Annotated in this window: 105 protein-coding genes and 1 tRNA gene (1 of these 106 only partly in view); 45 read left to right on the top strand and 61 right to left on the bottom strand. The window is 63.4% G+C overall.

Features of this window, described 5'->3' with window-relative positions; translation table 11 throughout:
* A protein-coding gene (locus tag J5M71_RS14960) for a TonB-dependent siderophore receptor (RefSeq protein WP_207833148.1) crosses the window boundary here: on the top strand, nt 1–108 show its end. Its footprint begins 1,992 nt before the window's first position; only the last 108 of its 2,100 coding nucleotides appear in the window; its start codon lies beyond the left edge, outside the window; its stop codon occupies nt 106–108.
* A 132-nt stretch (nt 109–240) separates the two neighbouring features.
* On the opposite strand, the gene J5M71_RS29270 is transcribed toward J5M71_RS14960, so the two are convergent.
* Both J5M71_RS29270 and aguA read right to left on the bottom strand, forming a co-directional pair.
* Nucleotides 241–438: a hypothetical protein gene (locus tag J5M71_RS29270; protein WP_082888390.1), complete on the bottom strand. Its 198-nt coding sequence runs from the start codon at nt 436–438 to the stop codon at nt 241–243.
* 187 nt (nt 439–625) lie between these two features.
* Nucleotides 626–1,732 carry an agmatine deiminase gene (gene aguA / locus J5M71_RS14955; protein ID WP_207833146.1) on the bottom strand — a complete coding sequence of 369 codons (1,107 nt, stop codon included), beginning with the start codon at nt 1,730–1,732 and terminating at the stop codon, nt 626–628.
* A gap of 280 nt (nt 1,733–2,012) precedes the next feature.
* Between aguA and rfbC the strand changes: the two genes are divergently transcribed.
* From rfbC to J5M71_RS14935, 4 genes are read left to right on the top strand one after another with little or no spacing between them, the layout of a single operon-like run.
* Nucleotides 2,013–2,558, top strand: coding sequence for a dTDP-4-dehydrorhamnose 3,5-epimerase (gene rfbC, locus J5M71_RS14950; protein ID WP_063914607.1), 546 nt, complete (start codon nt 2,013–2,015; stop codon nt 2,556–2,558).
* A 42-nt stretch (nt 2,559–2,600) separates the two neighbouring features.
* Nucleotides 2,601–4,415, top strand: coding sequence for an ATP-binding protein (locus J5M71_RS14945; RefSeq protein ID WP_207833174.1), 1,815 nt, complete (start codon nt 2,601–2,603; stop codon nt 4,413–4,415).
* Nucleotides 4,412–5,821, top strand: coding sequence for a sigma-54 dependent transcriptional regulator (locus J5M71_RS14940; protein WP_207833144.1), 1,410 nt, complete (start codon nt 4,412–4,414; stop codon nt 5,819–5,821). Before J5M71_RS14945 ends, J5M71_RS14940 begins: the two co-directional genes overlap by 4 nt.
* Nucleotides 5,818–6,273 (top strand): YiiD C-terminal domain-containing protein, encoded by a 456-nt coding sequence (locus tag J5M71_RS14935; protein ID WP_207833142.1) that lies wholly within the window; start codon nt 5,818–5,820, stop codon nt 6,271–6,273. The genes J5M71_RS14940 and J5M71_RS14935 overlap by 4 nt, the downstream gene beginning before the upstream one ends.
* A gap of 165 nt (nt 6,274–6,438) precedes the next feature.
* On the opposite strand, the gene cysQ is transcribed toward J5M71_RS14935, so the two are convergent.
* Both cysQ and nudE read right to left on the bottom strand, forming a co-directional pair.
* Nucleotides 6,439–7,257, bottom strand: a complete 819-nt coding sequence (gene cysQ / locus J5M71_RS14930) for a 3'(2'),5'-bisphosphate nucleotidase CysQ (RefSeq protein WP_207833140.1) — start codon at nt 7,255–7,257, stop codon at nt 6,439–6,441.
* Complete coding sequence (nudE, locus tag J5M71_RS14925; protein WP_015268611.1) at nt 7,254–7,820, bottom strand: ADP compounds hydrolase NudE; 567 nt, start codon at nt 7,818–7,820, stop codon at nt 7,254–7,256. Before nudE ends, cysQ begins: the two co-directional genes overlap by 4 nt.
* 64 nt (nt 7,821–7,884) lie before the next feature.
* Between nudE and yrfG the strand changes: the two genes are divergently transcribed.
* Nucleotides 7,885–8,547, top strand: coding sequence for a GMP/IMP nucleotidase (gene yrfG, locus J5M71_RS14920; protein WP_063914468.1), 663 nt, complete (start codon nt 7,885–7,887; stop codon nt 8,545–8,547).
* Nucleotides 8,548–8,658: 111 nt separating this feature from the next.
* Here the strand turns inward: yrfG and lysM are convergent, their stop codons facing one another.
* A complete protein-coding gene (gene lysM / locus J5M71_RS14915) occupies nt 8,659–9,099 on the bottom strand; it encodes a peptidoglycan-binding protein LysM (protein WP_207833138.1) in 441 nt (146 codons plus the stop codon).
* 174 nt (nt 9,100–9,273) lie between these two features.
* Between lysM and fdhD the strand changes: the two genes are divergently transcribed.
* The 3 genes from fdhD to J5M71_RS14900 all read left to right on the top strand — a co-directional run bounded on the left by fdhD (nt 9,274) and on the right by J5M71_RS14900 (nt 13,255).
* Entirely contained in the window at nt 9,274–10,104 is an 831-nt protein-coding gene (fdhD, locus tag J5M71_RS14910; RefSeq protein WP_207833136.1) for a formate dehydrogenase accessory sulfurtransferase FdhD, read from the top strand.
* A 5-nt stretch (nt 10,105–10,109) separates the two neighbouring features.
* On the top strand, nt 10,110–12,455 hold the full coding sequence (locus J5M71_RS14905) for an FdhF/YdeP family oxidoreductase (RefSeq protein ID WP_207833134.1): 2,346 nt from the start codon (nt 10,110–10,112) through the stop codon (nt 12,453–12,455).
* 317 nt (nt 12,456–12,772) lie between these two features.
* Complete coding sequence (locus tag J5M71_RS14900; protein WP_063914464.1) at nt 12,773–13,255, top strand: glycine zipper domain-containing protein; 483 nt, start codon at nt 12,773–12,775, stop codon at nt 13,253–13,255.
* A 55-nt stretch (nt 13,256–13,310) separates the two neighbouring features.
* Here J5M71_RS14900 and J5M71_RS14895 read toward each other — a convergent pair whose 3' ends face one another.
* From J5M71_RS14895 to hslO, 3 genes are all read right to left on the bottom strand, one after another.
* The gene (locus tag J5M71_RS14895; RefSeq protein WP_207833132.1) at nt 13,311–13,751 is read right to left on the bottom strand and encodes a thioesterase family protein; all 441 of its coding nucleotides are present in this window, start codon (nt 13,749–13,751) and stop codon (nt 13,311–13,313) included.
* A gap of 232 nt (nt 13,752–13,983) precedes the next feature.
* A complete protein-coding gene (locus tag J5M71_RS14890; protein ID WP_063914462.1) occupies nt 13,984–15,525 on the bottom strand; it encodes a phosphoenolpyruvate carboxykinase in 1,542 nt (513 codons plus the stop codon).
* 179 nt (nt 15,526–15,704) lie between these two features.
* On the bottom strand, nt 15,705–16,604 hold the full coding sequence (gene hslO / locus J5M71_RS14885; protein WP_207833130.1) for an Hsp33 family molecular chaperone HslO: 900 nt from the start codon (nt 16,602–16,604) through the stop codon (nt 15,705–15,707).
* 121 nt (nt 16,605–16,725) lie between these two features.
* On the opposite strand from hslO, the gene J5M71_RS14880 reads away from it, so the two are divergent.
* Nucleotides 16,726–17,520, top strand: a complete 795-nt coding sequence (locus J5M71_RS14880) for a phosphatase PAP2 family protein (protein WP_207833128.1) — start codon at nt 16,726–16,728, stop codon at nt 17,518–17,520.
* Nucleotides 17,521–17,631: 111 nt separating this feature from the next.
* Here the strand turns inward: J5M71_RS14880 and J5M71_RS14875 are convergent, their stop codons facing one another.
* Complete coding sequence (locus tag J5M71_RS14875) at nt 17,632–18,033, bottom strand: S4 domain-containing protein (protein ID WP_207833126.1); 402 nt, start codon at nt 18,031–18,033, stop codon at nt 17,632–17,634.
* A gap of 142 nt (nt 18,034–18,175) precedes the next feature.
* Between J5M71_RS14875 and J5M71_RS14870 the strand changes: the two genes are divergently transcribed.
* Together J5M71_RS14870 and rimK are read left to right on the top strand one after the other, a co-directional pair.
* Nucleotides 18,176–18,625 (top strand): ATP-dependent zinc protease, encoded by a 450-nt coding sequence (locus J5M71_RS14870; protein WP_170931083.1) that lies wholly within the window; start codon nt 18,176–18,178, stop codon nt 18,623–18,625.
* Nucleotides 18,622–19,527: a 30S ribosomal protein S6--L-glutamate ligase gene (rimK, locus tag J5M71_RS14865; protein ID WP_015268602.1), complete on the top strand. Its 906-nt coding sequence runs from the start codon at nt 18,622–18,624 to the stop codon at nt 19,525–19,527. The genes J5M71_RS14870 and rimK overlap by 4 nt, the downstream gene beginning before the upstream one ends.
* Nucleotides 19,528–19,641: 114 nt before the next feature.
* On the opposite strand, the gene J5M71_RS14860 is transcribed toward rimK, so the two are convergent.
* The gene (locus J5M71_RS14860) at nt 19,642–20,955 is read right to left on the bottom strand and encodes an ATP-binding protein (protein WP_063914459.1); all 1,314 of its coding nucleotides are present in this window, start codon (nt 20,953–20,955) and stop codon (nt 19,642–19,644) included.
* A gap of 13 nt (nt 20,956–20,968) precedes the next feature.
* Nucleotides 20,969–21,709, bottom strand: a complete 741-nt coding sequence (ompR, locus tag J5M71_RS14855; RefSeq protein WP_012270052.1) for a two-component system response regulator OmpR — start codon at nt 21,707–21,709, stop codon at nt 20,969–20,971.
* A 217-nt stretch (nt 21,710–21,926) separates the two neighbouring features.
* Between ompR and J5M71_RS14850 the strand changes: the two genes are divergently transcribed.
* The 4 genes from J5M71_RS14850 (at nt 21,927) to J5M71_RS14835 (ending at nt 26,997) form a co-directional block, all read left to right on the top strand.
* A complete protein-coding gene (locus J5M71_RS14850) occupies nt 21,927–24,251 on the top strand; it encodes a Tex family protein (RefSeq protein WP_207833124.1) in 2,325 nt (774 codons plus the stop codon).
* Complete coding sequence (locus J5M71_RS14845) at nt 24,251–24,634, top strand: PaaI family thioesterase (RefSeq protein WP_003257433.1); 384 nt, start codon at nt 24,251–24,253, stop codon at nt 24,632–24,634. The genes J5M71_RS14850 and J5M71_RS14845 overlap by 1 nt, the downstream gene beginning before the upstream one ends.
* Before the next feature lie 153 nt (nt 24,635–24,787).
* Nucleotides 24,788–26,365, top strand: coding sequence for a glutamate--cysteine ligase (gene gshA / locus J5M71_RS14840; RefSeq protein ID WP_172827544.1), 1,578 nt, complete (start codon nt 24,788–24,790; stop codon nt 26,363–26,365).
* Nucleotides 26,365–26,997, top strand: a complete 633-nt coding sequence (locus tag J5M71_RS14835; protein ID WP_207833122.1) for a TetR/AcrR family transcriptional regulator — start codon at nt 26,365–26,367, stop codon at nt 26,995–26,997. Before gshA ends, J5M71_RS14835 begins: the two co-directional genes overlap by 1 nt.
* A gap of 139 nt (nt 26,998–27,136) precedes the next feature.
* On the opposite strand, the gene J5M71_RS14830 is transcribed toward J5M71_RS14835, so the two are convergent.
* The 8 genes from J5M71_RS14830 to J5M71_RS14795 form a co-directional block, all read right to left on the bottom strand.
* The gene (locus J5M71_RS14830) at nt 27,137–27,352 is read right to left on the bottom strand and encodes a molybdopterin-binding protein (protein WP_003255829.1); all 216 of its coding nucleotides are present in this window, start codon (nt 27,350–27,352) and stop codon (nt 27,137–27,139) included.
* Between the two features lie 44 nt (nt 27,353–27,396).
* Complete coding sequence (gene ssuB / locus J5M71_RS14825; protein WP_013970450.1) at nt 27,397–28,209, bottom strand: aliphatic sulfonates ABC transporter ATP-binding protein; 813 nt, start codon at nt 28,207–28,209, stop codon at nt 27,397–27,399.
* Nucleotides 28,206–29,003 (bottom strand): aliphatic sulfonate ABC transporter permease SsuC, encoded by a 798-nt coding sequence (ssuC, locus tag J5M71_RS14820; protein WP_207833120.1) that lies wholly within the window; start codon nt 29,001–29,003, stop codon nt 28,206–28,208. The genes ssuB and ssuC overlap by 4 nt, the downstream gene beginning before the upstream one ends.
* Nucleotides 29,004–29,013: 10 nt before the next feature.
* The gene (ssuD, locus tag J5M71_RS14815) at nt 29,014–30,162 is read right to left on the bottom strand and encodes an FMNH2-dependent alkanesulfonate monooxygenase (RefSeq protein WP_063914454.1); all 1,149 of its coding nucleotides are present in this window, start codon (nt 30,160–30,162) and stop codon (nt 29,014–29,016) included.
* 59 nt (nt 30,163–30,221) lie between these two features.
* Nucleotides 30,222–31,187 carry a sulfonate ABC transporter substrate-binding protein gene (locus J5M71_RS14810; RefSeq protein WP_087501910.1) on the bottom strand — a complete coding sequence of 322 codons (966 nt, stop codon included), beginning with the start codon at nt 31,185–31,187 and terminating at the stop codon, nt 30,222–30,224.
* An 84-nt stretch (nt 31,188–31,271) separates the two neighbouring features.
* A complete protein-coding gene (ssuE, locus tag J5M71_RS14805; protein WP_207833118.1) occupies nt 31,272–31,865 on the bottom strand; it encodes an NADPH-dependent FMN reductase in 594 nt (197 codons plus the stop codon).
* A gap of 290 nt (nt 31,866–32,155) precedes the next feature.
* Nucleotides 32,156–32,794, bottom strand: coding sequence for a peroxiredoxin (locus tag J5M71_RS14800; RefSeq protein WP_015268594.1), 639 nt, complete (start codon nt 32,792–32,794; stop codon nt 32,156–32,158).
* 167 nt (nt 32,795–32,961) lie between these two features.
* Nucleotides 32,962–34,302 (bottom strand): OprD family porin, encoded by a 1,341-nt coding sequence (locus J5M71_RS14795; protein ID WP_063914451.1) that lies wholly within the window; start codon nt 34,300–34,302, stop codon nt 32,962–32,964.
* Nucleotides 34,303–34,841: 539 nt separating this feature from the next.
* On the opposite strand from J5M71_RS14795, the gene tauA reads away from it, so the two are divergent.
* From tauA to tauD, 4 genes are read left to right on the top strand one after another with little or no spacing between them, the layout of a single operon-like run.
* Nucleotides 34,842–35,813 (top strand): taurine ABC transporter substrate-binding protein, encoded by a 972-nt coding sequence (tauA, locus tag J5M71_RS14790; RefSeq protein ID WP_063914450.1) that lies wholly within the window; start codon nt 34,842–34,844, stop codon nt 35,811–35,813.
* A 27-nt stretch (nt 35,814–35,840) separates the two neighbouring features.
* Nucleotides 35,841–36,629: a taurine ABC transporter ATP-binding subunit gene (gene tauB / locus J5M71_RS14785; protein ID WP_207833116.1), complete on the top strand. Its 789-nt coding sequence runs from the start codon at nt 35,841–35,843 to the stop codon at nt 36,627–36,629.
* On the top strand, nt 36,626–37,465 hold the full coding sequence (tauC, locus tag J5M71_RS14780; protein ID WP_207833114.1) for a taurine ABC transporter permease TauC: 840 nt from the start codon (nt 36,626–36,628) through the stop codon (nt 37,463–37,465). The genes tauB and tauC overlap by 4 nt, the downstream gene beginning before the upstream one ends.
* Before the next feature lie 48 nt (nt 37,466–37,513).
* Nucleotides 37,514–38,347 carry a taurine dioxygenase gene (tauD, locus tag J5M71_RS14775; protein WP_207833112.1) on the top strand — a complete coding sequence of 278 codons (834 nt, stop codon included), beginning with the start codon at nt 37,514–37,516 and terminating at the stop codon, nt 38,345–38,347.
* Between the two features lie 126 nt (nt 38,348–38,473).
* Here tauD and betT read toward each other — a convergent pair whose 3' ends face one another.
* Entirely contained in the window at nt 38,474–40,435 is a 1,962-nt protein-coding gene (gene betT, locus J5M71_RS14770; RefSeq protein ID WP_207833172.1) for a choline transporter BetT, read from the bottom strand.
* A gap of 332 nt (nt 40,436–40,767) precedes the next feature.
* A complete protein-coding gene (gene epsC / locus J5M71_RS14765; RefSeq protein WP_207833108.1) occupies nt 40,768–41,700 on the bottom strand; it encodes a serine O-acetyltransferase EpsC in 933 nt (310 codons plus the stop codon).
* A gap of 391 nt (nt 41,701–42,091) precedes the next feature.
* Here epsC and tcyJ point away from each other — a divergent pair, with 391 nt between their 5' ends.
* From tcyJ to J5M71_RS14720, 9 genes are all read left to right on the top strand, one after another.
* Nucleotides 42,092–42,886, top strand: coding sequence for a cystine ABC transporter substrate-binding protein (tcyJ, locus tag J5M71_RS14760; RefSeq protein ID WP_063914446.1), 795 nt, complete (start codon nt 42,092–42,094; stop codon nt 42,884–42,886).
* Nucleotides 42,883–43,551: a cystine ABC transporter permease gene (gene tcyL / locus J5M71_RS14755; RefSeq protein ID WP_063914445.1), complete on the top strand. Its 669-nt coding sequence runs from the start codon at nt 42,883–42,885 to the stop codon at nt 43,549–43,551. The genes tcyJ and tcyL overlap by 4 nt, the downstream gene beginning before the upstream one ends.
* 2 nt (nt 43,552–43,553) lie before the next feature.
* Nucleotides 43,554–44,312 (top strand): L-cystine ABC transporter ATP-binding protein TcyN, encoded by a 759-nt coding sequence (tcyN, locus tag J5M71_RS14750; RefSeq protein WP_063914444.1) that lies wholly within the window; start codon nt 43,554–43,556, stop codon nt 44,310–44,312.
* A gap of 326 nt (nt 44,313–44,638) precedes the next feature.
* A complete protein-coding gene (locus J5M71_RS14745; RefSeq protein ID WP_207833106.1) occupies nt 44,639–45,880 on the top strand; it encodes an SfnB family sulfur acquisition oxidoreductase in 1,242 nt (413 codons plus the stop codon).
* Between the two features lie 141 nt (nt 45,881–46,021).
* Nucleotides 46,022–47,203 carry an SfnB family sulfur acquisition oxidoreductase gene (locus J5M71_RS14740; RefSeq protein ID WP_207833104.1) on the top strand — a complete coding sequence of 394 codons (1,182 nt, stop codon included), beginning with the start codon at nt 46,022–46,024 and terminating at the stop codon, nt 47,201–47,203.
* Entirely contained in the window at nt 47,203–48,588 is a 1,386-nt protein-coding gene (locus J5M71_RS14735) for an LLM class flavin-dependent oxidoreductase (protein ID WP_207833102.1), read from the top strand. Before J5M71_RS14740 ends, J5M71_RS14735 begins: the two co-directional genes overlap by 1 nt.
* Entirely contained in the window at nt 48,581–49,381 is an 801-nt protein-coding gene (locus J5M71_RS14730; protein ID WP_063914440.1) for a MetQ/NlpA family ABC transporter substrate-binding protein, read from the top strand. Before J5M71_RS14735 ends, J5M71_RS14730 begins: the two co-directional genes overlap by 8 nt.
* A 1-nt stretch (nt 49,382) precedes the next feature.
* Nucleotides 49,383–50,492, top strand: coding sequence for a methionine ABC transporter ATP-binding protein (locus tag J5M71_RS14725; RefSeq protein WP_207833100.1), 1,110 nt, complete (start codon nt 49,383–49,385; stop codon nt 50,490–50,492).
* The gene (locus J5M71_RS14720) at nt 50,482–51,126 is read left to right on the top strand and encodes a methionine ABC transporter permease (RefSeq protein ID WP_207833097.1); all 645 of its coding nucleotides are present in this window, start codon (nt 50,482–50,484) and stop codon (nt 51,124–51,126) included. Before J5M71_RS14725 ends, J5M71_RS14720 begins: the two co-directional genes overlap by 11 nt.
* 93 nt (nt 51,127–51,219) lie before the next feature.
* On the opposite strand, the gene dibA is transcribed toward J5M71_RS14720, so the two are convergent.
* Entirely contained in the window at nt 51,220–53,115 is a 1,896-nt protein-coding gene (dibA, locus tag J5M71_RS14715; RefSeq protein ID WP_207833095.1) for a phosphodiesterase DibA, read from the bottom strand.
* A gap of 146 nt (nt 53,116–53,261) precedes the next feature.
* Here dibA and desA point away from each other — a divergent pair, with 146 nt between their 5' ends.
* Both desA and J5M71_RS14705 read left to right on the top strand, forming a co-directional pair.
* The gene (gene desA, locus J5M71_RS14710) at nt 53,262–54,446 is read left to right on the top strand and encodes a delta-9 fatty acid desaturase DesA (RefSeq protein ID WP_207833094.1); all 1,185 of its coding nucleotides are present in this window, start codon (nt 53,262–53,264) and stop codon (nt 54,444–54,446) included.
* 100 nt (nt 54,447–54,546) lie between these two features.
* Nucleotides 54,547–55,575: a sensor domain-containing diguanylate cyclase gene (locus tag J5M71_RS14705; RefSeq protein WP_207833092.1), complete on the top strand. Its 1,029-nt coding sequence runs from the start codon at nt 54,547–54,549 to the stop codon at nt 55,573–55,575.
* An 86-nt stretch (nt 55,576–55,661) separates the two neighbouring features.
* Here the strand turns inward: J5M71_RS14705 and J5M71_RS14700 are convergent, their stop codons facing one another.
* The 5 genes from J5M71_RS14700 to J5M71_RS14680 form a co-directional block, all read right to left on the bottom strand.
* A complete protein-coding gene (locus tag J5M71_RS14700) occupies nt 55,662–56,921 on the bottom strand; it encodes a response regulator (protein WP_207833090.1) in 1,260 nt (419 codons plus the stop codon).
* Nucleotides 56,922–57,057: 136 nt separating this feature from the next.
* Entirely contained in the window at nt 57,058–58,335 is a 1,278-nt protein-coding gene (gene gabT, locus J5M71_RS14695) for a 4-aminobutyrate--2-oxoglutarate transaminase (protein WP_063914434.1), read from the bottom strand.
* Between the two features lie 183 nt (nt 58,336–58,518).
* Nucleotides 58,519–59,961: an NADP-dependent succinate-semialdehyde dehydrogenase gene (gene gabD, locus J5M71_RS14690; protein WP_015268576.1), complete on the bottom strand. Its 1,443-nt coding sequence runs from the start codon at nt 59,959–59,961 to the stop codon at nt 58,519–58,521.
* 338 nt (nt 59,962–60,299) lie between these two features.
* The gene (locus J5M71_RS14685; RefSeq protein WP_207833088.1) at nt 60,300–61,976 is read right to left on the bottom strand and encodes an aryl-sulfate sulfotransferase; all 1,677 of its coding nucleotides are present in this window, start codon (nt 61,974–61,976) and stop codon (nt 60,300–60,302) included.
* A gap of 17 nt (nt 61,977–61,993) precedes the next feature.
* Nucleotides 61,994–64,330 carry a TonB-dependent receptor gene (locus J5M71_RS14680; protein ID WP_207833086.1) on the bottom strand — a complete coding sequence of 779 codons (2,337 nt, stop codon included), beginning with the start codon at nt 64,328–64,330 and terminating at the stop codon, nt 61,994–61,996.
* Nucleotides 64,331–64,522: 192 nt separating this feature from the next.
* On the opposite strand from J5M71_RS14680, the gene J5M71_RS14675 reads away from it, so the two are divergent.
* On the top strand, nt 64,523–65,437 hold the full coding sequence (locus J5M71_RS14675; protein WP_196183392.1) for a LysR family transcriptional regulator: 915 nt from the start codon (nt 64,523–64,525) through the stop codon (nt 65,435–65,437).
* 103 nt (nt 65,438–65,540) lie between these two features.
* On the opposite strand, the gene J5M71_RS14670 is transcribed toward J5M71_RS14675, so the two are convergent.
* Nucleotides 65,541–66,446: a TauD/TfdA family dioxygenase gene (locus J5M71_RS14670; protein WP_207833084.1), complete on the bottom strand. Its 906-nt coding sequence runs from the start codon at nt 66,444–66,446 to the stop codon at nt 65,541–65,543.
* A 37-nt stretch (nt 66,447–66,483) separates the two neighbouring features.
* Complete coding sequence (locus J5M71_RS14665; RefSeq protein ID WP_207833082.1) at nt 66,484–67,521, bottom strand: ABC transporter substrate-binding protein; 1,038 nt, start codon at nt 67,519–67,521, stop codon at nt 66,484–66,486.
* Nucleotides 67,522–67,818: 297 nt separating this feature from the next.
* On the opposite strand from J5M71_RS14665, the gene J5M71_RS14660 reads away from it, so the two are divergent.
* The 5 genes from J5M71_RS14660 (at nt 67,819) to J5M71_RS14640 (ending at nt 72,999) form a co-directional block, all read left to right on the top strand.
* A complete protein-coding gene (locus J5M71_RS14660; protein WP_279382368.1) occupies nt 67,819–69,420 on the top strand; it encodes an ABC transporter permease in 1,602 nt (533 codons plus the stop codon).
* Nucleotides 69,417–70,280 carry an ABC transporter ATP-binding protein gene (locus tag J5M71_RS14655; protein ID WP_207833080.1) on the top strand — a complete coding sequence of 288 codons (864 nt, stop codon included), beginning with the start codon at nt 69,417–69,419 and terminating at the stop codon, nt 70,278–70,280. The genes J5M71_RS14660 and J5M71_RS14655 overlap by 4 nt, the downstream gene beginning before the upstream one ends.
* A 96-nt stretch (nt 70,281–70,376) precedes the next feature.
* Nucleotides 70,377–70,453, top strand: a tRNA-Arg gene (locus J5M71_RS14650).
* Nucleotides 70,454–70,613: 160 nt separating this feature from the next.
* A complete protein-coding gene (locus J5M71_RS14645; protein ID WP_207833078.1) occupies nt 70,614–72,344 on the top strand; it encodes a dipeptidase in 1,731 nt (576 codons plus the stop codon).
* A 217-nt stretch (nt 72,345–72,561) separates the two neighbouring features.
* Nucleotides 72,562–72,999 carry a CBS domain-containing protein gene (locus tag J5M71_RS14640; RefSeq protein WP_063914407.1) on the top strand — a complete coding sequence of 146 codons (438 nt, stop codon included), beginning with the start codon at nt 72,562–72,564 and terminating at the stop codon, nt 72,997–72,999.
* Between the two features lie 6 nt (nt 73,000–73,005).
* On the opposite strand, the gene J5M71_RS14635 is transcribed toward J5M71_RS14640, so the two are convergent.
* From J5M71_RS14635 to J5M71_RS14625, 3 genes are all read right to left on the bottom strand, one after another.
* Nucleotides 73,006–73,644: an NADH:ubiquinone oxidoreductase subunit N gene (locus J5M71_RS14635; protein ID WP_207833076.1), complete on the bottom strand. Its 639-nt coding sequence runs from the start codon at nt 73,642–73,644 to the stop codon at nt 73,006–73,008.
* 68 nt (nt 73,645–73,712) lie between these two features.
* Complete coding sequence (locus J5M71_RS14630) at nt 73,713–73,955, bottom strand: DUF2789 domain-containing protein (protein WP_063914405.1); 243 nt, start codon at nt 73,953–73,955, stop codon at nt 73,713–73,715.
* A gap of 61 nt (nt 73,956–74,016) precedes the next feature.
* Complete coding sequence (locus tag J5M71_RS14625; protein ID WP_015268554.1) at nt 74,017–74,475, bottom strand: YbaK/EbsC family protein; 459 nt, start codon at nt 74,473–74,475, stop codon at nt 74,017–74,019.
* 98 nt (nt 74,476–74,573) lie between these two features.
* On the opposite strand from J5M71_RS14625, the gene J5M71_RS14620 reads away from it, so the two are divergent.
* Together J5M71_RS14620 and J5M71_RS14615 are read left to right on the top strand one after the other, a co-directional pair.
* Nucleotides 74,574–75,920, top strand: a complete 1,347-nt coding sequence (locus tag J5M71_RS14620) for a nodulation protein NfeD (RefSeq protein ID WP_207833074.1) — start codon at nt 74,574–74,576, stop codon at nt 75,918–75,920.
* Between the two features lie 2 nt (nt 75,921–75,922).
* Nucleotides 75,923–76,675, top strand: coding sequence for a slipin family protein (locus J5M71_RS14615; protein WP_063914403.1), 753 nt, complete (start codon nt 75,923–75,925; stop codon nt 76,673–76,675).
* Nucleotides 76,676–76,723: 48 nt separating this feature from the next.
* Here the strand turns inward: J5M71_RS14615 and J5M71_RS14610 are convergent, their stop codons facing one another.
* From J5M71_RS14610 to J5M71_RS14600, 3 genes are all read right to left on the bottom strand, one after another.
* Nucleotides 76,724–77,356, bottom strand: a complete 633-nt coding sequence (locus tag J5M71_RS14610; RefSeq protein WP_207833073.1) for a LysE family transporter — start codon at nt 77,354–77,356, stop codon at nt 76,724–76,726.
* Nucleotides 77,357–77,555: 199 nt separating this feature from the next.
* Nucleotides 77,556–78,143, bottom strand: coding sequence for a mechanosensitive ion channel family protein (locus J5M71_RS14605; protein ID WP_207833070.1), 588 nt, complete (start codon nt 78,141–78,143; stop codon nt 77,556–77,558).
* On the bottom strand, nt 78,143–80,053 hold the full coding sequence (locus tag J5M71_RS14600) for an ATP-binding cassette domain-containing protein (protein ID WP_207833068.1): 1,911 nt from the start codon (nt 80,051–80,053) through the stop codon (nt 78,143–78,145). The genes J5M71_RS14605 and J5M71_RS14600 overlap by 1 nt, the downstream gene beginning before the upstream one ends.
* A gap of 50 nt (nt 80,054–80,103) precedes the next feature.
* Between J5M71_RS14600 and J5M71_RS14595 the strand changes: the two genes are divergently transcribed.
* A complete protein-coding gene (locus J5M71_RS14595; protein WP_063914399.1) occupies nt 80,104–80,586 on the top strand; it encodes a TIGR02444 family protein in 483 nt (160 codons plus the stop codon).
* Here J5M71_RS14595 and J5M71_RS14590 read toward each other — a convergent pair.
* The gene (locus tag J5M71_RS14590; protein ID WP_207833067.1) at nt 80,562–81,629 is read right to left on the bottom strand and encodes an AlgP family protein; all 1,068 of its coding nucleotides are present in this window, start codon (nt 81,627–81,629) and stop codon (nt 80,562–80,564) included. The two genes, J5M71_RS14595 and J5M71_RS14590, sit on opposite strands and share 25 nt — an antisense overlap.
* 379 nt (nt 81,630–82,008) lie before the next feature.
* Between J5M71_RS14590 and J5M71_RS14585 the strand changes: the two genes are divergently transcribed.
* Nucleotides 82,009–82,647: an FKBP-type peptidyl-prolyl cis-trans isomerase gene (locus J5M71_RS14585; RefSeq protein WP_207833065.1), complete on the top strand. Its 639-nt coding sequence runs from the start codon at nt 82,009–82,011 to the stop codon at nt 82,645–82,647.
* A gap of 9 nt (nt 82,648–82,656) precedes the next feature.
* Here J5M71_RS14585 and rsd read toward each other — a convergent pair whose 3' ends face one another.
* The 7 genes from rsd to J5M71_RS14550 form a co-directional block, all read right to left on the bottom strand.
* Nucleotides 82,657–83,127 (bottom strand): sigma D regulator, encoded by a 471-nt coding sequence (gene rsd, locus J5M71_RS14580; RefSeq protein ID WP_207833063.1) that lies wholly within the window; start codon nt 83,125–83,127, stop codon nt 82,657–82,659.
* A 231-nt stretch (nt 83,128–83,358) separates the two neighbouring features.
* Entirely contained in the window at nt 83,359–83,865 is a 507-nt protein-coding gene (locus J5M71_RS14575) for a disulfide bond formation protein B (protein ID WP_207833061.1), read from the bottom strand.
* Between the two features lie 221 nt (nt 83,866–84,086).
* On the bottom strand, nt 84,087–85,325 hold the full coding sequence (locus J5M71_RS14570) for a heme biosynthesis protein HemY (RefSeq protein ID WP_207833059.1): 1,239 nt from the start codon (nt 85,323–85,325) through the stop codon (nt 84,087–84,089).
* Nucleotides 85,322–86,422, bottom strand: a complete 1,101-nt coding sequence (locus J5M71_RS14565) for a uroporphyrinogen-III C-methyltransferase (protein ID WP_063914393.1) — start codon at nt 86,420–86,422, stop codon at nt 85,322–85,324. Before J5M71_RS14565 ends, J5M71_RS14570 begins: the two co-directional genes overlap by 4 nt.
* Before the next feature lie 45 nt (nt 86,423–86,467).
* Entirely contained in the window at nt 86,468–87,235 is a 768-nt protein-coding gene (locus J5M71_RS14560; RefSeq protein ID WP_207833057.1) for a uroporphyrinogen-III synthase, read from the bottom strand.
* A complete protein-coding gene (hemC, locus tag J5M71_RS14555) occupies nt 87,232–88,173 on the bottom strand; it encodes a hydroxymethylbilane synthase (protein ID WP_063914391.1) in 942 nt (313 codons plus the stop codon). The genes J5M71_RS14560 and hemC overlap by 4 nt, the downstream gene beginning before the upstream one ends.
* Nucleotides 88,174–88,347: 174 nt before the next feature.
* Nucleotides 88,348–89,091: a LytTR family DNA-binding domain-containing protein gene (locus tag J5M71_RS14550; protein ID WP_063914390.1), complete on the bottom strand. Its 744-nt coding sequence runs from the start codon at nt 89,089–89,091 to the stop codon at nt 88,348–88,350.
* A gap of 296 nt (nt 89,092–89,387) precedes the next feature.
* On the opposite strand from J5M71_RS14550, the gene argH reads away from it, so the two are divergent.
* Nucleotides 89,388–90,782 carry an argininosuccinate lyase gene (gene argH / locus J5M71_RS14545; RefSeq protein WP_025337274.1) on the top strand — a complete coding sequence of 465 codons (1,395 nt, stop codon included), beginning with the start codon at nt 89,388–89,390 and terminating at the stop codon, nt 90,780–90,782.
* A gap of 124 nt (nt 90,783–90,906) precedes the next feature.
* Here argH and J5M71_RS14540 read toward each other — a convergent pair whose 3' ends face one another.
* A complete protein-coding gene (locus J5M71_RS14540; RefSeq protein WP_207833055.1) occupies nt 90,907–91,569 on the bottom strand; it encodes a glutathione S-transferase in 663 nt (220 codons plus the stop codon).
* A 148-nt stretch (nt 91,570–91,717) separates the two neighbouring features.
* Between J5M71_RS14540 and J5M71_RS14535 the strand changes: the two genes are divergently transcribed.
* Together J5M71_RS14535 and J5M71_RS14530 are read left to right on the top strand one after the other, a co-directional pair.
* Nucleotides 91,718–92,020: a hypothetical protein gene (locus J5M71_RS14535; RefSeq protein ID WP_063914387.1), complete on the top strand. Its 303-nt coding sequence runs from the start codon at nt 91,718–91,720 to the stop codon at nt 92,018–92,020.
* 70 nt (nt 92,021–92,090) lie between these two features.
* Nucleotides 92,091–92,336, top strand: a complete 246-nt coding sequence (locus J5M71_RS14530) for a TIGR02647 family protein (protein WP_015268535.1) — start codon at nt 92,091–92,093, stop codon at nt 92,334–92,336.
* 149 nt (nt 92,337–92,485) lie between these two features.
* On the opposite strand, the gene J5M71_RS14525 is transcribed toward J5M71_RS14530, so the two are convergent.
* The 7 genes from J5M71_RS14525 to J5M71_RS14495 all read right to left on the bottom strand — a co-directional run bounded on the left by J5M71_RS14525 (nt 92,486) and on the right by J5M71_RS14495 (nt 100,863).
* Nucleotides 92,486–94,429: an FTR1 family protein gene (locus tag J5M71_RS14525; RefSeq protein WP_207833053.1), complete on the bottom strand. Its 1,944-nt coding sequence runs from the start codon at nt 94,427–94,429 to the stop codon at nt 92,486–92,488.
* Between the two features lie 372 nt (nt 94,430–94,801).
* Nucleotides 94,802–96,220 carry a TolC family protein gene (locus J5M71_RS14520; RefSeq protein WP_207833051.1) on the bottom strand — a complete coding sequence of 473 codons (1,419 nt, stop codon included), beginning with the start codon at nt 96,218–96,220 and terminating at the stop codon, nt 94,802–94,804.
* Entirely contained in the window at nt 96,217–97,092 is an 876-nt protein-coding gene (locus tag J5M71_RS14515) for an HlyD family secretion protein (protein WP_207833049.1), read from the bottom strand. Before J5M71_RS14515 ends, J5M71_RS14520 begins: the two co-directional genes overlap by 4 nt.
* Nucleotides 97,089–97,301 carry a DUF1656 domain-containing protein gene (locus J5M71_RS14510; RefSeq protein WP_003255905.1) on the bottom strand — a complete coding sequence of 71 codons (213 nt, stop codon included), beginning with the start codon at nt 97,299–97,301 and terminating at the stop codon, nt 97,089–97,091. The genes J5M71_RS14515 and J5M71_RS14510 overlap by 4 nt, the downstream gene beginning before the upstream one ends.
* Nucleotides 97,298–99,385, bottom strand: a complete 2,088-nt coding sequence (locus tag J5M71_RS14505) for an FUSC family protein (protein WP_207833047.1) — start codon at nt 99,383–99,385, stop codon at nt 97,298–97,300. Before J5M71_RS14505 ends, J5M71_RS14510 begins: the two co-directional genes overlap by 4 nt.
* The gene (locus J5M71_RS14500; protein WP_207833045.1) at nt 99,382–99,834 is read right to left on the bottom strand and encodes a MarR family transcriptional regulator; all 453 of its coding nucleotides are present in this window, start codon (nt 99,832–99,834) and stop codon (nt 99,382–99,384) included. Before J5M71_RS14500 ends, J5M71_RS14505 begins: the two co-directional genes overlap by 4 nt.
* 234 nt (nt 99,835–100,068) lie before the next feature.
* Nucleotides 100,069–100,863 carry a tetratricopeptide repeat protein gene (locus J5M71_RS14495; protein WP_207833043.1) on the bottom strand — a complete coding sequence of 265 codons (795 nt, stop codon included), beginning with the start codon at nt 100,861–100,863 and terminating at the stop codon, nt 100,069–100,071.
* A gap of 207 nt (nt 100,864–101,070) precedes the next feature.
* On the opposite strand from J5M71_RS14495, the gene J5M71_RS14490 reads away from it, so the two are divergent.
* Nucleotides 101,071–101,634 carry a WYL domain-containing protein gene (locus tag J5M71_RS14490; protein ID WP_207833041.1) on the top strand — a complete coding sequence of 188 codons (564 nt, stop codon included), beginning with the start codon at nt 101,071–101,073 and terminating at the stop codon, nt 101,632–101,634.
* Nucleotides 101,635–101,777: 143 nt separating this feature from the next.
* On the opposite strand, the gene J5M71_RS14485 is transcribed toward J5M71_RS14490, so the two are convergent.
* The 10 genes from J5M71_RS14485 to J5M71_RS14440 all read right to left on the bottom strand — a co-directional run.
* Nucleotides 101,778–102,161 carry a hypothetical protein gene (locus J5M71_RS14485; protein WP_207833039.1) on the bottom strand — a complete coding sequence of 128 codons (384 nt, stop codon included), beginning with the start codon at nt 102,159–102,161 and terminating at the stop codon, nt 101,778–101,780.
* A 747-nt stretch (nt 102,162–102,908) separates the two neighbouring features.
* Entirely contained in the window at nt 102,909–103,280 is a 372-nt protein-coding gene (locus tag J5M71_RS14480; RefSeq protein WP_054573363.1) for a hypothetical protein, read from the bottom strand.
* Nucleotides 103,277–104,251 (bottom strand): hypothetical protein, encoded by a 975-nt coding sequence (locus J5M71_RS14475; RefSeq protein ID WP_207833037.1) that lies wholly within the window; start codon nt 104,249–104,251, stop codon nt 103,277–103,279. Before J5M71_RS14475 ends, J5M71_RS14480 begins: the two co-directional genes overlap by 4 nt.
* A 9-nt stretch (nt 104,252–104,260) precedes the next feature.
* Complete coding sequence (locus J5M71_RS14470) at nt 104,261–104,749, bottom strand: type VI secretion system tube protein Hcp (RefSeq protein ID WP_207833035.1); 489 nt, start codon at nt 104,747–104,749, stop codon at nt 104,261–104,263.
* Nucleotides 104,750–104,973: 224 nt separating this feature from the next.
* Entirely contained in the window at nt 104,974–105,837 is an 864-nt protein-coding gene (locus J5M71_RS14465; RefSeq protein ID WP_207833033.1) for an ABC transporter permease, read from the bottom strand.
* Nucleotides 105,838–105,851: 14 nt separating this feature from the next.
* Nucleotides 105,852–106,715, bottom strand: a complete 864-nt coding sequence (locus tag J5M71_RS14460) for an ABC transporter ATP-binding protein (protein WP_207833032.1) — start codon at nt 106,713–106,715, stop codon at nt 105,852–105,854.
* 6 nt (nt 106,716–106,721) lie between these two features.
* Entirely contained in the window at nt 106,722–107,741 is a 1,020-nt protein-coding gene (locus J5M71_RS14455) for an ABC transporter substrate-binding protein (protein ID WP_207833030.1), read from the bottom strand.
* A gap of 18 nt (nt 107,742–107,759) precedes the next feature.
* On the bottom strand, nt 107,760–108,659 hold the full coding sequence (locus tag J5M71_RS14450; protein ID WP_207833028.1) for a TauD/TfdA family dioxygenase: 900 nt from the start codon (nt 108,657–108,659) through the stop codon (nt 107,760–107,762).
* A gap of 198 nt (nt 108,660–108,857) precedes the next feature.
* Entirely contained in the window at nt 108,858–109,199 is a 342-nt protein-coding gene (locus J5M71_RS14445; protein WP_207833026.1) for a tryptophan synthase subunit beta, read from the bottom strand.
* Between the two features lie 251 nt (nt 109,200–109,450).
* Nucleotides 109,451–113,055: immunoglobulin-like domain-containing protein (locus J5M71_RS14440; RefSeq protein WP_207833024.1), on the bottom strand; the 3,605-nt coding region annotated here is incomplete at its 5' end.

The following is a 113,055-nucleotide window of genomic DNA, read 5'->3' as shown; positions in this document are numbered from 1 at the left end:
CTGAGCAACATCGCCGACAAGACCTACTACAGTTCGGCGACCAGTGCGGCGCAGATCCAGGTGGGTGACCCGCGCAGCCTGGTGGTGACTGGCAGTTACAGCTTCTGATCTTTATTGCCTGTACCGGCCCTTTCGCGGGCTCGCCCGCTCCCACAGGTACTCCACAGGGTTCGAGACATGTGGTGTCCCTGTGGGAGCGGCTTCAGCCGCGAAGGGGCCGATACAGGTTCAAGCAATCGATCAGTGCCAAACCGCCATCAGCGCCTGCATTTCTGCTTCGCTGATCAAGCCTTGGGGGTATCGTCCGGCAAGCAGACGTCGTGTGTCGGTCGTCCTGACCCTGATGCTTCCATGGTGTTTCAACCACTTCGCCACAAGCCTGAGCGATTGGTGATTCACTGCCGATGGGCGCAATGCCGACTCACTTGCTGCATTCATTTCTACACGTACTCCCTGGCCCGTGAGTGGCTAATTTACGTAAGTGTTGTTACAGATCCGAGAGCGCGGCCTGGCCGAGCTATCTAACTGAAAACAATACAAAACATATGCCAGCACAGGCCTCCGGACGGCCCCCGGAAACAAAAAAAGGCCCGTCATGTGACGGGCCCCTTCATTCAGCGTGCGCTCAACGCCTTACCGGCGCAGGCTGCTGCTGGGTCAGGCAGTGGATGTTGCCACCGCCCAACAACAGTTCACGGCCTGGAATCATCACTACCTCATGGTTGGGGAAAACCTTCGCCAGAATCGCTCTGGCCTCAGCGTCTGCCGGGTCGTCGAAGCTCGGCGCGATGATGCCGCCATTGACGATGAGGAAGTTGACGTAAGAGCCGGCCAGGCGCACCGATGGGTCACGCTCCTGGCTGCCGGCTACCTGGTCGACACCGGCACACTCTTCGGCGGTGGCAAACAGCGGGCCCGGGATCGGCATCTTGTGCACGATAAACTCACGGCCCTTGGCATCGCGGGTGTTCTTCAACACCTCCATGGCGGCGTGGCAACGTGCATAGTTGGGGTCGTTGGAATCATCGGTCCAGGCCAGTAACACTTCGCCCGGGCGCACGTAACAGCAGAAGTTGTCGACGTGGCCGTCGGTCTCGTCGTTGTACAGGCCATCCGGCAGCCAGACCACGGTATCCACCGCCAGATGGTCGCGCAGCACCGCTTCAATCTGCTCGCGGTTCAGGTGCGGGTTGCGGTTGCGGTTGAGCAGGCATTCTTCGGTGGTGATCACGGTGCCTTCGCCGTCCACGTGGATCGAGCCGCCTTCGAGTACGAAGCCTTCGGTGTGGTAGCGCTGGCAGCGCTCCATTTCCAGGACCTTGGCCGCCAGCTCCTCGTCACGGTTCCACGGTGCGTACAGGCCGCCATCGAAGCCGCCCCAGGCATTGAAGCCCCAGTCCACGCCGCGCACTTCACCCTGGTCGTTGATGACGAAGGTCGGGCCGGTGTCACGCACCCAGGCGTCGTCATTGCTGATCTCGACCACGCGGATGTTCGGCTGGTCGAGCTGACGACGGGCATTTTCGTACTGACCAGCAGAAACCGCGACGGTTACCGGCTCGAAGCGGGCAATGGCCTTGGCCAGGGTCACATGGGCAGCCTGCGCCGGCTTGCCGCCCAGGCGCCAGTTGTCCGGGCGCTCCGGCCAGACCATCCACACCTGGGTTTGCGGGGCCCACTCGGCGGGCATGTGGAAACCATCGGCACGGGGAGTGGAGTTGAGGGTTTTCATGGTTGACCTCTGTGATGGCCCTGAGCCGGACTGTGCTGGGGCGTTTGCCAATTTATAACCGATATATATCGATATTTGAAGCCCGGTAATCGGGAAATCCATCAATCACTCACGCACTTAAACCGATAACAATCGGTACAAATACAGCCTTGAGCGGGGAGCAAAACGGTATGACATCTACCTTAGCCAGACCTTGTTAACCCCGTTGTAGCGCAAGGCGGAAAAAACCGGCGAGACCGGCTAGGGTCAATACGTGGGCAAAACGGGCCAGCGAACCACCATGAACATCATCCCTACCGCAATCCCTGAAGTACTGATCATCGAGCCGAAGGTTTTCGGTGACAGCCGTGGTTTTTTCTTCGAGGCATTCAACGCCCGTGAGTTCGCCCGGCAAACCGGCGTGAATGTCGAGTTCGTCCAGGACAACCACTCGCGCTCCATCAAGGGCGTACTGCGTGGGCTGCACTACCAGGTGGAAAACACCCAAGGCAAGCTGGTGCGCGTGGTGCAGGGGGAAATCCGTGATATTGCGGTAGACGTACGCAAGAGCTCGCCAACCTTCGGCCAATGGGTCGCGGTGCAGCTGTCGGCCGACAACCATCGCCAGCTGTGGATTCCACCCGGCTTCGCCCATGGCTTTGCGGTGATGAGCGAGTCGGCCGAGTTCCTCTACAAGACCACCGACTACTACAACCCGGGCGCCGACCGCTGCATCCGCTGGGATGACCCGACCCTGGCCATCGACTGGCGGCTGCAGCAACCACCGGTGCTGTCGGACAAGGACAAACGCGGCCTGCCGTTGGCAGAGGCGGAACTGCTGCCTTAACTAGCGCATAATTGCGTCAGACTTATCTGGCGCCTTTACGTGATGATTGCAAAACCCACGCCCCCACGCCGTCCCCGCTGGCGCAGCCTGGCCCTGTTGGCCCTGTGCCTGGCCCCATTACTGTGGCCCCTGCATCACCTGGCCGAACGTTACTACCAGGAAGAACTGGCCTCGCAGAACCGCCAGACCCTCGACTTGTACGTCGCCAACCTGCTCGGTACCCTGCACCGCTACGAAACCTTGCCGCAGATACTCGGCGACCTGCCGGCGCTGCGCGGGGTACTGGCCGACCCGTTGCGCCTGGAAACGGTGACCAACGCCAACCGCCTGCTCAAGGACATCGTCCAGCAGACCGGCGCCGAGGTGATGTACCTGATGGACGTCAACGGCAACACCCTGGCCGCCTCCAACTGGGACAAACGCGACAGCTTCGTCGGCCGCAACTTCGCTTTCCGCCCCTACTTCAACGAAGCCATGGCCGGCCGCCTGGGGCGCTTCTTCGGCCAGGGCACCACGTCGGCCAAGCGCGGCTACTTCTTTGCCGCCGCCGTGCATGACCGTGAACGCATCGTTGGCGTACTGGTGGTCAAGGTCGACCTCGACCACACCGAAACCCTGTGGGGCCGCACCCCCGAGCAGCTGTTGCTGACCGACCACAATGGCGTGGTCATCCTGACCTCGCGGCCCGACTGGCGCTTCCGCGCGACCCGCGCGCTGACCGATGCCGAGCGCCAGGCCATCATCGCCATCCAGCCCTACCCGACCCAGGCCCCGCAACCGCTGGTGCTCAGCCCGGACGCCTGGATCAGCCAGACCCGCGACATCAAGGAAACCGGCTGGCAGGTCAGCATCCTCGCCCCGCGCACGCTGGTCGACCGTTCGGTGCAAACCGTGATGGCCATCGGCGCTGCCACCCTGCTGGTGCTGATGCTGCTGGCCGGCCTGGTGATGCAGCGGCGCCGTCACTATATCGACCGCATCGACTTCGAGGCCCGTGGCCGCCAGGAACTGGAAAAACGCGTGGCCGAGCGCACCGCCGACCTCGAAGGCCTCAACACCCGGCTCAAGAGCGCCGTGCTGGAGCGCGAGAACGCCCAACAGGAGGCCGTACGCGCCCAGGATGAGCTGGTGCAGGCCGGCAAGCTATCAGTGCTTGGCACCATGTCGGCCAGCATCAGCCACGAGCTCAACCAGCCGCTGGCCGCCATCCGCAGCTATGCGGAAAACGCCGAGATCCTGCTTGACCACCAGCGTATCGAAGACGCCCGCGGCAACCTCAAGCTGATCGGCGAGCTGACCGGGCGCATGGCCTCGATCATCGCCCACCTGCGCGCCTTCGCCCGCCGTGACCGCCACGCCCCGGAGAGCGTGGCCCTGCAGCCGGCCCTGGACGACGCCCTGGCGCTGCTGGCCAAGCGCCGCCGGGCAATGGCCGTCGAGCTGATCCGCGACCTGCCGGAAGCCACCTTGTGGGTACAGGCCGGCGAGACCCGCTTGCGCCAGGTGCTCGGCAACCTGCTGGCCAATGCCCTCGACGCCCTGACCGAAAAGGCCAACCCGCGCCGCCTGTGGCTAAGTGCCGAGCAGCGCGATGACTGCGTCTACCTGTACATTCGCGACAACGGCCCCGGCTTCAGCCGCCAGGCCCTGGAGCACGCCAAGGAGCCGTTCTTCACCACCAAGACCCGCACCCAGGGCCTGGGCCTGGGCCTGGCCATCTGCGAAAGCCTGATGCGCGCCCTGGGCGGTGAATTGCTGCTGGCCAACCACCCGGAAGGTGGCGCACTGCTGACCCTGCAGCTGCGTGTGGCCGCGCCTGGCGCTACTTTGCCCAATTCGGAGGACCCCTCGGCATGACCACCGAGACACTGATCGACAGCCGAGCCCAGGTCATCCTGGTCGACGACGACCCCCACCTGCGCCAGGCCCTGAGCCAGACCCTGGACCTGGCCGGGCTCAAGGTGGTCGCCCTGGCTGATGCCCAGGGCCTGGCAGACCGCATCGAGGCCGACTGGCCCGGCGTGGTGGTCAGCGACATCCGCATGCCGGGCATCGATGGCCTGCAGCTGCTGGAACAACTGCACGGTCGTGACAACGAGCTGCCGGTGTTGCTGATCACTGGCCACGGTGATGTGCCGCTGGCGGTGCAGGCGATGCGCGCCGGCGCCTATGACTTCCTGGAAAAACCCTTTGCCAGCGACGCCCTGCTCGACAGTGTGCGCCGTGCCCTGGCGCTGCGCCGCCTGGTGCTGGACAACCGCAGCTTGCGCCTGGCCCTTAGCGACCGCCAGCAACTGGCCACCCGCCTGGTGGGCCAGTCGCCGGCCATGCAGCGCCTGCGCGAGCAGATCGGCGCCCTGGCCGGCACCCGCGCCGATGTGCTGATCCTGGGTGAGACCGGTGCCGGCAAAGAAGTGGTGGCCCGCGCCCTGCACGACCTGTCCAGCCGCCGCGACGGGCCGTTCGTGGCGATCAACGCTGGCGCACTGGCCGAGTCGGTGGTCGAAAGCGAGCTGTTCGGGCATGAGCCCGGTGCGTTCACCGGCGCGCAGAAACGCCGCATCGGCAAGTTCGAGTTCGCCAACGGCGGCACGCTGTTCCTCGACGAAATCGAGAGCATGAGCCTGGATGTGCAGGTGAAACTGCTGCGCATGCTGCAGGAACGGGTGGTCGAGCGCCTGGGCGGCAACCAGCTGATCCCGTTGGACATCCGCATCATCGCAGCGACCAAGGAGGACCTGCGCCAGTCTGCCGACCAGGGGCGCTTCCGCGCCGACCTGTATTACCGCCTGAACGTGGCGCCGCTGCGTATACCACCGCTGCGCGAACGCGGCGATGACATCCTGGTGCTGTTCCAGCACTTCGCCGACGCCGCCAGCCAGCGCCACGGCCTGCCGCCGCACACCCTGCAGCCGCCCCAGCGCGCCCTGCTGCTGCGCCACGACTGGCCCGGCAACGTGCGCGAGTTGCAGAACGCCGCCGAGCGTTTCGCCCTGGGCCTGGAACTGGCCCTGGACGGCCAGGCACCAGCTGCGGCAATGCCTTCGGCACCGATGCCGAGCGGCAACCTCAGCGAACAGGTCGAGCAGTTCGAACGCTCGCTGATCGCTGCCGAACTGGCCCAGCCACACAGCTCCATGCGCAGCCTGGCCGAGGCCCTGGGTATCCCCCGCAAGACCCTGCACGACAAGCTGCGCAAGCACGGCTTGAGCTTCGACGGTGGTAGCGGCGGGCATGACGATCAAGAGGACAACCGTCAATGAACAGCGATAGCCAGTACCTGCAGTCCATCCTGCACGGCGACATCCCCCTGACCCGCGAAATGGGCCTGGAAGTGCTCGATTGGCAGCAGCACACCCTGCGCCTGCAATTGCCGCTGGCGGCCAACGTCAACCACAAGAGCACCATGTTCGGCGGTAGCCTGTACTGCGCCGCGGTGCTGGTGGGGTGGGGCTGGCTGCACCTGCGCCTGCGCGAATCGGGTGTCGATGACGGGCATATCGTCATCCAGGAAGGGCAGATCAGCTACCCGCTGCCGGTTACCGGAGCGGCGGTGGCGCGTTGTGCGGCCCCGGATGAGAAGACCTGGGAGCGATTCTTGACCCTGTACCAGCGCCGCGGGCGGGCACGGTTGACGCTGGAGACCACTGTTAGCAATGCCGGAAGCGACGAGCCTGCGGTGAAATTCAGCGGCCAGTACGTCCTGCACCGCTGAAACTGGAAGGCTGTCGTGATCCCTGTGGGAGCGGGCGCGCCCGCGAAGCAGACACCGCGGTGTATGGCACCGGCTCCGCCGGTGTTCGCGGCGGTTCGACGCCTCGACGCGCCCGCTCCCACAGGTTCCGCGTAGCTACGAAGAATTGCTGCACCTGTGGAATCGTCAGATCAGGTTCAGGAAGGCTTGACGCCAGGCAGCATTGGCCGGCAACGCCAGGAAATGCGGGTTGAGCAACGACTCCCGCGCAGGGTACCGGAACGGCAAGCCATCCAGCCCGATCACTTCGCCCCCCGCTCCTTCCACCACCCCCTGCGCCGCCGCGGTGTCCCACTGCGAGGTCGGGGCCAGGCGCGGATAGCAATCGGCGCTACCCTCGGCCAACAGGCAGAACTTCAACGAACTGCCGATATTGGCCAGTTCCAGCTCCCCCACCGCCGTCCCCAGCCCCGCCAACAGTGCTTCCTGTTCCGGGCTGGAATGCCGACGGCTGGCAACCACGGTAAAGCGCCCCCCCGTAGGCGGCGCGTTACGTACCTGGATCGGTTGGGCTGCTTCACCGGCCTCCGCACGCCAGGCCCCCAAACCGCGACCTCCAAAGTAGCAGCGCCCGTTGGTCGGCATGGACACCACGCCAAACACCACCTCGCCGTTTTCTACCAGGGCGATGTTGACCGTGAACTCCTCACTGCCGGCAATGAATTCCTTGGTGCCGTCCAGTGGATCGACCAGCCACCAGCGGCTCCAGCCCTGGCGCTCGGCCAGCGGAATGTTGCAGTCCTCTTCGGACAACACCGGGATCTGCGGTGCCAGCGCCAGCAGGCCATCGGCAATCACCTGGTGCGCCGCCAGGTCGGCGGCGGTGACCGGCGAATCGTCGGCCTTGTTGGTCACGGCCACATCGGCGCGCCAGAACGGCAGGATCGCCTCGCCCGCCAACCGGGCCAGCTTGACCACTTCGTGCATCAATTGCAGGTCGTTCATGCTTCCAGCAGCCCCCGCTGAATCAGCAGGTCACGCGCCAGGTACAACGCCGCCAGGGCACGCCCCTCGGTGAACTGCGGGTGCATGGCCAGGGCCGAGAGTTCGCGCAGGTTGACCTTGTCGACCCGCATCGGCTCCGGCTCGTCGCCTTCCAGGCGCTCCTCGTACAGGTCGCTGGCCAGCACCACCTGGATCTTCTGGCTCATGTAGCCCGGCGACAGCGACAGCTCGGTCAGGTGCTCCAGTTGGCGCGCGCCAAAACCGGCTTCTTCCTTGAGCTCCCGGTCGGCTGCCGCCAGCACGTCCTCGCCCGGCTCGATCAGGCCCTTGGGCAACGACAACTCATATTCGTCGGTGCCGCCGCAGTATTCCTCCACCAACACCGCATGCTCGGCATCGAGCATGGCCACGATCATCACCGCGCCGTAGCCATTACCCCGGCCCACCAGGCGCTCGTAGGTGCGCTCATTGCCATTGCTGAAGCGCAATTGCACGGCTTCGACGCGAAACAGGCGGCTGCTGGCGACGATTTCGCGGCTGAGGACGGTGGGTTTCTGGCGCATGGGGCGGCTCCTTGGCGTGAACGGGTTACTATACCGTGGCTTGCCGACTGATCGAGAATTTCCCATGCCTGTTCTTCCCTGGTCTGCCATCGATACCGTCCTGCTGGACATGGACGGCACCCTGCTCGACCTGCATTACGACAACCGCTTCTGGCTGGACCACTTGCCCCAGCGCTATGCCGAGCTGCACGGGGTAAGCCGGGCCATGGCGGAAATGGAGCTGCAGCCGCTGTTCGAACGCAATGCCGGCACGCTGAACTGGTATTGCCTGGACTTCTGGAGCCGCGAGCTGCGGCTGCCGATCCGCGAGCTGAAACAGGAAATCGCCGACCTGATCGCCCTGCGCCCGGATGCCGACACCTTCCTGGCAGCGATCCGCGACGCAGGCAAGCGCGTGGTGATGATCACCAATGCGCACCGGGATTCGCTGTCGCTGAAGCTGGAGCGGGTGGAGCTGGCGCCGTATTTCGAGCGGCTGATCAGCTCGCATGACTATGGCTACCCGAAGGAAAGCCCGCAGTTCTGGGATGCCTTGCAGGCAGACATTGGCTTTGAACCGGAGCGCAGCCTGTTCATCGATGACACCCTGGCGATCCTGCGCAGTGCGCGACGGTTTGGCGTGGGGCATCTGCTGGCGGTGCGCCAACCGGATAGCCAGGCAGGGCCGCGGGATACCGAAGAGTTTGCGGCGGTCGAGGATTACCGGGAATTGTTGGCAGGCCTGTGAAGGCCCTTTCGCGGGTAAACCCGCTCCCACAGGATCACCACAGGCCTGAACTGTGTGCGATCCCTGTGGGAGCGGGTTTACCCGCGAAGAGGCCGGTACAGGCTGCAGAGATCAGTCAGGAATACGCAACACCTGCCCCGGATAGATCTTGTCAGGGTGCTTGAGCATCGGTTTGTTGGCTTCGAAGATCTTCTGGTACTTGTTGGGGTCGCCATACACCTTCTTCGAAATGGCACTCAACGTATCGCCCTTCTCCACCGTCACGAACCGCGCCGCCTGGGCCACCGGCCCGGTCACGGTGATCTGGTCATCGATACTGGCCACGCCAGCGATGTTGCCCGCCGCCAGGATGATCTTCTCTTTCTCCTCCTGGCTGGCCACCTCGCCCTTGAGGATGATCTTGTCTCCCTCTACAGTGGCCGTGATATTCGGATTGCCCAGGCCGACACTTTCCACGTGTTTCTTCAGCTGCTCTTCGGCATTGGCATTGCCGGGGGTCAGCAGGTCGATCAACTTCTCGCCCGCTTCCTTGACGAAACTGAACAAGCTCATAGCGCTCTCCTTGTTGACGAAACCTCGGACACAGCAGTCTAGGCCAGCTTTTCCCCTCTTGCCCCGTGCGACCCATCGACGCGGTCTATCAAGGCATAGACCCTAGCGATTAGACGCCGTCGGCCCGCACGCCTAGGCTTGTGCTATCCGAAAGCTGCCGATAGCCCCACCCCGATGAACAGCAAACCTCCGGTCTGCGCGGCCTCATCGCCCTTGTCCATGCCCGCCGCCAGCAACAGCTACGACTACGTCCAGCTCAGCGATGCCAGACGCGACAGTACGCCCTTGGCCGAAGAAGTGGCGCTGGCAATCGCCTACAACGGCCTCAACCAGGCGGTGATGCTGGTCAGCCCAACCGACCTGGAAGACTTCGCCGTCGGCTTCAGTGTCGGCAGCGGCATTGTCGAAGGCACCACGGAAATCTACGACCTGAAGCTCTCCGGCAGCGGCTCGGCGATGTATGCCGACCTGGAGATTTCCAGCCGTGCATTCTGGAACCTGAAAAACCAGCGCCGCCAGCTGGCCGGCACCAGTGGTTGCGGCCTGTGCGGGGTGGAGGCACTGGAGCAGGCGCTGCCAGAGCTGGCCGAGCTGCCTGGCGCGCCGTTGCCACCGGCGCAATGGCTGGTCGGCCTGCGTGAGCGCATCGATGCCTTCCAGCCCCTCGGCCAGCACTGTGGCGCGGTGCACGCGGCGCTGTTCATGGACCGCCATGGCGAACTGCTGCTCGGCCGCGAAGACATCGGCCGGCACAACGCCCTCGACAAGCTGATCGGTGCCCTGCTGCGCCAAGGCATCGACAGCCAGGGCGGCCTGGCCATCGTCACCAGCCGCTGCAGCCTGGAGCTGATCCAGAAAGTGTTGCGGGCCGGTATCCAGACCCTGGTCAGCCTGTCAGCGCCCACCGGCCTTGCCCTGCAATGGGCGCGCAAGCACAACCTCAACCTTATCCATCTGCCCAAGCACAGCGCACCGCGGGTCTACAGCCCAGCGGCGGAGTCGTAACACTCGTGACCTCGTACCAACACCTCCCGGACAACACCCCTGCCTCCTCCCCTCGCTACAAGCCCTACCACGGCCCCGCCGGTGGCTGGGGCGCGCTGCGCAGCGTGGCCAAGGCCTGGGTCGGCAGCGACAACGCACTGAAGAACATTCGCGCCCTGCTCAAGACCAACCAGAACGGCGGTTTCGACTGCCCCGGCTGCGCCTGGGGCGATTCGCCGGAAAGCGGCATGGTCAAGTTCTGCGAGAACGGTGCCAAGGCGGTGAACTGGGAGGCGACCAAGCGCCGCGTCGATGCTGCCTTTTTTGCCCGCTACAGCGTCAGCTCGTTACTGCAGCAGAGCGACTACTGGCTGGAGTATCAGGGGCGCCTGACCGAGCCGATGGTCTATGACGCGCCTAGCGATCGCTACCAGCCGATCAGCTGGGATGCCGCTTTCGCCCTGATTGCCCGCGAGCTGAACAAGCTGGCCAACCCTGACCAGGCCGAGTTCTACACGTCGGGGCGTGCCAGCAACGAAGCGGCATACCTGTACCAGTTGTTCGTGCGCGCCTACGGCACCAACAACTTCCCCGACTGCTCGAACATGTGCCACGAGGCCAGTGGCGTGGCCTTGGGGCAAAGCGTCGGGATCGGCAAGGGCACGGTCACCTTCGACGACTTCGAACATGCCGACGCGATTTTCGTCTGGGGCCAGAACCCCGGCACCAACCACCCGCGCATGCTCGACCCGCTGCGCGATGCGGTCAAACGCGGGGCGCAGGTGGTGTGCATCAACCCGCTCAAGGAACGTGGCCTGGAGCGCTTCCAGCACCCGCAGAACCCGCTGGAAATGCTGACCAACAGCGACCGGCCGACCAACACCGCATTCTTCCGCCCGGCGCTGGGCGGCGACATGGCGATGCTGCGCGGCATGGCCAAGTTCGTCCTGCAATGGGAACGCGAAGCCCAGGCCAAGGGCGAACCGGCCGTCTTCGACCACGCCTTCATTGCCGAACATGGTCATGGCGTCGACGACTACCTGGCGGTGGTGGATGCCACCCCGTGGGAGCACATCCAGGCCCAGTCCGGCCTGGCACTGGCCGACATCGAACTGGCCGCGCGCATGTACTGCCGCGGCAAGCGGGTGATCATGTGCTGGGCGATGGGCATTACCCAGCACCGCCATTCGGTGCCGACCATCCAGGAAATCGTCAACCTGCAGATGCTGCGCGGCAACATCGGCGTACCAGGCGCCGGCCTGTGCCCGGTGCGCGGGCACAGCAACGTGCAGGGTGACCGCACCATGGGCATCAACGAACGCCCACCGGTGGCCCTGCTGGACGCCATCGAGCAGCGCTTCGGCTTCCCCGTGCCCCGGCACAACGGCCACAACACCGTCGAGGCGATCCACGCCATGCTCGAAGGCCGGGCCAAGGTGTTCATCGGCCTGGGCGGCAACTTCGCCCAGGCCACGCCGGACACCGAACGCACCGCCCAGGCACTGCGCAACTGCGAGCTGACCGTGCACATCAGCACCAAGCTCAACCGCAGCCACCTGGTGCACGGCAAGCAGGCACTGATCCTGCCGTGCCTGGGCCGCACCGACATCGACCTGCAGGCCGAAGGGCCCCAGGCGGTAACGGTAGAGGACTCGTTCAGCATGGTCCACGCCTCCAATGGCCAGCTGAAACCGCTGTCGACGCAGATGCGCTCGGAGCCGGCGGTGATCGCTGGTATCGCCGCCGCCACCCTGGGCAAGAAGCCCGTGGACTGGCACTGGCTGGTGGCGGACTATGACCGTATTCGCGAGCTGATCGGCGACACCATCGCCGGCTTCAGCGGCTTCAACCAGCGCCTGCGCGAGCCGGGCGGTTTCTACCTGGGCAACAGCGCCGCCAGCCGCGAATGGAAGACCAGCACCGGCCGCGCCAACTTCAAGGCCAACCTGCTGCCCGACACGCTGCTCCACGAGCGCGTACGCGCCAGCGGCCAGGTACCGGACCTGATCCTGCAGTCGATGCGCTCGCACGATCAGTACAACACCACCATCTACGGCCTGGATGACCGTTACCGCGGCGTGCGCGGCCAGCGCGAGGTGCTGTTCGCCAACGAAGCCGACATCATCCGCCTGGGCTTCCAGCCGGGGCAACAGGTCGACATCGTGTCGTTGTGGGGGGATGAGCATGTGCGCCGTGTGCACGGCTTTACCCTGCTGGCCTTCGACATCCCGGCCGGGCAGGCGGCGGCTTACTACCCTGAGGTGAACCCGCTGGTGCCGCTGGAAAGCATTGGCGATGGCAGCCATACGCCGACGTCGAAGTTCATTGCCATCAAGCTGGAGCGTGCGCGGGACCAGGGGCGTATCCTGTAGGAATCGTGTTGGCCTCTTCGCGGGCACGCCCGCTCCCACAGGAAGTCCACATGTTTCGATTCCTGTGCTTTACCTTGTGGGAGCGGGCGTGCCCGCGAAGAGGCCGGAAGCCCTACCGCAAAAAACAAAAAAGCCCTGTTCCATAGCGGTTCAGGGCTTCGTCATAAAGAGCTCAGACAGCGAAAAAACGATAAAGTTTCATAGTAAATACAGTAAGTTAGAGAATTGTGTACAAGTCGTGTTACTCGTCGGATTTCCGTTGCCAGGCGCGCCTGCAAGGCTCAAATTCGCCTCGTCATCCCTATGAGGCTCTCTTGATGAAGAAGTACTCCTCGATACTGTTGTTGTCTTTCAGCTTGCTCAGCGGCGTTGCCATGGCAGGCGGCACCACCGAGGCCGGCATTGGCGGCGCATTGGGTGGGGTACTGGGCTCTGTCGTAGGCCAGTCCATTGGTGGTAGCACAGGCGGCGCGATCGGCGCTGGCCTGGGCGGCGCAGCTGGCAGTGCAGTCGGTGCCAACAAGCACCAGCGTGGTGAGGCAGCCATCGGTGGCGCATTGGGCGCCGCAGGCGGCAACGTGGTCGGCCGCTCCATGGGCGGCACTACCGGTAGCTACATTGGCGCGGCAGCCGGCGGTGGTGCCGGTGGCGCACTGGGTAACTACATGGGTAAAGAGGCCGACAGAGACGATTACCACGATGGCCGCCGCTACCGTCGTGGCTATGACGACGACCGTCGCCACTGGGACCGTGGCCACCACTACGGCCACCGCAAGCACAAGCGCCACTGGCGCGACTAACGCCTGAGGGCCCTGCCCCGGCAACAAAAGCCCCGCCCCTGCCAGCGGGGCTTTTTTATGCCTGCTGTTCCAGCAGGATGCCAGACAGGATCACCTGCAACGCCGCTGGCAACGCCACAGGCCGGCCGCTGGTGCGTTCGATGAACACCTGCACCACCGTGCCTGCCGCACACGCCTCCGGCTCCCCTGGGCGGAACAGCGCCAGGCGGTATTCCACCGTGCTGCCCGCCAGGCGCGCTACCCCCAGCCCCACTTCCAGCACGTCCGGAAAGCCCGGTAAGGCATAGAAATCCGCCGCCGAACTGACCACGAAAGCCGCCAGCTCGCCGTCACGCAGGTCCAGTTCGGCCTGTTCGACGAGGAACGCCTGGATGGCGGTTTCGAAGAAGCCGTGCACGGTGGCACCGGCAATGTGGCCGTTCAGGTCATTGTCCTGGGGACGGGTGAGGATGGGGTGGAAGTGGGAGAAGGCAGTGCGCTGGGGGGATTCGGTCATCTGGCTGGCTCTTGTCTTCGCGATGGATGCTGACAGTGAAACAGAAAAACCGGGTTTTCGCTGCTTGTGCCGGCCTCTTCGCGGCTAAAGCCGCTCCCACAGGTACACCACCAACGTTGAATGCAGTGCAGTACCTGTGGGAGCGGCTTTAGCCGCGAAGAGGCCGGTACAGGCAGTAGAAAACGAAAAGGCCGCCCGTTGGGGCGGCCTTTTCGTTACAGGCAGGCTCAGCTTACAGCTGCGGGCCAGCGGCCTTGATGGCGTCGGAAACTTCGAACTTCTTGAAGTTTTCGATGAACAGCTTGGCCAGGCCTTTGGCGGCCTCGTCGTAGGCAGCCTTGTCAGCCCAGTTGGTGCGCGGGTTGAGCAGCTCGGTTTCAACGCCCGGAACGGCCTTCGGCACGTCCAGGTTGATGATGTCCAGGTGCTCGGTTTCGGCACCGATCAGCGCGCCGCTCTGGATCGCAGCGATCACGGCACGGGTGGTCGGGATGCTGAAGCGCTTGCCAACGCCGTAACCACCGCCGGTCCAGCCGGTGTTGACCAGGTAGACCTTCGAGTCAAAGCCTTTGATACGCTTGATCAGCAGCTCGGCGTATTCACCAGCCGGGCGCGGGAAGAACGGAGCGCCGAAGCAGGTGGAGAAGGTCGACTTGATGCCGCTGCCCGAACCCATTTCGGTGGAACCGACCAGCGCGGTGTAGCCGGACAGGAAGTGGTAGGCCGCCTGCTCGTTGTTCAGGATCGAAACCGGAGGCAGAACACCCGTCAGGTCGCAGGTCAGGAAGATGACTGCATTCGGCTCGCCGCCCAGGTTCGCTTCGGAACGCTTGGCAACGTGCTCCAGCGGGTAGGCCGCGCGGCTGTTCTGGGTCAGGCTGACATCGCTGTAGTCGGCGTGCTTGTTGGCGTCGAGAACAACGTTTTCCAGCACGGCGCCATGCTTGATGGCTTTCCAGATGACCGGCTCATTCTTCTCGGACAAGTCGATGCACTTGGCGTAGCAACCGCCTTCGATGTTGAAGACCACGCCCTCGCCCCAGCCGTGCTCGTCGTCACCGATCAGGTAACGGCTTTCGTCGGCCGACAGGGTGGTCTTGCCGGTGCCGGACAGGCCGAAGAACAGGGTCACATCGCCTGCTTCGCCGATGTTGGCGGCGCAGTGCATCGGCAGTACGTCGGCAGCCGGCAGCAGGAAGTTCTGCACCGAGAACATGGCTTTTTTCATTTCGCCTGCGTAGCGCATGCCAGCGATCAGCACCTTCTTCTGGGCGAAGTTGATGATCACGCAACCATCGGAGTTGGTGCCGTCACGCTCAGGTTCGCACACGAAGTTGGCGACGTTGAGGACCTGCCACTCGCCACGACCAGCCGGGTTGTACTGCTCCGGGTTGATGAACAGGCAACGACCGAACAGGTTCTGCCAGGCAGTCTGGGTGGTCATCTTCACCGGCAGGTAGTGCTCGGCGGCCGCCCCTACGTGGACGTAGGAAACGAAGTGATCCTGGGCGTTGTTGAACGCCTCGACGCGGTCCCACAGGGCATCGAACTTGTCGGCCGGGAACTTGCGGTTGATCGGGCCCCAGGCAATGGCGTCCTGGGTGGAAGGTTCTTCGACGATGAAACGGTCAGCCGGCGAACGGCCAGTACGGTGACCAGTCTCCACGACCAGTGCACCAGTATCGGCTAGTACGCCTTCACCGCGTTGCAGCGCTTCTTTTACCAGCTCATCGACGCTCAGGTCGGTGTACACGGTGTTGTTGGCTTGCGTCATGAGATACCCCATCCGGCCCGAGGCCGAGTGCTCCAAACGTTTTGTAGTTGTCTTGAAAAAACTACTACAGCGAAAAAAGTGGCCGGATTATGCCAGAAACGCCCAAAAAAAGTAGGCCCCTCCTGTCAGAACTGCGCTTTTGCGCAATTAGACAGGAGATTGTCCTGTGGTTAAACGTTTCAGTGACGAGTTTCTGAGGCTACGTCAGTGCCGCCACCGGCAAACAGTTGCGCCACATCGCTGGCGTCGAAGAAATAGCGCTCGTTGCAGAACTGGCAATCGATCTCCACCTGCCCGCCGCATTCTTCCACCAGCGCCTTGGCGTCGTGCTCGCCCAAACTGACCAGCGCATTGCCGGAACGTTCGCGCGAGCAGCTGCAATTGAAGCGCAGCGGCTGGATGTCGAACAGGCGCACGGCGTCTTCGTGGTACAGGCGGTGCAGCAGGGTTTCGTTGTCCAGCGCCCACTCATCAGCCTTGAGCGTGGTAGCCAATGCCACAACGTGCTGCCAGCTTTCTTCACGCTCTTCATCGTCCGGCTGGCGATCGCGCGGCAGTTGCTGCAGCAGCAGACCACGGGCCTTGCCGCCTTCGGCGTTGAGCCAGAAGCGGGTATTGAGCTGTTGCGACTGGACGAAGTAGTTGGTGAAGCACTCCGACAGGGTGGCGCCATCGAGATCCACGGTACCCTGGTAGCGTTGGCCCTTGACCGGATCGATGGTCAGGGTCAGGTGGCCGTCCGGCATCAGTTGCGACAGGGTGGCGCCGTCAGGGATCTGCTCGACGTCATAACGCGCCATGCCTCGGATGTCGCGCTCGCCCGAGCACTCCACCATCAGCAGCGGGATCGGCCCTTCCGAACGCGCCTGCAGAATCAGCAGGCCGTCGAACTTCAGCGCCCCCACCAGCAAGGCGGTGGCGGCCATCAGCTCACCGAGCAGCGCCTGTACCGGCTGCGGGTATTCATGACGCGCCAGCACCGCGGCGTAGCTGTCGTCGAGAGACACCCACTCGCCGCGCACATCGCGCTCGTCGAAGATGAAACGTTGGGTGAAATCGGTATCAGGCAGGTCGCTCATAGGTTTTGGCTATCTAAAAAATGATGACAAAATGGTTACAAGGGTTGTCGAAAACTTGCGAGAACCCCGTGACAGAGCGCTCACAAGGCGCTCCGATTCCTGTTTGCAATAGAGGTATTTTATGGACAATCGACCACTGTTCCAAGCAAGGTGGTCCTGGGGGCCATTGGCAGCCTGTACGCTGCTTCCCATCGCTCTACTGTCTTTCTGGTTATGGCCCATTGGCCAGATCCTGTGCCTGACTTTCGACGAGTGGCTGTTCCACAGCCTGAATGCGCCGCTAGCCGACAACACCACATGGCGCTACATCTGGACCATCGGCAGCCTGCGCCCGTTCGACATCGTCGTCGGCCTGATCCTTCTGGCAGTGCTTATCCGTGGCGACTGGGTGTTCAAGGCAACCCAGGTTCGCCAGGCCTTTTTCGGCTTTCTGGTCACGCTAACCCTCTTAGTGGTGATTCGCGCGCTGTTTTCCAAGTGGGTGGATGCAGCCGGCTGGCAGCACAAGAGCCCGTCGATGATGTTCGACGAGGTGGTGCACCTCAGCGACTACTACCCGAACCTGGAGGCGGCCTGGGAGCTCAAGGACCGTTCCAGCAAGAGTTTCCCGGGGGACCATGCCTCGGTGCTGTTGGTCTGGGCGCTGTTCATGAGCGTGTTCAGCCGCCGCCTGGTGCAGTACCTGGTGGTCTGGGGGCTGGCGGTACTGTTCATGTTGCCGCGCCTGGTGGCAGGTGCCCACTGGGGGCAGGATGACTATATCGGCGGGCTGCTGATGGCGGTACTGGCGTTGGGCTGGAGCTGCTACACACCGCTGGCGGCCAAGGGGAGTGCGGTGCTGATCCGCTGGACGGCGCCGTTGTTCGCGATCGCGGCCAAGTTACCGTTGGTCGGGCGCTTGGCGGTGACCCGCTAGATCCTTGGGGCTACTGCGTAGCCCATCGCGACACAAGGCCGCTCCTACAGGGGAACGCGATTTCCTGTAGGAGCGGCCTTGTGTCGCGAAAGGGCCGCAACGCGGCCCCGGCTATTCGAAGCTGCCATGCAACTGGTGAATCTGCCGCCGCTGCTTCTTGGTCGGCCGCCCATCGGTGGTCACACCCATCGCCCCGGCCTTGCGCATTTCTGCCGCCTGCTCACGCCGACGCACGCTGTCCTCGGTCTCTTCGTACAACGTCTGCGCCTCTGGCGCCCCTCGGCGCACCACCGACAGCGCCTTCACCACCACGGTACGTTCATCGAACCCGGTACGCAGCACGAACTCGTCACCCACCCGCGGTTCCTTGCCCGGCTTGCAGCGCTCGCCCCGGCAATGCACCTTGCCGCTCTCGATCGCCGCCTTGGCCAGCGCGCGGGTCTTGTAGAAACGTGCCGCCCACAGCCATTTGTCCAGGCGAACCTTGTCGTCGTCTTCGGCTTTTTGTGCCATCCCGTTACCTCGAACGCTGTGTTTCATCGAACTGTACTACCGTAACGATCGGATGCAAAAAATCCCCGCCGTGCTTACAGTTCAACACCTCATCCGCAGGGTGCGTTTCGTGAAGACATTTGACCATTTGACTGTGATCGGCCTGCGCGAGTGGGTCGCCCTGCCCGACCTTGGCGTGGCCGGGCTGCGCGCCAAGATCGACACCGGCGCCAGCACCTCCAGCCTGCATGCCACCGAGGTGGAACCGTTCGAGCGCGACGGCCAACCCTGGGTCCGCTTCACCGCACACCTGGGCTCGGTGGTGCAGTTGCGCCACCGCCGCTGCGAGGCACCGCTGGTGACCATGAAAACCATCAAGAGCTCCAACGGCCAGGCCCAGACCCGCTATGTCATCCGCACGTCACTGGCCCTGGGCGATGGTGTGTGGGAGGTGGAGTTCACCCTGGCCTGCCGCAAGAACATGCGTTACCGCCTGTTGCTGGGCTCCAAGGCCCTGATCCATGGCCAGCTGGTGGTCAACCCTGGCCTGAAGTACGTCCAAGACAAACCGGCCTTCCCGGCCACCCTTTCCCCTGTCACAGGTGCTGCATGAAGATCGCTGTGCTGTCGCGCAATCCGCGTCTGTATTCCACCCGCCGCCTGGTCGAAGCCGGTACCCAGCGGGGCCACGAAATGGTGGTGATCGATACCCTGCGGGCCTACATGAACATTGCCAGCCACAAGCCGCAGATCCACTACCGCGGCAAGCCGCTGGAAGGCTTCGACGCGGTGATCCCGCGCATTGGTGCCTCGGTGACCTTCTATGGCTGCGCGGTGCTGCGCCAGTTCGAGATGATGGGCGTGTATCCGCTCAACGAGTCGGTAGCGATTGCCCGCTCCCGCGACAAGCTGCGTTCGCTGCAACTGCTGTCGCGGCGCGGCATCGGCCTGCCGATTACCGGTTTCGCCCACTCGCCGGACGACATCCCCGACCTGATCCAGATGGTCAACGGCGCCCCGCTGGTGATCAAGGTGCTGGAAGGCACCCAGGGCATCGGCGTGGTGCTGTGCGAAACCACCAAGGCCGCCGAATCGGTGATCGAGGCGTTCATGGGGCTGAAGCAGAACATCATGGTGCAGGAATACATCAAGGAAGCGGGTGGCGCGGACATCCGCTGCTTCGTGGTCGGCGACAAAGTCATCGCGTCGATGAAGCGCCAGGCCAAGCCGGGGGAATTCCGTTCCAATTTGCACCGCGGCGGGGTGGCCAGCCTGATCAAGATCACCCCGGAAGAACGCATGACCGCCATTCGCGCGGCCAAGGTGATGGGCTTGAGCGTGGCGGGTGTGGATATCCTGCGCTCCAACCATGGGCCATTGGTGATGGAGGTGAACTCGTCGCCGGGGCTGGAAGGTATCGAAGTGACCACCGGCAAGAACGTGGCCGGCATGATCATCGAGCACCTGGAGAAGAACGGTGGGCCTAATCAGACCCGGACCAAGGGTAAGGGCTGAGATTTTGGGGCTGCTGCGCAGCCCATCGCGACACAAGGCCGCTCCTACAGGGTTACGCGATCCTCTGTAGGAGCGGCCTTGTGTCACGAAAGGGCCGCAAAGCGGCCCTGGCAATCACACGGCATTACGCGGCAGCAACAACCCCAAAGGCAACCGTACCCGCGCCTCGATCCCGCCACCAGAGCGATTGCGCAGTTCCACATTCCCGCCATGCTGCGCCGCGATCCGCTTGACGATCGCCAGCCCCAGCCCGGTGCCCTTGCCGCCGCGCGCCCGGTCGCCCCGAATGAACGGGTTGAAAATGGTCTCCAGCTCCGACTCGTCGATCCCCGTCCCGCGGTCCAGCACGCTCAGCACCACATACGGCGCACTCTCGTCGCCCGACACATAGGCGGCCACCTCGACCCCCTTGCCGGCGTGGTGCAGGGCGTTGCCGATCAGGTTGCCCAGCATGCGCTTGAGCGAAACCCGGCGCAGCGGGAACGGTGGAATCGGCTCCAGGCACAGCCGCACCCGTTCTTCCGGCTGGTTGTACGGCGCCACCACCTCGCGCACCAGGTCGGCCAGGTCCACCTCCTCCACCGGCTCGTCTCGGCCATCGCGGATAAAGGCCAGGAACTGGTCGAGGATCGCGTCCATGTCCTCGATATCACGGACCATGTCGTCACTCAGTTCACTGTCGCTGTTCAGCAACGACAGCGACAGGCGCAGGCGCGTCAGCGGTGTACGCAGGTCATGGGAAACCCCGGCCAGCATCAGCTCACGCTCACGCCCGGCCTGCTCGACATCCTCGGCCATCTGGTTGAAGGCCTTGTACACCTCGGTCATCTCGCTGGGCGTGTCGCTGATCGGCAGGCGCACGCTGCGCCCCTGGCCCAGCTGGCGGGCGGCGAACACCAGGCGCTTGAGCGGCTGGTTCAGCTGGCGCACGAAGATCCAGGCCGAGGCGGTGGACAACAGGCCGATGGCCAGGAACCAACCCAGCACGTTCCAGATTTTCTGACCACGCAGCGGGTGCGGGTACAGCGGTACCTTCAACCAGCCCGGGCCCAGGCTTGGCGCATTGACCCACAACGCCGGCGGCGCATGAATGCGCAGCCGTACCTCGGTGTCTTCGCCCAGCTCGGCCTGCATCTGCCGTTGGTAGATTTCGCTGTAGGGCCAGTGCTGCTCACCCTCGGGCACCCCCGAGCCGGTGACCCGGATAAGGCCAGCCGCTTCGGCGATCTTGTCGCGGTTTTCTTCGTCGGCCGCCCAATAGGCGCGCAGGGTCAGCGCCACACCGTGGCTGTACTGACGGTCGACCAGCACGTCCTCGTTCATCAACAGGTAGACCAGGGTCAAGGCCTTGGAGAACAGGACGACGATCAACACCAGCCACAGGGTGCGGGCGAAGAAACTTTGCGGAAACCAGAGCGGTGTCTTCATCGACTGCGCGGCATCATTTACCGGCGTTTCCGTCCGGCACGAACACGTAGCCCACGCCCCAGACAGTCTGGATATAACGCGGCTTGGACGGGTCCGGTTCGATCATGCGGCGCAGACGCGAGATCTGCACGTCGATGGAGCGTTCCAGCGCATCCCACTCGCGGCCACGGGCCAGGTTCATCAGCTTGTCGCGGGTCAGCGGCTCGCGTGCGTGCATCACCAGTGCCTTGAGCACAGCGAACTCGCCGGTGGTGAGCATGTGCACTTCGTCGCCACGCTTGAGTTCACGGGTGGCCAGCGACAGCTCGTAGTCGCCGAAGGTGACCGACTCGTCTTCGCTACCAGGCGCACCCGGCACGCTCGGTGCCTGACGGCGCAGCACGGCCTTGACCCGGGCCATCAGCTCGTCCGGGTTGAACGGCTTGCCCAGGTAGTCGTCGGCGCCCAGTTCCAGGCCCTTGATACGGCTGAGCTCGTCGCCCTTGGCGGTGAGCATGATGATCGGGATCTGGTTGTTCTGCTGGCGCAGGCGCTTGCACGCCGACAGGCCATCTTCGCCGGGCAGCATCAGGTCGAGCACCACCAGGTTGAACACTTCACGCTGCAGCAGGCGGTCCATCTGCTCGGTGTTGGGCACCGCGCGGGCACGGTAGCCCTTGCTGGTGAAGAAACGTTCCAGCAGGCTGCTCAGCCCCGGGTCGTCGTCGACGATGAGAATCTTGTCACCTTCAGCGGTGTTTGGCGTGCCGGTCATGAATAACTCCTCTGATATCGCCGCGCATTATGGCGTAGCCATTGCTGCACGTTGCGTGAGCATTGTTAGCAGATTTTTCCCCCGGCGCCAGTTCCGGCTGGCCGGGCGCCATCACCGCAAGCCGTTTGCGATGGGTATAATGCGCGGCTTTCATCCAGCGCCGCCGGGCGACAGGCCCACAGGCGACCCCCGTATTCACAAATGTCAGGTGGTTTACATGGACAGCATCAACAGCCGTATCGCCGAGGAACTGGGCGTACGCCCCCAGCAGGTCGAGGCGGCCGTGGGCCTGTTGGACGAAGGCTCGACCGTGCCCTTCATCGCCCGCTACCGCAAGGAAGTGACCGGTAGCCTGGACGACACCCAGCTGCGCCATCTGGAAGAGCGCCTGCGCTACCTGCGCGAACTCGACGAGCGCCGCGCCAGCATCCTGGCCAGCATCGAGGAGCAGGGCAAGCTGACCCCGGAACTGGCCCGCGAGATCAAGCTGGCCGACACCAAGACCCGCCTCGAAGACCTGTACCTGCCGTACAAGCAGAAGCGCCGCACCAAGGGCCAGATCGCCCTGGAAGCCGGCCTCGGCGAACTGGCCGACGGCCTGTTCAACAACCCCGACCTGGCCCCGGAAAGCGAAGCTGCACGCTTCGTCAACGCCGACAAAGGCGTGGCCGACGTCAAGGCCGCGCTGGAAGGCGCCAAGTACATCCTCATGGAGCGCTTCGCCGAAGACGCCGCCCTGCTCGACAAGCTGCGCAGCTTCCTCAAGCAGGAAGCCGTGCTCAGCGCCCGCGTGGTGCCCGGCAAGGAAGAAGAAGGCGCCAAGTTCCGCGATTATTTCGCCCATGACGAACTGCTGCGCAACGCGCCTTCTCACCGTGCCCTGGCGATCTTCCGCGGGCGCAACGAGGGCGTGCTGAGCGCCTCGCTCAAGGTCGGCGAAGAACTGCCCGGCACCCTGCACCCGTGCGAGCTGATGATCGGCAACCACGTCGGTATCGAGAACCGCAACCGCCCGGCCGACAAGTGGCTCGGCGAAGTGGTGCGCTGGACCTGGAAGGTCAAGCTGTACACTCACCTGGAAACCGACCTGTTCGGCGAGCTGCGCGACAACGCCGAAGGCGAGGCGATCAACGTGTTCGCCCACAACCTGCACGACCTGCTGCTGGCCGCCCCGGCCGGCCCGCGCGCCACCCTGGGCTTCGACCCGGGCCTGCGCACCGGCTGCAAGATCGCCGTGGTAGATGCCACCGGCAAGCTGCTGGACCACACCACGGTCTACCCGCACGCGCCGAAGAACGACTGGGACCGCACCATTTCCATCATGGCCGCGCTGTGCGCCAAGCACTCGGTGGAGCTGATCGCCATCGGCAACGGCACCGCCAGCCGCGAAAGCGACAAGCTGGTGGCAGAGCTGGTTAAAAAGTACCCAGCTCTGAAGATCACCAAGGTCATGGTCTCCGAGGCCGGCGCTTCGGTGTATTCCGCATCGGAACTGGCTGCCCGCGAATTCCCGGACCTGGACGTGTCGATCCGTGGCGCCGTGTCGATTGCCCGCCGCCTGCAGGACCCGCTGGCCGAGCTGGTGAAGATCGACCCGAAATCCATCGGTGTCGGCCAATACCAGCACGACGTGTCCCAGCTGAAACTGGCGCGCGGCCTGGACGCCGTGGTCGAGGACTGCGTGAACGCCGTGGGTGTGGATGTCAACACCGCCTCGGTGGCGCTGCTGACGCGCATCTCCGGCCTTAACGCCACCCTGGCGCAGAACATCGTCGCCCACCGCGATGCCAACGGCCCGTTCGCCACCCGTGCAGCGCTGAAAAAGGTCAGCCGCCTGGGCGAGAAAACCTTCGAACAGGCCGCCGGCTTCCTGCGCGTGATGAACGGCGACAACCCGCTGGACGCCTCCGCAGTGCACCCCGAGGCCTACCCGCTGGTGCAGCGCATTGCCGCCGACACCGACCGCGACATTCGCTCGCTGATCGGCGACAGCAGTTTCCTCAAGCGCCTGGACCCGAAGAAATTCACCGACGAAACCTTCGGCCTGCCGACCGTCACCGACATCCTGCAGGAACTGGACAAGCCTGGCCGCGACCCACGCCCCGAGTTCAAGACCGCCACCTTCCAGGACGGCGTCGAAGACCTCAAGGACCTGGAGCCGGGCATGATCCTCGAAGGCGTGGTGACCAACGTCACCAACTTCGGCGCCTTCGTCGACATCGGCGTGCACCAGGACGGCCTGGTGCACATCTCGGCGCTGTCGGAGAAGTTCGTCAAGGACCCGCGTGAAGCGGTCAAGGCCGGCGACGTGGTCAAGGTCAAGGTCATGGAAGTGGACATCCCGCGCAAGCGCGTGGGCCTGTCCATGCGCATGAGTGACACCCCGGGCGAGAAGGTCGACGGCAACCGCGGTAGTAACCGTGGCAATGGCGGCAACCGCCAACAGCAGGCGCCGCGCCAGCGCGAAACCACCACTGCGGCCCCGGCCAACAACGCCATGGCCGCCCTGTTCGCCAACGCCAAGCAGCTGAAGAAGAAGTGATGGACGTTCCACGCGAATACGTCGAAAGCGCCTTCAGCCAGCTCCTCGGCTGCCGCCTGCAACGCCTGGAAACAGGTGTTGCCGAGGTAGCCCTGGCGCTCGAGCCACACTTGCGCAACCGTGGCCAGAAGCTGCATGGCGGGGCGATCTTCAGCCTGGTGGACATCGCCATGGGCCTGGCCTGCTCGGCCAGCCATGGCTTTGACCAGCAAAGCGTCACCATCGAGTGCAAGATCAACTACATGCGCGCCGTCAGTGACGGCGAGGTGCTGTGCACCGCCCGTGTGCTGCATGCCGGGCGGCGCACCCTGGTAGTCGACGCCGACGTAGTCCAGGGCGACAAGCTGGTGGCGAAAGCGCAAGGAACCTTCGCGGTTCTCTAGCTCACCAAGCAGTATCTGCGGTATTTTCAGCAGTGCGCTGGCACTGCTGGATCCGCGTTAACCAGGCGACAACGCCAGTTCCTTTCTTCCTACCCTTGTAGACCGTTATCTCTACCCCCATATTGGGGCGACTGACGCGTGAAGGAATACATCTTGAGCGACCTCCTCAACCGCCGCCTGAGCCTGCTCGGCGCCAATCTCCCCCTGCTCAAGCAGTGCCTGCACGGTATTGAGCGCGAATGCCTGCGCGTGACCGACGAAGGTCGCCTGGCCCAGACCCCGCATCCGCAAGCCTTGGGATCGGCGCTGACCAACGAGCAGATCACCACCGATTATTCCGAGTCGCTGCTGGAGTTCATCACCCCGGCCCTGCCCGACCCGGCCAAGGTGCTGGAAAGCCTCGAAGAGACCCACCGTTTCGTCTACAGCAAGCTGGGCGACGAATACCTGTGGAGCCCGTCGATGCCCTGCACGCTGCCGGCCGAGGAGGACATCCCGATCGCCGAGTACGGCAGCTCGAACATCGGCAAGCTCAAGCACGTCTACCGCAAGGGCCTGGCCCTGCGCTACGGCCGCACCATGCAGTGCATCGCCGGTATCCATTACAACTTCTCGCTGCCCGAAGCGCTGTGGCCACTGCTGCGCGCTGCCGAAGGCGGCAGCGAGAGCGACCGCGACTACCAGTCGTCGGCCTATATCGCGCTGATCCGCAATTTCCGCCGTTACAGCTGGTTGCTGATGTACCTGTTCGGCGCCTCGCCAGCCCTGGACAAAGGCTTCCTGCGTGGCCGCCCGCACCAGCTCGAAGAGCTGGACGCCGAAACCCTGTACCTGCCCTACGCCACCAGCCTGCGCATGAGCGACCTGGGCTACCAGAGCAATGCCCAGGCTGGCCTGACGCCGTGCTACAACAACCTGGCCAGCTACACCGACAGCCTGCGCAAGGCGGTGGGTACGCCCTATCCGCCCTACGTTGAAGTCGGCACGCACGTGGACGGCGAGTGGGTACAGCTGAACACCAACATCCTGCAGATCGAAAACGAGTACTACTCGAACATCCGCCCCAAGCGCGTCACCTACACCGGCGAGCGGCCGATCCAGGCCCTGACCTCACGCGGCGTGCAGTATGTGGAAGTGCGATGCCTGGACATCAACCCGTTCCTGCCGGTAGGCATCGACCTGACCGAAGCGCGCTTCCTCGACGCGTTCCTGCTGTTCTGCGCGCTGGAAGACAGCCCGCAACTGGACAACGGCGAATGCGGCCAGTGCACCAACAACTTCCTGACCGTGGTCAAGGAAGGCCGTCGCCCGGGCCTGGAACTGCGCCGCAATGGCCAGCCGATCGGCCTTAAGGACTGGGCCAGCGAGCTGATCGAGCGCATCCGGCCACTGGCCGAGCTGCTGGACCAGGCGCAAGGCGGTGCAGAACACGGCAAGGCCCTGGATGCCCAGCAGGCCAAGGTCGACGACGCCTCGCTGACCCCATCGGCCCAGGTGCTGGCACGCATGACCGAGCATGACGAAAGCTTCGTCAAGTTCGCCCTGCGCCAGAGCCGTATTCACGCTGAAACCTTCCGCGAGCAACCACTGCCCGCCGAGCGCCAGCAGGCCTTCGAAACCCTCGCCCGCGACTCGCTGGCCGAACAGTCGCGCCTGGAGCAGCAGGAAGTCGGCGACTTCGACCTGTTCGTCGGCGCCTACCAGGCCAGCATCCTGGCGATCAGCAACTGATGACCCGCACTGCCACCCCGCGCAAACCGCGCGCCAGCAGCCAGGCCAGGATCGAGGCGATCCTGGCGGCTGCACGCGAGTTGCTGGCCGAACTGGGGGTGGCGGGCCTGTCGATCTACAGCGTGGCCGAGCGCGCGCAGATTCCACCGTCTTCGGTGTACCACTTCTTCGCCAGCGTGCCGGCGCTGCTGGAGGCGTTGACGGCCGATGTGCACCGGGCCTTCCGTGAAGCGCTGAGCGCGCCGATCGACAGCAATGCGTTCAACACCTGGCACGAACTGTCACGGCTGATCGAGCAGCGCATGCTGGATATCTACAACGAGGATGCCGCAGCGCGGCAGCTGATCCTGGCCCAGCATGGGCTGAGCGAAGTGGTGCAGGCCGATCGGCAGCACGACATGGAGCTGGGCGACTTGATGCACAAGTTGTTTGACCAGCACTTTCATCTGCCGGTGGTGCCGGTGGATGTGGATGTGTTTGCCCTGGCCATGGAATTGAGCGACCGGGTGTATGCGCGGTCGGTGCAGCTGCATGAGGCGATCACCCCGCGCATGGCCGAGGAAGGCAAGCGGGTGTTCGAGGCGTACCTGGGGTTGTATCTACCGCCGTTTCTGGCCAAGCGTTCCGGCTGAGATCATCGGGGCCGCTGTGCGGCCCTTCGCGGGCACGCCCGCTCCCACAGGGTCCGCGCAAAACCTGAAACCTGCGCAGTACCTGTGGGAGCGGGCGTGCCCGCGAAGGGCTGCAAAACAGCCCCATGGCCCACACCCATCACAGCTTGGCAATGGACACTTCAGTCGATTTCACGAAAGCAATCACTTCACTCCCCACCTGCAGCTCCAGCTCACGTACGGAGCGGGTAGTGATGACCGAAGTGACGATGCCCGAGGCAGTCTGCACGTCGATTTCCGACAGTACCGGGCCTTCGAGGATTTCCTTCACGGTGCCTTTGAACTGGTTGCGAACGTTGATGGCTTTGATGGTCATGATTTGATTCCTTCTCTATGGTTTCAGTTTGGTGAGTGAGTCATTCAGTGCGCCCAACGCAACTGCGTGGGCAAAGGGGCTACAGGATCCGGCTCGGGCGCAGCGCCCGGGGCCGACAGAACACGGTTGAGCACTTCACTTTCCAGCGCGGCCAGGCGGTGCGAACCGCGCGCCCGGGGCCGTGCCAGGTCGACAGTGAGGTCGAGCCCGACCTCACCGTCCTCGATCAGAATCACCCGGTCAGCCACGGCGACTGCCTCGCTGACATCGTGGGTAACCAGCAACACGGTGAAACCGTGCTGACGCCACAGGCGTTCGATCAGTTGCTGCATCTCGATACGGGTCAATGCATCCAGCGCCCCGAGCGGCTCGTCCAGCAGCAGCAGGCGCGGCTGGTGGATCAGCGCCCGGGCCAAGGCGACGCGCTGCTTCTGGCCACCCGAGAGTGCCGCCGGCCATTCATTGGCGCGGTCGGCCAGGCCAACCGACTCCAACGCTTCCAGCGCACGCGGGCGCCAGTCGCCAGACAGGCCCAGGCCAACGTTGTCGATCACTTTCTTCCACGGCAGCAGGCGCGCGTCCTGGAACATCAGGCGGGTCTCTTCGCGGGCCTGTTCCAGCGGTGCAGCTCCGGCCAGCAACTGGCCTGCAGTGGGCTGGTCGAGACCAGCCAGCAGGCGCAGCAAGGTGCTCTTGCCGCAGCCACTGCGGCCGACGATGGCGACAAACTGGCCGGCCGGAATGTGCAGCTCGATGCCCTTGAGCACTTCGCGCTGGCCAAAGGTCTTGCGCAGGCCGCTGGACGCCAGCGGGATGCCACGCAGCAGGCGTGGCGGCTGTTCCTTGAGCACGGTCATGCGCCCTCCTTCCTGGCCACTTGATAGGCCGGGTGCCAGCGCAGCCACACACGCTCCAGGCCGCGGGCAGCGAGGTCGGCAAGCTTGCCGAGCACGGCATACAGGACGATGGCCAGTACCACCACGTCGGTCTGCAGGAATTCACGAGCGTTCATTGCCAGGTAACCAATGCCGGCGTTGGCCGAGATGGTTTCGGCAACGATCAGGGTCAGCCACATGAAACCCAGGGCAAAACGCACGCCGACCAGGATCGAAGGCAGTGCCCCGGGCAGGATCACCTGACGGAACAGCCCGAAGCCGGACAGGCCGTAGCTGCGCGCCATTTCCACCAGCGCCGGGTCGACATTGCGGATGCCGTGGTAGGTGTTCAGGTAGATCGGGAACAGCGTGCCCAGCGCGACCAGGAAGATCTTTGCCGACTCGTCGATACCGAACCACAGGATCACCAGCGGGATCAGCGCCAGGTGTGGCACGTTACGGATCATCTGCACCGAGCTGTCGAGCAGGCGTTCACCCCAGTTCGACAGGCCGGTGATGAAGCCCAGCACCAGGCCGATGCTGCCGCCGATGACAAAGCCCAGCCCGGCACGCCAGCCACTGATGGCCAGGTGGGTCCAGATCTCGCCACTGCGCACCAGCTCCACGCCGGCGCTGACCACGGCGCTGGGCGCCGGCAGGATGCGCGTCGACAGCCAACCGGCGCTGACCGCCAGCTGCCAGGCGGCCAGCAGCAGTACCGGCAGCGCCCATGGCGCCAGGCGCTGGCCAAGGTTGTTGGAAGTTGCACGACTCATGGCCTGGCCCTCAGCTCTGCGCGACGGACTTGGGCAGGATGTCGTTGGCCACCATTTCGCCAAACGGGCTCACATACCCGCCGGTCTTGGCTTGCTCCGGGCGTTGCACATCCAGGTGCGGGAACAGCAGCTCGGCCACCCGGTACGACTCCTCCAGGTGCGGGTAACCGGAGAAGATGAAGGTATCGATGCCCAGCTCGGCGTATTCCTTGACCCGTGCCGCCACGGTCGGGCCATCGCCGACCAGTGCGGTGCCGGCACCGCCACGTACCAGGCCGACACCGGCCCACAGGTTGGGGCTGACTTCCAGCTTGTCACGGTTGCCGTTGTGCAGGGCGGCCATGCGTTGCTGGCCGACCGAGTCGAAGCGCGCGAGCGAGGCCTGGGCGCGAGCGATGGTGTCGTCGTCCAGATGCGAGATCAGCTTGTCGGCAGCGGCCCAGGCCTCTTCGTTGGTTTCCCGCACGATCACGTGCAGGCGGATGCCGAAGCGCACTTCGCGGCCCTGGGCAGCGGCTTTCTCACGCACCTGGGCGATTTTTTCGGCGACCGCGCTCGGCGGCTCGCCCCAGGTCAGGTACAGCTCGACCTGCTCGGCGGCAAGGTCCTGTGCGGCTTCGGAGGAACCGCCGAAATACAGTGGCGGGCGTGGTTGCTGGATCGGCGGGTAGAGCAGTTTGGCACCCTTCACCTGGATGTGCTTGCCGTCGTAGTCGACCACCTCGCCTTCCAGCACCTTGCGCCAGATACGGGTGAACTCCACAGAGGCTTCATAACGTTCCTGATGGTTCAGGTGCAGGCCGTCACCGGCCAACTCGTCCGGGTCGCCACCGGTCACCAGGTTGAACAGCGCACGGCCGTTGGACAGGCGATCAAGGGTTGCCGCCTGGCGTGCCGCCACGGTCGGCGAAATGATTCCGGGGCGCAGGGCGACCAGGAACTTCAGGCGCTGGGTCACCGGGATCAGCGATGCCGCGACCAGCCAGGAGTCCTCGCAGGAACGCCCGGTAGGGATCAGCACACCACCAAAGCCGAGCCGGTCGGCTGCCTGGGCGATCTGCTGCAGGTAGCCGTGGTCGACGGCGCGGGCGCCCTCGGAAGTGCCCAGGTACTTGCCGTCACCATGGGTAGGGAGGAACCAGAAAATGTTAAGGCTCATTGGAGTTGTCTCCTCAAGGGGGGCTCAGCCAGGGCGGCGCCCCGGCGTAGGCAAATCAATCAAGGCGCACTGGCGACCTTGGCCGGGGGTGTCCAGATCACGTCCTTGATGCTCAGCGGCTTGGGAATCAGCTTCAGCGCCTGGAACGTGTCGGCAATCTTCTGCTGCGCGGCCACCACGTCGGCGGTGAGCGGCGCGGCACCGTAGCCCTGGCGCTTGACCGAGGTCAGGGTGATGTCGGTGGGCAGGCCGAGCAGCGGCGCGACCTGGTCGGTTACTTCCTGCGGGTTGGCCCGGGACCATTCACCCACGGCGCGCACTTCTTCGATCAGGGTGTTGATCACCGCCGGGTGCTGGGTCGCGTAGTTGCGGGTGGCCAGGTAGAACTGATGGTTGTCGACCAGGCCCTTGCCGTCGCGCAGGGTATGAGCCTGCAGCTGTTTCTCGGCGGCAGCCTGGTACGGGTCCCAGATCACCCAGGCATCCACGCTGCCACGCTCGAAGGCCGCGCGGGCATCGGCCGGGGGCAGGTACACCGGCTGGATGTCGCTGTATTTCAGGCCTGCGTCTTCCAGGGCGCGAACCAGCAGGTAGTGAACGTTGGAGCCTTTGTTGAGGGCGACTTTCTTGCCCTTGAGGTCTTTGACCGACTGGATCGGCGAGCCCTTTGGCACCAGGATCGCCTCGCTGTGCGGCGCTGGCGGTTCGTAGGCGACGTACAGCAGGTCGGCACCGGCGGCCTGGGCGAACACCGGTGGGGTTTCGCCAGTGACACCAAAATCGATGGAGCCGACGTTCAGCCCTTCAAGCAGCTGCGGGCCGCCGGGGAACTCAGTCCATTGCACCTGCACGCCCTGCTCGGCCAGGCGCTTTTCCAGCGTGCCTTTGGCCTTGAGCAGCACCAGGGTGCCGTATTTCTGGTAACCGATACGCAGGCTCTCGGCCTGGGCTTGGGTGATGGCGCCGAAGGACACAGCCGCCGCAAACAGGGCGACCAGACCGCGACGCAAGAAGACTGTGCGCATGGCGCTCTCCTGTGCGAGTGGGTTCGGGTTGCACCTGCTTGCCTCGTTGTCGGGCGAGTAAGGTGGTGAAGCGGGTTGAGCCGGTCAGATGCTCCAGCGAGCGCTGATCAGACGTTCGTTCAATACGCCGGGGGCCACGGGGCGCGGCCGGCGGGCCAAGGCAACGTGGAAGGTTTCCAGCGCGTCGTGCAGGCGTTCTTCCAGCGCTGCTACCAGCTGCGCGGGCCTGGTGCCTTCTGCGTAGGCGACCTGGCTGTCGTCGGCGAAGATCCCTTGCAGGGTCTCCTGCGCCTTGAGTGCCGACAGCACGGGCTTCAGTGCGTAATCCACCGCCAGCATGTGGGCGATGCTGCCGCCGGTGGCGATCGGCAACACGATCTTGTGTGCCAGGGCGCGTTCGGGCAGCAGGTCGAGCAAGGTTTTCAGGGCCCCGGCGAACGAGGCCTTGTACACCGGCGTGGCGACGATAAGGCCATCGGCCTGGGCCACCAGCTGCTGGAAGTGCTGCACCTGCGGGCTGTCGAAACGGGCATGCAGCAGGTCTTCGGCGGGAAAGTCACGTACCTGGAACGTCACCACCTCGACGCCACGGTCCTGCAGCCACTGGCGCGAACGCTCCAGCAGCACGCCGGAGCGTGAACGGGTACTGGGGCTACCACCGATTGAGACGACCAGCATTGCAGCGCTTCCTTGTGTTTTGTTGGAGGTGACATTAACAGCCGCCACATATATCTAGAAATCATATTTTTTCATTTGTTTATTCCATTTTAATCAATTCCCCATGCCGGCCCTTTCGCGGGTGAACCCGCTCCCACAGGGACCGCACAAGGCCTGAGACTTGCGCTATCGCTGTGGGAGCGGGTTTACCCGCGAAGAGGGCCATGCGGGGTTTCAGCAGGCATAAAAAAGGGCCGTCGAAACGGCCCGAATATCCCTGCTTGGCTAAGAGCAATGCAACGAGGAATCCTTTAACGATTAGGCTGCGGGGTCAGCCGCAGATAGGGTTTGACCGCCCGGTAACCTTTGGGGAAGCGCTGCCTGATCTCTTCCTCGTCCTTCAGCGAGGGCACGATCACCACGTCGTCACCGTCCTGCCAGTTACCTGGCGTGGCGACCTTGTGGTTGTCGGTCAACTGCAGCGAGTCGATCACCCGCAGGATTTCGTTGAAGTTGCGCCCGGTACTGGCCGGGTAGGTGATGGTCAGGCGCACCTTCTTGTTCGGGTCGATGACAAACAGCGAGCGCACGGTCAGGGTGTCGCTGGCGTTCGGGTGGATCAGGTCGTACAGGTCGGACACCTTGCGGTCGGCGTCGGCAATGATCGGGAAGTTGACCACGGTGTTCTGGGTTTCGTTGATGTCATCGATCCAGCGGTGGTGCGAATCGACCGGGTCCACCGACAGGGCGATGGCCTTGACCCCGCGTTTGGCGAAATCGTCCTTGAGCTTGGCGGTCAGCCCCAGCTCGGTGGTGCACACCGGGGTGAAGTCGGCCGGATGGGAGAACAACACCCCCCAGCTGTTGCCCAGCCACTCGTGGAAGCGGATTTTGCCTTCGCTGGAATCCTGTTCGAAATCGGGGGCGATATCGCCGAGTTTAAGGCTCATGGGCTGCGGCTCCTGTGCTGGGTTCTGTACCGTGTGGGTTCAATGTGCCTGCATTCGATTAAAAATAAAAAGAATAAATACTGATTTATTTATAACCATTGGTCATACTAAATCGCAGGTACAAAAAAGCCTCGCACTAGGCGAGGCTCTTTTGGTAACGCTGGAACTTACATGAAGGCGTAAGTGTAGTTCACGATGAAGCGTGCCTGATCCTGGTCAGAGCTGCTCTCGCCGCTACCACGGTAGACGCCTTGACGCAGGCTGAAGCCCAAGCCTTTGAAGGTGCCTTGCTGAATGGTGTAGTCGACGCGTGCGTCACGTTCCCACTCGTTGTAGGTGCCGTTGCCCGACTTGTTGCGGATATCGTCACCACGCAGGTAGGCCAGCGATGCCTTCAGGCCTGGAACGCCCAGAGCCGCGAAGTCGTAGGAGTACTGACCGAAGGTGGTGTTCTCGCCAGCACGGGCGAACTGGTTGATCATGCTGTCGGTGAACAGGTAGAAGCTGGAACCACCAGCACCTTCCGAAGTACCGCTGTCGTTGACCAGGCTGCCCTGGTTCAGCCATACGAAGCCACCGTCGTCGCCAACCTGCTGGTGACCGAGCATCAGCGCGTGGCCACCCAGGGTATAGGTGAACATGGCGGACCAGGTTTTGTTGTCGATTTCGCCGGTGTTCTTGGCGTAGCCACCGTTGTTGTTGAAGTTGTAGGTGCTGTCGTTGCCGTTTTTGCCGTCGCTGCTGCTATCGAAGTAGCGCAGGTCGGTCTTGAACGACTGGTCGTCAGCAATCTTGAAGACGTGGGTAGCACCCAGGAAGTGCTGCTTGTAGAAGTCTTCCAGGTTCGAGTAGTAGTACTGCAGGGTCAGGTCTGGAGTGAGCTTGTAGTCCAGGCCGCCGTAGCGGAACTTGTTGCTTTCAGCGGTAGCGCCCGCTACGGACAGGCCGGTACGGTTGCTCGAGGCACGGCCCATGGCGTGGGTCAGCTGACCGGCATTGATGGTCAGGTTGTCGATTTCCTTCGAGGTGATGGTGCCACCCTCGAAGGTCTGCGGCAGCAGACGACCATCGTTGGAGACCAGGATCGGCAGGTTCGGCGCGAGCGCGCTACCGAAGTGCGCTTCGGTCTTCGAGAAGCGAGCCTTGGCGTTGGCACCGAAACGAGCCCACTGGGCTGCGGAGCCTTTGCCGTCATCCGGGAAGAAACCACCCTTGTGGTAACCCTCGCCACCATCCAGGTGAATACCCCACAGCGCTTGGGCATCAACACCAAAGCCAACGGTACCTTCAGTGAAGCCGGAGAGGTAGTCGAGCTTGAAGCCCTGGCCGGATTCACGCTGATCTGGACGTTCTGCGCCAGGTTTTGCGTGGTCTTCACGGTTGTCGTTGTTGAAGTACATGGTGCGCGAGCTGAGCGACAGTTTGCTGTCTTCAACGAAACCGGCAGCGCCTGCTTGTTGGGCGAGAACCCCCAGTGCCACGGCCAGGGCCAGGCTGGACTTGTACATATTTTGCTCCTCTACGTTCTAATTCTTGTGTATCTCTGGCGGTGGGATCTGCTGCCCCGCTCACCGTGGATTGGCGATTTAGTCCCAAAGCGTGACCGTTAAGTCAATCGTTTCTAAACGTTTCGCGACTTTGGTCTAAGACGCCACCTGCGCTACAGGATAATGACAATCCTATAAATCCAAAATGACCGTTTTATGAATTGGTAAGATTTTTACGGAATATGTTAGGAACTGTTACTGCCATTCGTTAGCAGCAGCTCGCCTCTAATAACCATTGGTTATTTGCAAACGTTTGCTCATAACCTAATTCCGTATCGTTCTATAGGGACGAAAAAGCCTAGCAGCCGTCTGTGATTTCGCCATTGCGCAAGATCACCTACGTTGCAACCTTTGTGCGGTCGATGTGGGAGCGCATAAAGGCGGCACCGTTAAAGCAATTGGCTCCTAAGCTAATGCAAAAAAGTTATTTATTTTACTTTTCTTAGATCATTTAGCCTTCTCGCCATCCATCACATCGATTGCCTGACGAGAGGTTCACCATGATCCCGCACGCTCCGCTGCGCCTGTTCGCCGCCCTGACCCTCGCCAGCGCCAGCTGGTTGGCCCAGGCTGCCGACCTGACCGTGGCTTACCAGACCACTGTCGACCCGGCCAAGGTGGCGCAGGTCGATGGCGACTACGAAAAAGCCAGCAAGGCCAGCATCGACTGGCGCAAATTCGACAACGGCGCCGACGTGATCACTGCCGTAGCCAGCGGCGATGTGCAGATCGGCTACCTGGGCTCCAGCCCGCTGGCCGCCGCCGCCACCCGCAAGCTGCCAGTCGAGACCTTCCTGATCGCCACGCAGATTGGCGCCGGTGAAGCCCTGGTTGCCCGCGACAGCATCAAGACGCCGCAAGACCTGGTTGGCAAGAAAGTCGCCGTGCCGTTCGTCTCCACCGGCCACTACAGCCTGCTGGCCGCGCTGAAAAGCTGGAACATCGACCCGGCCAAGGTGCAGATCCTCAACCTGGCGCCGCCGGCGATCATTGCCGCCTGGAAGCGCGGCGACATCGACGCCACCTATGTCTGGGACCCGGCCCTGGGCGTGGCCAAGGAAAACGGCAAGGTGCTGATCACCTCCGGCGAGCTGGCCAAGAAAGGCGCACCGACCTTCGACGCCTGGATCGTGCGCAAGGACTTCGCCGCCAAGCACCCCGACGTGGTCAAGGCCTTTGCCAAGGTCACCCTCGATGCCTACGCCGACTACCGCAAGAACCCGCAAGCCTGGCTGGCCAACCCCGACAACGTGAGCAAGCTGGCCAAACTGTCGGGCGCCAAGCCTGCCGACATCCCGGTGCTGCTGCAGGGCAACGTCTACCCGCTGGCCGCCGACCAGGCCAACGCACTGGGCGCACCGACCACCCAGGCGCTGACCGACACGGCCACCTTCCTCAAGCAGCAAGGCAAGGTCGACGCGGTGCTGCCGGACTACTCGCCGTACGTCAGCGCCCAGTACCTCCCCAACTAAGCCTGTAGAAACCGACCGGAGCCTGCCATGGCCTTGCTCGAACTGGAGCGCATCAGCGCACAGTACCCCGGTGCCGAAACCCCGGTACTGGCCGATATCAACCTGAGCCTGGGGCCGCGCCAACTGCTGGTGGCCCTGGGGCCTTCCGGCAGCGGCAAGACCTCGCTGCTCAACCTGATCGCTGGCTTCGTCGCCCCCAGCGGCGGGCGCATCACTTTGGACGGCGTACCCGTGCAGGGCCCCGGCGCCGAGCGCGGCGTGGTGTTTCAGGACGATGCGCTGCTGCCTTGGCAGAACGTGCTGGGCAACGTCGCCTTTGGCCTGGAACTGGCCGGTGTGCCACGCGCCGAGCGTGAAACCAAGGCCCGCGAAATGCTGGCCCTGGTCGACCTCGACGGGTTTGGCGAGCGGCGTATATGGCAATTGTCCGGTGGCCAGAAACAGCGTGTGGGCCTGGCCCGGGCGCTGGCAGCCGACCCACGGGTGCTGCTGATGGACGAGCCGTTTGGCGCACTCGATGCCTTCACCCGCGAGCAGATGCAGGAGTTGTTGCTGCAGGTGTGGCAGCGCACCGCCAAGCCGGTGTTCCTGATTACCCACGACATCGAAGAAGCCGTGTTCCTCGCCAGCGAGCTGGTGCTGCTGGCGCCCAACCCGGGGCGCGTGGTGGAGCGCCTGCAACTGGACTTCGGCCAACGCTATGCAGCCGGTGAATCGGCGCGGGCGATCAAATCCGACCCCGCCTTCATCGAAACCCGCGAGCATGTACTGGCGCGGGTGTTCTCTCAACGTCAAAGCCTGCAGGAGCGCGCATGAGCAGCCTGGACCTGCCGGTCACCGGCAAACGCAACACCCAACACCGGCCAGCCGCCAAGCTGCGCCGCCCCCTGCCCACTCGCTGGATCAGCACCCTGACCCTGGCCAGCCTGCTGTTGGCCTGGTGGCTGGTGACCGCGGCCGGCTGGATCGAGCCACTGTTCCTGCCCTCGCCCGCCGATATCCTGAGCAAGGCCGGGACCCTGCTGACCCAGGGCTACATGGATGCCAGCCTGTGGCAGCACCTGGGTGCCAGCCTGGGACGCATCGGCGTGGCCCTGCTGGCCGCCACCCTCACCGCCATCCCGGTGGGCATCGCCATCGGCTACAACCGCGTGGCCCGCGGCATTCTCGACCCGCTGATCGAGTTTTACCGGCCGATCCCACCGCTGGCCTACTTGCCGCTGATCGTCATCTGGTGCGGCATCGGCGAGCTGTCGAAGGTGCTGCTGATCTACCTGGCGATCTTCGCCCCCATCGCCATTGCCACTGCCACCGGCGTGCGCACGGTCGACCCGACCAAGCTGCGTGCCGCGCAGTCGCTGGGCGCGACCAAGGCCCAGCTGATCCGCCACGTGATCCTGCCCAACGCCCTGCCCGACATCCTCACCGGCATCCGCATTGGCCTGGGGGTCGGCTGGTCGACCCTGGTGGCCGCCGAGCTGATCGCCGCCACCAGCGGCCTGGGCTTCATGGTGCAGTCGGCGGCGCAGTTCCTGGTTACCGATGTGGTGGTGCTGGGCATTCTGCTGATCGCCCTGATCGCCTTCGCCCTGGAAATGAGCCTGCGTGCCCTGCAACGCAAACTGGTGCCTTGGCACGGGCAGAGCCACTGAATCCTGTTGACCTCGCCAGCAGCCTGGCGCCTGATTGAAGAGACCGACATGAGCCTGACCATCACCCCCCTCAGCCCGGCGCTCGGCGCCCAGATCAGCGGCGTGGACATCAGCCGCGATATCACCGCCGAAGAACGTGACGCCATCGAGCAGGCGCTGCTGCAGCACCAGGTGCTGTTCTTCCGCGACCAGCCGATCAACCCGCAGCAGCAGGCGCGTTTTGCCGCCCGCTTCGGCGACCTGCACATCCACCCGATCTACCCCAACGTGCCGGAAACCCCGCAGGTGCTGATCCTCGACACAGCGGTTACCGACGTGCGCGACAACGCCGTATGGCACACCGACGTGACCTTCCTGCCGACCCCGGCCCTGGGCGCGGTGCTCAGCGCCAAGCAGTTGCCGGCCTATGGTGGCGACACCCTGTGGGCCAGCGGCATCGCTGCCTTCGAAGCCTTGTCGGCGCCGCTGCGCGAGATGCTCGACGGGCTGACCGCCACCCATGACTTCACCAAGTCGTTCCCGCTGGAGCGCTTTGGCACCACGCCGGAAGACCTGGCGCGCTGGGAAGCCACCCGGCGCAACAACCCGCCACTGTCGCACCCGGTGGTGCGTACGCATCCGGTGAGCGGGCGCAAGGCGTTGTTCGTCAATGAGGGGTTTACCACGCGCATCAATGAGCTGAGCGAGCTGGAAAGCGAGGCGCTGCTGAAACTGCTGTTCGCCCATGCGACGCGGCCGGAATTCAGTATTCGCTGGCGGTGGCAGGAGAATGACGTGGCCTTCTGGGACAACCGCGTGACCCAGCATTTTGCCGTGGATGACTACCGGCCGAACCGGCGGGTGATGCATCGGGCGACCATCCTCGGGGATGCGCCCTTCTGATAGAGATGCATCAGCAGTGCCGGCCTCTTCGCGGGTAAACCCGCTCCCACAGGTACCGCACCGGTATTGAAGCCAGTGTTATACCTGTGGGAGCGGGTTTACCCGCGAAGAGGCCGGTACAGGTTACTATCTGACCAGATGCAGGAACTGCATGTGCCTTTCGTACTGGTCGAGGATGTCGTTGATGATCTGCTCCTTGCTGTAGCCCACCAGGTCATAGTTCTGGCTGCCTTCGCTCAGGTGCACCTCCGCCCGGTAGTAACGGCGGTTCTTCAACTCCTGCGTACCCAGCCCACCCAGGGCGAACGATGGTGTGAAGTAACCACGCATCTGTACCTGGTAAATGAACGGCTGTTCCTCGCCATGGCCAATCTTCAGGCTGACGTTGTCGTGGCTCGGGTCGTCCTGGGTAATCAGCACCAACCCCTTCTGCTCGAACACCTCACGCACATCGGCAATCGCCGGGCGTACCACGTCGTCCATGAAGCGGTACACCTCATCACGCGACGGGAAGTGCACCGCCTGGCTCAGGCGCTGGCGCCAGCCACCACGGCCGCGGCGTGACTGGGCGAACGGGGCCAGCGAATGCATCTGCGCGATCTGCCGTTGCGACTCCAGGTAGAACGCCTTGTGCAGCCCCCACATCATGCACAGCAAGATCAGCGAGAATGGCAACGAGGTCAGCACCACCGCCGACTTCAGCGAATCGATGCTGCCGGCGAACAACAACGCACTGGTGATCAGCGCCGTCATCGCGCCCCAGAAGATGCGCAGCCAGTTCGGCCCGTCCTCGTCGGTGTCACCACCCTTGGCCGACAAGGTCGACAGCACCACGGTGCCCGAGTCGGCCGAGGTGACGAAGAACACGAAACTGATGAACACCGTCACGGCGATCACCGTCTTGCTCCAGGGGTAGGTCTCCAGCAGCAGGTACAGGCTCATCGACGGGTTATCCAGCGCCGACTGGCCCAGCGCGGTCATGCCGTGGTTGATGACCTGGTCCAGGGCGCTGTTGCCGAAGATCGACATCCACGCCAAGGTGAAGCCCAGCGGAATCAACAGCACGCCAAAGACGAACTCGCGGATGGTGCGGCCACGGGAAATGCGGGCGATGAACAGGCCCACGAACGGCGCCCAGGCAATCCACCAGGCCCAGTAGAACACCGTCCAGCCGCCCAGCCAGTCGCGGTTCTCGCCGTAGGCATAGACGTCGAAGCTCTTGCGCGGCAAGGCCCCCAGGTAGTCGCCGAGGTTCTGGATCAGCGTGTTGAACAGGTGCTGGGTAGGCCCGGCGAACAACACGAACAGCAACAGCGCGCAGGCCAGGAACAGGTTGATGTCGCTCATCACCCGCACGCCCTTCTCCACCCCGGCGACGGCCACGGCCACCGCCGCGCCCATCATCAGGGTGATGAGCAGTACCTGCACCCACTGGCTGTGGTCGATGCCGAACAGGTAGTCGAGGCCGGCGTTCAGGTGCAGCACGCCAAAGCCCATGTCGGCACCCAGGCCGAACACCGTGGCGATGATGCCGAAACCGTCCACCGCATAACCGATCGGCCCGTTGATGCGCTTGCCGATCAGCGGGTACAACGCTGAACGCAAGGCCAGCGGCAGGTTGTGCCGGTAGGCGAAGTAGGCCAGTGCCATGCCGACGAAGGCGAACACGCCCCAGCCATGCAGGCCCCAGTGCAGGAACAGGATCTGCATCGCCTGGCGCCCGGCCTCGGCCGTGCCCGCTTCGCCCTGGGGCGGCTGCAGCATGTGGGTCAAGGGTTCGGAAACGCAGAAGAAGAACAAGGTGATGCTGATGCCGGCGGCGAACAGCATGCCGGCCCACGACAGGTAGCTGAACTCGGGCTCGTCGTGGTCGGCACCGAGCTTGATCTTGCCGTAGCCGGACAAGGCGGTGACCACCACGAAGACCAGGTACAGCGTCATCGCCAGCATGTAGTACCAGCCGACCGTGTTGGCCGCCCAGTTCTGCGCCGCCAGCAACCAGTCGCCTGCTGCTTGCGGATAGGAAATGACCACCAGGCCGAAGATGAGGATGAAACTTGCCGCGAAATAGAACACCGGGGGGTTCATGCGGATCTTGCCGTTGGCAAGTGAAGAGGTCGATGCACTCATTGGGGGTGCACCTCGTCGAATGACGTAAGGTTCGGAATGAACGGGTTCAGCAAAGGAATCCTCCTGTTGAACACCGGCAGCGGACCAGCGTTTTTCATTGAACAAGCGTTCAAGTTAAACATGGATCGGATTTCAATGCGAATTGGGGCGCTGATTGGTGCCCTCCTGTTCTGGCCCTTTCGCGGGTAAACCCGCTCCCACAGATACTGCACAAGATTCAAAATCTGTGGGGTTCCTGTGGGAGCGGGCAAGCCCGCGAAGAGGCCAGTACAGGCTAAAGAGATGCTAGATCAGTTCTTGTCCTGGCAATCCAGCTGCAGGTTGGCCTGGGTAATGTTGCTCTCGGCCGGCACACTGCGGGTCAGCCACACATTGCCGCCAATGGTCGAGCCTTTGCCGATGGTAATCCGCCCCAGCACCGTGGCCCCGGCATAGATCACCACATCGTCCTCGACGATCGGGTGGCGTGGCAGGCCCTTGTGCAGCGTGCCCGACTCATCGCTGGGGAAGCGCTTGGCGCCCAGGGTCACCGCCTGGTAGATGCGCACACGTTCGCCGATGATCGCGGTTTCGCCGATCACCACGCCGGTGCCGTGGTCGATGAAGAAGCTCGGGCCGATCTGCGCTCCGGGGTGAATGTCGATCCCCGTGGCCGAATGCGCCAGCTCCGAGCTGATCCGCGCCAGCAACGGCAGGCCGGCCTGGTACAGGTGGTGCGCCAGGCGGTGGTGGATGATCGCCAGGATGCCCGGGTAGCACAGCAGCACTTCATCGACGCTGCGCGCCGCCGGGTCGCCGTGGTAGGCGGCCAGCACGTCGGTGTCGAGCAGCACGCGCAGGCCCGGCAGGGCGGCGGCGAAGCCCTGCACCAGGCTCAGCGCATGGGCATCGACGCCGGCCAGGTCGCCCTTGCTTTGCCGCGCGGCGTAGCGCAGCTCCAGGCGGGCCTGGGCCAGCAAGGCAGTCAGCGCGGCATCCAAGGTATGGCCAACGTAGAAGTCTTCGCTTTCTTCGCGCAGGTCGACCGGGCCAAGGCGCATGGGAAACAGCGCGCCGCACAGTTGTTCCAGAATCTGCCGCATCGCCTCGCGCGAAGGCAGCTCACGCCCGCCCTGCTCGCCAATGCTGCGGCCATTGCGGGTACGCCATTGTTCACGGGCACCGCGCAGGCCGGTGACGATGCTCTGCAACTGCCAGTGCCCGGATGAAGGTTGTTCGCTCACGGTTTTCTCCTGCCTGAAGAGGCCAACTGTTTTTATCGGCAGGTCAGGCCTCTTCGCGGGTAAACCCGCTCCCACAGGTACACCACAAGGCTCAAGATCTGTGTAGTCCCTGTGGGGGCGGGTTCACCCGCGTAAGGGCCGGACCTGCTTACATGTAATCCACTCTACGGCAAATCCGTCTCTTGGAAAAAACAACGCTTTATTCCATCCTGCGCTAAGTCAGGCATAAGCCGCGATGACGGAGCAGGCAACCTCGCCTACCCTCAAAGCAGCCAGCAACTGGCAAAAACAAAAAAGGAAATAACAAAATAATTTTTTAGTATTTCCTGGCCTAAGCAGCCAACTCTATATTCGCCACCCACTACTTCCACAACAAGCGCGGGGCTCTGTCATGTCGAAATTCGCCAAACCGCTACTCAACGCCAGCCTGGCACTCCTGCTGGGTGCCGGCCTGCTCAGCCAGGCCTTCGCCGGCGAGCAATTGAAGACCATCCAGGAAAAAGGCGTGATCAACGTCGGCCTCGAAGGCACCTACCCACCGTTCAGCTTCCAGGACGAAAACGGCAAGCTGACCGGCTTCGAAGTGGAGCTTTCCGAACTGCTGGCCAAAGAGCTGGGGGTAAAGGCCAAGGTACAGCCGACCAAGTGGGACGGCATCCTCGCCGCACTGGAATCCAAGCGCCTGGACGTGGTGATCAACCAGGTGACCATTTCCGAAGAGCGCAAGAAGAAGTACGACTTCTCCGAGCCTTACACCATCTCCGGCATCCAGGCGCTGATCCTGAAGAAGAAGGCCGAGCAGCTGAACATCCACAAGGCCGCCGACCTGGCCGGCAAAAAGGTCGGCGTAGGCCTGGGCACCAACTACGAGCAATGGGTCAAGCAGGACGTGCCGCAAGCCGATGTGCGCACCTATGAAGACGACCCGAGCAAGTTCGCCGACCTGCGCAACGGCCGCATCGACGCCATCCTGATCGACCGCCTTGCTGCGCTGGAATACGCACAGAAAGCCAAGGACACCGAACTGGCCGGCGATGCCTTCTCGCGCCTGGAAAGCGGCGTAGCCCTGCGCAAGGGCGAGCCGGAACTGCTGGCAGCGATCAACAAGGCGCTGGACAAGCTCAAGGCTGACGGCACGCTGGCCAAGCTGTCCGAGAAATACTTCGGTGCCGATGTCACCAAATGATCGCTGAAAGCCTGCAACTCGTTGTCGACTCCACGCCCTTCCTGCTGAAGGGCGCGGGTTATACAGTGCTGCTCAGTGTTGGCGGCATGTTCTTCGGCCTGCTGCTGGGCTTTGCCCTGGCGCTGATGCGTTTGTCGAAGATTCTGCCGCTGAACTGGCTGGCGCGGGTCTACGTGTCGTTCTTCCGCGGCACGCCGCTGCTGGTGCAGCTGTTCGTCATCTACTTCGGCATGCCGCAGATCGGTATCGAGCTCGACCCGATCCCGGCCTCGCTGATCGGCCTGTCGCTGAACATGGCCGCCTATATCTGCGAGATCCTGCGCGCGGCGATTTCCTCGATCGACCGTGGCCAGTGGGAAGCCGCCGCCAGTATCGGCATGACCCGCGTCCAGGCCATGCGCCGGGCGATCCTGCCCCAGGCCTTGCGCACCGCCCTGCCGCCGTTGGGCAACAGCTTCATCTCGCTGGTCAAGGACACCGCCCTGGCGGCGACCATCCAGGTGCCCGAGCTGTTCCGCCAGGCCCAGCTGATTACCGCGCGCACCTTCGAAGTGTTCACCATGTACGTGGCGGTGGCGGTCATCTACTGGGTGCTGTGCAGCATCCTCGCGCACTTCCAGAACCGCATGGAAGCGCGCGTCAACCAGCATGACCAGGAGCATTGAGCATGATTGAAGTCAAAGGCCTGACCAAGCGGTTCAAGGGCCAGACCGTGCTCGACGGTATCGACCTGACCGTGCAGCCCGGCGAAGTGGTGGCCATTATCGGCCCCAGTGGCTCGGGCAAGACTACCTTCCTGCGTTGCCTCAACCTGCTGGAAACACCCGATGCCGGGCAGATCCAGATTGGCGACATCAGCATCGACGCCAACCGCCCGCTGGGTGGCCAGCAAAGTGCGATCCGCCGTTTGCGCCAACAGGCCGGGTTCGTGTTTCAGAACTTCAACCTGTTCCCTCACCGCACCGCTCTGGAAAACGTGATCGAGGGGCCAGTGATCGTCAAGAAGACGCCCCGCGAGCAGGCCATCGAACTGGGCCGGCGCCTGCTGGCCAAGGTCGGCCTGGCAGGCAAGGAAGACGCCTACCCGCGGCGCCTGTCCGGTGGCCAGCAGCAACGGGTGGCTATCGCCCGCGCCCTGGCCATGGAGCCGGAGGTGATCCTGTTCGACGAGCCGACCTCGGCGCTGGACCCCGAACTGGTGGGTGAAGTGCTGGCGACCATCCGCGGCCTGGCCGAGGAGAAGCGCACCATGATCATCGTCACCCACGAGATGAGCTTTGCCCGGGATGTGGCGAACCGGGTGATCTTCTTCGACAAGGGCGTGATCGTGGAACAGGGCGAGGCCAAGGCGCTGTTTGCAGCGCCAAAGGAAGAGCGTACCCGGCAGTTCCTGCGCAAGTTCCTGGGGACTGCTGCCTCCGAGTAAACCTGTTGCGGCCTCCTCACGGGCACGCCCGCTCCCACAGGTGGGGCACCGATTTCAAGATCTGTGCTGTACCTGTGGGAGCGGGCGTGCCCGCGAAGAGGCCGGCACATCCAGAGCAAATACCTCCTTCTATACATATTCCAAAGAGTTAGTTCATAAACTTTTTATAAAGCATTAGGGTATATATACCGGACCACCGGACCAGCACACATCTGCCGCGATCAGCTGTAGCGGCATTACTTTTTTGTGAGGTCAGGAATGGTCAGGATCACAATCACCCCAGTGCGTAACGCCAGGGCATTGAGTGCAGCCAAGGAGCGGTACTGATGTCCAGCCAAGCCAATACCCAGTTCCACAGCGATCTCGACAGCTCGCCCCTGCTGCTGCCGGCCAAGGTACTGCGCAACGACGCCGAAGCCCTGCAAGCGGCCCGCGAACTGGCTGAGGTCGCCCGCGAGCAGGCAGCCCGCCGCGACCAGCAACGCAAGCTGCCATGGGCCGAAATCGAACTGTTCACCCGCAGCGGCCTGGGCAGCATCAGCGTACCGAAGGCCCACGGTGGCCCCGATGTGTCGTTCGAGACCGTGGCCGAAGTGTTCCGCCTGATCAGCGCCGCCGACCCGGCCCTGGGGCAAATCCCGCAGAACCAGTTCGGCATGCTGCAACTGCTGCGCCTGACCGCCACCGAGGCACAGCAGGCGGTAATCTTCCGCAGCGTGCTCGACGGCTGGCGCATCGGCAATGCCGGCCCCGAGCGCGGCACCAAGGACACCCTGACTCTCAAGGCCAGGATCACCCGCGTCGGTGACAGCTATCGCATCAGCGGTGAGAAGTTCTATTCCACCGGTGCCCTGTTCGCCCACTGGGTGGCGGTCAAGGCACTGGACGACGAAGGCCGCCAGCGCCTGGCGTTCGTACGCCGGGGCAGCCCGGGGCTGCGCATCGTCGATGACTGGTCGGGGTTCGGCCAGCGCACCACTGCCAGCGGCACCGTACTGCTCGACCAGGTACCGGTGGATGCCGACCTGGTGATCGACAACTGGCGCCAGCGCGACACTCCCAACATCCAGGGCGCGGCCTCGCAGCTGATCCAGGCGGCGATCGATGCCGGCATTGCCGAAGCGGCGATCGAAGATGCCATCAGTTTCGTGCGCGAAAAGGCCCGGCCATGGATCGAGGCCAAGGTCGACCGCGCCAGCGACGACCCCTATGTAATCGCCGACATTGGCCGCCTGAAGCTCGAGCTGCACGCCGCCGAAGCGCTGCTGCGCAAGGCCGCGCGGGTCCTCGACGAGGTCAATGCCGCGCCGATCGATGCAGCAAGCGCTGCGCGAGCCTCGATCGCGGTGGCCGAGGCCAAGGTGCTGACTACCGAGATTGCCCTGCAGGCCAGCGAGAAGTTGTTCGAGCTGGCCGGCAGCCGCGCCACCCTCGCCGAGTTCAACCTCGACCGCCACTGGCGCAATGCCCGGGTGCACACCCTGCATGACCCGGTGCGCTGGAAGTACCACGCGGTCGGCGCTTACCACCTTAACGGCACCTTGCCAGCGCGGCATTCCTGGATCTGACTTGCTGCCTTTGGGGCTGCTGCGCAGCCCTTCGCGGGCTCGCCCGCTCCCACAGGATAACCACCGCCTGAACAGGCATCACTTTACCTGTGGGAGTGGGCGAGCCCGCGAAGGGCTGCGCAGCGGCCCCCGGAGAACACCATGACTACAAGCATCATTACCGACGACACCCAAGCCCTGAACGTTGCCGAAGAAGTCGCCCAACAACTGCGCCGCGACAGCGCCCTGCGCGACCGCGAACGCCGCCTGCCACACACCGAGCTCGAGCTGTTCACCCGCTCCGGCCTGTGGGCCATCAGCGTGCCCAAGGCCTTCGGTGGCGCCGGCGTGTCCAACGTCACCCTGGCCAAGGTCATCGCCCGCATCGCCCAGGCCGACGGCTCCCTCGGGCAGATCCCGCAAAACCATTTCTACGCCCTGGAAGTACTCCGGGTAAACGGCACGCCCGAACAGCAACAGCGCCTGTACGCCGAAGTACTGGCGGGCAAGCGCTTCGGCAACGCCCTGGCCGAACTGGGCACCAAGACCGCCAACGAGCGCACCACCCGCCTGACCCGCGACGGCGATGGCTTTCGCATCAATGGCCGCAAGTTCTACGCCACCGGCGCCATCTACGCCCAGCGCATTCCCACATCGGTGGTCGATGAGCATGGCGTACAGCACCTGGCCTTCGTCCCGGCCGACAGCAAGGGCCTGCAGGTGATCGACGACTGGAGCGGCTTCGGCCAGCGCACCACCGGCAGCGGCTCGGTGGTGTTCGACAACGTATACGTCAGCGCCGCCGACGTGGTGCCCTTCCAGAGCGCCTTCGAACGCCCCACCCCGGTCGGCCCGCTGGCGCAGATCCTTCATGCTGCCATCGACACCGGCATCGCCCGCGCCGCCTTTGATGATGCCCTGCACTTCGTGCGCACCCGCAGCCGCCCCTGGGTCGACTCCGGCCTGGACAAAGCCAGCGATGACCCGCTGACGTTGAAGAGTTTCGGCCACCTGGCGATCCGCCTGCATGCCGCCGAAGCCTTGCTGGAGCGTGCCGGTGAATACCTGGACCGTGCCCGCGACGACAGCACTGCCGACAACGTGGCAGCCGCATCCATCGCGGTGGCCGAGGCCCGCGCCATCAGCACCGAAATTTCCCTCGCAGCCGGCACCACCCTGTTCGAACTGGGCGGTAGCCAGGCCACCCTGGCCGAACACAACCTCGACCGCCACTGGCGCAACGCCCGCGTGCACACCCTGCACGACCCGGTGCGCTGGAAGTACCACGCCATCGGCAACTACTACCTCAACGATGCCAACCCACCACGCCGGGGGACTATCTGATGGCCAGGCAGATCCTGCTCAATGCCTTCAACATGAACTGCGTCGGGCACATCAACCACGGCCTGTGGACCCACCCACGGGACACCTCGACCCAGTACAAGACCCTGGACTACTGGACCAGCCTGGCGCGCCTGCTGGAGCGCGGCCTGTTCGACGGGCTGTTCATCGCCGACATCGTCGGCACCTACGACATCTACGGCCAGTCGCTGGACGTCACCCTCAAGGAGTCGATCCAGCTGCCGGTCAACGACCCGCTGCTGCTGGTCTCGGCCATGGCCGCCGTCACCCGCCACCTGGGTTTCGGTCTCACCGCCAACCTCACCTACGAGGCGCCGTACCTGTTCGCCCGGCGCCTTTCCACCCTGGACCACCTGAGCAATGGCCGGGTGGGCTGGAACATCGTCACCGGCTACCTCGACAGCGCCGCCCGGGCCATGGGCCTGGCGCAGCAACCGGAGCATGACCGCCGCTACGACCAGGCCGACGAGTACCTGCAGGTGCTGTACAAGCTGCTGGAAGGCAGCTGGGCCGACGATGCCGTGGTCGCCGACCGACAGCAGCGCGTCTATGCCAGGCCCGACAAGGTGCGCAAGATCCACCATCAGGGCGAGTTCTACAAGGTCGACGGCTACCACCTGTGCGAACCCTCGCCGCAGCGTACCCCGGTACTGTTCCAGGCCGGCAGCTCGCAGCGTGGTCTGGCCTTCGCCGGCAACCATGCCGAATGCGTGTTCATCAGTGGCCAGGACAAGGCCGCCACCCGTGCCCAGGTCGACAAGGTGCGCGCCGCCGCCCAGGCCGCTGGCCGTGACCCGCAGGCGGTCAAGGTGTTCATGGGCATCACGGTGATCGTCGCCGCCACCGAGCAGCAGGCCCAGGCCAGGCACGCCGAGTACCTGCGCCACGCCAGCGCCGAGGCCGGGGTCGCGCACTTCGCCGCGTCCACCGGCATCGACTTCGCCGCCTACGCGCTGGACGAGCCGATTGCCTTCAGCCAGGGCAACGCCATCCAGTCCGCCACGCGCCAGTTGCAGGACAACGCCTGGACCCGCCGGCGCCTGCTGCAGCAGCACGCCCTGGGTGGCCGCTACGTGACCCTGGTCGGCGCGCCCGAACAGGTGGCCGAGCAGCTGATCGCCTGGATCGATGAAACCGGTCTGGACGGTTTCAACCTGACCCGCACCGTGACCCCGGAAAGCTTCGAGGACTTCATCGACCTGGTCATCCCGCAGTTGCAACAGCGTGGCCGCTACAAGACCGCCTACGCCGAAGGCACCCTGCGCGAAAAACTGTTCCAGGCCGACCACCCGCACCTGCCTGCCGACCACCCTGGCTCGGCTTACCGCTATACCTCTACCCCGACTGGAGCCCTGCACCATGCTTGATAAACTGTTCCGGCCCGTCGCGGCCATTGCCCTCACCCTCGGCCTGTCCGCCAGCGCCCTGGCTGCCGAACCGCTGAAGATCGGCACCACCGCCGCATTTGCCATCCCGCTGGAAGCCGCAGTGGAAGAAGCGCACAAGCAAGGCCTGGAAGTGAAGCTGGTCGAGTTCAGCGACTGGATCGCGCCCAATGTCAGCCTCAACAGCGGCGACATCGACGTGAACTACTTCCAGCACATCCCGTTCCTGGAAAACGCCAAGGCGGCGGCGGGCTTCAACCTGGTGCCCTACGCCCCGGGCATCATCAACAACGTCGGCCTGTACTCGAAAAAGTACAAAAGCTTCGCCGACCTGCCCGAAGGCGCCAGCGTGGCCATCGCCAACGACCCGATCAACAGCGGCCGTGGCCTGCAGTTGCTGGCCAAGGCCGGGCTGATCACCCTCAAGCCGGGGGTCGGCTACAAGGCCACCGAGGACGACATCGTCGCCAACCCGAAAAAGCTGAAAATTCTTCAGGTGGAGGCCGTGCAGCTGGTACGTGCCTATGACGACGCCGACCTGGTGCAGGGCTACCCGGCCTACATCCGCCTGGCCAACAGCTTCGACGCAGGCTCGGCCCTGCTGTTCGACGGCCTGGAGAACAAGGAGTACGTGATCCAGTTCGTCATTCGCCCGCAAAGCAAGGACGATCCGCGCCTGGCCAGGTTCGTCGACATCTACCAGCACTCGCCAGCGGTGCGCGCAGCCCTGGACAAAGCCCACGGCAAGCTTTACCAGGCCGGTTGGGAGGGCTGACATGAGCCAGGCCAGCGCGCTCCGGGCGCCCACCTTACAACCACTGCCGTCAACGACCAGGGAGCAGGCCCTGCGCCCGGAGGTCAATGAAGCCCACGTGCGCTTCATCGGCCTGGGCAAGACCTACCCGGGCCAGGCGCAACCGGCCTTGCAAGGCATCGACCTGAACATCCGCCGTGGCGAGATCTTCGGCATCATCGGCCGCAGCGGCGCCGGCAAGTCATCATTGCTGCGCACCATCAACCGCCTGGAACAACCCAGCCAGGGCCGGGTGTTGATCGACCAGGTGGACATCGCACCCTTCGACGAGGACCACCTGGTGGCCCTGCGCCGGCGCATCGGCATGATCTTCCAGCACTTCAACCTGATGTCGGCCAAGACCGTGTGGCAGAACGTCGAGCTGCCCCTGAAGGTGGCCGGTGTGGCCAAGGCCGAACGCCAGCGCAAGGTACGCCAACTGCTGGAACTGGTCGGCCTGCAGGAAAAGCACCACGTTTACCCGGCGCAGCTGTCCGGCGGGCAGAAGCAGCGCGTGGGCATTGCCCGGGCGCTGGTGCATGACCCCGAGATTCTGCTGTGCGACGAGGCCACCTCGGCGCTGGACCCGGAAACCACCGCTTCCATTCTCGAACTGCTGCGCGACATCAACCAGCGCCTGGGCCTGACCATTGTGCTGATCACCCACGAGATGGCGGTAATCCGCGATATCTGCCACCGGGTGGTGGTGCTGGAACGCGGAGAAGTGGTCGAGCAGGGCGAGGTCTGGCGGGTGTTTGGCTCACCACGCCACGAGGTCACCCGCACCTTGCTCGCGCCGTTGCAAGCCAGGTTGCCAGCCGCGCTGCAAGCCAGCCTGCGGGCCAGCCCGGCGAGCCGCGACAGTGCCGTGGTGCTGAGGCTGACCCTGCTCGGCGAGCCCGAACTGTCTGCCCTGTTCAACGACCTTGGTGGCCGCGTGCGCCTGCTGCAGGGCGGTGTGGAAACCATTAGTGAGCATGCCCTCGGGCAGCTGATCCTGTCGGTGCAGCACTCGCCGCACGACCCCCATCAATTGCTGGAACGCGCCCGCCGCTGGGCCGAGGACGTGGAGGTACTGGGCCATGTGGTTTGATCGCCTGCTGGAAGGTTTGCTCGATACCCTGCTGATGGTCGGCGTGTCGTCGCTGATCGCCCTGCTGGTGGGGGTACCGATGGCGGTGCTGCTGGTCACCAGCGACAAGGGCGGGATCTTCGAGGCACCGCTGCTGAACCGGGTGCTGGGCGCCTTCGTCAACCTGTTCCGCTCGATCCCGTTCCTGATCCTGATGGTCGCGCTGATCCCCTTTACCCGCCTGGTGGTGGGCACCACCTACGGCGTGTGGGCGGCGGTGGTACCGCTGACCATTGCCGCCACGCCGTTCTTCGCGCGGATTGCCGAGGTCAGCCTGCGTGAAGTCGACCACGGCCTGGTGGAAGCTGCGCAAGCCATGGGCTGCCGGCGCTGGCACATCGTCTGGCATGTGCTGCTGCCCGAGGCGCTGCCAGGGATCGTGGGGGGCTTCACCATTACCCTGGTGACCCTGATCAATTCCTCGGCCATGGCCGGAGCGATCGGTGCCGGGGGCCTGGGGGATATCGCCTACCGCTATGGCTACCAGCGCTTCGACAGCCAGATCATGCTGACCGTGATCGCCATGCTGGTGGCATTGGTGGCGTTGATCCAGCTCGGTGGCGACCGGTTGGTGAAAGGCCTGAACAAGCGTTGAATTCTTCGCGGGCACGCCCGCTCCCACAGGTACTGCACAAGGTTTGAATACAACGATATCCCTGTGGGAGCGGGCCTGCCCGCGAAGGGGCCTTCAACCCCAGCGAAGATCCCCGGCAGGCACCGGTCGCCCGAACCAGTAGCCCTGCCCCAGCTGACACAGCTCCAGCAGCAGGAAGCTGGCCTGCTCTGCCTGCTCGATGCCCTCGGCATGCACCTGCATGCCCATGCTTCGGGCCAGGGCGATGATCACCCGGACGATCGCGATGTCGTCCTCATCCAGCGGCAACCCGGCAACGAAGCCCTGGTCGATCTTCAGCTTCTGCACCGGCAAGCGCTTTAGGCGCAACAACGATGAATACCCGGTGCCGAAGTCGTCGATGGCCAGGGTCACCCCCAGTTCACGCAGGCGATGCAACTGCTCCAGCGCCACGTCCGGGTCTTCCATCACCGCGCTCTCTGTCACCTCCAGCTCCAGCAAGGCCGGGGCCAGGCCGGTGTCGTGCAGCGCTTCAGCCACCTGCTGGTACAACTCGTGCTGGCCAAACAGGCGGCTGGAAATGTTCACCGCCACAAAGGCCAGCTGCCGGCCTTCGCCCTGCCATTGCACCATCTGCCGACACGCCTGGCGCAATACCCAGGTGTCGATCTCGGCAATCAGCCCGGTGCGCTCGGCAATCGGGATGAATTCACCTGGCGGTACCAGGCCGCGCTGGGGGTGCTGCCAACGCACCAGGGCCTCGACGCCGACCTGGCGGCCGGTCGCCAGGTCGTGCACCGGCTGGTAGAACACTCGCAGCTCGTCCTGCTCCAGGGCCCGGCGCAGCTCGCCGGCAGTTTCGACCCGGTGCTGGGCGTGGGCAGTCAGCTCTTCGGTGTACAACGCATAGCAGGCTCGCCCGCTGCTCTTGGCCTTGTACAAAGCCGAGTCGGCGTTGCGCAGCAACTGCTCGGCACTCAAGGCATCGCTTGGGAACAGGCTGATGCCTGCGCTGACACTGATGAACAGGCGGTTGCCGTCGAACAGAAATGGCTCGCGCATGCGCTCGATGATGCCCTGCGCCAGCTTGCCCGCCTGGCCGACCTCCTGGCAGTTCTCCGCCAGCACGCCATATTCGTCGCCCCCCAGACGCGCCAGAGTCACGCCGCTGCCCAGCACTTCACCCAGGCGCTCGCCGACCAGCTTCAGCAACTGGTCGCCGATGGTGTGGCCAAGGCCGTCGTTGATACTCTGAAAGTGGTCCAGGTCCAGTAACAGCAGGGCACAACCGCGCTTGTTGGCCTGGGCTGCGGCCAGGGCCTGCTCGACCCGGTCCGTGAACAGCAGGCGGTTGGGCAGACCGGTCAGCGGGTCGTGGTGGGCCAGGTAGGCCAGTTCCTGTTCCGAATGCTTGATCGCGCTGATGTCGCTGAACACTGCCACGTAATGGCTGAGCTCACCTTCGTCGTCGTGAATGGCACAAATGGTCTGCCACTGTGGGTAGATTTCGCCGCTCTTGCGCCGGTTCCAGATTTCACCGCTCCACTCGCCGCTTTCCGCCAGGGTGGCGAAGATCTGCTGATAGAACGCCAGGCCATGGCGGCCCGATTTGAACTTGCTCGGGCGCTGGCCGATGACCTCGTCCTGCTGATAGCCGGTAATACGCATGAAGGCACGGTTGACGTGCACGATCAGGCCCTGGCGGTCGGTCACCAGCACGCCCTCGAGGGTGCTGTCGAACACGGCGGCAGCCATACGCAGCCGTTCGCGGTCTTCGCAACGCAAACGCGCGCCACGGCCGATGAAATTGAGCAGACGCACCCGCGACACATAGATCAGCAAGGCACTGAACAGCACCCAGACCACCACGTTGATCTGCCGGCCCACATTCAGAGCCAGAGGGTCGTCAGTCATGCCGCGCAGCACCACCTCGGCCAGCGTCAGCCAGAGGATCGAGAGCACCACATACAGCGCAGCCATGCGCAAGGCGTCGCGAACGGAAACAGACATGTCGGGTGCAATTGCCCATAGAAAGTGATGGGGCATTATAAAGGCTGAAACATGTCGTGACCTCCTATCTGAACGGGTGACTGTATTTATTTCCCGCCCAAGGGATAATCAGCCCCTCCTCCTGCATTCCGAGGGTATTTACACCTATGTGGTACAACGGCCTGCTCGACTTGTCGGCCTGGCAACTGGTCGGCATCACCCTGTTGATGACCCACGTGACCATCGTCAGCGTCACGGTCTACCTGCACCGCTACTCCGCGCACCGGGCCCTGGAACTCAATGGCGCGCTCAAGCACTTCTTCCGTTTCTGGCTGTGGCTGACCACGGCACAGAACACCCGCGAATGGACCGCCGTGCACCGCAAGCACCATGCCAAATGCGAAACCCCCGATGATCCGCACAGCCCGCTGTACAAGGGCCTGGGCACGGTGCTGCGCAAAGGCGCCGAGCTTTACCGGGAAGAGGCACGCAACCCCGAAACCCTGCGCATCTACGGCAAGAACTGCCCGGACGACTGGATCGAGCGCAACCTCTACTCGCGCTACAAGCTGGGCGGCATCGCACTGATGGCGGTGATCGACCTGCTGCTGTTCGGCACCATCGGCATCACTATCTGGGCGGTGCAGATGATGTGGATTCCGTTCTGGGCCGCCGGCGTGGTCAACGGCCTGGGCCACGCCCTCGGCTACCGCAACTTCGAGTGCCGCGACGCCGCCACCAACCTGGTGCCGTGGGGCATCGTCATCGGTGGTGAAGAGCTGCACAACAACCACCACACCTACCCCAACTCGGCCAAACTGTCGGTCAAGCGCTGGGAGTTCGACATGGGTTGGGCGTGGATCCGCCTGTTCTGCCTGCTGCGCCTGGCCAAGGTGCAGCGCGTGGCCCCCATCGCCCACCGGGTGGCCGGCAAGGCAAGCCTGGACATGGACACTGCCATGGCGATCCTCAACAACCGCTTCCAGATCATGGCCCAGTACCGCAAGCTGGTGATCGGGCCGCTGGTCAAGCAGGAGCTGGCCCGCGTCGATGCCTCGCTGCGCCACCACTTCCGCCGCGCCAAGCGCCTGTTGTCACGCGAGACCAGCCTGCTGGAAGACCGTCATCATGTGCGCATCGAGTCGATGCTCGCCCACAGCCAGGCGCTGAAGACCATCTACGAAAAACGCCTGGCCCTGCAGCAGATCTGGGCGCGCACCAGCGCCAACGGCCACGACATGCTGGCCGCCATGAAGGACTGGGTACACGAGGCCGAAACCAGCGGCATCCAAGCCCTGCGCGACTTCGCGGCACAACTGAAGACCTACTCCCTGCGCCCGACCGCCGCCTGACCGCCGTTGATCGGCACGCCCCCTTGGCGGGGCGTGCCGCCCGGAACTTCGCCCCTTCGTTTACACTCAAACTCGGCACATCGCCCGCGTGGCGGGCCAGATGCTGGCCGCACGCTTACACGCCGAGACCCGCTCCGTGCACATGGCCAAGAACATTCCAACGACACTGCCTGGCCCCCCCCCTCCGGAGGCCGCCCAGACCTTGCTTGCGCTGCTCCACGCCCAGGGCGAGGTTGCCCGCCTGAGCGAGCGCGAGCAGCTGTTCAGCTCCCTGCTCGACAGCGTCAACGCTGTGCTGTGGGCCTTCGACTGGGAAACCCGCCAGGTGCTGTACGTCAGCCCCGCCTACGAGCGCATCTTCGGTCGCCCGGCCAGCCTGGTACTGGCTGACTACAACGAGTGGCGCGACAGCATTTACCCAGACGACCTGGAGTTCGCCGAGCGCAGCCTGGCCCAGGTACTGCTGAAGGGTTCGGTGGAAGACCGCGAGTACCGCATCCTCAATGCCGACGGCCAGCTGCGCTGGCTGAGCGACAAGTGCTACATCAACCAGCAACGCGATGGTGACCGGGTGATCATCGTCGGTATCGCCGAAGACATCACCGAGAAGAAGCAGCTCGAAGGCGAACTGCAGCGCCTGGCCACCACCGACGTGCTGACCCAGAGCAGCAACCGCCGTCACTTCTTCGAGTGCGCCCAGCAAGCCTTCGACAGCGCCCGCGAAGACGGTACGCCACTGGCCTTCCTGCTGCTGGACATCGACGACTTCAAGCGCATCAACGACAGCTACGGTCACCAGGAAGGCGACCAGGTGTTGCAGCAAATCGCCGATAGCGGCAAGGCCGTGCTACGGCGTGGTGACCTGTTCGGGCGCATTGGTGGCGAGGAGTTCGCGGCTGTGTTCCCGGGCTGCACTGCCCAGGTGGCGGAACAGATTGCCGAGCGCTTGCAACGGCAGATCCAGCGGCTGAGCTTCAGCCATGGGGAGCAGACTTACGGAGTGACGGTGAGCCAAGGGGTGACCGGCCTGACTGACGAGGATGTGGCGCTGGACACCCTGTATGCCCGGGCCGATGCGGCGATGTACCAGGCCAAGCGACAGGGCAAGAACCAGATCGTCCGCGGCTGACTGCCTTACACAGTACTTGCTGGCCTGTACGGTCCCTGTGGGAGCGGCCTTGTGTCGCGAAAGGGCTGCAAAGCAGCCCCTGGATCTCAGCTGGAAACCTCGGCCTCGGCTACCGGCGGCTCTTCCTGCGGCTTCACCTCCGGGTTCTCCACCTTACGCAACCGGCTCAGCTCCGGCAGGCCAAGCTTGAGCAGGCGCGCGGTCTTGCTGCTGGCCACCTTCTCCAGCCCCTGCCCAGCCGGCAGCCGCGACAGCTGCCCGGCCAGGTTCATGGCCAGGATCTCCCGCGAGTAAACCCCACCGCCCAACTGGTAGATCGCCGCGATCAACTCGCGCAATCCCAGCGGTAGCCGCCAACGCGTACGCAACGCCGAGCCAAACGCAGCGCCAAACTCGTTGAGCGACAGCTGAACCTGGTCCTCATCCAGTTCGCCCCCGGCCAGTCGCCATTCCTGCAAGCAGCGCAGCACCGCCAGGTCGCCCAGGCAATGCAGCAGTCCTGCGCAGTAGCAACGCCCCTCATCCAGTTCAAGCATGCGCGCCAAGGTCCGCCCATATTCGGCAGCGTGCAGCGAAAGGTCCCAGTAACGGGCCGCATGCTCGGCCAGCAGCGGGTCGCTGAGGCGTGCGCTGCGCTTGAGGGTCATGCCCAGGATCAGGTTCATGCTCTGGGTGCTGCCAAGCTTGTTCAGGGCCTGCAACAACGTCTGCACCGGTACTTCGCGGTGCAGCGCTGCGCTGTTGGCCGCAGCGATCAGGACGGCGGTGATCTGCGGGTCCTCCTGCACTTCCTCTTCGAGCACCCTCAGGTTCAGGCCGTGGGGGTTGAGCGCGCGCTTGATCGCCACCTGCACATCGGCCAGCAGCGGCCCACCATCGGCGCTGGCTCGGCGCTGTTCCAGATAGGCCGGCAGGCTGGCGCCTGGTTGCAAGGCTGGTGCCGGGCAAGCGATCTCTTCGCCAACCGCCAGCAGCAGCTCTTCCAGACGCTTGCGCAGGTTATCCAGGTCAAGCGGCTTGCTCAGGTAGGCCGTGGGGTGCAGGGGCAGCGCCTCGCGCACACTGGCGCTGTCACTGCGGTTGCTCATGAGGATGAACGGCAAACCCGAGCCTTTGGCGCGCACCTTGCGCAGCAGGTCGAGGCCATCGACGCCGGGCAGCTCGCGGGCGGCGATGATCAGGTCGGGTTTGCTGGACAAGGCACTGAGCGCCTGCGAACCGTCGGCGCAGACCTGCAGGCGGGCATCACAGCGCACGCTGAGCAGCATTTCGCTGAGCATGTCACGTACCCAGGGGTCGCCTTCGACAATCAGCACGCTTGGTGGGGTGGGGTTTGCAGCGCTCATCGCCAACTCCTGAAATTCCCTGACACGCAGTCCGTCGCAGCTTCCTAAGCGAGTCCTGCCACAACGATAGCGCCAGGTGGGATGTCTGGGCACAAAAAAAACCCGCCGAAGCGGGTTTTTTCTGAAGCACATCACATCAGGCGATTTCAGCGAAGCACTCTTCGATGATAGCCAGGCCTTTGTCCAGCAGTGCGTCTTCAGCGGTCAGCGGAACCAGAATACGCAGGACGTTGCCGTAGGTGCCGCAGGACAGCAGGATCAGGCCCTTCTCGCGAGCCTTGGCGACAACCTGGCCAACAGCAGCAGCGTTCGGGGTGTGAGTGCCTTTCTCGAAGACTTCGACAGCGACCATCGAGCCCAGACCACGGACGTCACCGATGATCGGGTACTTCTTCTGGATTTCGCGCAGGCCAGTGGTCAGGCGCTCACCCACAGCTTTGCTGCGGTCCAGCAGTTTCTCTTCTTCGAACACTTCGATCACGGCCAGGGCCGCGGCGCAAGCGATCGGCGAACCGGCGTAGGTGCCGCCCAGGCCGCCCGGAGCGATGGCGTCCATGTACTCGGCCTTGCCGCACACACCGGCCAGCGGGAAGCCGCCAGCGATGGATTTGGCGAAGGTGGTCAGGTCAGGCGCAACGCCCATCTGTTCCATGGCGAAGAAGGTGCCAGTACGGCCAGCGCCGGTCTGTACTTCGTCGGCGATCAGCAGGATGCCGTGCTGGTCGCACAGGGCGCGCAGGCGCTGCATCAGCTCTTTCGGCGCTGGCAGGAAGCCGCCTTCGCCTTGTACCGGCTCGAGGATGATCGCGGCGATGTCGCGCGGCTCGGCGTCGTTCTTGAAGATGCGCTCGACCGAGGCGATGGCGTCGTCAACGCTGATGCCGTGCAGTTCGCTCGGGAACAGGGCGCGGAAGATGCCACCTGGCATCAGGCCCATGCCAGCGGAGTACGGCACGACCTTGCCGGTCAGGCCCAGGGTCATCATGGTACGGCCGTGGTAGCCGCCGGTGAAGGCGATGACGCCAGCGCGGCCAGTGGCGGCACGGGCGATCTTGACGGCGTTTTCAACGGCTTCGGAGCCGGTGGTGACCAGCAGGGTCTTCTTGTCGAAGTTGCCAGGGACCAGCTTGTTGATCTTTTCGCACAGCTCTACATAGGGTTCGTAGGCCAGCACCTGGAAGCAGGTGTGGCTGACCTTGGTCAGCTGCTCTTGCACGGCCGCAACCACTTTCGGGTGCAGGTGGCCGGTGTTCAGTACTGCGATGCCGCCGGCGAAGTCGATCAGTTCGCGGCCTTCAACGTCGATCACGGTCGAGTTCTTCGCGGTATCGACGAAGATCGGGTGGATCTGGCCAACGCCACGTGGGACGGCGGCGACACGACGTTGCATCAAGGATTCGTTGGTCTTGCTCATAATGCCCTCATTGCGCCGGTCTGGAGTGGCGCTTTTATTCGGGGGTGGCTGGGAGTGCTCGCGAACAGTATTCGTTGATCGACTGCCGTGAACGCCCTGGCCACCAGGTACTGCGATGTAAAAAAGGCCAGCGAGACGTCGCTCTCGCGCCCCGCTGGCAGAGGTAAAGCCGTTACCGTGCGATCAGACGCTGATGCACAGGTATTTGATTTCGAGGTAGTCCTCGATACCGTACTTGGAACCTTCGCGGCCCAGGCCCGAAGCCTTGATGCCACCGAACGGTGCTACTTCGTTGGAAATCAGGCCGGTGTTGATACCCACCATGCCGTATTCGAGGGCTTCGGCAACACGGAACACACGGCTCATGTCGCGGGCGTAGAAGTACGAGGCCAGGCCGAACTCGGTGTCGTTGGACATGGCGATGACTTCGGCCTCGTCCTTGAAGCGGAACAGCGGCGCCAGCGGGCCGAAGGTCTCTTCCTTGGCGACGGCAGCGGTCTTCGGTACGTCGACCAGAATGGTCGGCTCGAAGAAGTTGCCTTCGATGATCTTGCCACCGGACAGGACCTTGGCGCCTTTGCCAACGGCGTCTTCGATGTGCTCCTGGACCTTGGCGACAGCCTTGCCGTCGATCAGCGGGCCAGTGGTGGTGCCTTCTTCCAGGCCGTTACCGATCTTCAGCTTGGCAACCGCGGCAGCCAGCTTCTGGGCGAACGCGTCGTAGACGCCGTCCTGCACGTAGATACGGTTGGCGCAGACGCAGGTCTGACCGTTGTTGCGGTACTTGGAGATGATCGCGCCCTCGACCGCCTTGTCCAGATCGGCGTCGTCGAACACGATGAACGGGGCGTTGCCACCCAGCTCCAGGGAAACCTTCTTGATGTCCTTGGCGCATTCTTCCATCAGCTGGCGACCGATTTCGGTCGAGCCGGTGAAGGACAGCTTGCGAACCAGGGAGTTGCCGGTCAGTTCACCGCCAACTTCGCCAGCGCTGCCGGTAACCACGCTCAGCACGCCAGCCGGGATGCCGGCACGGTGGGCCAGTTCGACCAGAGCCAGGGCGGAGTATGGGGTCTGCGAGGCAGGCTTGAGCACCATGGTGCAGCCAGCGGCCAGGGCCGGGCCGGCTTTACGGGTGATCATGGCGGCCGGGAAGTTCCACGGGGTGATGGCCGCGGTAACGCCGATTGGCTGCTTGATGACGATCAGGCGCTTGTCTGGCTGGTGGCCCGGGATGGTGTCACCGTAGACGCGCTTGGCTTCTTCGGCGAACCACTCGATGAACGAAGCGGCGTAGGCGATTTCGCCCTTGGCTTCGGCCAGCGGCTTGCCTTGTTCGGTGGTCATCAGGCGAGCCAGGTCGTCCTGGTTCTCGATCATCAGTTCGAACCAGCGACGCAGCTTGGCCGAACGCTCCTTGGCGGTCAGGGCACGCCAGGCCGGCAGGGCCTTGTCGGCGGCTTCGATGGCGCGGCGGGTTTCCGCGGTGCCCATCTTCGGCACGGTACCGATGACTTCACCAGTGGCCGGGTTGGTGACCTTGATGGTCTGGCCGTTGTCCGCATCCAGCCACTCACCATTGATGTAGGCTTGCTGGCGGAACAACTGAGCGTCTTTGAGCTGCATGTCGGCTTCCCGAATTGTTGATTGTTGAAAAGCGCCCAAGGCAGGGCATCGAGCGTTTGAAATCTCAAACGAATGCTAAGCGGCTGCTGGGGTGTTGGACAATAGGCTGTTCGAAAAAAAGAACGAATGGTTGAACACCCTGGCGGAAATTTCATCATTTGCATAATGGCAACGGGCCTCTTCGCGGGCACGCCCGCTCCCACAAGTACCCCACCGGTTTCGAACTCGGTGCAGTACCTGTGGGAGCGGGCGTGCCTGCGAAGAGGCCAGTACAGGTTAGACGAACGCGCTGAAGGAAATGTGATGGGAGGACCGACGGCCCTCCCGGAAGGGGCGGATCAGAAGGCCTTCGCCAGGTCGATCACCAAGGCGCGGTAACCCACACTGCCCGGCTGTCGGCTGTGCACCTTCAGCTCCACCAGCACCTCCTGGGTCCCGCGCCGCACCTCGTTGAGCACGGTGGTGGTCAGTTTCTCCGGGGTCAGGAAGTTCACCGACGCCGAGTAGATGAACTGGGTGTCGGTCTCCGGCCGGTAGGCCACCACCGAGGTCACCGGGCTGTACCACTCGTCGCCGCGCTCCTTGCCGTATTCCCATACCTGCTCGACCGTGCCCTTGGCCTCGTCGATACGGTACTCCACCGCCCTGCTGTAGTTGCCGGTCAGCCTGGTTGGCGCAAAGTCGCGGCCCCAGCCGTTGTCGAACACGGTCAGCGTGCCTTTGCCGGTCAGCCAGGCGGTATGCTGGGTCCACGACCAGTCGAAGCTTTCGCTCGCCACCGGCGTCAGTACTTTCTTGCGCAGACGCTCAGGCCAGCCTTGGGGCGAGGCGAGAATCCACTTCACCTGCTTGTCGCGGCCTATCTTCACCACGCCCTGATGCCGTGCTGAAACGATGATGCTGTCGCCATCAGCGTCGTAGTCGATGGCATTGACGTGTGCCCAGTTACGCCCGGTGCCCCCCCCCGGAGTGTCACCAAAGGGCAAGTCGCCCTCGGCCAGTTCGTTGGCCAGCCGTTCGTCCTGTTTCTGCACCCCGGGCGGCAACTGGATGGCTGCCTTGCCCAAGGTTTCCAGCAGGTCGCCACGGTACGGGTCGAGGATCTGGTTGAGGTCCCAGAAGTCCAGCACATCACCGGCCTCGTTGACCTCGATGATGTGGTCGCGGATCGAGCGCACGCGCTTGCCGTCGGGCCGGCGATAGTCGCTGGTGCCCACCCGCAGCAGGTAGGTGCCATTGGCGGTCTCGCGGATTTCATGGGAGAAATCGGCAAACTTGTCGGGCAGCGTGCGTTGCCAGATGCGCCGGCCCAGCAGGTCGTACTTGGAATAGGTCTGGCCCTGCCCCCAGATCAGCTTGCCGTCGCGGGTCTGCTGGAAGCCCATGGTGCCACCCAGGCCATCACGGCGGTTGGAGTCGTGGATCTGCTCGATGTCCAGGTACCAGCGCACGTCGCCATTGCTGTCGGCGATCCAGTTGTTGCCCACCTGGTCCCATTCCGCCGCACCGCCCTGGGCATTCCACTTGAAGGCACGACCGCCCGGGATGTCCCCCTGCAGGTGGTTGAACAGGTACAGGCGCTTTTCAAAACCTGGCGCTACCTTGACTGGCTGCACCTCAGGCAAGGCGGCGGTCTGCCTGGCCACCACCGGCAGGCGCACCGCTGGTGCGTAGATCTGGTACTGCTCGCGGATACGCTCGCCGTCGAACTTGTAGGTCACTTCCACCTGGTTGACGTGATCCGGGTACAGGCCGAATACCGGGATACCGCCGTAGGTCCACAACGAGCGGTCGGACACCTCGTAGGCAATATCCACACCGCGCTCGCCCCGCCCCAACACGCGTACGTGCGCAGCACTCAGGCTGCGCCCACCGTCGCGAATGATCGCGGTCAGCGGCGCCAGGCGATACGGGTTGACTACCACGTCGCCGAGCAGCGCCTCGTCACGCTCGGGGACCTTGGCGGTCAGGCAGGCGCCTTCAGGCAATGCAGGGGTTTCGGTCTTGGCATTCATGGCATAGCTCCTTGTGCTCAGAAGTCGTAACGGGCGGTGGCGCCGAAAGTGCGCGGGGTGCCAAGCACGCCGGCATAGCCACCGTTGGCGGAGTTCCACAGGCTGGTGAAGTAGGTCTTGTCGCCGGCGTTCTTCACCCACAGCGACAGGTCGACCACGCCGTCGCCCTGGTCCAGGCGCACACCGGCGGAAAGGTTGACCAGCGCGTAGCTGGGGATCTGGCCGAAATCGGAATCGTCGATGGTGCCCACCGCCTTCGAGCGGAAGGCGTAACTGGCGGTGACATAGGGTTCGATGTGCTCGCTGGCCTGCCACTTGTACTGGGTGTTCAGGTTGGCGATGTACTTGGAGGCACCGACCACCTGGTGGCCGGACAGGTCGCAGGTGGCAGTGGCATTGGCCAGGCTCACTTCAGGCGGGCATGGGGCGTCCTTGTAGTCTGTGTAACGCACGTCGTTCCACGAGCCGTTGAAGTTGACCGTGAGGCCGCGCACCGGCAGCGCCGTGGCTTCGAACTCCAGGCCACGCGAGCGCACGCTGCCGGCGTTGGCCAGGTACTGCACGCGGTTGATCTGGTCGTACACGTTGGCCTGGTAGCCATGCACTTCGGCCCAGAACAGGTTGGTATTGAGTTGCAGGCGGTCGTCGAACAGCGAGCTTTTCAAGCCGACTTCGGCGTTGTTGACCCGCTCGGTGCCGACCAGCAGCGAGTCGGTGCCCAGCCGTGGCGCAGCGCCAACGGTAAGGTTGATACCGCCAGACTTCTCGCCGTGGGTCAGGGTGGCGTAGCCCAGCAACTGCTCGTTGAAGCGGTAGCTCAGGCCCAGCAGGCCGGAGGGGCTGAAACTGTACTGGTTGAGATCACCTGAGTCGTAGGCCCCTACCCGGCCCTGGCGCGCTGCTGCGGCGGCCCCGGTTACTGCTGCGCCACCGGTTGGTGCATCGCGGGTCACCCAGGCGCTCTTTTCTTCGTAGGTGCCGCGAATGCCGGCGGTGAAGTCCAGACGGTCGGTGAGGTGCCAGGTACCCTGGGCAAACAGGGCATAGCTGTCGGTATCGATATGGCCGTTGCCGATGGTGTCGACGTTGGCCAGGGCACCGGCCGGGGTGAGGTTCCAGATGTCCGCCTGCGGCCCGTAGAACGTGAAGGATTTGTTGTCCAGGTCCTGCTTGAAGTAGTACGCGCCCAGCACGTAGTCGAAGGCACCACCGGTGGGTGAGGCCAAACGGATCTCCTGGGAATACTGCTTGTCGCGCACCGATACCCCGGCGCTGTAGAACACCGGCACGTTGAGGCCGTCATCGTTGCGCGGGGTGAAGTCCCACCAGCGGTAGGCGGTGATCGAGGTCAGGGTGAAGTCGTTGGGCAAGGTCCAGTTGGCCTCCACCGAGGTACCGCCCTGGAACACCGTCACTTGCTGGTCGGCGTCGAAGTTGACCTTGCGGTGCTTGCCCGACACCAGCGTCGCGCCAGCCTGGGCGGCCAGGCTTTCGTAGCGGTTGACGCCATTGATGGTCGGCCCGGTGCTGTACAGGCTGAGGATGCCATTGTCGGAATCTTCTTCGTTGTATTCGCCGATCCAGCGCAGGTTGAAGGTTTCGCTCGGCTTGAACAGCAGCTGGGTACGAAAGCCCTGGCGCTTGCCGCCGTTGAGGTCGTCGCCGTTGTGGATGTTCTTCACATAGCCGTCGTCCTCGGTGCGATAGGCGCTGATGCGCCCGGCCAACGTGTCGCTGATCGGCCCCGAGAAGCTGCCTTGGGTTTGCAGGTAGCCGTCTTCACCAATCGACTGCTGGATGCTGCCCTCGCGGTGGAAGGTGGGCTTGCGCGTGGTGATGTTGAGCACGCCGGCGGTGGTGTTCTTGCCGAACAGCGTGCCTTGCGGGCCGCGCAGCACTTCCAGTTGCTCCACATCCAGCAGGTCGAACACCGCCATGCCGGGGCGGCCGAGGTAGACGTTGTCCAGGTAGATGCCGACGCTGCCTTCCAGCCCATCGCTGGCCGGGTTGTTGCCCAGACCACGGATCGAAATGCTCGACTGGCGGGCATGAACGTAAGCGACGTTGGTGCTGGGCACCAGTTGCTGCAGGTCCTGCACGCGGTAGATGCGCTGGCTTTCCAGGGTTTCGCTGTCGAGCACGCTGATCGGCGTGGGCACGCTTTGCGCGGTTTCTTCGCGGCGGCGGGCGTTGACCGTGACAGTGCCGAGCTTGGCTTCCTGCTCCACCGCCGGGGTGGCACTGACCGGCTCTTCGGCGAAGCTGACAGAGGACGCCGCCAGCAGTACGCCGGCAGCCAAGGGTTGCAAGGTGAAACGCGACGCGCGCGCAGGCCAACGGGAAACTCCGGACATGCAAATGCTCCTTGAGGCATGGGCCCTGGCGAGCATTTCCGTTGGCGGAACCGAATCGCGGTCAGTCGGGCTTATATTCTTTTAGGCGATATAAATATTTGTAATTCATATTTTGTGGAATAAGTGACTCCCTTTATAAGGGGGCTAACCCTTGTCAGCAATTGCATTCGACCGAAAGTTTCAATGTAAAAAATGCATATCGATCTCCGTCAGCTGCGCCACTACATTGCCCTTGTCGAGCACCGCAGCTTCGTTGCTGCGGCGGCGGCGGTGAACCTGTCGCAATCAGCGTTCAGCCGCAGCATCCAGACCCTCGAGCACAACATCGGCTGCCGCCTGGTGGACCGCGCCAGCAAGGAGCTGGCGCCAACCCGCCAGGGCTTGCTGGTGCTGGAGCATTCGCGGCGGCTGGTGCATGGCGCGCACAACCTGGTCAACGAGATTCACCAGTTCAATGGCGCCACCACCGGCGTGGTGCGCTTCGGTTCCGGGCCGGCGCCGGCCGGGGGGCTGGTACCGCGGGCGGTGGCACGCTTCGTCGCCGAATACCCCGCGGCGCGTACCTGCTTCCAGGTGGATAACTGGCAGGCGCTGAACCGCAAGCTGGTTGCCGAGGAGATCGAGTTCTTCGTCGCAGACACCCGTCAGTTCGAGTCCGACCCGGACTACCAGGTGCACAAGCTGGCGCCGCAGCGCTGGCATTTCTGCTGCCGCGTCGGGCACCCGTTGACCGAGCGCGAAAGCGTGCGGGCGCGTGACTTGTTCGACTACCCCCTGGCCACTACCTTCCGCCCGCCGAACATCCGCAAGATCCTCAGCGACCTCAGCGGGCGGCAGGATTTTCTGCCGACGGTGGAGTGCGAGCATGGCTATGCATTGCTGAATGTGGTGATGCATTCGGACACCATCGGCATTGCCTGCAATGCCAATTTGCGGCCGTATCAGCGTGACGGGGGATTGGTGGCATTGCAGCTGGCCGACCTGACGGTGGAGCAGGAGGAAGCGTTCTACACCCGCTATGGGGTGGTGAGCCGGGTGGGGTATGGGCTATCGCCGTTGGCTCAGGGGCTGGTCAGGCAGTTGATTGCCTGCGATACCGAGGTGTGACCGACGGGGCACCCCTGTGGGAGCGGGTTTACCCGCGAATACGATGGCGAATTCATTGACGCATTCGCGGGTAAACCCGCTCCCACAGGGTCTTCTACATCCCTCAACCTTTGCGGGTTGTCCGGCTCAACTGGCCATCCACCCCGACCGGCACTTCACCAGCCAGGGTCACCCGCCGCACCACACGTGGCTGGGTGCCGTAATCATCCACCGCATAATGCTGCGTCGCGCGGTTATCCCAGATTGCCACGTCCCCCGCCTGCCAGCGCCAGCGAACCGTGTTCTCCAGGCGCGTCACATGCCCTTGCAGCACCGCGAACAGGTGTTGTGAATCCGCCAGCGAATAACCTTTGATGCGCTTCACGAAGTGCCCCAGCTGCAGCACCCGCTCGCCACTGATCGGGTGCACGCGCACCACCGGGTGCTCGGTCTCGTACACCGTGGAGGTGAACACTTTGCGATAGCGCTCCAGCTTGGCCGCGTCCACGTCGGGCTTCGCGCTGGCGTAATCGTATTCGTTGCTGTGCACCGCCCACAGTCTGTCGGCCAGCTCGCGCAGCGGCTCGGGCAGCTCCTGGTACGCCGTGGCGGTGTTGGCCCACACAGTGTCGCCACCGGATGCCGGCGCCACCACGCTGCGCAGGATCGAGGCCTTGGGGTAGGCATCGACGAAGGTCACGTCGGTGTGCCAGGAGTTGGCCCGCTGGCCTTCGGCGCCATCGAGCTGCAACAGGTAACTGGTGCCGTCGACCACCGGCACGGTGGGGTGGGCGACCGGCTCGCCGAGCAGCTTGGCGAAGGCTTCCTGGCTTTGGTCATCCAGGTGGGTCTGGCCACGGAAGAAGATCACCTTGTGCTTCACCAGCGCGGCCTGGATGGCATCGAGGGTGGCGGCATCAAGGTCGGCGGACAATTGCACCCCGCGAATTTCGGCGCCGATACGGCCGGCAACAGGGTGAATGTCGAGTTCGAGGGTTTGTGGCGCGGAGGCCAGGGCAGCGTTGCTCATGGTCGTGTCCTTGCGGTCATTGTCGGGGCTTTGGGATTCAGCGGGCGGCCTGCACGGCCTGATTCTGTTGCAGGGCGGCATCGAGGAAGCGGGGTTCGATCCAGTCGGCCACCTGGAAGCCACGGCGGATCAGGCGCTCCTTGGCGGCCAGGTCCACGCCCTGTTGCAACTGGCCGACGAATTCGGCGTCCAGCCGTGGATCGAAGTAATGGGCCAGGTCTTCCGTGGCCAGGTCGTCGCTGAGGATGCTGCGCGGCCAGTTGGCATTGCTGGCCACCAGCTCGACGTAGGCCTCGCGGTTGTGTTCGTCGCGCAGCCAGGCGCTGGCCTGTTGCTGGGCATTGACCAGGCGCTGTACCAGCTCGGGGTATTTGCGGATGAAATCGCCAGTACCCAACAGCACCGCCTGGGTACTGCCGGCACCTGCCAGGTCACGTGAGTTGACCGGCAGCTCTACCAGCCCGCGCTCGCGTAGCGACAGCAGGTTGGACAGCCCCCAGGTGGCGTCGATCTGCTTGGCGGCCAGTGCGGCATTGGCGGCGTTGAAGTCCAGGTTGATCACCTTCAGCTCGCGCTCGCTAAGCCCCTGGCTGGCCAGGGCGCTGGCGAACGACAGCTGGTTGGCGGTGCCACGGAACACCGCCACGCGCTTGCCCTTGAGGTCGTGCAGGGTCTTGATGCCGGAACCGGGCACCACGCCCAGGTAGCTCTTCACCCCACGTACGCCCGCCGACAGCACGCGGGTGTCCAGGCCGTTGGCCTTGCCGACGATGGCGGCCAGGTCGCCGAGGTAGGCGAAATCGGCCTGGCCGTTGGCCAACGCTTCGTTCACCACCGGCCCGGCGCCCTTGAAGAAGTGCCAGTCGATGCGAATGCCGTCCTTGGCGAACTCCTTCTCCAGCAGTTGCTGGTCACGCAGCACGTCGACCACGCCACCGGCGCTGGGCTTGCTGCCCGCGCTGAGGTCGGGCACGGCGATGCGGATGCTTGCGGGCTTGGCCGGTTCAGCCGCGTGGGCGCTGAGGGTGAAGGCCAGCCCGAGGGCGGTGATCAGGTGGCGCAGCGGGGTTTTCATGGCAAGGCTCCTTGGCAGGCTGCCACCGGCGATGGCCGGCGCTTTGGCCAGAAGCTAGGCAGGTCTGGTTAGAACCTACAAAGATCAAAACTTCATTCTTCAGTAACTGGAAGGCATAAATCAGGCGGCATGCGGGCCTGCGGCTGGCTTGCGGAAAATGCATGGAAAATATGAGGAAAACGCAACGGCGAGAGGCTTCCGTATGCATGAAGCGCATGCTCTTATCTCTTGAAAGTCATTTTTTGGAATTTTTAATTCCCTAAATGAATAATCTAACAAGGCTTCGAGAGATGGCCGATGAATGGAATTCTGAGCAGAGGTCGGGGATGGCTCCGGGGGTCGCTACGCGACCCTTTCGCGACGCAAGGCCGCTCCCACAAGGATCGCGCCCGCTTGTTGCCCTGGGTCTTGCCTGTGCTGGTTGCGCTGCTGTGGGTAGTGGCCAGCCGGGAGCACTGGATGAGCGAGCAGATTCTGCCGGCGCCAGCATTGGTATGGCAGAGCGCGGTGGAGTTTGGTTCCGGCGAGCTGTGGGGGCACCTGTGGATAAGCTTGCAGCGGTTGTTCTGGGGGCTGGCGGTCGGCATCGGCAGCGGGTTGCTGCTGGGGGTCTGGCTGGGTGCTTCGCGGCGGGCGCAGACGCTGGTGCTGCCGACCTTCGTGGCGCTGGCACAGATTCCTACCCTGGCCTGGATCCCGTTGTTCATGCTGTTCTTCGGGATCGGCGAGTTGCTCAAGCTGGTGGTGCTGGTGAAAGCCGTGGTGGTCCCCGTTACCTTGCACACGCTGGTCGGTGTACGGGATGCCCAGCCCAAGCTGCGAGAGGCCGCTGCGGTGCTGCGCCTGCCTCGCCATCTGCTGTTCCTGCGCCTGCTGCTGCCGGCTGCCCTGCCCGCCTTCCTCACCGGCGTACGCCTGGCCCTGGCCACCGGCTGGACCTCACTACTGGCGGTCGAACTGCTGGCCTCCAGCGAAGGGATTGGCTACCTGATGGTCTGGGGACGACAGCTGTTCATGCTCGACCTGGTGCTGCTGTGCATCCTGGTGATCGGCCTGGTCGGCGCACTGCTGGAGCACGGCTTCTCGGCCCTGGAAAAGCGCCTGCTGTACTGGCCGCAAGCGGCCACAGGGGAGCAGCACCGTGGCCCCGTGCCGCGGGGTTGGCAAAGCCTGCTGCTGCCACTGGCACTGTTGGCCCTGTGGCAGGCCAGCAGCAGCTTTGGCTGGGTCGACAGCAACATCCTGACCTCGCCACTTGAAGTGTTGCGTACTCTGCTGACCGGCCTGGCCGATGGTTCGCTGCCGCAAGCCTTGCTGCTGAGCCTGCAGCGCGCTTTGGCCGGCTTGCTGCTGGGCGGTAGCGCTGGCTTGCTGGTCGGTTTGCTGTTGGGGCTTTCGGCCAATGCCGAACGTATCTTCGGGCCCAGCCTGTCGGCATTGCGTCAGGTGGCGCTGTTTGCCTGGGTGCCGCTGCTCACGGCCTGGTTCGGCCTGGGTGAAGGGGCCAAGCTGGTATTCGTCGGCATGGCTGCGTTCTTCCCCTTGCTGATCGCCACCCTGCGCGGCATCGCCAGCCTCTCGCCGCAGCTGGGTGAAGCCGCGCGCACCCTGCGCCTGAACCTGTGGCAACGCCTGCGCCTGCTGGTGCTGCCCGGCGCAGCCCCGGCCATTTTTGCGGGCCTGCGCCTGTCGCTGATCTACGCCTGGCTGGGCACCATCGGCGCCGAATACTTCATGCCCTCGGACGGCGGCATCGCCAGCCTGATGATCGGCGCCCAGCAACTGTTCCGCATGGACCAGGTAATGGCCGCCATGCTGTTGATCGGCCTGGTCGGCGCCCTGCTCGGCACCCTTGGACAACGCCTCGAATCACGCGCCACGCGCTGGAGAACCGCATGAACGCCTTCAACACCTCGCACCTGCACGCGGCCAACCAGCCCGATGCCACCCCACCCCTGGTCAGCTTCGAGGGGGTCGGCAAAGTGTTCAGCGTCGATGGCCAGCCGCTGGAAGCCATCCGCAACTTCAACCTGTCGATCAACCAAGGCGAATTCATCGCCATCGTCGGCGCTTCCGGCTGTGGCAAGTCCACCCTGTTGCGCCTGCTGGTAGGGCTGGATACCGACTACAGCGGCAACATCCGTGTCGACGGCCACACTGTCAGCGGCATTGGTAGCGAACGCGGCATCGTGTTTCAGGAACACCGGCTATTCCCCTGGCTGAGCGTGGAACAGAACATTGCCCTGGGCCTGGTCAACGAACCGCTAACCCAGGGTGAACGCGCGCGGCGGGTACACGAGTTCGTGCAACTCGTGGGGCTGGTCGGCTTCGAGTCGGCCTACCCACACCAGCTGTCCGGCGGCATGGCCCAGCGCGTGGCGATTGCCCGAGGCCTGGTAGCCAGCCCGCGGATCCTGCTGCTCGACGAGCCGTTCGGCGCGCTGGATGCACTGACCCGCCAGCAACTGCAGGACGAGCTGCTGGCCATTCGCGAACGGGCAGGTATCACAACGTTGCTGGTGACCCACGATGCCGAGGAGGCGACATATCTGGCTGATCGGGTTGTGGTGCTGGAGCCACGTCCTGGCAGGATCAAGTCGGTCATCGAGATAGATCTGCCACACCCACGGTTGCGTACGGGCGTGGCACTGCACGGGCTGCGCGAGAAGGTGCTGCACCAGATTACCGGCGACGGGGGCTACCTGCCGTTGCCAGCGCGCCGGGTGGAAGGCCTGCGGCCAGAGCTGATCGCACTTTGAACCGAACGGCATGGCCAACTCGGTCGGCAGGTAAAAACGGCTACAGATCAAGGCGATGGACGCCATCGGATCAGATGGGTATCATGCGTGCGCGTTGCACTCGTAGCTCAGCTGGATAGAGTACTGCCCTCCGAAGGCAGGGGTCGTGGGTTCGAATCCCGCCGAGTGCGCCATATCAAAAAGCCCTGGGCCTGTGCCCGGGGCTTTTTCGTTTGTGCGACATGTCGCGTTTCTGGCACTCCCGTACCACCGGTCATTGGTGTTAGCGTGGGCGTCTTCCCGTTTCCCGACGGGTAACCCACAACAATGATTGGCGAAGGAATGCGCACAACCATGCACCTGAAAAAACTTACAGCCACAACCCTGCTGCTGGCCAGCATCGGCCTGTTCACCCAGCCGGCACAGGCCAACCTTACCCAGCAGCAGTCCGCAGCCATCGTCAAAGCCTTCGACGGCAGCGACCCAAGCGACTTCAAGCAGTTCCTCGGCAAGCTCAAAGGCAGCGACCTGGCCAAGGCCGACAACCTCGCGGCAACCCTGGATGCCTACCTGGCCGGCAAGCCATTGGCCGCCGAGCAGCAGAACGAGATCAACCGCCTGCTCGGCCTGTATACCCGCATCAAGTACGGCAAGGCTGCCAGCGAAACCCTGCGTGAACTGGTGGCCATCCCCACCTTCAACGTCGAAGGCACGCCGCAGCACGAGAACCCCGAATTCCTCAGGATCGCCGACAAGATCAAGGCCCTGGCCGACAGCTTCGGCCTGGCTTTCCGCAATATCGACAACCGGGTCTACGAGATTTCACTGGGCAGCGGCAAGGAAGTGGTCGGCATCCATGCCCACGCCGACGTGGTGCCGGTCAACCCGGACAACTGGAAGCTGGCCGATGGCACGCGCCTGGACCCGTTCAAGGTCACCTTGGTCGGCGACCGCATGTACGGCCGTGGCACCGAAGACGACAAGAACGGCATCGTCGTGGCGATGTACGCACTGAAAGTGGCCAAGGACGAGAACCTGCCGCTGGCCCGCCAGTTCAAGCTGCTGATCGACACCACTGAAGAAACCAGCGGTGATGCCATCCCCTACTACTTCGAGCGCAACCCCACGCCCGACTACAACCTGGCCCTCGATGGCGGCTACCCGGTGGTCATCGCCGAGAAAGGCTACGGCACGATCATGGCGAGTTTCAGCAAGCGCCAGGCCAGTGGCAAGGGCGCCGAGATCGTCAACCTGACCGGCGGCCTGGCCACCAACCAGATCCCGACCACCTCGGTCGCGACCCTGGTCACCGACAACCCGGCGAAGCTGGCCAGCCAGCTGGAAAAGGCCGGCGCCGATTACGTGAAGCGCAATGGCGGTGACTTCAGCATCGCTGCCAAGGCCGAGGGCAAACAGGTGTTGCTCACCGTGACCGGCGTTTCCGCCCACTCTTCGGAGCCGGAGTCGGGGGTCAACCCGGTGGCGCGCATGCTCGGTTTCATCAACGGCCTGGGTCAGCAGGTGCCGCTCAAGCACAACCACTTCACCGACGCCGCCCGCTACGCCGCCGACAACTGGGGCCTGGACTACCTGGGCAACAAGCTCGGCGTGGCCTTCAAGGACCCGTTCATGGGCCCGCTGACCGCTTCGCTGACCTTTGTCGGGGTGGATGAGAAAGGCCTGAAACTGGCGGTGAACCTGCGCATTCCGAAAGGCAAGCCGATTGCCACGATCAAGGACGAACTGGCCGACAAGCTGGGCAAATGGACCCGGCAAAGCCACACCTCGGTGGCCTTCGACTACAGCCTGGACGAGCCGATGTACCGCAACCCCGAGGGCGAATGGGTCAAGGCCTTGCTTGACGTGGCGACCGAGAACCTGGGCATGAAGCACGAGTTCGGTACCTCGGCGGGTGCGACCTCGGTACATGACCTGCCCAACGGCGTGCAGTTCGGCCTGGCCATGCCGGATGTGAAGTACACCGGGCACAACGACAACGAGTTCAAGACCGTGGAACAGTTCATGCTGGACTTGCAGGTGGTGAGCGAAATGGTGGCGCGGATCGGGCAGATGCCGAAGCTCTGATTGGCTGTACCGGCCTCTTCGCGGCTAAAGCCGCTCCCACAGGGATCGCACAGGTTTCGATGTGGGAACGGCTTTAGCCGCGAAGAGGCCGACACAGGCGATCAGTCATGACGTTTTTCAATCGACTCGATGCCGTTTCCTGCATTGCCGTGCAGAGCGCCGTGCCGGATGCTTTATTTACTCCGAGACATCGCTTTTTCCATCCGCAGAGGCCCGTATGAAGACCGTCGAACAGATCCTCAAGACCAAGTCCCAGCACCAGACCGTGTACACCATCGGCCCGGATGACTCGGTACTCGACGCCCTGAAGCTGCTGGCGGAGAAAAACGTCGGTGCGCTGCCCGTGGTCGAGGGCAACCAGGTGGTGGGTATCGTCAGTGAACGGGACTATGCGCGCAAACTGGTGCTCAAGGGGCGCTCATCCGCAGCTACCCCCGTGCGCGAAATCATGAGTGCGCCGGTGGTCACCGTGGAACCAAAGCAGAACCTCGAGTACTGCATGAACCTGATGACCAATCGCCATCTGCGCCACCTGCCGGTGGTCAGCAATGGCGAGCTGCTCGGCCTGCTGTCGATCGGCGACCTGGTCAAGGAAACCATCGCCGAACAGGCCAGCCTGATCCTGCAACTGGAGCAATACATCCGCGGTGAATGAAACGCCTCAATGGTAGGCGCGCTCCAGCTCGTCCAGCTGATGGTCGAAACTGCGCAGGCGCGCCGACCAGGTATACACCAGCACTTCCAGGTCCCGGTTGAGCACGGCGGTATTGCCATGGCCGCTGCGGGTTGGCTCGCCCAGATCCAGTTGGTAGCGTTCACGGGCCATAGCCTGGGCAACGCTGGACAGGTCGCGGGCATTGGCCAGCCAATGGTGATGGTGGTCATGAATTTCGCGGTCGAGCAAGCGGCACTGGCGTTTCAGGGCATCCAGGCTCTGCTCCAGCGGCGTGCCCTTGAGCTCGCCCATGACCTCTTCGAAGGTACGCCCCGAATGCCAGTAGCTGCCCCAGAAATAGCGGTCGAACACCGTCTCGACGCGGCGCAGCGCGACTTTGGTGTTCCAGATGGTCAGCAACGTTCGCCCCTGCACCACTTCGCGCTTGTTCAGGTGCAGCTGCTGCCAGGCAATCCAGGCCAGCGCCACCAGTGCAACCGCCACAGTGACAGCGGCAGCGGCATACAGGAAATGCACCGCCTGGGTCATCTGTTGCGTCTGCCTGATGCCATAGAAATAACTGGCCGTCAGGGTGCCCAGGATCGTCACGGAGCACCAGAACCCTGGTGCGTAGGGATCTTTCATCGCGCTATCCCCTCTTGTTTTCCTGAGCATAGCAACGGCCAATCACTCGTCAGGTGCCACTCGGCGCTTTATTTTCGAGGGCGACGCAACGCTTCGTTGAGTTGATCGAACGGCTCCGCCCAGTCGGCGTCCTCGTTGATGCTGTCCTTGAGAAACTCGCGCTGGGAAGCGTTCCAGAACGGCGCATCCACCAGCTTGATGTCGTTCTTAAGTGGCGAGTGGCTGGCGATGAACTGATCGATGCTTACCGCATCGTCAGGCAGGCCCAGTTGTTTGAACAGCTCGGCAAACGGATGGATCGGCGCTTCCATGGTTCCTCCTGAGAGCCAGGCAAGCCGTCCACGACGCCCGCCCGGCATTGGTGTGAAAACATCAGCACAGCTCGCGCACTTCGGCGTGCGGCACCAGTTTCATGTACTGCTCCATGCTCATGTGGATCAGGTGATCGTGGTCACCCGCTTCCAGGTAGACATCGCCCTGACGGGTCAGGCTCGGGTCGACCAGCATTTTTATCTGGTAGGCATCGCCAAGGGCCGGTACGGCACCGCGCTCGCAGTCGCCGAACAGGCTCGGCAGGCCGCTTTCACGGGTCAGTTGCCAGGCCCCGGACATGCGCACCTTGGTCATGTCCAGATGCCGGTTGGCCGGTAGCACGGCCATGATGTAGTTGCCATGACGGTCATCGAGCATCACCGACTTGGCGACCCGCTCGGCGGGTACGCCGGCCGTACGGGCCGACTCCAGGCTGGTAGCCGAATGTGGATGGGGAATGATGTCGTAGTCGCAGTTGGCCTTGTCCAGGCGATCCTGCAGGGTCTTTGCCATACGCATGATGCACCTCCGGTTTCGCCCCCCAATTTCCAATTTTAGGCCGGGTACCAGCAGGCAGGGCTAAACTTGTGCAATAGAGGCAAACGAGGTGACGACAGGTGATCGCCCGCTGCTGGCGCTGGCTGTTGCTGGTGTTGCTGCTTGGCATTACGCCAGGCGGCCTGGCAGCGCCCGGTGCAGTCTGGGTGCTGGGCATCGATGACGCCATCGGCCCGGCCAGCGCCGACTACCTGGTACGCAGCCTCGGCCAGGCACAGGCACAGGGCGCACAACTGGTGGTTATCCGCATGGACACCCCGGGCGGGCTGGACAGCGCCATGCGCCAGATGATCAAGGCGATTCTCGCCAGCCCCGTGCCGGTCGCCACCTTCGTCGCCCCCAGCGGGGCCCGCGCCGCCAGCGCCGGCACTTATATCCTCTACGCCAGCCATATTGCAGCCATGGCACCCGGTACCAACCTGGGTGCCGCCACGCCCGTGCAGATCGGCGCCCCGCCAGGCACGCCCAAGGACGACAAGGCCAAAGGCAGCGATAACGAAACCCTCGCGCGCAAGCAGGTCAACGATGCGGCGGCCTACATTCGTGGCCTGGCGCAGCTGCGCGGGCGCAATGCCGACTGGGCGGAAAAGGCCGTGCGCGAGGCGGTCAGCCTGTCCGCCAGCGAGGCCCTGCGGCTTGACGTGATCGACCAGGTGGCCGACGACCTGCCCGACCTGCTGCGCAAGCTCGATGGCAAAACGCTCACTGTCGCTGGCCAGCCCCAGCAGCTGCAGACCGCCGGCGCCATCCTGGTCGAGCACCTGCCGGACTGGCGCACGCGCGTGCTGGCGGTCATCACCAACCCCAGCGTGGCGCTGATCCTGATCATGATCGGCGTGTACGGCCTGCTGTTCGAGTTCATGAACCCCGGCTCGACGGTAGGGGGTGTGGTGGGCGGCATCTGTCTGTTACTGGCGCTATATGCCCTGCAGTTGTTGCCGGTGAGTTTCGCCGGGGTGGCGCTGATATTGCTCGGCATCGCCTTCATGATCGCCGAAGCCTTCCTGCCCAGTTTCGGTGTGGTCGGTTTCGGCGGTATCGTCGCCTTCGTGGTCGGCGCGCTGATCCTGATCGATACCGATGCCCCCGGTTTCGGCATCCCGCTGGCCCTGATCGGCACCCTCGCGGTGTTCTCGGCGCTGCTGATCGGCGGTGTGCTGGGCATGGCCCTCAAGGCCCGTCGACGGGCGCTGGTCAGCGGTGACGCCGGTCTGGTCGGCAGCCTGGTCACCGTCACCCAGGTCATGGCGGGCAACCCGTTCTGTGGCTTTGTGCTGGCCCAGGGCGAGCAATGGCAGGCGCAGTGTGCAACGCCACTGCAAGCGGGCCAGAACGTGCGGGTGACCGCGCGCCATGGCGTCATGCTGGAAGTGAGCGCCGCCGCGCCCGCGGCGCAAGGAGAATGACCATGTTCATGCAATTGGGCTTCGGCGCGGTGCTGATCGTGCTGGCGATGCTGTTGCTGTCGGCGTTCCGCATCCTGCGCGAATACGAGCGCGGCGTGGTATTCCAGCTGGGGCGCTTCTGGCAGGTGAAGGGGCCGGGGCTGATCCTGTTGATCCCGGTGATCCAGCAAATGGTTCGGGTCGACCTGCGCACCGTGGTGCTGGATGTACCGCCGCAGGATGTGATCACCCGCGACAACGTCTCGGTCAAGGTCAACGCCGTGCTGTACTTCCGCGTGCTTGATCCGCAGAAGGCGATCATTCAGGTCGAGGACTTTCTCGTGGCAACCAGCCAGTTGGCCCAGACCACACTGCGTGCGGTGCTCGGCAAGCACGAACTGGATGAACTGCTGGCCGAACGCGAGCAGCTGAACTCGGACATTCGCCAGGTGCTGGATGCACAGACCGATGCCTGGGGCATCAAGGTGGCCAACGTGGAGATCAAGCACGTCGACCTCAACGAATCGATGGTGCGCGCCATTGCCCGCCAGGCCGAGGCCGAGCGTGAACGACGGGCCAAGGTGATCCATGCCGAGGGTGAGTTGCAGGCGTCGGAAAAGCTGATGCAGGCGGCGCAGATGCTGAGCAAGGAGCCGGGGGCGATGCAGTTGCGCTACATGCAGACGCTGGGGGCGATTGCCGGGGACAAGAGCTCGACCATCGTGTTTCCGCTGCCGGTGGATTTGCTCAAGGGGATGGTGGACAAGCAGAAATAGAGGTGGCCCATTCGCGGGCAAGCCCGCGAATGGCCTACATACGATCTGTCAGACTGGCGCGCGGCGCAGAGTCGCCAGGAAGGTAGCAGCACCAATGAACAACCCGGCAAACGTCCGGTTCAAACGCTTCTGCTGCTTGGGCGTACGCAGCAAGCGCAACACCCGCGCAGCCAATCCGGTGTACCCCGCCATCACCAGCATATCCACGGTGACCATGGTCACGGTGATCGCCACATACTGTGGTAACAGCGGTTGATGCGGGTTGATGAACTGCGGCAGCACCGCCAGCATGAACACCAGCGCCTTCGGGTTGCTGACGTTGACCAGGAAGCCACGGAACACCAGGCTCAGCGGTTTACCGATCGGGCGCACGGCGGATTCATCGCTCATGTCCATGGGCAGGGCACGCCACTGCTTGTAGGCCAGGTAGATGAGGTAGGCGACACCGAACCATTTGATGACCTGGAAGGCCGTGGCCGAGGCGGCCAGGACGGCACCGACGCCGGCGGCAATGATGGCGATTTGCATGATCAGGCCCAGTTGCAGGCCCAGGGCGTTCCAGTAACCACGCCAGAAGCCGTATTGCAGGCCGCTGGACATCGAGGCAATCGCCCCGGCACCGGGTGAAAGGCTGATCACCCAACAGGCGGCAAAGAAGCCCAACCACACTTCCATCGACATCACACACCTCGCTCGAACATATGTTGCAAATCGTTAAGCTAAGGTGTTGGTGAAAAAATAACCAGCGATTTCTGAAGGATTTGTATTGCCTGTGCTGGCCTCTTCGCGGGTGAACCCGCTCCCACAGGAGTTTCACAGCCCTTGAGGACAGCGCAATACCTGTGGGAGCGGGTTTACCCGCGAAGAGGCCGGTGCAGGTTCAGTCACCCTCGACAGGCGACTCTTTGTGCATGGACTGCACCTCAGCCCCGCGCCAGCGCCGTACCGACTTCTGGAAGAACTGGCTGTTGGGCACCTGCACCAGCGCCCCACCCGCCTCGGGCATTTCCATCAGGGTGGTGAACAGCAGGTTGATGGCAATCACCCGGCCTTTCACGCCCGGCTTGTCCAGGGTGTCGACCAGCTCGACCACGTCACCGATGCGAAACGGCCCGACGGTGAAGATGAGCACCGCGCACAGCAGGTTGGACAGCACGCTCCACATGGCGAAGAAGGCCACCGCCGCCACCGCGACGAAGCCGGACAGTGCTGTCCACAGCACGGTCGCCGATACACCCAGGCGCTCCAGCACGAACAGCAACGCACTGCCCATGATCAGCCAGCGCAGGCCACCACGCACCGGCACCAGCAGCTCCGGCGGCAACGGGTAACGCTGGCCCAGGCGGCTCAACCCGCGCGCGACGATGCGCTGCAGGACAAAGGCCGCCACCAGGATCAACAGGATCTGCAAGCCCAGCCAGAAGGTGTCCATCCATTGCCCTGGCAGCAGCGAACGCAGTTCCTCCATCAGGACAACGCCTCGAGCTCGGCCTGCATGCTTTCGAGGGTTTCCAGCGCTTCCATCCAGGCCTCTTCCAGTTCGCCCTCGCGCTGCTTGAGCTTGGTCTGGCGCGCCAGCAGGTCACGCAATTCGTCCTTGCGCGACGCGTCGTAGAGGCCACTATCCCCCAGCCCGGTCTCGATCTCGGCCAGTTGCGCGTGCACCTGGTTGAGCTCGGTTTCCAGCTTGTCGGCGGCCTTCTTGTGCGGGGCCAGTTGCTGGCGCAAGGCTGCGGCAGCCTGGCGCTGGGCTTTCTTGTCGGTCTTGTCCGGGTTGGCCGGGGCGGTACTGGCCGGCGCACTGCGTTGGCGGTACTCGACCAGCCAGCGGCTGTAGTCGTCCAGGTCACCATCGAAGGTGTCGACCTTGCCGTCGGCCACCAGCAGGAAGTCGTCGGTAGTGCTCTTGAGCAGGTGACGGTCGTGCGACACCACCACCACGGCACCGGCAAACTCCTGCAAGGCCATGGTCAGCGCCAGGCGCATTTCCAGGTCGAGGTGGTTGGTCGGTTCGTCGAGCAGCAGCAGGTTCGGCCGTTCCCAGGCGATCAGTGCCAGTGCCAGGCGAGCTTTTTCACCACCGGAGAAGTTCACCACCGGCTCGTCGACACGGTCGCCATGGAAGTCGAAGCCACCCAGGAAATCGCGCAGGGTCTGCTCGCGCTCGGTGGGGGCGATGCGCTGCAGGTGCAGCAACGGGCTGGCCTTGTCGTCCAGCGAGTCCAGCTGGTGCTGGGCAAAGTAGCCCACCGCCAGGTTCTCGCCGCGCACCAGGCGACCCGACAGTGGTTCAAGCTCGCCCGCGAGGTTCTTGATCAGGGTCGACTTGCCGGCACCGTTGGGGCCGAGCAGGCCAATGCGCGCACCCGGGGTGAGCTGCAGCTTGACCTTGTCGAGGATGGCCTTGTCACCGTAACCCAGGCGGCCCTCGGACAGGCTCAGCAGCGGGCTGGAGATTTTCTGCGACTCGCGGAAGACGAAGTCGAACGGCGAATCGACATGCGCCGCCGACAGCTCCTCCATGCGTTCCAGGGCCTTGATCCGGCTCTGTGCCTGGCGGGCCTTGGTGGCCTGGGCCTTGAAGCGGGCAATGTACTTTTCCATGTGCGCACGCTGGGCCTGTTGCTTCTCGTAGGCCTGCTGCTGTTGCGCCAGGCGCTCGGCACGGGTGCGCTCAAAGGCGGTGTAGCCACCCTTGTACAGGTTCAGCTTGCGCTGCTCGACGTGCAGCACATGGTCGACCACAGCGTCGAGGAAGTCGCGGTCGTGGGAGATCAGCAACAGCGTGCCGGGGTAGCCCTTGAGCCAGTCCTCCAGCCACAGGATAGCGTCCAGGTCCAGGTGGTTGGTGGGCTCGTCGAGCAGCAGCAGGTCGGACGGGCACATCAGGGCCTGGGCCAGGTTCAGGCGCATCCGCCAGCCACCGGAGAAGTCGCCGACGCGGCGGTCCATCTGCTCGTTGGTGAAGCCCAGGCCAGCCAGCAACTTGCGTGCACGGGCGTCGGCGGTATAGCCGTCGGCGCTATCCAGCTCAATGTGCAGGCGCGCCAGGGCGGTACCGTCGTGGGCCTGCTCGGCCGCGGCCAGTTCGGCCTGGACCTTGCGCAGGCGCGCGTCGCCGTCGAGCACATAGTCCACGGCCAGGCGGTCGAGGGTGTCGACCTCCTGGCGCATGTGGGCGATGCGCCAGTCACCGGGCAGCTGGCAATCGCCGGCATCAGGTGACAGCTCACCGCGCAGCAAGGCGAACAGGCTGGATTTTCCGGCACCGTTGGCGCCGATCAGGCCGGCCTTGTGACCGGTGTGCAGGGTCATCTCGGCGCCTTCTAGCAAGCGCTGCGGACCACGCTGTAAAGTGAGGTTGGATAGTCTGATCATGATGGTCGCGGAGTCTACCAGCTTCCTCGGCCCATAGCGCGAGTGGAACCATGCACACCGACCTGTGGAATCACGCCCTGGCCCTGTATGCCAGGCCCGGCGTGGAAGCGGCCTGCCTCGCCCTGCAGGCGCAGGGTGGCGATGTCTGTCTGCTGCTGTGCGCAACCTGGCTGCAGGCGCGTGGCGTGGCCGTGCGGGACGAACGCGTACAGGCATTGCGCGAGGTTACCGAGCCCTGGCAGCGCGAAGTGGTCAACCCATTACGTAGCTTGCGCCAACAGTGGCGAGCAGCAGCGCAAAATGATGCGCAGCTGGCGGCGTTGCGTGAGCAGGTGAAGGGGTTGGAGCTACAGGCCGAGAAAGCCTTGCTTGAGCGCTTGCAGGAGCGTTCGCGACAGTGGCCGGCAGGCGCCCATGAGCCCGTGGACGACTGGCTGGCCCGGCTGGTGCCGGACCAGGCCCGCCACCACGACGCGCTGGTTCGATTGCGCGTCGCGGCGGCAACGTTTCAGGACGCCGAAGACGGTGCCTGAGCCGGGGTGCTGGCGGGTGCCGATGGTGCTACCGAAGCTGCCGGGGTGGCCGAGTTGGTCGCAGCGGCCGGGGTGCTGGCGGCAGGCGTAGCCGGTTTGGCTTCGGCTGGCTTGCTGACAACAGGCTTGGCAGCTGCTGGCTTGGCGGCGGGTTTGGCGGCCGCACGTGCTGGAGCCTTGGCGGCAGCTGGCTTCGCGGCTGGCTTGGCAGCAGCGGCTTTGGCTGGTGCTTTGGCCGCCGCTGGCTTGGCTGTGGCAGCGGGCTTGGCTGCAGGTTTGGCTGCGGCAGTGGCCTTGGCGGCTGGCTTGGCTGCAGGTTTGGCTGCAGCAGTGGCCTTGGCTGCTGGCTTGGCTGCAGGTTTGGCCGCAGCAGTGGCCTTGGCGGCTGGCTTGGCTGCAGGTTTGGCCGCAGCAGTGGCCTTGGCGGCTGGCTTGGCTGCAGGTTTGGCCGCAGCAGTGGCCTTGGCGGCTGGCTTGGCTGCAGGTTTGGCCGCAGCAGTAGCCTTGGCGGCTGGCTTGGCTGCAGGTTTGGCCGCAGCAGTAGCCTTGGCAGCTGGTTTGGCGGCAGCAGTGGCCTTGGCGGCTGGCTTGGCTGCAGGTTTGGCGGCAGCAGCCCTGGAGGCGGGCTTGGCGGTCTTGGCAGCACGCTGGTCAAGCGCCTTGGCTGCAGCTTCGCGAACCTTGCCTACACCCTGGGCCAGCTTGAGGCTGTCCTGGGCATCGCGCTTGAGTTGCTGGATATAAGAACGGGTCTGGGTTTGACGTTCCTTGAGGGAGTCGAGCAGTTCTTCAAGTTCGCCAATGATTTTTTGCGCCTTGGTCTGCGCCTTGGCTTTACCTGCCTTGGCCGCATCTTGCAGTTTCAGGCGACCGTTGTGCAGTTTTTCCTGGGCCTTGCCACGCTGCTTTTCCAACTTGGCCAGCAGTTTTTCCGCATCAGCCAGCGCTTGCGAGCAGGCATCCTCCAAGTGTTCGAGCAAGCTGCCCGAAAGTTGCTGGAGCAGGTGTAACGGCGTACTTACTGGCTTCTTTTTGGCCGACATGGTTTACCTCCTGGCTGACGAGATTGCGGCTCATACTATGCTTCTGCTGCTACCGCCGCTAGGGCATGTTGACAGTAATATTTACGCCGCGTTGCATGCCTGGGCAAAGTTGTTATCTTGCAGCTCCGAGCAAGTGTAGTTGCTGAATAAATCATTGCTGATATTTGCCACTTATCTGTAATGCACAGCACCCTGTAGGAGCGGCCTTGTGTCGCGATGGGCTGCGGAGCAGCCCCTGGATTTCGGCACCACCGCAGATATTGCCGGGGCTGCTTTGCAGCCCTGTCGCGACACAAGGCCGCACCTACAAGGACCGCGAGCACACAATACAAAACGGAACACTGGCATACTTCCCCGCTCATTGGCGCAGGAACCGACCATGCCTCGATATCTTGTTTTAGGTTTATGCCTGCTGGCCCCCATCGCCCTGGCCGACAGCGACGAACATGACCTTGCCTACAGCCTCGGCGCCAGCCTGGGTGAGCGGCTGCGCCAGGATATGCCGGGCCTGCAACTGGATGCGCTGGTCGAAGGCCTGCGCCAGTCCTACCAGGGGCAACCGCTGAAACTCGACAAGGCACGCATGCAGGCCGTGCTCCGGCAGCATGAAACGCAGGAAGGCGATGCCGCCATGCAGAAGCTGCAGGCTGCCGAAACACGCTTCATGACCAAAGAGCGTGGTGGTTATGGTGTGCACGAACTACCGGAGGGCGTGCTCTACAGCGAACTGCAAGCAGGTACGGGTGCGCAGCCCAAAGCCGGTGGCAAGGTGCAGGTGCGCTATGTGGGCAGGTTGCCAGACGGCTCGGTGTTCGACCAGAACCAGACGCCCCAATGGTTCAGCCTGGATTCGGTGATCGAAGGGTGGCAGGTGGCCTTGCCGCGAATGCACGCCGGCGCCAAATGGCGCCTGGTGATTCCGTCGGCGCAAGCCTATGGCGCCGAGGGCGCAGGGGACCTGATAGCACCCTACACACCCCTGGTGTTCGAGATCGAACTGCTGGCGGTTGGCGACTGACGCCAACCCTCAGGCCTGGACCGCGCCTTCTTCCTTGTGCGCGTTGTGCAGCACTTCGATCAGGCAGTCTTCAAGTTCGAAGCGCTCGTGCAACAGCCCGCCCAACTTGGCCAGTTTCTCGGCGAAGCGTTCGGTGTCCTTGCACTCACCCTTGGCGCAATGGTCATTGAAGGCCAGTGCGATCTGAGTACTGTCGTTGATCCGTGGGTTGATCTCTTCGGCCAGCTTCAGCGCTTTTTCGTCTCCGAAAGCCTTGGCCTCACTGACCAACTGCTCGCAGACCTCGAAATGCCACGCCGAAACGTAGTCGACAAGGAGCGCGCAAAACTCCCCGTTGGTGTCCTTGTCGGCGAAGGCCGGCTTGGCATCGCGCAGTGCGCGGAAAGCCTGCACCAGTTCCTTGCGCTCCGCCAGCCAGCGGTCGATCAGTTTGTGAACCCCACCCCAGCGTTCCTGAGCGTTCTGACAACTATCGAGCATGGCGATCTCTTCCCTTCTGGGTAGATGCCGCTGCACCTCGCACCACGACCGTGCAGCACAAAGGTGACATCAGCAGGCGGCATCGAGCAGTTGTGTTTTCGGTATGCGTGCTGGGAGATTATTCCCGTGCGTGCTGCCCTTCAAGGTACGCAGCGGACAAAGTTCATACAAGTGTTTAATAACCTGTTACACGGCCATTGGTCGCGCCAATGGCGCCAGCCTTGCGCCAGGTCATGTTTTCGCCAGGGTGCGGAAACGATACGCCAGCAGGCAGCTCAAGGGCAGCCCCGCCAAAAGCAGAAAAGCCAGTAGGCTCCACTCGGGCAAGGTCAGGTCGAGAAAGCTCCAGGTCAGCGAGTTGCAATCCGGGCCACCGAACAACAGTTGCCGAGCCGCCTCGCCCCAGGACTGCTCCAACAGCCGCCCGATCGGCACCGGGCAGACAGGGATGGCCCCGTCAGCCCCCTGCAACCAGACATGCCGTGCTGCCAGCAACGCACCGGTCAGCGAACAGCCCAGCGTCGCCCGCGCGTAACAGCGAATACCCGCCGTACCCGGTGCCTGTAGCACTGCCGCCAGGCACAGCAGCGCGTACACGCCAAGCAGCAGCCGCTGGCTGAAACACAACGGGCAAGGCACCAGCCCCAGGACGTTTTCCAGGTGGAAGGACGCGGCCAGTACCGCCAGTGCAGCGAGGCAGGCAGGTAGAAAAAAGGTGCGCAAACGGGCCGGCAGCATGGGCGGTGAAGGTCCCGGGATAATGAAGTGGCTTGAAACGGTAGAGGAAAGACACGCTTTGTTTCAAGGCGCGACAGCAATGACAAGTCGCTGAATCGCGAAGGAAATTTCCAGCCATGCGGTAGGAAGCGTCTGAAGAAATGGACTGCAGATCGAACTTACATCGAGAGACAAGTTACCCGCCCCCGGAGCCCGCGCCTTGGCACGGGCCCTGGGGTAGGTCAGGCGCGCACGCCTTCTGGCAAAGGCAGGGCTAGCAGGCGCTCGTCCAGCAGGCCGAGGCCCTCCTGGAACAGCTGGTTGCTTCGCTCGGTCTCGCCAAGGCCGGCAAGCAGACGCGCCAGCTCGGCGCAGGCCTCGGGGTTGCGCTCCATGCGCAGGCTGCTTTCCAGGTAGTCGCGCGCCTTGCCCCACAAGCGGTTCTGCAGGCTCAGACGACCCAGGGTCAGCAGCAGGCTGGCGTCCTGCGGGTGGGCCTTGAGCCAACCTTCGGCAGTTTGCAGCTGACGCGCCGGGTCATCGCCGCGCACCAGGCCGTACAGGCGGGCCAGGTGGCTTTCGTATTCACGCTTGAGGGCGGTGCGCAGCACTTGTTCGGCTTCGCTCTGGGCACCCACCTGGCGCAATTGCTCGGCGTAGGCCAGCACCAGCTGCGGCTCCTGGCGCTGGGCAGCGGTCAGTTGCTGCCAGGCGCGCTCCAGGGCCTGACGGGCACTTTGCGCGTCCTCGCCACGGGTGGTGGCCAGGCTCAGGTTCTGGCCCCAGGCACGTTGCTCCAGGGCAGCCAGTTCGGCGGCTGGCAGCACCTTGCCCTTGCGCAGGTCGGGCAGCAGGCGGATCAGTGCCGACCAGTCGCCGCGCTCCAGGTGCAGCCGCTGCAGCAGGCGCAGCACCTGGCTGTTGTGCGGGTGGCGCTCCTGCATGGCCAGCAGGGTTTCCAGGGCGCCATCGCTTTCGCCACGGTCCATCTGCAACTGCGCATGGGTCAGGGCGATAGCCAGTTCCGCTTGCGGCTGGCGCTCCAGGGCACGCTCCAGCAGGTTATCGCTGTCTTCGGTTCGGCCTTGCTCGTTGGCAGCACGCGCGGCACCAAGGTAATACAGCAACGGCTGGCGCTCGGCCTCTGCGGCACGGTGCAGGTGGCGCTGGGCACTGGCCCAACGGCCCTCGGCGAGGTCCAGTTGGCCTTGCTCGATGGCCAGGCGAACGCGCCGGCTGCGATTACGCCGCGACCATGGGTTGACCACGCCGCTGGAAGTCAGCACCAGGCCGACCAGGTAGCGCACCAGCCACAGCAGCAGCACCACCGCCAGCAAGCCGGCCAGGGCCGCCCACAACCCCGACTGGTAGCGGAAGCTGCCATAGGAGATCAGCACGTAGCCGCTGTGCTTGGCGACCGCAATACCCAGCGCCGCCGCGACCACAATCGCCAGCACGGCCAGCAGGTAGACACGCTTCATGGCTTGCCCCCTTCAGCCTCGGCCGGCAGGTGGCGGCGCTGGATATAGGCCTGTACTGCGGCCAGGCTTTCGCTGAGGTCGGGGGTAACCACCGACACCGGCTGCTCGGCCAGGGCATTGAGGCTGTCAAGCATGGCCTTGCTTTGCGGGTTGTCGGCGTTGAAGTTGGCCAGCAGCACGCTACGGGCGTCGTCCAACGCCTGGGTGTAGACCTTGCTATCGCCATTGAGCGCTGCCCACTGGGCCTGTTCGATGGTCAGGCTCAGGGCAAGGCGCAGCTGGTTCAGTTGCTGCCCGGCCAGCAGCGGCCGCACGTTGTCATCGGCGTTGAAGTCGATCTGGAAGTACTTGGAGATCTCGGCCCACCACTGGGACAGGCGACTGGCGCCATCACCATCGGCGGTCAGGGCGCCCAGGGCGTCGGCATTGGTTTCGAACTCCGGCGACTGGGCGCTGAGTTGCTGCACCAGCTCGCGCTGCGCGGCCAGTTTGAGAAACAAGCCGGTACGGTCCGGTTGCTGGGTGCTGTTGAGCGTGGCCAGGCTACGCGCCAGCTGCTCACGGGCGGCGAAGGCACCCGGATCGCTCTGCTCGCGCAGGATCTCGTCAGCACCCTCGACCAAGGCCTTGGCACTGGTGATGTCCTGCAGCGCCGACAGGCGCAGGGTGGCCAGGCGCAGCAAGTGCTCGGCTTCGGCCAGGCGCCATTCCTTGCGGCTTTCGCCCAGCACGGTTTCCAGGCGCTGGCTGAGGCGTTGCTGGTCGCCTTGCAACTGCGCTACCAGGCGGCGGCGGTCTTCCAGCTCGCTGGCCGCCGGCAGGCTGGCCAGTTGCGCGCTGATCTGCTGCTCACGCTGCTGCAAGGCCTCGGCGCGCTGGTTCAGCGCCTCGATGTGCTGGCCCTGGTTGAATTCGCTGCCTTGCAGTTGACGCACCTGCCAGACACCCCAGCCACCTACCGCCACCCCGGCCGCACCCAACAGCAGGGCCAGCGTTGCAAGGCCACTGCCGGAGCGCTTGGCAGGTGGGGTGGTGACGGGTTCCGCCGGCGCTTGTGCCGACGGCTGATCGTTATTGGACAAGACAGTCTCGCTCACGTATCCATCCTTTGCATGGGGGCGCATCGCGTTCAGCTTAGCGCCTTAAGAGGCAGGTGCAGCGCTGCGCTGCACGGCTGCCAGCAAGGCCGTGGCACTGGCGCCACGGCAATCCACAACCTGTTGGGCCCCGGCGGCCCTGGCCTGTTCGGCGACCCGAGGGCTGGGCACGAACAGCGGCAGACGCGCCAGCTGCAGCCAGTCGGCACCGGCCATCTGCTGCAAGTGTTCAAAACCCTGCCCACTGCTGACCACCAGGCCATTGAGGCGTTCCGCTTCGATGCGGCGCATCAGGGTGCCCGCCGGGTAAGCCGGCAGGCAGCGACGATACAGTTCCAGATAATCGACACTAGCACCTTGCTCTGCAAGACGCTCTGCCAGCAGTTCGCGACCTCCGACGCCACGAACGATCAAGACCCGTGGCGCCGGCACAGCAACTGCCTGGCGCAGGGCTGGCAGCGCCAGCAACGCTTCGCTGTCATCACCACGTGGCGGGACGCTCACCGCCAGGCCCGCACCCTGCAGCACGGCGGCGGTCGCCTCGCCCACAGTGAACCAGCCTTGCACGGGTGGCTGCAGGCCGGCCTTGGCCAGTTGCTCAAGCAACAACCGGGCAGCCGGCTTGCTGACCACGATGATCGCCTGGAAGCCCTGCAGGCCTTCCAGCAACAGGCGTTGCTGGTTACCCACGGTGACGGGCTCGATCGCCAACAGCGGCAGGCAGCTGCTGCCCACCCCCGCCGCCGCCAGGCTTTGCGCCAGTGCCGCACAGTCCTCGGCAGGCCGGGTCAGCAACAGGCGCCACTGGCTCACGGGTGGCCGGCCTCGCCGTAGACTTCCTTGAGGATGGCCTCGGCACCCTGCCCCAGCAGGTCCTCGGCCACTTGCACACCCAGGGTTTCGGCGGCAGTACGGGGCGCGCGGGCATCGGCCACCAGCAGCGTGCCGCCGCTGGGCTGGCCAACCAGGCCACGCAGCCACAGCTGGTCACCTTCCAGTACCGCATAGCAGGCAATCGGCACCTGGCAGCCACCATTCAGGCGTTTGTTCAAGGCACGCTCGGCCACCACCCGGTCGGCGGTGTCGGCATGGTGCAGCGGCGCCAGCAGCGCGTGAATTTCGTGGTCGGCGCTGCGGCACTCGATGCCCACCGCGCCCTGGCCGCCAGCCGGCAAGCTGTCATCGACGCTGATGGTGGAGGTGATGCGGTCTTCGAAGCCCAGACGGATCAGACCGGCGGCAGCAAGGATGATGGCGTCGTATTCACCGGCATCCAGCTTGGCCAGGCGTGTGTTGACGTTGCCGCGCAGGAAGCGGATTTGCAGGTCCGGGCGACGCGCCAGCAACTGGGCCTGGCGGCGCAGGCTGGAGGTACCGACGATGCTGCCGGCCGGCAGCGCGTCGAGGCTGGCGAAGCGGTTGGAGACGAAGGCATCGCGCGGGTCTTCGCGCTCGCAGATGCAGTACAGGCCCAGGCCTTCGGGAAAGTCCATGGGCACGTCCTTCATCGAATGCACGGCGATGTCGGCTTCATTGTCCAGCAAGGCGGTTTCCAGTTCCTTGACGAACAGGCCCTTGCCGCCAATCTTCGCCAGCGGGGCGTCGAGCAGCTTGTCACCACGGCTGACCATGGGCACCAGGGTTACCAGCAGACCGGGGTGGGCCTGCTCGAGGCGGGCTTTGACGTATTCGGCCTGCCACAGGGCCAAGGCACTTTTACGGGTGGCAATGCGGATTTCGCGAGTGGACATGGAACGCCCCGATCCAGAGAAATGCTGTCGATGATAACAGCATCGCCGGTATCGCTAGCAGATACGGATCAACAGGCCATGTGTGGTTTGCTGTGGGAGCGGCCTTGCGGCCCTTTCGCGACACAAGGCCGCTCCCACAAGGCCCGAGCAAATCCACAGACTTGCGCAAAGGGCTCAGAGGGTCTGCATCATCTTGCGCACACCGGCCACATGGCGCCGGCTGACGGTCAGGGCGTCCCCGTCCAGGCCTTTCAGGTACAGCTGGAAATGCCCCAACGGGGTGCGCTGCAGGCGTTCGATACGCTCACGGGCGACCAGCGCGTTGCGGTGGATACGCACGAAGCGTTCGCCAAACTCGTCTTCCAGGGCCTTGAGCGGCTCGTCGAGCAGCACTTCTCCGGCCTCGTGGCGCAAGGTCACGTACTTGTGGTCGGCAATGAAGTAGATCACCTGGGGCAAAGGGATCAGCTCGATGCCTTTGCGCGTACGGGCACTGATGTGGCTACGCGGGCCGCCACCTTCATTACCTGGTCGGGTGAGCGCCGCCAACTGGCCGCGGTTGGGCTTTTCGGCCTTGCGCAAGGCATCGCGCAAGGCCTGGGCCTGGAAAGGTTTGGTCACATGGCTGAGGGTACTGTCCTTGAAAGCCTCGGCACCATATTCATCGTCCCCGGTGCAAAACACCACCGCCGGCGGCGCCTCGCGCTCGCACAGGCGGGCAGCAACCTGCAGGCCATCCAGGCCTGGCATGCCGATGTCCAGCAGGACCACATCGGGCTTGAGGCTTTCGATCAGCGCCAGGGCCTCCTCGCCGTTGGTGGCGCTAGGCTCCAGCACGGTGTAACCCTCCAGTTCGCCGAGCAGCCGGCTAAGGCGCTCACGGCCTTGGGGTTCGTCATCAACGATCAGGACATTCATAATTGCGCTGGATTCCTGAATGAGTCTCGCACAGGTATAGCGTAGACAGGTATGGTTCGAGCGACACTAAGGTCACGCTCTAGACCGGTGCGATGGCCAAAGATTCACTCGGCTGGCAGATTCACTGCCAGTCCTCAGTCCAACTGTAGACGGTCCGTGGAACACTGCCGTTCATTCCTGCAAATCCTTCTCTGCCGTTTTCCGTGCATTTCTCTCGACCAGCGCCCTGCGGCGGCCAGCCCAACCCTGCTATCATCGGCGCCTCTTTTTCGTTCACGCCTGCAATGAGTGAATCCATGAGCACCGACAAGACCAATCAGTCCTGGGGCGGCCGCTTCAGTGAGCCCGTCGACGCCTTCGTCGCCCGTTTCACCGCCTCGGTCGATTTCGACAAGCGCCTGTACCGCCACGACATCATGGGTTCGATCGCCCATGCCACCATGCTGGCGCAGGTCGGCGTGCTCAGCGATGCCGAGCGCGACACCATCATCGATGGCCTGAAGACCATTCAGGGCGAGATCGAGGCCGGCACCTTCGACTGGCGCGTCGATCTCGAAGACGTGCACATGAACATCGAGGCACGCCTGACCGACCGTATCGGCATCACCGGCAAGAAGCTGCACACCGGCCGTAGCCGCAACGACCAGGTGGCCACCGACATCCGCCTGTGGCTGCGTGACGAAATCGACCTGATCCTGGCCGAAATCACCCGCCTGCAGCAGGGCCTGCTGGAGCAGGCCGAGCGTGAAGCGGAAACCATCATGCCCGGCTTCACCCACCTGCAGACGGCCCAGCCGGTCACCTTCGGCCACCACCTGCTGGCCTGGTTCGAAATGCTCAGCCGCGACTACGAGCGCCTGGTCGACTGCCGCAAGCGTGCCAACCGCATGCCCCTGGGCAGCGCCGCACTGGCCGGCACCACCTACCCGATCGACCGCGAACTCACCTGCAAGCTGCTGGGCTTCGAAGCCGTGGCCGGCAACTCGCTGGATGGCGTGTCGGACCGCGACTTCGCCATCGAATTCTGCGCCGCCGCCAGCGTGGCGATGATGCACCTGTCGCGCTTCTCCGAGGAGCTGGTGCTGTGGACCAGCGCGCAGTTCCAGTTCATCGACCTGCCAGACCGCTTCTGCACTGGCAGCTCGATCATGCCGCAGAAAAAGAACCCGGACGTGCCAGAACTGGTACGTGGCAAGAGCGGCCGCGTGTTCGGCGCCCTGACCGGCCTGCTGACCCTGATGAAAGGCCAGCCGCTGGCCTACAACAAGGACAACCAGGAAGACAAGGAACCGCTGTTCGACGCCGCCGACACCCTGCGCGACTCGCTGCGTGCCTTTGCCGACATGATCCCGGCAATCAAGCCCAAGCATGCCATCATGCGTGAAGCGGCCCTGCGCGGCTTCTCTACCGCCACCGACCTGGCCGACTACCTGGTACGCCGTGGCCTGCCGTTCCGTGACTGCCACGAGATCGTGGGCCACGCGGTGAAGTATGGCGTGGACACCGGCAAGGACCTGGCCGAAATGAGCCTGGACGAACTGCGCCAGTTCAGCGACCAGATCGAGCAGGACGTGTTTGCCGTGCTGACCCTGGAAGGCTCGGTGAATGCCCGTAACCACATTGGTGGTACCGCACCGGCGCAGGTGCGTGCCGCCGTGGCCCGCGGCAAGGCGCTGCTGGCTTCGCGTTAAGGCCCATTGCGAGGGCTTCGCCCTCGTTCGCGGGTAAACCCGCTCCCACAGGTATTGCACAGGCTTCAAAAGCAGTGCTGTACCTGTGGGAGCGGGTTTACCCGCGAATGCCCCAACACTGTTCTCAGCGTTTTCCGCTACGAATCATCTCCATGAAGGCCGGCATCGCCGCCTCCTTGTCCGCCACGATCCGCGCCATGTGCGGGTTCTCGCCCATCAGCTGCAACAACGCCTTGGCCTGCGGGAAGTCCGCCAGGAAGTCGATGTTCAGCACCTTCTTGCCCACGGCACAGGCCAGATCGACCGAGAAGCAGAACATCAGGTCTGCCAGGGTCAGTTGCTCACCCGCCACATAGGGTGCGAAGCGGCCGTTGCGCTTGAGCGTGGCAAAACCGGCCAGCAGGTCGGCACGGGCTTTTTCCTTTATCAGCGGCTCTACCGACATGCCAAAGAAAGACTCGGCGTAACAGGTACGCGCCGGCAGCTCGATGTACAGCTCGATTTCCTTGAGCAGCTCACGCACCTTGGCTTGCCCGAACGGGTCGGCCGGCAGCAGCGCCTTGCCGCCCTGGGTCTGCTCGATATAGTCGAGGATCACACTGGTTTCGCTGAGGAAGCCGTGTTCGGTCTGCAGCACCGGCACCTTGCCTCGCGGGCTCACTTCCAGCGCCTGTGGCGCCTGGCCGCCATAGAAGGTGACTTCCTCGAAGGGCAGGCCTTTTTCCAGCAGGGCCAGCTTGACCATGTTGTAGTAGTTGCTGACCGAGAATCCATAAAGCTTGAGCATGAGGTAACAGCCTCCAGGCCGTAAGGGGTTGGCCCGGCTTTTATAGACCGATCAGCCGCCCCCTGACCAGCGTCATGCACCCCGTCAATGCCCGGGCATTGCTGCCACAGGCGTGGCACACTGTGCATCCCATCCCAGGAGTACCGCCATGAGCGAGCCCACCGACATCGACAATGACGACGACGAAGCCTTCGCCGAGGCAACGCTGACCCAGGCTATCGAGAACCAGATAGAAAGCGGCGAGCCGCCTGCGGCCAAGGCCACCTTCAACAAGCTGACCCTGGTTGGCTATGAGCGTGAAGACATTCTCAACCTGATGGCCCATGTGCTGGCCTTCGAGATCGACAACATGCTGGTGGAAGACCGCGCGTTCAACAGCGAGTGGTATGAAAGCGCGCTGCGGGCGCTGCCAGAGTTACCGCCTGAGATGGATCAAGGCGAGGACGAATAACCCGGCTACACTCGAAGATCAGGCACCGTAGAACGGTGCCGTCATCCTTGTCTGGAAGTCAGGAGTCGCCATGCCTTTTACCCCCGATCTGATCGCTGAACTGGAAGTCCTTTCGCTGTTCAAGCACGACAGCAGCCAGGAAGGCATCAAGATTCACAAGAACGCTTCCCCTGCCTTGGTGGCCGCCGCGCAACGCCTGCATGAAAAGGGGCTGACCGATCAACCTGATGGCGGCTACCTGACCAGCTTGGGTCATGACGCTGTCGAAAGTGTCCAGTTGCTGCAGAACATTCTCAAGGCGCCACAGCCGGCTTGAATGGCGGTCTTGCTCAAACTTTGAAACTCGCGCGGTCCCTGTGGGAGCGGCTTTAGCCGCGAATACCGGCGAAGCCGGTGCCATACACCGCGCCGCTTGCTTCGCGGGTAAGCCCGCGCCCACAGGGGCCGCGCCAGCCTGTCAGGCGATCAGTTAGCCGTTGCCCTGCGCCTTTCCGCCAGGCGCGAACGCCCGTACAGGAACACGATGGCCAGCAAGGCCAGCGCCTGCGCTGACAGCGAGTAGGCATCGGCGTGGATCCCCAGCCAGTCGAATTCGAAGAACGCCACCGGCCGCGTGCCCAGCACCCCGGCCTCTTGCAGTGCCTTCACGCCATGCCCGGCGAACACCACCGACAAGGCACATAGCAGCGCGGCGTTGATGCTGAAGAACAGCGACAGCGGCAGCTTGGCCGAACCACGCAGAATTACCCAAGCCAACCCCACCAGCAGCACCAGCGCCGTGGCACCGCCCGCCAGTACCGCCTGGTGCCCGGCCGGGCCGGCCTGCAGCCACAGGGTTTCGTAGAACAGGATCACTTCGAACAGTTCGCGGTATACCGAGAAGAACGCCAGCACGGCAAAACCGAAGCGTCCGCCGCCACTGACCAGGCTGCTCTTGATGTAGTCCTTCCAGGCGGCGGCATGGCGGCGGTCGTGCATCCACACGCCAAGCCACAGCACCATCACCGCGGCGAAAAGCGCCGTGCAGCCTTCCAGCAGCTCGCGCTGGGCGCCACCGACGTCGATCACGTAGGCCGCCAGGGCCCAGGTGGCGAAACCGGCGACCAGCGCCAGGCCCCAGCCAATGTTGACGCTGCGCACTGCCGACTGCTGGCCGGTGTTGCGCAGGAAGGCCAGGATCGCCGCCAGCACCAGAATCGCCTCCAGGCCTTCGCGCAGCAAGATCAGCAAGCCGGATACAAAGCTCAGCGACCAGCTCAGACCATCGCTGCCCAGCAGCCTGGAAGCCTGCTCCAGCTTGGCCTTGGCTTCGCTCAGGCGTTGTTCGGCCTGGGCCACGGGCAAGCCGTCCTGCAGCGACTGACGGTAGGCCATCAGCGATTTTTCGGTGTCCTTGCGCGCCTGGGTATCGATGTTGTCCAGCGAGCTTTCCACCAGCTCGAAGCCTTCCAGGTAGGCCGCTACTGACAGGTCATAGGCCTGGTCGTGATCACCTGCGCGGTAGGCCGCCAGGCTCTTGTCCAGGGTGCTGGCGGTGTATTCGAGCAATTGTGCCGGGCCACGTTTGACCTGCGGCGGCTGGGCGCGCTGGGCGCGGAAAGCCTCCACGGCCGTGGCGCCTTCGCTGACGGCGACTTCGGCCGGGGTCTGCCGGGCCAGGTCGGCGATGTTCCAGGTCTTGTCGCCTTTGCCAGGCTGTGGATTGGCGGTGAAACCGGCAATGTATGCAGCCACGTCCCAACGCTGGCGGTCATCCAGCTGGTCGGCAAAGGACGGCATCTCGGTGCCATCGATGCCCAGGGCCAGGGTGTTGTAGAGGTCGAACAGGCTCAACTGGTCGAGGCGCGATACATCGCGCAGGTTGGCCGGCGCAGGCTCAAGGCCCACGCCGGCCGGTCCATCACCGGCACCGGTTTCACCGTGGCAGATCGCGCAGTTTTGTGCGTACAGCGAAGCACCACGGGCCGGGTCCGGGGTGATTACCGGGGCCTGGCTGACCTCATAGGCCACTGCCAGGCGCGCGCCCAGTTGGCGGGCCTGCTTGGCCACCACCGGGCCGTCCTGGCGCTGGTCGATGGCCTGGCGCAGCGCTTGGATGCCCTGCTCCAGTGCCGCTTGCTCGGTATTGGCAGGCAGACCCTTCACCAGCTCAGCCAATACCGCGCTGAACTCTTGCTGCTCGCGGTATTCGCCATCGTCGATGACCTTGCCGTCTTGTACGGTCGGCGGGTAGTCGGCGCCAATGTAGTCGAGCAGGTGCAAAGCCTTGGTGGCCTCGGCGGGGGCTTCGGCCAGCGCCAGGGTACTGCACAGCGCCAGTACCGGGCCGAGCAATAAAGCCGGCAGCCAGGCAAGCAGACGGGAACGGGTTTTCATGGCCAGTCTCGAAGGGAATGCGAAAGAGAACATTGTTCACTTCCACTTAGCTTCGCTCAAGGGTGCTGGGCGGATTTCATGAAAAATCTTGGTACAAATCTGATGAAGTGGGATGTCCGCCGTTAGAGGTTCTTCGCCTGTGAGATCGAGCGCCGCCCGCGCGGCGCATCGCGAGCAAGCTCGCTCCTACATTTGTTTCGGGCCAGTGTCGCCTGTGCCAGCGCGCGATCGCCTTGTTTGTCCCACGCAATATCGAGGTGAATAAAAAGGGGCCGCGCGCCCCTGCCTCAGAAATAATTGGCCCGAAACAGATGTAGGAGCGAGCTTGCTCGCGATGCGCCGCGCGGGCGGCGCTCGATCTCATAAGCGCTGAAGAGCTTAAGACAGGCACATGGCAGCCCTACCTCAATGCCTACCCGTATCCTTCCACCCCCCGCCCAACGCCAGGAACACCCCAATCTGTCCCTGAGCCACCTGGCTATTGGCCGCCGCCAGCTGCGCGCGCATGTCGGTATAGGTCCGCGTCGCCTGCAGGTCGGCCAGGAACGACTCACGCCCAGCCTGGTAATAGCGGTGCGTCTGGTCCGCTGCTTCCTTGGCCGATTTCTCAGCCTCGGCCAGCGCGTCACGCCGATCCAGCAAGGCGCTGTACTGCGCTAGGCGGGTCTGGGTCTCGCGAATGGCGTTCAGCACTACCCCATCAAAATTCGCCAGGGCTGCCTGGGTCGAGGCTTCAGCCATGCGAATGCGGGCGCGGGTGCCGTTGGTGGGGATGGTCCAGCTGATCTGCGGGCCGAAACCCCAGCGGTTAGTCGACGGATCGCCGAGGTTCTCGAGAATACCGATGGTACCAACCTGGGCGCCGATGCTGATGTCCGGGTACAGGGCACCAGTCGCCACGCCAATGTAGGCGGTGGCAGCAGCCAGCTGGCGTTCGGCCTGGCGCACATCTGGGCGGCGTTTGAGCAGCGCAGCGCCATCACCCACCGGCACCAGCTGGTTCAGGTGCGGCAGCTCGGCACAATCGGCAGTGCCAGCAGGCAATTGGTCGACCGGCTTGGCCAACAAAGCGGCCAGGGTATACATGCCGGTCTCGCGCTCCGCCTTGAAGCGCGGCAGTTCGGCGCGCAAGGATTTGAACTGGGTCTGTGAGCGGGTGACCTGGGTTTCGTCGCCACGCCCGGCATCGCGCAGGCGCTGGTTGAGCTTCACGCTCTGCTCCTGCAGGTCGAGCGACTCGCGGGCAATGTGGTATTCCTCGTTGGCCGAGCATACCTGGGTGTAGGCCTTGACCACGTCCGCCACCAGGGTGATGCGGGCGGTGTCGGCGGCGGCCTGCACTGCGTCGGCATTGGCCTTGGCCGCCTCGGTGCCACGCTTGAAAGTGCCCCACAGGTCGAACTGGTACGAGGCACTGATGATGGCCTCACCGATGTTGGCCACCGGCACTTTCTCGGGCAGCAGGAAGGCTTCACCCGACTCCTGCAGGCGCTGGGCGCCCAGTTTGACACCGCCGTTGAAGCCACCTTGCGACTCGGCAACTTCGACCTGGGCGCGTGCCTTGGCAATGTTGGCGGCCGCCACACGCAGGTCGGTGTTGGCACTCAGGGCCTGGCGCACCAGCTCGTTCAGCCGTTGATCCTGGTACAGCTGCCACCAGTCCTCGGGCACTGGTGCCGATACCACGCTGTCGGCATCCTGGCGCAGCGGGCCGTTAAGGTCGCTGCGTTGCACCGCCGCGTCCTTCGGTACTTCGTAGTCGGGGCCAACCATCATGCAGGCCCCCAGCGAGAGGCACAGCCCTGCCAGGATCAGCTGTTTCATGGGCGCTGGCCCTCGATGATCGACACCGTGGCGGTTCGCCCGGCGATCATGCGGAAGTCCTGCGGCACTTCGTCAAATGCGATGCGCACCGGAATACGCTGGGCCAGGCGCACCCAGCTGAACGCCGGGTTGACGTTGGGCAGCAGGTTGGCGCCGCTGCTGCGGTCGCGGTCTTCGATACCGGCGGCAAAGCTTTGCACATGACCACGCAGGCGGGTGTTGTCGCCCATGACGCGAATGTCCACGGCATCGCCAATGTGGATACCGCCAAGCTTGGTTTCCTCGAAGTAGCCATCGACGTGGTACGAGGCGCTGTCGACCACCGACAGCACCGGGCGGCCGGCAGTGACGAATTCGTGATTACGCGGTGCACGGTCGTTGAGGTAACCGTCCACCGGGCTGCGCACCACCGAGCGGTCCAGGTTGAGCTGGGCGGTATCGACAGCCACCTGCGCTTCGCTGACGGCGGAACGGGCACGGGCCTCGCGGGACTGGCTTTCTTCCAGCTGTTCGGCAGCTACCAGGTTGCCCAGCTTGCGGTTGCGCTGCGCTTCGCGGGCGGCCTGGGCCAGGGTTTCCTGGCGCTCACCCAGGGTCGCCCTGGCCTGGCGCAGGGCCAGGGTGAAGCGGTCCTGGTCGATGGTGAACAGCACATCGCCGCGCTTGACGGTCTGGTTGTCACGCACCTCGACCTTCTGGATCAGCCCGGACACGTCCGGGGCGATCTGGATCACGTCGGCGCGGATGTGGCCGTCGCGGGTCCAGGGGGCGAACATGTAGTAGACCACCATCTGCCACACGAGCACGGCGGCGAAGGTCACTACCAGCAAGGTCAGGACCACACGGCCCAGGGTCAGCAAAGGTTTTTTCATGGCAGCATCAGGTTTCGGCAAAAGTGGTCCACCGCACCAAGCAGCACGGCATACAGGGCAACGTTGAACAACGCCCGGTGCCAGACCAGGCGGTAGAAATGCAGGCGCACCAGCACCGCGTGCACTCCGAGGAACAGCAGGTAGGTGCCAAACATCATCACCAGCAGCGTGGGCAGGAATACCCCGCTGATATCCAGTTCACCAATCACAGGGGCGCTCCGTCGAGGCCGGGGGGCAGTTGCGGTTGTTCGGCTGGCTCGAGCATCACCTCCACGCCCGGCAGCAGCGCCAGGCGCAGGCCGCTCAGGGCGTGCAGCAGGTGGGTGCGGGCATCACCGCGCTCGTACAGCTCATCAAGGTTCAGCGCCAGGCGCGCGCGCTCCATGTTGCGCAGTAGCGCGGCCGGAGCGTGCAGACGCTCACCGGCGCGCAGGCAGGCGGCGTAGTGCGCGCCAACTTCCTCGATCACCGTGTTCAGGCGCTCGCGAGCCTGCTGGCCGGCACGCGGCATATAGGCCAGCAGGTCGAGCAGGTTCAGCCCCACGCGCAGGTCGCGCAGTGCCACGCCGCTGTCCTGGCCGGTTTGCGACAGGCGCGGCAGGTGCTGCATCAGGCGGTCTAGCATTTGCACACCGACCTGGCGGTGCTCGGCCAGGGTGGCCGGCTCGGTCATCTCGACAATGTCGCGCCAGGCGAAGCGGGTCATGCGCTTGGCCGCCAGCTCCACGCCAAACGGGCGCATCACCAGGGTCCAGATGAAGGCGAACAGCAGCCCCACGGGGCCAGCCAGGTTGGAGTTGAGGAAGGTGAAAAAGTCGGCGTCGTAGGCGCCCTGGATGCTGATGAAGGTCGAGGTGTTGACGATGGTCAGCAAAGTGCCGAGGTAAAAGCGCGGCTGCACGGTCAGGGTGCCGACGCAGATGAACGGCACAGCGAAGGCCAGCACCAGCATCGGGAAATCGTGCAGGTTGGGCAGCACCAGGAACAGGTACAGGCTGGAGAAGATGACCGACATCAGCGTCCAGAAGAAGAACCGGTAGATCTGCGGCGCCGGGTCATCCATGGCGGCGAAGAAGCTGCACGACACGGCGGCGAGGATCACTGCGCTGGCGCCGTCGTTCCAGCCCAGGCCGATCCACAGGCCGCAGGCGACGATGATCGCCAGCACGGTGGAGGCCACCGAGTACAGCATCAGGCCACGGTCGAAGAACGCCGTCAGGCGGCCCAGGCGCCAGTGGCGGTAGACCGCGCGCCAAGGTTTGGCATCGTCGCTGCGCAAGGCGTGTTGCAGGCTGCAGCAGTCCTGCCACAGGTCGGCCCATTCGGTCAGGCGATACAGGGCGTTGGACAGTAGCAGTTCGGCGCGCTGGTCGAGGGCAGCGGCACCGGGTTGCAGGCGCTCGATCTGTTCGTGCAGGGCGGTCCAGCGGGCGACCGAGGCGCTGTCGGCGGTGCCCTTGAGCCATTCGCGGGCGGCATCGAGCAGCGGTTGCAACTGGGCGAACTGAGCCGGGGCGCGGCCTTCGAGGGCTACCAGGGCGTCGTCGAGGGCGTCGATCACCGGCAGCAGATGGATCATGCGTCCGCGCAACTCGCGGGCGTTCTTCAGGGTGTGCGGACCGGCGCCTTCATGGCCGAGCTGGCCGATCATCAGCTCCAGCGAGTTGAAGGTGGCGACCATCGCCCCGCGCATGCCACCAACTTTGTCGGCGCTGACATCACGCGCCAGGTAGGTGTCGCTATAGCGGATCGCCTCGGTGAACCAGCTGCCGGTGGCACCGACTACAACCGGCGCCAGCCGGCGTGGCCAGAAGATCGCCCCGACCACCGCCGCGCAGACGATCCCCAGACAGATTTCCTGGGCGCGGGAAGACGCCACGTCGAACACTGCCAGCGGGTTGTCGACCACAGCCAGGGCGATCATCGGCAAGGTGTAGCCAGCCAGCATCAGCACGTAGTTGTTGGCGGTGCGAAGGTTCAGCGAAAGGAACAGCAAGGTGCCGGTCCACAGGGCGATGGCGATGCTCAGCAGCAACGGCGACTGCACCAGCGGTGGTACCAGGAAAATCGCCCCGCCGGCGCCGAGCAGCGTGCCCACGGCACGGTACAGGGCCTTGGAGCTGGTGGGGCCAAGGAACGGGCTGGAGACGATATACACCGTAGCCATGGCCCAATAGGGGCGCGGCAACTGCATGAGCAGGGCGATGTACAGGGCGATCATGGAGGCGGCAAAGGTACGCACGCCATAGAACCAGTCGCGGGCGGGGGGCACCGAGCTGAAGAAACCGTTCATGCCGCCCCGCCTGTGTTGCCCAGGCCGGCAGCTTCGAAGGCACGCAGCACGCGCAAGGCGGCTTCCAGGTCGGCCTGATCGATGCCATGCAGCACCTCGCGGCGCAGGCGCACCAGTTCGGCTTCGATGGATTCGGCCAGGGCGCGGCCTTCGGCGGTCAGGCTCAGGGCTTTGGCGCGGCGGTCCAGCGGGTCCTCGCTGCGGCATACCAGGCCAGCCTTGCACAGTTGGTCGAGCAGGCGCACCAGCGACGGGCTTTCCAGGCCGGCCGCCTGGGCCACGGCCACCTGATGCACGCCGTCGCCCAGGCGCACGATCATCAGCAACGGCGCGGCGCAGGCCTCGGAAATGCCGTAACCGGTCAGGGCGGTATGGCAGATACGCCGCCAATGGCGGGCGGCAACCACCATGCCACTGCTGACTTGCAGGCGCAGGAGATCAAGGGACATGACAGGAACCAAGGATATTCATAGTTTGCTAACTATCAATATACGCCTGTGCCTACCCCAGTCGTCAACCTGGGGTGACGGATAGCTTGGGTGAAATGTTGTTCATGCTTCTGTCTGTACTGGCCCTTTCGCGGGCTTGCCCGCTCCCACAGGGATCTCACAGGACCTGAAATTTGTGCGATCCCTGTGGGAGCGGGCGAGCCCGCGAAAGGGTCGGTACAGGCAACAGAAAATTCAGGGCTGTATCTGGTCTTCCAGCTTCATGGTCAAGGCCAGTGTGCTGCCCATCTGCACCGCCCGATCCCGCCACTCCTGGTACCGTACCTCGTCGCCGCTGCTGAAGTGCACCGCCAGCTCCTCGGCCGCCTGCACCACCCCCGCCGCTGCCGCCAGCTCCAGCCAGTACAACGCAGCCTTGAGATCAGCCTCCACGTACAACCCGTGCATCAACCGGTAACCCACCTCGAAACGGCAGCGTGCCTCGCCCCGCTCGGCCCCGCGCAGGAACCACTGGTAAGCCTGCACCAGGTCGACCTGCCACTGCTGGCCGCCGTTACACACCTCTTCCTCGTACAGGTCACCCAGCGCGGCAGCAGCATGCAGCATGCCCCGCTCGAACGCCTGCCGGTAGCACTCCGCCGCCTGCACGTAAGAGGGCTCGATGCCTTTGCCGAAGTAATGTTGCTGCCCAAGGTTGAACCATGCCGCCGCATTGCCCTGCAGGGCCGCCATGCGCAACAGGTGGCCGGCCAACACGGTGTCAGCACGCCAGTATTTGCCGTTGAGCCAGATCCAGCCAAGGTCGTTGAGCGCCGCCACGTTGCCTTGCAAGGCCTGGCGGCGCAGGTCGACATACACCGCCTGCAGGTCGCTGGCTTCGTCCAGGCGGCTGACCAGCAGCGAACGCTGACTGGGCATCCCTATCCCGACAAACAGTCGCTGTCGCCTCCCGACAGCGGCCGGTGGGGCAATGACCCGCTCGGGCAAAAGGCGGGCAAGCAGCGAATGGATATTGCTGGCAGCAAACATGTTCATCCTCATTGAACGACGCACAGCCCCAACCTTCGGCTGCGATGAGGCGTGATTCTGCGTGACGCCACGTCAAAACCTGTCGCGAACGATTCGGCACCAGGCAACCAAATGCGACTTCCTTGATCTGAGCAGGCTGTGGCCAATTGCCATGACCCACGCCTGCCGCCATCCTATTGCGGCAAGCCTAGACAAGGACGTTATCTTTTGCCGTTCGCCACCACTCGCGCCACCCTCAGCCGGCAGTGGGCGCTGCTGCGCCAGCTGCCCAGCCGTTCCCCAGGTATTACCAGCGCCGAGCTGGTATGGCGCCTGCGTGACGTGGGCTTCACTGTCAGCAAACGCACTGTCGAGCGCGACCTCAATGAGCTGTCGCTGATATTTCCACTGGAGCGCAATGACAAGAGCATTCCGTTTGGCTGGCACTGGTCGGCGAACGTTGCTGGCGAGTTGCGTGGGAATTTCGATCTGCAGGGCTTTTTGCGCGGTGGTTCGCTGCAGCCGGCGCAAGGTGAAGGGGTCGAGCTACAGGCCTGGGTCAGCGACCTGCTGGCCCGACAGCTGCGCGAAGCGCCGTTGAGTGTCGATATGCAACTGACAGCGCTGGAGCATGGCCATCGGCTGCGGGCCACCGTGGAAGATGGCTGGGGGTTGCGCTGGTGGGTGCTGAGCCAGGGAGCAGGCGTGGTGATCGAGCAGCCCAGCCAGCTACGCATGGAGATTGCCAGGACACTCGTTGAAGCGGCTGCACAGTATCAGGATGGCCATTGAGCTTAAGGCTCACCCACCAGCAAGTCTCGATTTCCCATGGCTAAGAACCTGGCCTGCAATTGCGAGATGAAAGTAGAGCACAAGCCGCTTATAGCAAAGTGGCACTTTACCCCTCCAATTAATAATAAATTAAGCCGACAGAATCAACTGGACAAGCTTAAAAGCTTCAGAACATTATGGGCAACAACAAAAATAACCGTAGAAGTCATTAGCCCTCCCCACGAAACTAGAATTTTAATTTTCAGATCCTTTGGAAAGCGCAATATTTCGGAAGCATCCGCAACACCTTTGCTAACAAAGACACCGGGCATCATAAGCATATTTGCGGCCAGACAGATGCGCAACACTCTACCTAGCAAACCCGCTGATGAGAAACTTAACCGATTATCTCGTACATAACTGCATCCCGACAGGTTCGATTCAACCAAATCAAGATATCGGCAGGCTAGGTAAATCATAATACCCACACTGATCATTATCCAGATCAACAACATGGACATTCCTATTACTTCAACTGTCGATTTCATTCAATCCTCTTTCCACACACTCGCCTCCCAAGCTGGTCAAACCAACAACCGTGTTGCTCCCATCTTCCCGGCAAGCTTCCTCAGGCAAGGCGAAATTGAGCACCGCGCATCACACTGTAGCCTGCGCGCTTCCTCCAAACACTTTCTTAAAAAGACCCGAGCGCGAGGAATGCGACTTAAGAAATACACATTGTGCACCACGTTACTATAAGCAGTCTTTTCATACGCGTCGGAAAGTTCTGCAGTTGCGCCTCGTCAACCAATCCCTTGCGAGCAAATAGGTATGGCGTGCTCAGAAGTGTTGATATGGTACAGATACGCATAATCTTACCGATGATGCCTGCGTGTAAATAAAGCTTCCTATTCCCCGATACAAAACCGCTTTTTGATAGTAGCCCTTCAATCTCATCAAGATATCTTATGGCGACATATATTTTCACTAAAAGCGCAACCATACCCAAGCAGAAAAAACAAATCGCGACCACATTCATCTCAAGACTGCTCACGCTTTATTACTCACCGTAAATTATTGCAAATCGCCGTAGGAGTGGTCGCCTGGCAATCAGTTTCGTAAAGCCCCTACCCATATGCAAAATGCTGACAACGACAAGGTTCGTGAGCCACAGCGAAATCAGTAGCCTTTCGATGTACTCAGTTACTGCTCGTACCTCTGGAGCATCAACCAGCCCTTTTCCCCTCACAAAGTCTCTCAGGCCCAAAGAGCTTACGACTGCCACTCAAGGCAATTCAAACATAATAAAGCCAAGCCTGAAACGCCAGCATAGCTAAGACTTCAATCGTCAACGCTAGCCATAGCCCAATTAACAAAAATCTCAGCGACCTCGGAAATCTCTTTATCTCGTCGGAGTTTGCTAGTCCACGCTGTACGTAGGGGCCTGGCATTGTCAAAAGAAAGGCAATACTGCACACACGTAAAACCTTACCCGGCATACCAGCATGAAAAAAGCCTTCCTTAACGCCCTGTATATATCTAGACTTCTCCAAAAGGGATTCAGCCCTATCTAAACATGCATAAGCAACATAAACCAGGACAAGCAGAGTTATTACTCCCAAGCCAAAGATCATCAAGACAATCAGGCCAGGCTCAAACATAGTCATTCTGAAACCTTGCGATATAGGAAATCACCTGCAATTTCACCCCATCCCCCAAAGATCTCGCCGCCGACTGCTCCCCCAACCGCCCCGCCGACCACTCCGCAAACCAAAGAGCCAGGACCTGTTGTAATTCCTAGCACAAACGCGCATGCCCCGGTGGCGATTGCACCGCCATAAGCGCCCCCAATACTACTTCCAGTCAAACCTAATAACAGAGAACCACCCTCTACGTACTTAGCTCTGGCACACTCCTCCTCCCGCCCCAGAGTACAAGCTTTTTTAATTTCCAGCCCAGTAGCGGCTACATCCAACGCAACCCCGATGTAAGCCCCTTTCTTGATCAGACTCGCAGCCTTCGCCACCCCCGTTACCTTCTCTGCATACCCGGATATCTCCCCAGCATTCAGATAACGCTTGGTGGAAAGCTGCAGCATCCGCTTGATCGATCCCTGATTTCGTAGACCCGAGCCATAGGCGGCGGTCCTCCCCAGCTGTTCGTCCAACGTCCTGAACAGCTCCACACGCTTGGCATAGAACTCTTCTCGCGCCCTGAACGCACCACCACTCATATGCTCGCGGTGCAGTTGCTCGATCTGTTCCAGCGTCTTCTTGATTGCATCCAGATACCTGGCCCAGCCATCGCTCGCTGCCCCTGCCCCCATCGATGCATGGGCCAGTAGACTTTGCAGCATCTCGAAGTTATCCAGCATGAAACCGTCAACACCGCCCCCGTTGAGCATGATGTCGCGGTGGATGCCAGCCGCCTTGCCCATGAGAAAGGCTTCATGGCTGGTGCAGGAAGAAGTATCGGGGTCACCGACGATCACCAGTTCGCCGGCCAAGACCACGGTGTTGACGATATGCCCATTGAGCACATCGAACTTGGCCTGCTGGTTGGCGTTCATCGGTGTACCGTTCTTCAGGGTCGCGTAATTCTGCGCCTTGGGATTTATAAAGCTGCGTGCCTCGGACATGGTCGGTCCTCACGCAAACTTCTTGTTGGCAATCCGGTCCCAGCCACCGGTCACATTGCCGCCGGCACTACCATCGACACGCTGCTGCCGGGTGTAGGTGGTCTTGATACGGCCGTAGTCGAGCTGAATGATTTCAGTCGGTACGCCGGCATGCGCGCTTTGTGCGTAGTCGGCGATGATCACTTCTTCGAGCACCACTTCGTAGTACTTGAGTTTATCGCCGCCAGCGCGGCAAACGACCAGCCTCACCTCTTTCAGGTGCTGCCCGGCGCAACTGGCTTCGAGCAGTTTGCAGCTGGCGTTGTCCAGGTTCTTGGTGAAGGTGAGGTTGCTCAGGGTGGTGCGCCCGGAAGTGGCGCCGCCTGCGGAACTGGCGGTGGCGGAGGCGCTTTGGCTGCTGCCGAACGTGTAGCCGAGGATTTCGATCCAGTTGCTGTACTGCTCGTCCTTTGCTTCGCCAGCGATTTCCGCGATTTGAATATAAGCGTCGAAAGCCATGGTTACTGTTCCTTGTAAACGATTGAGCGGAACAGGCTAGGCTCGGAGAAACTCCAACGCAATCGTTCTACGGAGATCGATGCTAAATTAGGAATTTTCTTACAAGTTATGCGACAAGTCGGCTTGAAGATATTTGAAAGTGTTTCAGAGTTACGCCATTTGGGCCGACAACATCAGCCCGATCACCGGCAAGCCGACGATCGGGCCAACCAAGCACATGCGCGTCAGCGCTGCATCCCCCAGCGGCGAACGGTCAACCGCTCCAGGGTATTGAACACCAGCCCTTCCACCAGCAAGCCGATCAGGATCACCACCGCCAACCCGGCAAACACCTTGTCGGTGTATAGCTCGTTGCGGTTCTGGAAGATGTACCAACCCAACCCGCCTTTGCCACTGCTGGCCCCGAACACCAGCTCGGCAGCGATCAGTGTGCGCCAGGCGAACGCCCAGCCGATCTTCAACCCCGACAGGATCGACGGCAGCGCCGCCGGCACCAGGATATGCAGCACCAGCCGCAGCCCCTTCAGGCCGTAATTGCGCCCGGCCATGCGCAAGGTTTCCGACACGCCAAGAAAGCCCGCATAGGTGTTCAGCGCCAGCGCCCACAGCACCGAGTGCACCAGCACGAAGATCAGGCTGTTGTCACCCAGCCCGAACCACAGCAAGGCCAGGGGCAACAGGGCAATCGCCGGCAGCGGGTTGAACATCGAGGTCAGCGTGCCCAGCAGATCGCGCCCAAGCTGGGTCGACACCGCCAAGCTGGTGAGGCCGAAGGCCAGGATGATCCCCAGCAGGTAGCCCTTGAGCAAAATCACCAGCGACACGCCGACCTTGGCCGGCAGCTCACCGCTGACCAGTCCGTCCCACAGCGCCGTGGCCGTCTGCAGGAAGGTCGGCAGCAACAGATCGTTGCCCTGGTAGCGGGCGATGGCCTCCCACAGCACGGCGATCACCAGCAGGATGACCGCCTTGCGCAGCCAGCTGTGCTGCCACAGGCGTTGCGCCAGCGGTAGCTGGCGCTCCAAAGGCACACTGAGCAGGGGCTCCAGCTGCACCTCGTATTCCTGGCGTACAGGTGTAGTGGTCATGGCTGAAGCTCCTGTCAGTAGGCGATGCGGATATCGTTGAAACCAAGATCGTCGGGCTGTTCAGGCGCATCCGCCTCATCGAACAGCAAACGGTGGATGCGCCGGGCACTGGCCTGGAAGTCGCTGCCACCCAGGCTGCCCAGGTCGTACTGGTGGCTGTGCACTTCGGCGCGCACCCGCCCCGGGTGGGGCGACAGCAGCAGGATGCGGTTGCCGACCACCAGTGCTTCTTCGATGGAGTGAGTAACGAACAGCAGGGTAAAACGCACCTCTTCCCATAGCAGCAGCAATTCTTCCTGCATCTTGCGTCGGGTCAGCGCATCAAGTGCCGCGAACGGTTCGTCCATCAGCAGGATCTTCGGCTGCGTGGCCAAGGCCCTGGCAATCGCCACGCGCGCCTTCATACCGCCCGACAGGGTGTGCGGGTGAGCATCGGCGAAGGCTGCCAGGCCGACTTTTTCCAGGTAGTGCAATGCCCGCTCCTCGGCTTCGGCGCGTTTCAGCTGGCCCGACACCAGCAGCGGGAACATGACGTTCTGCTTCACCGTCTTCCACGGCGGCAGCTGGTCGAACTCCTGGAACACCACGATGCGGTCAGGGCCAGGGCCGTTGACCGGCTGGCCCTGCAGCAGAATCTGCCCTTCCTGAGGCGAGATGAACCCGGCCACGGCCTTGAGCAAGGTGGACTTGCCGCAGCCGGAGGGGCCGAGCAGCACGAAACGGTCGGCACGGTCGACTTCGAAGCTGACCTGGTGGGTGGCCCGCACCACGCGTTGCGCGGTGCGGTATTCGAGACTGAGGTTATCCACCTTGAGCAAGGGCGGCGTGGCGACACGGCTCAGGTTGCTGGCCGTGTGGCCTGGCAATGGGGCGGTCATGATCGGTCAGCTCCCCTGCAGCGGGCGTTCATCCTGGAAGAAGTAGTCCTTCCACGATTCCGGCTTGTGCTTGATGGCGCCTACCCGATAGAGGAAGTCGGCCAGCTTGTAGGTGTTCTTTGGCGTGACGGTGAACTCGTACTGCGGGTTGTCGATCAGCTTGATCAGCGTGTCGCGGTCGATCTTGGCCTTGGTCACGCGGATGTAAGTATCGGCGGCGGCCGCCTTGTCCTTCTGGGCGAAGTCCGCAGCTTCGGCCAGCGCATCGACGAAGGCCTTGTAGGTCTTGGGGTTGTCCTTGCGGAATTTCTCGGTGGCGAACAGCAAGGTCGGCGAGTTGGGGCCGAGCAGGTCGTAGCTGTTGAGCACCACGTGCACGTTCTTGTTGGCCAGCACCTGGTCCTGGAACGGCGGGTTGGAGAAGTGCCCGTTGAGTTCGGTGCCGCCGGCCAGCAGCGCGGCAGTGGCATCCGGGTGCGGCACGGCCAGGGTGTATTTGTCGAGGCGATTGTATTCCTTGTCGCCCCACTGCTGGGCGGCGGCGTACTGCAGGAAGCGCGACTGCACCGAAACGCCTACCGCCGGTACGGCGATGCGGTCTTTGTCGGAGAGGTCGGCAATGGTCTTCACGTTGGGGTTGCTGCTGACCAGGTAGTACGGGAAGTTGCCCAGCGAGGCCACGGCCTTGACGTTCTGTCGGCCCTTGGTGCGGTCCCACACGGTCAACAGCGGGCCGACGCCGGCGCCGGCGATGTCCACCGAACCGGACAGTAGTGCGTCGTTGACGGCCGAACCACCCGACAGCTGGGCCCAATCGACTTCGATGTCGATGCCCTGCTCCTTGCCATGTTTTTCGATCAGATGCTGGTCACGCACTACGTTCAGCAGCAGGTAGACAATGCCGAACTGCTCGGCGATGCGAATCTTGCCTTCTGCTTGCGCCGTGGCGGGGGCCGCCAGGCTGCCGACGACCAGGCTTGCGCCCAGGCCAATGCTTGCCGCCAGGCGGCTGATGGATTTACGCATGATGGGTTTCCTCAGTCGTCAGAACGGGGCATCGCCCTGGATGGTGGTGCGGTACAGCTTGCGCCGCAGGTGTGCGGGGCAGCCGGTGGCCAGGTGGATCAGCGAGCGGTTGTCCCAGAACACCAGGTCGTGGGGCTGCCACTGATGGCGGTAGATGTTCTGCTCCAGCACGCTCAGGGCATACAGTTGTTTCAGCACGTCGCGGCTTTCGTCATCTGGCAGGCCGACGATGCGGGTGGTGAAGCCTTCGCTGACGAACAGCGCCTTGCGGCCGTTTTCCGGGTGGGTACGGACCACCGGGTGGATGACTTCCTGTACCTGCGCCAGCTGCTCGGCGGTCAGGGTCGGGCGCCAGTTGCCTTCGAACTTGGTCTCGGCGTAACGGGCGGTGTAGGAGTGAGCGGCACTGCGGCCCTCGACCACGTTGCGCAAGGCCGCGGGTACGGCGTCCCAGGCTTTGTGCATGTCGGCGAACAGGGTATCGCCGCCGTCACTGGGCAGCTCCTGGGCATGCAGCATGGAGCCGAGGCTGGGCAGTTCCTTGTACGACAGGTCCGAGTGCCAGAACTTGCCGGCATCGCCCAGGCCGATGTTCTGGCCGTTTTCGATGATGTTGGAAACGATCAGGATCTCGGGATGGCCGGCGAGCAGGAACTGTTTGAGCACATGGATCTGCAATGGGCCGAAGCGGCGGCTGAAGGCGATCTGCTGGTCGGGGCTGATGCGCTGGTCGCGGAACACCAGCACATGGTGGTCGAGGTGGGCGCGATGGATACGGGCGAAATCCTCGGCGTTGACCGGTCTGGCCAGGTCCAGGCCGATGATCTCGGCGCCTACGGCACCGGAGAACGGGCGGATTTCGAAGCGTTGCGGCTGGGCGCTGTCGATGATCGACAAGGCGTTCGAGGCGGCTGACATTTTTCACTCCCACGCAGTGCGCGACTTCAATGGCGCGCAACGATCAGAAACGCACGGGGATTTCCCGTGTGGGTTCAAGTCGTGCGGCGCATCGATTGGTCGACGGGTACGCAGTGGAGGTGACTATAAAGTCATAAGAGTTATATTTTAAATACCGTTAACGAATAACCATAGCACTGCTGTAAGGGCGTTGCGCAGTCAGATCAGCCCGCCCTGCTCTTCTTCATCAATGAGGTTGTTCAGGCTGCTGAGCGCCTTGCGCGCTGTAGAACGGTTAAGCAGCTTGGCCTGCGCACCGGGGGGCAGGTCGGTGATCTTGAACACCCCTTTGGCGGTCAACACGTCGATCAGGTCCTCGAGCACGCGGATCATGTCCAGGTCGCTTTGCTTGAGCTGGTTGAGGCTGTTTTCCACGACGTCATCGGCAAACCATTCCTGGATATCGGCATGGTCAGCGGGAAGCATTTCGGTGAACTGGTCAAAAGCGGCCGCTTCTACCCGCCGCAACTGGCCGGCGGCATCGCGTTGCACGTAGAACATGGCGGTGTCCCTCGTCACGTTAGTCCTTTGATAGTAGACAGCAGCATAGGCAAAGATCGCCCGGCACGCAGGGCCGGCGCCAGAGTATGCGCTGTCGCAGGATGTCAGGAAAGAGCCGTGGCCGCTCAGAGGCCAATCGCCGGCAAGCAAGCTCCCACAGGTACCGCACAACTCTCAGGAGCTGCACAGTACCTGTGGGAGCTTGCTTGCCGGCAATCGGGCTGCAGGGCAGCCCGCTAGCGCATGAGCAATCAGCTGTCCTTGTTGTGGATGATGATGGTCGGGTCAGCACCGCTGATCAACGAGTTGATCGTGGTGTTGGACCAGTTCACCCCTTCCAGCTTGATGGTCACGTCGGCGTTGGCCAGGCCACCTTCGGCATTGAGCTTGCCTTCGCTGCTGACCTGCAGCGTCGTCGTACCGTCCACCGTGGTGAGTTTCAGGTAGTTGTCGATGGTGCTGCCCTTCTCGTTCTGCAGCAGGTCGCTCAAGTCGATCTTGTCTTTTTCGCCTACGTTGAAGTCCTTGATGACGTCATTGCCGGTATCGCCAGCCTTCCACACGAAGGTATCAGAACCGCTGCCGCCAATCAGGATATCGTGGCCCTGGCCACCGATCAGGGTGTCCTTGCCGCTACCGCCCAGCAGGATGTCGTTACCCTTGCCACCATCAAGCACGTCATCGCCACCTTGACCGAAGAGGATGTCGTTGCCATTGCCGCCGGACAGCAAGTCTTTACCGTCGTTGGCACCGGAGATATCGAACTCGGTGTAGTGCTCGGTAATGTACTGGTGGACATTACTGGTGGTGATGGAACTGGCTTCGACACCGCTCTTTTGCGCCACGTACGTCTGCAGCGCCTGATAGCCCTCACTGACGACACCGTTGAGAGTAATCAGGTCACCGAAGATGATGTCGTTGCCGTTACCACCATCGATGCTGTCAGCGCCCGGCAGAATCGCCTCGGAATGGCCGAGAATCGCCTTGGCCAGATCCGACGGATCAATGCCTGCCTGTGGTTTGCCAGCGGAGTCGTACGGCTTCAGATCGTTCAGCGTGACATCGCTATTCAAGCCGATGGCCTGCACTTTACTCACGCCGTTGACGCCACCGAGCAAGCTGAAGCTCGCGGTGGTGCCTGCTGCCGACTCCTGATAGTTCCAATACTCACCGTAGCCAGAACCGTCCAGGCTGGAGAACTCGTAGGTGCCATCGCCCTGAGCATGCAAGGTGCCGACGGTGCTGGTGGACTGAAGCACCAACTCACCTTTCTTGTTCTCGCTGTAGGTCAGGACCTTGACCGTGCCACTGCTGCTGATCTCGACTTTGTGAGTCGAGTCGGCCCAGCCACTGAAGGTATCACCAAGTTTGTAGTTGTTGACGTTGACCACGTCATCCAGGTACTTGCCATTGGTCCACAGCCGCGGGTTGGTATTCTCCCCGCTCTGGTAGTAGGTCGGCTTGCCGTCAGTGATGAAGTAAGTCAGGTTCTCCGCATTGGCGTTACTGCTGGCCATGGCGCTCTTGAAGAAGTTGGCCGTGGCCTTGAACGCGTCTTCGTAGTTGGTACCGCCGCCGCTTGCCATGGAGTTCAGTACGTTCTGCAGCTTGCTCAAGGCATTCGGGTCGGCAAGGTTCACCGCCACGTTCTGCTTGACCTGGGTATCGAAGTCCACCAGGAAGATGTTGACCGTGCCCGAGGTATCGGAGCCCAGGCTGGCCTTGAGCGTATTGAACACCGAGGCCAGCTGCGTCTTCGCGTCCGAAATCGACTTGTCACTCATGCTGCCCGAGCTGTCGACAATAAAGGCAATGTTGTAGTTCTTGCCCTGAACCACGTTCAGGCCAGACACGTCGGCGACCATGATGTCGTTGCCTTCGCTGCCGTTCAGCGTATCGCTGCCCGAGGTACCGACACTGGCCTTGTAGGTCGCAGCGTATACGGTCACCGGGATGTTGCCGGTGGTAACGGCCGAACCGCCCAGGCTTTCAGTGGCAACCGAGGTGACGGTAACGTCGAACGAACCTTTGTAATAGGCCGGTGGAGTCAAGGTCAGGCTGCTCAGTTTCCAGCCCGTCACATCGACTGGTCCAGTACCGACCGTGACAGTGTGGCCTGCACCATCGCTCAGCACGGTACCTTTCGGAATACCGCTGAGGGTCACGCTCAAGCTCTCGGAGCCATCGGTGTCGGTCAGGGCGGTAGAGATGCTGACCAGTTTCACCGAACCACCTTCCGGCCCTTCATTGAACTTGTAGCCGTCGTAGTAGCTCTGCCCATTGACGGTGTGCAGGTCGGACACGCCCAGGCCGGCGTTGGCCATCTCGGTCACGCTTTGGTACATCTTCAGGTTCGAGCTGCTCAGGTCAGTGACCGCACCCGAGCCTGCCTGGATGTTCAGGTCATAGCTGCCTGGGCCAGACTGGTTGGCATGGTAGACCTCGATCGGGTAGTAGCCACTGTTGTTCGGGGTGAAGGTACCCGAGATCTGGCCACCGGCCCCCCAGGTGGCCGTGACCACGGTCTTGCCACCAATGGTGACCACGAAGCTATCGTCGGCGGTCCCGCTGAAGGTGTAGGTCTTGCCGGCTTCCAGATAAATCAGGCCCGACGTTTTCGAGCCGGTGCCAGCGCCGACGCTGCCATCGGACTGCACATTGGTGGTGGTGCTGCTGGCGTTGGCATTGCCGGAGTTGGCAAAGACCGTCTTCAGGTCTTCGCCGGTAATACCATTACCACCAGTACCCAGGCCTTTGAGGCTGGTCCAGACTTCCTTGGTCAGGCCTTTGGAGTCGAAATCTGCGCTGCCGAAGCTCAGGGTCGGCTTGTCTGCAACCGGACTGATATCGACCTTCATGGTCACTTCGCTGCCCAGGTTGGTGCCATCGTTCGGCTTGAACTTGAACTGCGCGTAGTCAGCCTGCTGGTTCCCCACGCCGTTGCCACCGTAGCTGTCCCCACCCGACTGGTTGAGGGCCGGGACGAACTTCAGGTTCTGGGCCGTGATGTCAGCCTGGCTGACCACTTGGCCGACGGCCACATTCACCCATGCAGTACCATTGAAGAACTGCAAGCTGCCGGCGGCCGGGAGCGAGGTAATGGTCACGGACAGGCCGGTGTTGCTGTCGGCATCGGTGACTTTGAAGTCACTCCAGGCAAACACGTAGGCGGTGTCTTCCACGCCAAACACCGCACCGCCAGGCGAAACCGGCAGGTGGTCGTTGTCGAGGATGGCTGTGGTCACGCTGGCATTGTTGCTGTCGACCTTCAGGTTCTCGAAGCCTCCACCGGTGGCGGTTTCGATCTTCACAGTGAAGTTCTCGATACCCTCGACCAGCTTGTCGTCGATGGTCGCGATGTCGAACGTGGTGCCGTTGCTGTTGGCCGGGATCTTCACAGTGGTGATACCGGTGAAGTCCTCGCCATTCTTGGCGGTGCCGCTGTAGCTGAGGGTGATCGTGACCTCGGCCTTGGACGCATTGCTCAAGGTCAGCGTGTAGTGGCCGGTTTCGCCTTCGGTCAGTGACGTGGTGCCGCTGATGCCGACCGTGGCGACATCGCCCTGGTTGCCTGTACCCGGAACGCCCGAGCCAGGCTCGTCAGTGACGGTGGTGCTGACCGGGGTCTTGTCCAGGGTCAGTTGCTCGAACTTGCCCACGTCAGCGCCGGTGACCGAACCGATCGATTTGACCACAGGGTCGTTGGCGCCGGTGTAGACGTTGTCCGGCGCAGTGACGGTGACCGAACCAGTCGTGCCGTTGGCCGGTACGGTGATAACGGTCTTGCCGTCGCTCAGCGTGAAGGTCAACGCGCCGTGATTGTTGATCGGCAAGCCGTCTTTGTTGGTCAGCGTGA

Origin of the sequence: Pseudomonas sp. 43(2021), from assembly GCF_017490805.1 — a bacterium.
Classification (GTDB): Bacteria; Pseudomonadota; Gammaproteobacteria; order Pseudomonadales; family Pseudomonadaceae; genus Aquipseudomonas.
The sequence above is the reverse complement of the archived record's forward strand: the minus strand, read 5'-3'. Positions and strand labels throughout refer to the sequence as shown.

Bases quoted from the DNA above. Each gene is read 5' to 3' on its own strand.
- argH (WP_025337274.1), top strand. From the start codon at position 89,388: ATGAGCACCGACAAGACCAATCAGTCCTGGGGCGGCCGCTTCAGTGAG.
- J5M71_RS14495 (WP_207833043.1), bottom strand. From the start codon at position 100,863: ATGTTTGCTGCCAGCAATATCCATTCGCTGCTTGCCCGCCTTTTGCCC.
- J5M71_RS14860 (WP_063914459.1), bottom strand. From the start codon at position 20,955: ATGAAGACACCGCTCTGGTTTCCGCAAAGTTTCTTCGCCCGCACCCTG.
- J5M71_RS14890 (WP_063914462.1), bottom strand. From the start codon at position 15,525: ATGACGCAAGCCAACAACACCGTGTACACCGACCTGAGCGTCGATGAG.
- J5M71_RS14850 (WP_207833124.1), top strand. From the start codon at position 21,927: ATGGACAGCATCAACAGCCGTATCGCCGAGGAACTGGGCGTACGCCCC.
- J5M71_RS14670 (WP_207833084.1), bottom strand. From the start codon at position 66,446: ATGAGCAACGCTGCCCTGGCCTCCGCGCCACAAACCCTCGAACTCGAC.
- J5M71_RS14745 (WP_207833106.1), top strand. From the start codon at position 44,639: ATGTCCAGCCAAGCCAATACCCAGTTCCACAGCGATCTCGACAGCTCG.
- J5M71_RS14795 (WP_063914451.1), bottom strand. From the start codon at position 34,302: ATGTACAAGTCCAGCCTGGCCCTGGCCGTGGCACTGGGGGTTCTCGCC.
- J5M71_RS14945 (WP_207833174.1), top strand. From the start codon at position 2,601: ATGATTGCAAAACCCACGCCCCCACGCCGTCCCCGCTGGCGCAGCCTG.
- J5M71_RS14635 (WP_207833076.1), bottom strand. From the start codon at position 73,644: ATGAAAGATCCCTACGCACCAGGGTTCTGGTGCTCCGTGACGATCCTG.
- J5M71_RS14445 (WP_207833026.1), bottom strand. From the start codon at position 109,199: ATGTTCTACGTGCAACGCGATGCCGCCGGCCAGTTGCGGCGGGTAGAA.
- J5M71_RS14615 (WP_063914403.1), top strand. From the start codon at position 75,923: ATGTTCATGCAATTGGGCTTCGGCGCGGTGCTGATCGTGCTGGCGATG.
- J5M71_RS14465 (WP_207833033.1), bottom strand. From the start codon at position 105,837: ATGACCACTACACCTGTACGCCAGGAATACGAGGTGCAGCTGGAGCCC.
- J5M71_RS29270 (WP_082888390.1), bottom strand. From the start codon at position 438: ATGAATGCAGCAAGTGAGTCGGCATTGCGCCCATCGGCAGTGAATCAC.
- J5M71_RS14515 (WP_207833049.1), bottom strand. From the start codon at position 97,092: ATGAAAAAACCTTTGCTGACCCTGGGCCGTGTGGTCCTGACCTTGCTG.
- hemC (WP_063914391.1), bottom strand. From the start codon at position 88,173: ATGTCCACTCGCGAAATCCGCATTGCCACCCGTAAAAGTGCCTTGGCC.
- ssuC (WP_207833120.1), bottom strand. From the start codon at position 29,003: ATGAGTCGTGCAACTTCCAACAACCTTGGCCAGCGCCTGGCGCCATGG.
- J5M71_RS14900 (WP_063914464.1), top strand. From the start codon at position 12,773: ATGAAGAAGTACTCCTCGATACTGTTGTTGTCTTTCAGCTTGCTCAGC.
- nudE (WP_015268611.1), bottom strand. From the start codon at position 7,820: ATGCGCCAGAAACCCACCGTCCTCAGCCGCGAAATCGTCGCCAGCAGC.
- J5M71_RS14625 (WP_015268554.1), bottom strand. From the start codon at position 74,475: ATGCGTATGGCAAAGACCCTGCAGGATCGCCTGGACAAGGCCAACTGC.
- yrfG (WP_063914468.1), top strand. From the start codon at position 7,885: ATGCCTGTTCTTCCCTGGTCTGCCATCGATACCGTCCTGCTGGACATG.
- hslO (WP_207833130.1), bottom strand. From the start codon at position 16,604: ATGAGCGACCTGCCTGATACCGATTTCACCCAACGTTTCATCTTCGAC.
- ssuD (WP_063914454.1), bottom strand. From the start codon at position 30,162: ATGAGCCTTAACATTTTCTGGTTCCTCCCTACCCATGGTGACGGCAAG.
- ssuE (WP_207833118.1), bottom strand. From the start codon at position 31,865: ATGCTGGTCGTCTCAATCGGTGGTAGCCCCAGTACCCGTTCACGCTCC.
- J5M71_RS14460 (WP_207833032.1), bottom strand. From the start codon at position 106,715: ATGACCGCCCCATTGCCAGGCCACACGGCCAGCAACCTGAGCCGTGTC.
- J5M71_RS14940 (WP_207833144.1), top strand. From the start codon at position 4,412: ATGACCACCGAGACACTGATCGACAGCCGAGCCCAGGTCATCCTGGTC.
- tauC (WP_207833114.1), top strand. From the start codon at position 36,626: ATGAGCAGCCTGGACCTGCCGGTCACCGGCAAACGCAACACCCAACAC.
- J5M71_RS14550 (WP_063914390.1), bottom strand. From the start codon at position 89,091: ATGAATGTCCTGATCGTTGATGACGAACCCCAAGGCCGTGAGCGCCTT.
- tauD (WP_207833112.1), top strand. From the start codon at position 37,514: ATGAGCCTGACCATCACCCCCCTCAGCCCGGCGCTCGGCGCCCAGATC.
- J5M71_RS14800 (WP_015268594.1), bottom strand. From the start codon at position 32,794: ATGAGCCTTAAACTCGGCGATATCGCCCCCGATTTCGAACAGGATTCC.
- J5M71_RS14640 (WP_063914407.1), top strand. From the start codon at position 72,562: ATGAAGACCGTCGAACAGATCCTCAAGACCAAGTCCCAGCACCAGACC.
- J5M71_RS14570 (WP_207833059.1), bottom strand. From the start codon at position 85,325: ATGAAGCGTGTCTACCTGCTGGCCGTGCTGGCGATTGTGGTCGCGGCG.
- J5M71_RS14655 (WP_207833080.1), top strand. From the start codon at position 69,417: ATGAACGCCTTCAACACCTCGCACCTGCACGCGGCCAACCAGCCCGAT.
- J5M71_RS14575 (WP_207833061.1), bottom strand. From the start codon at position 83,865: ATGCTGCCGGCCCGTTTGCGCACCTTTTTTCTACCTGCCTGCCTCGCT.
- J5M71_RS14810 (WP_087501910.1), bottom strand. From the start codon at position 31,187: ATGCGCACAGTCTTCTTGCGTCGCGGTCTGGTCGCCCTGTTTGCGGCG.
- tauA (WP_063914450.1), top strand. From the start codon at position 34,842: ATGATCCCGCACGCTCCGCTGCGCCTGTTCGCCGCCCTGACCCTCGCC.
- J5M71_RS14505 (WP_207833047.1), bottom strand. From the start codon at position 99,385: ATGAACGGTTTCTTCAGCTCGGTGCCCCCCGCCCGCGACTGGTTCTAT.
- J5M71_RS14450 (WP_207833028.1), bottom strand. From the start codon at position 108,659: ATGTCAGCCGCCTCGAACGCCTTGTCGATCATCGACAGCGCCCAGCCG.
- gabD (WP_015268576.1), bottom strand. From the start codon at position 59,961: ATGCAGCTCAAAGACGCTCAGTTGTTCCGCCAGCAAGCCTACATCAAT.
- J5M71_RS14735 (WP_207833102.1), top strand. From the start codon at position 47,203: ATGGCCAGGCAGATCCTGCTCAATGCCTTCAACATGAACTGCGTCGGG.
- tcyL (WP_063914445.1), top strand. From the start codon at position 42,883: ATGATCGCTGAAAGCCTGCAACTCGTTGTCGACTCCACGCCCTTCCTG.
- desA (WP_207833094.1), top strand. From the start codon at position 53,262: ATGTGGTACAACGGCCTGCTCGACTTGTCGGCCTGGCAACTGGTCGGC.
- J5M71_RS14530 (WP_015268535.1), top strand. From the start codon at position 92,091: ATGCCTTTTACCCCCGATCTGATCGCTGAACTGGAAGTCCTTTCGCTG.
- rsd (WP_207833063.1), bottom strand. From the start codon at position 83,127: ATGCTCGATAGTTGTCAGAACGCTCAGGAACGCTGGGGTGGGGTTCAC.
- J5M71_RS14455 (WP_207833030.1), bottom strand. From the start codon at position 107,741: ATGCGTAAATCCATCAGCCGCCTGGCGGCAAGCATTGGCCTGGGCGCA.
- J5M71_RS14610 (WP_207833073.1), bottom strand. From the start codon at position 77,356: ATGTCGATGGAAGTGTGGTTGGGCTTCTTTGCCGCCTGTTGGGTGATC.
- tcyN (WP_063914444.1), top strand. From the start codon at position 43,554: ATGATTGAAGTCAAAGGCCTGACCAAGCGGTTCAAGGGCCAGACCGTG.
- tauB (WP_207833116.1), top strand. From the start codon at position 35,841: ATGGCCTTGCTCGAACTGGAGCGCATCAGCGCACAGTACCCCGGTGCC.
- fdhD (WP_207833136.1), top strand. From the start codon at position 9,274: ATGAACAGCAAACCTCCGGTCTGCGCGGCCTCATCGCCCTTGTCCATG.
- J5M71_RS14595 (WP_063914399.1), top strand. From the start codon at position 80,104: ATGCACACCGACCTGTGGAATCACGCCCTGGCCCTGTATGCCAGGCCC.
- J5M71_RS14700 (WP_207833090.1), bottom strand. From the start codon at position 56,921: ATGAGCGCTGCAAACCCCACCCCACCAAGCGTGCTGATTGTCGAAGGC.
- aguA (WP_207833146.1), bottom strand. From the start codon at position 1,732: ATGAAAACCCTCAACTCCACTCCCCGTGCCGATGGTTTCCACATGCCC.
- J5M71_RS14600 (WP_207833068.1), bottom strand. From the start codon at position 80,053: ATGATCAGACTATCCAACCTCACTTTACAGCGTGGTCCGCAGCGCTTG.
- J5M71_RS14470 (WP_207833035.1), bottom strand. From the start codon at position 104,749: ATGGCTTTCGACGCTTATATTCAAATCGCGGAAATCGCTGGCGAAGCA.
- tcyJ (WP_063914446.1), top strand. From the start codon at position 42,092: ATGTCGAAATTCGCCAAACCGCTACTCAACGCCAGCCTGGCACTCCTG.
- betT (WP_207833172.1), bottom strand. From the start codon at position 40,435: ATGAACCCCCCGGTGTTCTATTTCGCGGCAAGTTTCATCCTCATCTTC.
- J5M71_RS14895 (WP_207833132.1), bottom strand. From the start codon at position 13,751: ATGACCGAATCCCCCCAGCGCACTGCCTTCTCCCACTTCCACCCCATC.
- J5M71_RS14720 (WP_207833097.1), top strand. From the start codon at position 50,482: ATGTGGTTTGATCGCCTGCTGGAAGGTTTGCTCGATACCCTGCTGATG.
- J5M71_RS14705 (WP_207833092.1), top strand. From the start codon at position 54,547: ATGCTGGCCGCACGCTTACACGCCGAGACCCGCTCCGTGCACATGGCC.
- J5M71_RS14830 (WP_003255829.1), bottom strand. From the start codon at position 27,352: ATGACCATCAAAGCCATCAACGTTCGCAACCAGTTCAAAGGCACCGTG.
- J5M71_RS14730 (WP_063914440.1), top strand. From the start codon at position 48,581: ATGCTTGATAAACTGTTCCGGCCCGTCGCGGCCATTGCCCTCACCCTC.
- J5M71_RS14680 (WP_207833086.1), bottom strand. From the start codon at position 64,330: ATGTCCGGAGTTTCCCGTTGGCCTGCGCGCGCGTCGCGTTTCACCTTG.
- J5M71_RS14475 (WP_207833037.1), bottom strand. From the start codon at position 104,251: ATGTCCGAGGCACGCAGCTTTATAAATCCCAAGGCGCAGAATTACGCG.
- J5M71_RS14880 (WP_207833128.1), top strand. From the start codon at position 16,726: ATGGACAATCGACCACTGTTCCAAGCAAGGTGGTCCTGGGGGCCATTG.
- J5M71_RS14740 (WP_207833104.1), top strand. From the start codon at position 46,022: ATGACTACAAGCATCATTACCGACGACACCCAAGCCCTGAACGTTGCC.
- J5M71_RS14665 (WP_207833082.1), bottom strand. From the start codon at position 67,521: ATGAAAACCCCGCTGCGCCACCTGATCACCGCCCTCGGGCTGGCCTTC.
- J5M71_RS14585 (WP_207833065.1), top strand. From the start codon at position 82,009: ATGCCTCGATATCTTGTTTTAGGTTTATGCCTGCTGGCCCCCATCGCC.
- J5M71_RS14500 (WP_207833045.1), bottom strand. From the start codon at position 99,834: ATGTCCCTTGATCTCCTGCGCCTGCAAGTCAGCAGTGGCATGGTGGTT.
- J5M71_RS14845 (WP_003257433.1), top strand. From the start codon at position 24,251: ATGGACGTTCCACGCGAATACGTCGAAAGCGCCTTCAGCCAGCTCCTC.
- J5M71_RS14675 (WP_196183392.1), top strand. From the start codon at position 64,523: ATGCATATCGATCTCCGTCAGCTGCGCCACTACATTGCCCTTGTCGAG.
- ssuB (WP_013970450.1), bottom strand. From the start codon at position 28,209: ATGACCGTGCTCAAGGAACAGCCGCCACGCCTGCTGCGTGGCATCCCG.
- rimK (WP_015268602.1), top strand. From the start codon at position 18,622: ATGAAGATCGCTGTGCTGTCGCGCAATCCGCGTCTGTATTCCACCCGC.
- cysQ (WP_207833140.1), bottom strand. From the start codon at position 7,257: ATGAACGACCTGCAATTGATGCACGAAGTGGTCAAGCTGGCCCGGTTG.
- lysM (WP_207833138.1), bottom strand. From the start codon at position 9,099: ATGAGCTTGTTCAGTTTCGTCAAGGAAGCGGGCGAGAAGTTGATCGAC.
- J5M71_RS14480 (WP_054573363.1), bottom strand. From the start codon at position 103,280: ATGACTATGTTTGAGCCTGGCCTGATTGTCTTGATGATCTTTGGCTTG.
- rfbC (WP_063914607.1), top strand. From the start codon at position 2,013: ATGAACATCATCCCTACCGCAATCCCTGAAGTACTGATCATCGAGCCG.
- J5M71_RS14590 (WP_207833067.1), bottom strand. From the start codon at position 81,629: ATGTCGGCCAAAAAGAAGCCAGTAAGTACGCCGTTACACCTGCTCCAG.
- J5M71_RS14485 (WP_207833039.1), bottom strand. From the start codon at position 102,161: ATGAAATCGACAGTTGAAGTAATAGGAATGTCCATGTTGTTGATCTGG.
- J5M71_RS14525 (WP_207833053.1), bottom strand. From the start codon at position 94,429: ATGTTCTCTTTCGCATTCCCTTCGAGACTGGCCATGAAAACCCGTTCC.
- ompR (WP_012270052.1), bottom strand. From the start codon at position 21,709: ATGACCGGCACGCCAAACACCGCTGAAGGTGACAAGATTCTCATCGTC.
- gabT (WP_063914434.1), bottom strand. From the start codon at position 58,335: ATGAGCAAGACCAACGAATCCTTGATGCAACGTCGTGTCGCCGCCGTC.
- J5M71_RS14935 (WP_207833142.1), top strand. From the start codon at position 5,818: ATGAACAGCGATAGCCAGTACCTGCAGTCCATCCTGCACGGCGACATC.
- J5M71_RS14520 (WP_207833051.1), bottom strand. From the start codon at position 96,220: ATGAAACAGCTGATCCTGGCAGGGCTGTGCCTCTCGCTGGGGGCCTGC.
- dibA (WP_207833095.1), bottom strand. From the start codon at position 53,115: ATGTCTGTTTCCGTTCGCGACGCCTTGCGCATGGCTGCGCTGTATGTG.
- J5M71_RS14875 (WP_207833126.1), bottom strand. From the start codon at position 18,033: ATGGCACAAAAAGCCGAAGACGACGACAAGGTTCGCCTGGACAAATGG.
- J5M71_RS14605 (WP_207833070.1), bottom strand. From the start codon at position 78,143: ATGGAGGAACTGCGTTCGCTGCTGCCAGGGCAATGGATGGACACCTTC.
- J5M71_RS14540 (WP_207833055.1), bottom strand. From the start codon at position 91,569: ATGCTCAAGCTTTATGGATTCTCGGTCAGCAACTACTACAACATGGTC.
- J5M71_RS14645 (WP_207833078.1), top strand. From the start codon at position 70,614: ATGCACCTGAAAAAACTTACAGCCACAACCCTGCTGCTGGCCAGCATC.
- J5M71_RS14685 (WP_207833088.1), bottom strand. From the start codon at position 61,976: ATGAATGCCAAGACCGAAACCCCTGCATTGCCTGAAGGCGCCTGCCTG.
- J5M71_RS14630 (WP_063914405.1), bottom strand. From the start codon at position 73,955: ATGGAAGCGCCGATCCATCCGTTTGCCGAGCTGTTCAAACAACTGGGC.
- J5M71_RS14660 (WP_279382368.1), top strand. From the start codon at position 67,819: ATGAATGGAATTCTGAGCAGAGGTCGGGGATGGCTCCGGGGGTCGCTA.
- J5M71_RS14725 (WP_207833100.1), top strand. From the start codon at position 49,383: ATGAGCCAGGCCAGCGCGCTCCGGGCGCCCACCTTACAACCACTGCCG.
- J5M71_RS14535 (WP_063914387.1), top strand. From the start codon at position 91,718: ATGAGCGAGCCCACCGACATCGACAATGACGACGACGAAGCCTTCGCC.
- J5M71_RS14835 (WP_207833122.1), top strand. From the start codon at position 26,365: ATGACCCGCACTGCCACCCCGCGCAAACCGCGCGCCAGCAGCCAGGCC.